Below are 113,228 nucleotides of genomic sequence, written 5' to 3'. Positions count from 1 at the left end.
ACCCTCCCTGCTCGGGAGTTCGCGGCGGGCATGGCCGAAGTGATTAAGTATGGTGTGATCAGGGATCGGGAGTTCTTTGCCTGGTTGGCTAAGCATCGGACAGAACTGCTGGAATTGCGCCCGGATGCGCTGATTTACGCGGTAAAGAGCTCTTGCCAAATTAAGGCGGATGTTGTAGAAGAGGATGAAAAAGAAAGCTCCGTAAGGGCGATTCTCAATTTCGGACACACCTTCGGCCACGCGGTCGAGACCCTTTCCGGCTATGGTGCTTACTCCCACGGTGAGGCGGTGGCCATCGGTATGGGCGTCGCCGCCGAGCTTTCCCGGCTGCTCGGTTTCGGTTCGGAAGCGGATGTCGATCAAATCCGTTCGCTCATGTCCGGCTTCGACCTGCCGCTCGATCCGCCGGCGCACTCGCTTGACGCCTATCTCGCCGCCATGGGTCGGGATAAAAAGGTTCACGACGGCAAGCTGCGCTTCGTCTTGAATCACGGCATCGGCGATTGCGGACTGCACGATATTGCCGAGCCACAACGTCTCTTTTCCCAAATCCTTTCTCAAACCAGGTGATCTGATGCCCCAGCATGCCACACCGGGTTCCCTCCTCGGAAAAATCGCCGCTTATACCGAACTGCTTGCGAAAGATCCCTATTCGACGATTTTCGTCCCCTTGAGCGAAGCTTATCGGCAGATGGATATGCTCGATGAGGCGGTCGCGGTGGCGCAGCAGGGGATTATGGACAATCCCGCCTTCGCTGCCGGTTATGTCGCCCTGGGGAGCGCTTTTGCCGCGCAAGGCCTGGAGGATCAGGCGATCGGTGAGTTTGAAAAGGCGCTGATTCTCGATAACCGTCACCTGCCGGCGCTCAAGGAACTGGCGAAAGTAAAGATGACCCGCCAGGATTCAGCCGGGGCGCGGGAGTTGCTGGAACAGGCCAAGGCGATCAAGGGGAACGATCCCGAGGTCCTCAAACTCGTCGCCGCCGTGGCCCCCTCGCAACTGGTCGCCGCCGCACCGGCAGCCTCACCATCTCCAGAGCCGCCGGTTTCGACGCCGGCCCCATCGTTCGAGATTGACGAGGTTCAGGAGACGGTTTCCGCGCCTTCCCTTGCCGGCAAAGGCGTTGAGCCGATCGCCACCGCGACCCTCGCGGAGATCTACATCCGCCAGGGGCTGCCGCAAAAGGCGCTCAAGGTCTATCGCGATCTCCTCAAGCTCGAACCCCATAACGACCAGCTGCGGCAGAAGCTTATTCTGCTCAAGCAGCAGATCGATGGGCAAGAGGTTCCGGCCTTGGGGGATGAAACGCTGTTGGCGAGCGAGTCCGTCGAAGAGACAGCGCCTGCGGAAGAGGTGCTCTCCTCCGAAGACTCTTTACCGGCCGGCGAGTTTCTCGCGGAGTCTTCGCCGGATGAAGTGTCGGCGGTTTCGCCGGCGCTGGAAGCGGAACCCGCTTTCTCCGTGCTGACGGAAGATACCGGCACGGTCGAGCCAGGATTGGCCACCATTCGGGGTGAGCGTGCCGTTCCTGAGGTTTTATCCTCTTGGCTGGATGCTATTCGCAGAAGGAGGGCTGCCCATGTTTAATTCGATTCTTCATCGGATTGTCGATGAAACTCCCGGTGGTATCGGCGCGGTGTTGATGGGTTACGACGGGATTTCCATCGAGCAATATTTTCGTCCCGACGCCGGGCTCGATCTGAATCTGGTCGCTGTCGAATATGCCAACATCCTCAAAGAAATCAAAAAGGCCGCCGAAATCCTCCACCTCGGTGGGATGGAAGAGGTCAGTATTCGTACCGAACGTTTCTATCTGCTGGTACGGATCATGACCGATGATTATTTTGTCGCCCTGACCCTGCAAGGGGATGGCAATTTCGGCAAGGGGCGCTATCTGCTGCTGCGGGAAGCAGGCAACCTCAAGGAAGCCTTGGCGTGAGGCACAAGGTGCTGGTCCTGCAAGGGCCCAACCTGAATATGCTCGGGACACGGGAACCCGGCATCTATGGTGCGCGCACTCTCGACGACATCCATGCCGAACTTTCCGGATTGGCCGAGGAGTTGGGTCTGAGCCTGGAGTTTTTTCAATCCAACCACGAAGGCGCCCTCATCGACCGTATCCACCAGGCGTGGCGGGATGGGGTCGCCGGTCTCATCCTCAATCCCGGCGGGCTGACCCACACCAGCGTTTCGTTGCGGGATGCCCTTTCCGCCGTCGCGATTCCTACCGTTGAAGTCCACCTGTCCAACATTCACGCCCGTGAAACTTTCCGTCAACATTCCTACATCGCCCCGGTCGCGCTCGGCCAAATCTGCGGTTTTGGTCCTATCGGTTACGAACTGGCCCTGCGCGCTCTTTCAGTAAAATTAAAACAATAATTATTGTACGTAAAATAGCGTTATGGTAAATACAAGGGTCATCCGTGCGGGGGAAGCGCTCATCCCACTCGAAATCGACGGGATGGTCTTCACTCATTTGCCGAACATCCGTTATCTCTGCGGTTTTACCGGCTCGGACGGGGTTCTGGTGGTGATCGGGCGGGAAGCGATCTTTCTCACCGATTCCCGTTATGTCACCCAGGCCAAGGAACAGGTCCAGGCTGATGAGATCCGGGAATATCGGAGCAAGTGGGAGGGCGTGCAGGAACTCCTCGCCGCCAAGGGCGTGGTGAGGGCCGGTTTTGAAGCGGAGCATCTGAGTTATGCCGCGGTCGAAGAGTTGCGCGGCAAGTCGGCGGAAAATCAGCAATGGGTACCCGTGACCGGGGCGATCAAAGCCCTGCGCGCGGTCAAGGATGCCGAGGAAATCGCCTGCATGGAGGCGGCAGCCGCCCTAAACGCCGAGTGTTTCGCCGAAGTTCTGCCCCTGATCCGTCCCGGGGTCGTTGAGCGTGAGATAGCCCTGGCCCTGGAGTTCGCCTTCAAGAAGCGCGGCGCCGAGGAGAAGGCTTTCGATATCATCGTCGCTTCCGGAGTGCGTGGAGCCTTGCCGCATGGCATCGCTTCGGACAAGTGTCTGGCGGAAGGGGAGTTGGTCACCATCGATTTTGGCTGCCGTTATCGCGGCTACCATTCGGATGAGACCGTTACCCTGGCCTTGGGGCAGGTGCCGGAACGCCTGCTTGAAATTCATGCCGTGGTCCTCGAAGCCCAACGTCGGGCGATGGCGGCAGTTCGACCCGGCGCGCCCTTGCGCGCCATCGACCAGGCTGCCCGCGACACCATCGTTGAACGGGGTTTCGGCGATTATTTCGGGCATGGCACCGGTCATGGCCTTGGCTTGGAAGTTCATGAATTCCCCTCGGTTTCTCCCCGCTCGGAAGAGACGGCGGAAGCCGGCATGGTGATCACTATCGAACCCGGTATCTATATCCCCGAGCTGGGTGGAGTACGCATCGAGGATACGGTACAGGTGACCGCCGAAGGCTGTCGGCGGTTGACCCGCATTCCCAAAGGCCTGTAAGTCTCTCCAAAATAACCGGAGGGATGACGGGAAAAGGGTTTTTCGTCCTGGCCCCGGGAACAAAAAAAACAAAACATCAGGAGGCAGCGTTCAATGGATATCAAAGACCTTAAAGTTCTGATCAAGATGGTGACAGAGACCGACATCACCGAATTCGAAATGGAAAACGCGGACGAGAAGATCGTCATCAAGCGCGGCAAGGAAACTGAGATCGTGCAAATGGCCGCGCCCCAGCAGTACCTGGCGCAACCGGTCATGGCCGCGCCGCCGGTCGCGGCCGCAGCTGCCCCTGCCGCCCCCGCCCCTGCGGCGGCTGACGCTGCCCCGGCCGTCAGCAAGGGAGAAACCATCACTTCGCCCATCGTCGGTACCTTCTACCGGGCGCCTTCTCCTGAATCCCCCTCTTATGTCGAAGTCGGTTCGGTCGTCGAGAAGGGGCAGATTTTCTGCATCGTCGAAGCGATGAAACTGATGAATGAAATTGAAGCCGAGTTCCGCTGCAAGGTTGTGGAAATCTGCAAGGAAAATGCGAAGCCGGTCGAATTCGGTGAGCCGCTCTTCATTGTCGAGCGTCTCTAGGCCCAGTGATTCGTGACGAGTGGCGGACCTCGTCGAGGTCCGTCGTCATCCGCAATCCTTCTCTTTCGATCACTGGAGTCCGACATGTTCCATAAAATTCTCATAGCCAACCGCGGCGAGATTGCCTTACGCATCATTCGTGCGTGCAAGGAACTCGGCATCAAGACCGTGGCGGTGCATTCCGATGCGGACAGCGAGGCGTTGCACGTCAAGTTGGCCGACGAGAGTATCTGCATCGGGCCGGCGCCAAGTGCCAAGAGTTATCTCAACATGAAGTCGATCATCAGTGCCGCTGAGGTAACCGATGCCGACGCTATACATCCCGGTTACGGCTTTCTTTCGGAAAATGCCGAATTCGCCGAGATTTGCGCTAACTGCGGACTGACCTTCATCGGTCCGACCCCGGAAAACATGCGTCTGATGGGAGACAAGATCAGTGCCCGCCAGACCGTGACCAAGGCCGGGGTGCCGATTCTCCCCGGAACCAAGGAGGGGGTTCATTCGCCGGAGGAAGCCAAGCGTGTCGCCGCCGAAATCGGCTATCCGGTCATCATCAAGGCCACCGCTGGCGGCGGTGGGCGAGGGATGAAGGTGGTCCATTCGCCCGCTTCCCTGCCCAATGCCTTCGCTGCCGCTCGGTCCGAGGCCCAGGCCGGATTTGGCAATCCCGAGGTCTACATCGAGAAATTCTGCGAACGTCCCCGCCATGTTGAAATCCAGATCATGGCCGACAAGCATGGCAACGTCATCCATCTTGGTGAGCGCGATTGTTCCATCCAGCGTCGTCATCAGAAGCTGATCGAAGAAGCGCCCTGTCCGGTCCTGGATCCGGAAACCCGCAAGAAAATGGGGGAGTGCGCGGTGGCGGCGGCGAAGGCGGTCGGTTACACCAGCGTCGGGACGATGGAGTTTCTCCTCGACCAGCAGGGAAATTTCTACTTCATGGAGATGAATACCCGGGTTCAGGTCGAGCATCCGGTGACCGAGATGATCACCGGTGTCGACATCATTAAGGAGCAAATTCGCAGCGCCGCCGGGATTCCCCTGCGCTTCAAGCAGGAAGACATCAAGATCACCGGCCACGCCATCGAGTGTCGGATCAACGCCGAACATCCTTTCAAGTTCACGCCTTCCCCGGGCAAGATCGACGGTTATCATCCCCCGGGCGGTCTGGGGGTGCGGGTTGACAGCGCGGTCTACGATCAATACACGGTGCTGCCCCATTACGATTCGATGATCGCCAAGCTCATTGTTCATGCCGATACCCGCGAAGAGGCGATCCGGCGCATGGCCCGGGCCCTGGATGAATACATCATCGAAGGGATCAAGACGACCATCGCCTTTCATCAGAAGATCATGGACAACAAGGATTTCATCGAAGGAAATGTGGATACGGGCTTCCTGGAGCGACTGGTGCTCTGAGAAGTTGATGATGATTCCATAAAAACGCGGGGCCGGGATTTTTCCCGGCCCTTGCCGTTTCATGACGACGACGGATGGAGCATGGTCGATAATCGTTGGCGCCTGGTGCGCACCGGCCCCTTGCCGGGGGGGATGAACATGGCTTTGGACGAGGTGCTGCTGCAAGAAGTCGCGGCCGGGCGCTCGCGGCCGGTGCTGCGTCTTTATCGCTGGCGACCGGAGTCCGTCAGTCTCGGCTATTTCCAGCGCAACGAGGTGGTTGACCGCGCCTTTTGCCATTCCTCCGGCATCGATATCGTCCGCCGCCTCACCGGCGGGCGGGCGGTTCTCCATGGTGAAGAGGTGACTTACGCGGTGATCGCCGGCGGCGGACAGGGTTTTCCCGTTCGGGTTGAGGAGAGTTATCGCAAAATCGCTGAGGTCTTGCGCGCAGCCCTCTGTTCCCTTGGGCTGGCGGCAGAGCTGGCTCCGGCACGGCGCGAAGGGCGTGAGCGGGCTTTGCCCGCGGCCTGTTTCGAGGCTGCCGCCGGGTACGAACTCCTTTGCCAGGGTCAGAAGATCGCCGGTAGTGCTCAGAAGCGTCGGGGGGATTTTTTTCTGCAGCAGGGTTCGATCCCCCTGGAACTCGATCCCCGTCGGCTTTTTCAAGTGCTGAATCCGCAACCCGTCGACTCGATTTCGTTTGAGGCGGGGGTAGGGCGGCTGCGGCAGCGAGTTGGCTGGCTCAATCGCTATCTGCCCTGTTCCCTTTCGATCGACGACGTGGAAGAACGCTTGCGAGAGGTTTTCGCTGATGGTCTGGGGGTCGCCATGCACGAAGAGCCCGTGTGCCCTGAGGAATGGTCCTTGGCCGAGGATCTGAGGAAAGAACGCTACGACAACCCGGACTGGACCTGGCGGGTGTCTGGGCCAGGGCGATGAGGCATCCTGTCGCTGAAGCTGTTGTGAACGGTTGTTTTTTCATTGGGTGGGGTGTAGATTAACGGTTCTTCGCATAATAACTGGGGATATGAGCATGAAACGATGGCTTTTTACCGCGTTGCTGCCGGCCATGATCTGGGCGAACGAGATTGACGCCGCTCAGCGCGTCGATCTCGTCGCGGCGCAGCGACTGGCTTTGGAGCGCAATCTCAATCTCAAGGCGACGGATTTCGATGCCCGCGCCAGTGAAGCGCTGGTGCGCAGAGGCTATGGCATCTACGACCCGCGCGCTGCGGCGAGCTTTACCGAGGCCGAGAGTCGGGATCTGAGCAGCTATCCCACCGGCGGTGGTTCCTTTGAGCTTCCCAAGACCGTCGCCGAATCCCGGGTCTTCGATCTGTCCCTGGCGCAGCTTTTGCCCAGCGGTGGTGAAGTGACCGTCGGGCTCGACAACACCCGCTCCCGCATCGCCGCCGGACCCAGTCCGGCGATCAACCCGTCTTGGCGCAGCCAGGCCTATATCGGCCTGACCCAGCCCCTGCTCAAGGGCTTCGGCCGGGCCGTCACCGAGCAGGCTATCCTCTATGCCGTGCAGGACCGTCAGGTGGCGGTGCAGGAGGTTCGTTCCCAGGCCTTCACCCTCCTTTCCCAGGTGCGGGACGGCTACTACGATGTGCTGCGTTATCGGGACAACCTCAAATACCGGGAGACCTCGGTCGCTCTGGCGGAAAAGATTCTCGCGGAAAACCGCGCCCGGGTCGAGGCCGGGGTGCTGCCCCCCATCGAAAATCTCGAAGCCGAAGTCGGACTGACTCAGCGCGAGCGCGATCTCCTCGAAGCCCAGCGTGTCTATCGGGATGCCCTCGACCAGTTGGCGGTGCTGCTCAATCTGCCGGAAGGGGTCGAGATCGCCGACGAAGAACTCGAAACGACTGAGCTTTCTGTCAATGAAGAGGTCGGCTTCCAGTCGGCTCTCTCCCGTCGGCCCGATCTGCAGCAGCGACTGCGGCGCATTGAGCGGCTGGAGATCGAGCGGAAGGTCAGCCGCAACCAGTTGTTGCCGGGTCTCGATCTCGGCGCCGGTTACGGACGCAAGGGTTTGGCCGAAGACTACCAGGATAATCTTTCCAGTATCGAACAGGATGATTTGAACAACTGGCAGATCGGCCTCACCCTCAGTTACCCCTTGGGCAATCGACAGGCTCGTAACGAGTTGGCCCGGACCGAACTGCTGATGAAGGGGGAGTATGCCCGCTGGCAGCAGCTGCGTGAGGAGGTTCGCACCGAAGTGCGCGTGGCGGCGCGGCAGATCGAGGTCAATCGGAAGAAGATTGAGGTGGCCAATCGCGGACGCGATCTGGCCGAGGAAAAGCTGCGGACGTTGATCAAGCGTAAGGATGTCGGTTTGGCAACCACTCGCGATGTGCTTGAAGGGGAGGAGGATCTGGCCCTGGCCCGCACCGATCAGATCGCCTCTTTGGCCGATTACAACCGCGCCGTCACGGAATATCTGCGGGTGACGGGCATGTTGCTGGAATCCCAGGGGATCCGCCTTGCTGGCTTGCCCGATCCCGAGCGGGAGCGGCCTTTGCTGGAGATGGAAAAGCCATGAGTCTGGTCGTCGGTCACATCAAGTACATCAACTGCGCCCCGTTTTTTCATTACCTACCCGAGTGCGGCTTTGACGGCACCATTGTCGACGGTGTTCCTTCCCATCTCAACCGGTTGCTGGCCGAAGGCGGGGTTGACCTCAGCCCCTCATCTTCCTTCGAGTACGCCCGCAACTGGCGGGAATATCTGCTTTTTCCCGAACTCTCCATCAGTGCTTGCGGGCCGGTGCGGAGCGTGCTGCTTTTTTCCGGCCGCCCCATCGAGACGTTGGACGGTGACCATATCGCCCTCACCGGCGACTCGGCGACTTCGGTCAATCTGCTCAAGATTATCCTGAAGGAATTCTATGATCTTCGGGATGTCCGCTGCGCCGTGCCCGCAGGCCCGGTCGAGGCGGTCATGGCCGAAGGAGGCAGCGCCCTGCTTATCGGTGACCGGGCATTGAAGTCGGCCCAGGAAAAGGCCGCCCCCTATATCTACGACCTGGCCGAACTCTGGTTGCAGCATACCGGCTTGCCCTTCGTTTTCGCCCTGTGGATTCTGCGGCGGCAGGCAGCGCGGGAAAAGGCCGATGCGGTGCGCACTCTGCACGGGCAGCTCAAATGCTCGCGCGAACGGGCCTTCGCCTCTTTGGAAAACCTGGCCAAGGCGACCCCGGAGCGGGAATGGATGGGGGAGGGGGGACTCGTCGATTACTGGAACTGCATGTCCTACGAGTTGGGCGAGGCGCACCTGGAGGGGTTGCGTCTCTACTTTCATCTCTGCGCCCGGCATCATCTTCTCGACGAAGAGCCGGAACTTCACTTCTGGGGCGGTTAGCCGCGCTCCGAGGTCCGCGCCATCGGTGGTTTTCCCGCGCGATAATCGTCGAGAATCCGCTGGTGGTCGAAACATAAGGGAGAGGGAAGGGCATCGAACGCAAAAAGCCTCGCCCGCGCCGCATCGTCACTCCCCTGCGGATTGCCGATCCCCTCGGCGGTAAAGACGACCGAAATGTTGTGCTGGCGCGGGTCGCGCCCGGGATCGGAATAGGCGCCGAACTGGCGCAGGTCGCGCAGAGCCAGCCCGGTTTCCTCCAACGCCTCGCGCCGGGCGGCCTCTTCCAGGCTTTCGCCGTAATCGACAAAGCCCCCTGGCAGCGCCCAGCCCTTCGGTTCGTTGCGGCGTTCGATCAGGACGATTTTGTCCCCCACACGGATGATGACATCGACCGTGGGAAAAGGATTCCGGTAAGATTTCACTTTCGCACCGCATTCGGGGCAGGCCAGATGCTCGCTCATCGTTCCTCCAGAAATGGTCAATCCGCAGGTTTAAGGCTTTTCCGTTGACACTCTCAGGTCAAATCGTCTAAAAAAGGCAACACTTACGCCCGGGTGGCGGAACTGGCAGACGCAAGGGACTTAAAATCCCTCGATCCTAGATCGTACCGGTTCGATCCCGGTCCCGGGCACCACGAAAAAGATAAAGGGTTTCAATGGATTACACCGTTGAGGCCCTTTTCCTTTTCCAGCCCCCAGGCGTGAATTTTTCACCATTTTTGCACCCTAACTGCATCCGTATTGCATCCATATTTCGTCCGCATACCGCCAGTATTTCGAGGCCCACGCCCCCGAGTGCATCCGCACTGCATCCACCACCCCCGGACAGGCAGCGGACCCCTTTTCTTTCCTATTGCCCGTCTTTTCTGGCATCCACCACCCCCGAACAGGTGGCGGGCAGGCCGCAGGCGGTCCCGCGCCGGGTTCCGCCCGCCACGGCCAGCGCGAAGCGGGCGCCGGGGCGAACAGGCGGCGGTAGATCGTCCCGGCCTAGCACCAGACCGGGAAGACCAACCCAGCCGCAACCCTCTTTTTCTTGCCGGGCTTTACCGTTTCGCCGCTTTTTGGCGAAACGCCGAAGCGGGCCAATAAGCCCGCCATGCCCGCCCGCTAAAATCGCCTTTCCGCTTTTCAGGCCTTTCCCCGTTTTTTGCTTTTCAAGGTTTTCGGGCTTTCGGCCTTTTCCGCTTTTGTCGGTTTTCCGGTTTTTTGACTTTTGCAGAATATCACGATTATCGACAACGGCACCAGACCGGGAAACCCACAATCAGCCCCAACCCCTTTTTTGTGCCGAAGATTTTCACCACCTCGAAGCATCGCATAAAGCGATGCGCAGGGGAGGTGCCGAGGCGGGCCGACAAGCCCGCCATGCCCCCCGAAAATCAGGCGGTATGGGGGGCCGAAGGCCGGGACCCATGCCGACTGATTGAAGGGAAGGAAACCATGGGGTTGAAACTGCACACCCGACTCACCTATGGTGATTGGCCCCCCAGCGTTCCCGGGTTCTCTGAAAACCGAATAGCACCAACTACCGGGGCCAGCAGTTGCCAGCAGTTGCCAGCGCAGCGACCGCCCCCCGCTGGCACCCCCCGCCAGCAAAACGCCAGCACCCCGCTAAAAACGGGGGCCAGCACTTGCCAGCAGTTGCCAGCACCCCAAAGCAGCGTTTCGCTGGCAGGTTCCACGGCTTGCAGCGTTTCGCTGGCAGGATTTCAGGGATTCGCCAGCGTTTCGCTGGCACAAAAACCGATTGCCAGCACCCAAACCGCCAGCCAAAGGCCAGCCGCCAGCAACCACGGGGGCCAGCACTTGCCAGCAGTTGCCAGCACCCCGCTTGCCAGCGTTTCGCCAGCAAGTCCCGCCCCGGTTGTCCGTGCCAGCGAATGACTGGCACCAGAGACAGCCCCCGCCAGCAAATCACTGGCACCAAAAAACGAAATGCCAGCGAATAGCTGGCACCCAGAAACCCCATTGCCAGCAAAACACTGGCACCCAAAACCGACGAGCCAGCGAATTGCTGGCACAAATCAACATCCGAGTGAGCGACGAGGACCGGGGGCCTTGGTTTCCTTTTCCGTTGCGGGCGGACATTCGCGGTCTGATTGTTCGATGAGGAGGCGGCACGTTCGCCGGCCCCGGCGGGCCGGCAATGCGAAAGCCGGGCTTTGAAGGTGTCGGTGTTGCTTTGGGTGGTGGTCCGTGGGGGACTTTCGGGCAATAGGAACGAACATTAAAATTGGAGCAAAAAAAGAAAAGTAACAAAAGAAAATATAAAGTTTTTGAACTGATACACTCGTGCTTACGCACTCAAACAGTTGAAAACCCTGAAAAAAAACTTGACATCTGTCACCACTGGTGGTTACTTTGTCACCATAGGTGGTGCACTTCCTCAAAAAAGGAGACTTGGGTGATGAAGCGGAAAGCGGCAAACGGCGGGCTGGTGAGTTCGACGGACGACGGCGAGCTTGGGAAGAAGAATCGCGGGAAAGACGTCTTTCACGAAATCAAGCAAACCACTATCGACACGGAAACCGGCAAGACGCGGACGAAAACCGTTCAGGCGCGGCTAGTGGTCAAGGAAGAGAAGCGGACCGGCGAGGCATGGGTCGTAATGTGGCAAGGAGTGAGTCCTATGAGCGTTGCACAACTGGCAATGGACGGCAATTTGAAGGGTGCGGATTACCGGGTTTTTCTCTTGCTGTTAGCCTATTTGGACCAGGAGAACAGCGTGGCGGTCAATCAGTCCGAAATCGGACGGATGTTAAAAATGCCTAGGCAGCATGTGGGCAGGTCGCTGGAAAAACTGCTCCAGTTGGAAATTCTCGCCAAGGGTCCGAGAGTGGGCGTGGTATGCACTTACCGTTTCAACCCCGCCACGGCGTGGAAAGGAACCTTGCAGCAGGGGGCGACGGAGAAGCGCCGGGAAGTGAAACGCCAAGAAGCGAAGAAAAAAGGTGTGCATCTCTCTGTTGTGAAATAACCAAAAACGAACGGAAACACCCCTGTAATCGATTTTTAGCGCAAAACCAAACCCCTGTATGGGTTTTTCTGAAAAAACGGCACAGGAGGCAAATTTGGGTTTTCGGCTAAAAGCGCGGGCTTGAGGCCCGCTCGGCACTCAGCCCAAAAAGCGGGCTGAGTGGAAAAGCTCGGCAAGGAAAAGGGGGAAAGGCAGGACCCGGGATTTGTTGGGTCTTCGCACCGCCATGCGCGGTGCTCTTCCGGGTTGGGCTGGGTTTTCTGTCTAGCGGGCTTGTTGGCCCGCTTCGGCGTTTCGCCAAAAAGCGGCGAAACGGTAAAGCCCGGCACAAAAAAGGGAGAAAGGCAGGACCCGGTATTTGTTGGGTTTTCGCACCGCCATGCGCGGTGCTCTTCCGGGTTTGTCAGGTGATTATTCATGCCCACTGGTGTAGGAAATTGACAGTATCTAAGGAAAGGGTTATAAAAACCAGGATGTAATGATTTTTTAGTAAGTTGGTTTTCGTGGAGGGGTTATGTGAGAAGATGCAGACCCATAGGCCGCCAGTTCCGGGTGTATACCGGAAGGCGGCTTTTTGCGTAATTGGAGTAGCTAGGTGGTCACATGCGCCGAGGTGGAATTCGTTCAGTATAATGACCCGCCGTTATTATGTCGCATGCAGCATAAGACCACAATTGGCGGATTATAACCGCAGAATCCAGGGGGATAAGGTTTGCTTTGCTGTATTTTTAGGCAATTTTCAATAGAAATTTATGGCGCGATAGCCGTTTTTGGAAAAAAACTGCATGTTGCATAATTAGATGCTTAGCGAGACATATCAAAACCTAAAAAGGCACACCGATGAAAAACCTAGATTCACAAAAGAGCATCATTTTAAGAACATTTATCCTGTGGTTGCTTTTATTTTCCCCCTTTTCTGCATTAGCTGAAAAATCAGAGGAAAAGGCTGCGATTGATGCCGCCAAGCATTTCCTTCAATTAATTGATTCCGGGCAATATCAAGAAAGCTGGCATCAGACAGCCCCCTTCTTCAAATCCCAGGTTTCCCAAAAGCAATGGGCCGAGCAGCTTCAAAATGTTCGGCCCCTTTTTGGTGCGGCCGAGAAAAGAGCGATCAAGTCAGCCCGGCACGCAACCTCGCTGCCTGGCGCGCCTGATGGCGAGTATTTTGTTCTTCAATTCGACACTGTTTTTGAGAAGAAAAAAGCCTCCATTGAAACGGTAACGATGAGCCAGATCGGCGGGCAGTGGCAGGTGGCGGGTTACTTTATTCGATAAAAAGGGCATTCGCTAACCCAAGGGTACAGTGGATGGAACAACCGCTGGTGGTTCGCGTGTAATTTTTACTGAGCAAATCTGCGTGTCGCCACCACTGACCCAAAGACGTTAGAAATATTGATATTAATGGAGAAAACCATGCCAAAAAAACCTTCACAGCAGGTTGCAGTAGAGCCAGTATTAGAATTAGCTGTTTCGAAAAACGATGCAGAGGAAAAAATCCAAGATAGGATCAACAAGGGAAAAGAACTTTTAACAAAAAAAATCAATAATTGGGAGAATTATGAAGCCGTAAAAAAAGAGTATTATAAATGGTCAGATTATAACGTAGAACTTTTAAAGCGATTATTTACCAATAATAGTCTGTCGGAAGAATATAGTAGTTGTCTTGGCTCTTCATATATTGGTTTTGGCGATGAACCAAGCTTGGGGGAAGAAGCAAGGGATCTTGCGACTGACATCAACGAAAAAATACACACTCTTGAATCAATTAGTGAGCGCCTTGAATTAATACCACAAGTTAAAGGCATTACATCAAACCCACCGACTGCTACCCAAAAAATTCATACAAATAAAGCATTCATTGTCCATGGGCACGACGAGGGCGCACGTGAAGCAGTGGCTCGGTTTCTGGAACAACTTGGAATTACTCCCATCATTCTACATGAACAAGCAAGTGGCGGCAGAACAGTTATCGAAAAGTTGGAAAAAAACTCACATGTTGACTTTGCAGTGGTTTTACTAACTCCAGACGATGTGGGTAGTGTTGCTACTGCAAAGGAGAATTTAAATCCTAGAGCACGACAAAATGTAATTTTAGAACTTGGTTATTTTGTTGCAAGGCTAGGTCGTAACCGAGTATGTGCCCTACATAAAGGCTCGGTTGAGTTGCCCTCCGATTTTGTTGGTGTTGTTTATGTTGGCATGGACAACGCCGGAGCTTGGCGCCTCTTATTAGCAAAAGAACTACGTGAATCAGGTTTTGCAGTTGATCTCAATAAAGCAATATGATTTCTAACCATATAATGAAGCGGATGGAATATAACGCCTTTGTTCACGAATAAGGCAGTGATACACGCAAGTTCTCGGCGCCACAGCTTATCACTACCGTTAGGCATCAAAAGGAAGAAAGATGCTCGCAAAAATTTGGAAAGATCCTGTTGCTAGTAAACTGATATCAATAGCAATCATTTCAGGCGTTGTTTACATTTACGACATGTTCTCACCCCTAGAAATTTTGCAAATTAATGTCATGTTGCCTGTTTGGGTTATATTCGTTTTTTCTACTTTGTTTTTGGTGGCACTTATTTTTGCAATATGGGGCACAGGAATAAAAAGAAAAGAAAATGATTATGATCTAGGTACTAGAAGTGGGGTCTTGAATTTTGGCGATAGCTTATGTGAATACGAATATAATATTTGGTCAAAAAATCTTTTAGATTACAAAATGAAATGTAAAAACTGCAAGCTACGCATGGAGCCAGTAAAAACCTCTGCTTATGACATCGTTCCAAGATTTAAATTTGTTTGCACCGAATGTGGAAGCGAAACAAAAGATTACGAAATGTCTCAAGGGGAATTTTTCAAAGAAATTGAGAAAAGAGCAGAAAGAACATTCGAAAATGCCTAACCATAAAATGAAGGCGGACGAAAAATAGCTGGGTGCTTCCCGAAAGGCAAAATTTCGGTTGTTCCCATACCGGCGCGACGTCGCCGCTTATCTAATACCGTTAGCGTCAAAAATAATTAAATATTAAAAGCGAGAATCAGAAAATGGAGCTTACTACTAGTCACCGAATATTTTATTCGAATGAAAATCCCATTCCGGTGACCGAGATAGCTGAGTCTTTAATGGCCCTAGAAAGGGTCATAAAAGCATCACCTGAGGTTCTCGAGAGGCTTTTCCCCGGAGTAAAAATTGACAAAGTCGATGTTTACATAAAAAAAATTGAATCCGGGAGCCTTCTGGAAGATTTCATTGTTAAGTTTTTCTTTGGTGACCAAGGTGCCTTAGATGATTTTATAAAAAAACTAAGAAAGAAAACAGGCATGGAAAAACTTCAACAAGACAACAAGACCCTCTCTGTAATTATCTTGGCATTAATTTTAATGGGTGGAGCCTATGGCCTTTCCAAGATTCCATCAGATCCTAAAAATCAAACTACAATTGAGGCAAACAACAATGTGATAATAAATCTTGGTGCTGGCATGGTTGAAATGAGTCCGGATGATTTTCGGGCCATCATTGAAACCAGTGTAAAAAGCAAAAAAGAGTTGGCCCAAGATGCAATCAAAGTGATCATGCCCGCAAAAAAGGATCAAAGGGCATCAATAACCTTTGATGGTGACCCGCAAACTGCGCTAACCGCTGAAACGATTCGAGCATTTCCAAGCTATGTGCCCCCCGATGCTACCGATGAAATTATCAGAGATTATAAAAGCACAAATGTAATTATAAGGGCGACTGATCTTGATAGCTTAAAGAAGGGTTGGGCCGCGGTTGTGCCTGAGGTTTCTGACAAACGGGTCCCACTTCAACTTGACCCAAATATTGACCCAAATTATCTAAGTGCCAATCCTTCGGTCCTTGGTGACGTTACTGTCATATTTAAAATAAATGGAGACAATATTGAAATTCCAAAGAAATACTTCTTGCGTACTATTGAAAATAATCCAATAGAAGACGCTAACCAAAGCATTAACCGGACAGGTTCAGCAGGGGCGGTTCCCGAATAAGTCGTTACTAAATTGTGACCACAGTGCACTGCCGGTTATGCAAATCCGTTAGCAGGAAAAAACAATGCAAATTTTTCTATCTATAATTTCTGCGCTTGGCGTCTTATTTTCTGTTGCCGGAGCGTTTATTGCCGGATGGTATGTAGCAACCGACAAAAATAGAAGCGAATTATTCAAACAACGACTTGCCGCCTATAGAAAACTATCCGGCCAAATATCAAAGGTTTACACACTCGGCGTTTCTCTCGATACGGTCGACGTACCAAAATCAGATCTTGTTTACCAAAAAGAGGCGGCGGCATTATTAAACTTAATCCTGGCTGAAGCATTATTGCTAGATGAACACTCAACAAAACAGGTATTCAAATTTCTACAAATGAAGCCTGAACAATATTCAAAAAACAAAAGACAAATAAATGAAATCGTCAACGCGTTCAGAGCTGATCTGACATTAAGAAAACTAGACATCATGAACCAATTATCTTCATTATCAGTCGATACCAAAAGGTTGTTACGCAAAGCACAATAAACAAAAATCCTGCTAACCATGCAATCAGCCTGACGGAAAATACGTCTGTGTAAAATTGCTTAATTCGGTGGTATGCCTGCATCAGGCCGCCGCCGGTTATCTTCACCGTTAGGCATAAAATATAAAATCATAAGATCAAGAAATACAAACAATCCATTCGTAGTTGGGTGCTTTCGCTTGGGAATCTGTGGAGGGTTTCGGTGATAATAAGCAGTCAGGGTTCCCCACGCAGCTTCCGGGCCAAGGTGGCGGGGTCGAGATGAGTGTATCTCGACAACATCGACAGCGTTTTATGGCCGGTTATCCTCGCAATTTCGAGGACATTAAATAACCCCAATTCGAACAGCCTGCTGGTCGCCTCGTGGCGAAGGTCATGAAACCGCATATCCTCTACCCCGGCTTTAACCGTAGTCACCGCCATCCATTTCGTGAGCCGGTCGGGCGTGACACCGAAAACGGCCCCTGAGCGGTTTTTATCTTCCGGGGAATAGGTAGGTAGCCCCCTGAGTACATCGAGCGCCGCAACGGACAGCGGGACCGTCCGGGCTTCTCCGTTTTTGGTCTGGGGCAGGTGCGCGGTTCCCCGCTTCATGTCGACATGCTCCCACGTCAGTCGGGCGATTTCTTCCCGCCTCATCGCCGTTTCCACAGCCCATTGCAGCACGGGGCGGAATGCATCCGAGGCAGCTTCCATCAGCCGCTCCCATTCCCCGGGTTTCAGTCGTCTATCCCGGCCCGTTCCGGCCAGAGACGGGCGGCGGACGCGACGACAGGGATTGTCTATATCCATTCCCCATTCCGTGATCGCATGCTGATAGACCGCCGACAGCGCCGCCAGATCGAGCCGGACCGTGTCGGGGCGGCATCCCGCCGCCGTCCGCTCCCGGGTGTAGTTGGATATGGCCGCAGGGCGCAGGGCGGGCAGGGGGAGTGCTCCCCATCCCGTAGCCGTCAGCAGTGCATTCAGCCGGTTTTGGTCCCGGCGGGCATGGCTCCGGCCCTCGATCCGCTCCCCAATATACCGCTCCACCGCCTCTGCTACCTTGGTCCGGCGGGCCGCTTCATCTTCGCCGGTGATCCGGCCCCGCTCTATGTCGGATTCCACCCCCCGCGCCCATTTTTCGGCGAGTGCCCGAGTGCTGAACGTGTTACTGTGCAGCCGCCCACCTCGCCGGACTTGAGCGGTCCATTTTCCGTTTGCCCGCTGATAGATCGTCGCCAATTTTGCCCCCTGTTTTGGGTTTCCTTGTCCGGCAACCAACATAACAGAAGTGCATCCATTTTGCATCCGTGAATTTTTTATGATTTATAAAATGGTAAAAAAACCTATTGAAAACAAATGCATAAATCAACGATTAAAAATTGTCGATAGAGACTTAAAATCCCTCGATCCTAGATCGTACCGGTTCGATCCCGGTCCCGGGCACCAAGAAAATATTGAAGGGTTTCAGGCCGTTGCAGAAGAGGCCTGGAACCTTTTCATTTTGTGGGGGCAGGGCCGCCCGCTCGCAATTCCTGTCATTTACCATACACTGTTGCAAAACAAAAATGAAAGGGTGAGGCTGCACACGGCGATCGAGTCTTTGCCGCCAAGGCCTGCGCCACGAGTTTTAACGCCGTACCTTTTGGGAGGATAATGATGAAACGTCTGGCCTTGCTGTTTGGCGTGTTTTTGCTGTTGGTGCTGGTCGGGTTCGGGGTCTGGGTTTTCAGTCGTCCGGATCGGGGTGTAACCGGCGAGGTCAGTACTCGTTTCCGCTGGATGGGGCCGAACGACAAGATCGTGATCGACGGGTTCGACGATCCGAAAGTCCAGGGGGTGGCCTGTCATATCAGTCGGGCCCAGACCGGCGGGGTCAAGGGGGCCATTGGGGTGGCCGAGGATGTCAGCGACGCCGCCATTGCCTGTCGCCAGGTTGGGCCGATCCGTTTTCTCGGCGAACTTAAGGATGGCGAAGAGGTTTTCGACGAGCGCCGCAGCTTGCTTTTCAAGGAGTTGCATGTTGTTCGTTTCTTCGACCGCGAACGTAATGTGCTGGTCTATGTCTCCTACAGTGACCGGGTTATCGAGGGCAGCCCAAAGAACAGCATCAGCACGGTGCCAGTCATGCCCTGGCCGGGGCAGGGGAGCGTTGGCGCGCCTTGACTTTCCCAAGGCTTTTTCTTACTCTGCGGGCGGTCCGTTCGCCTTTTTCATCCCGGCTCTGAAAGGCTCCCCCCATGCGCGTTACCGCGATCATCCCCGCCCGTTATGCCTCGACCCGTTTTCCCGGCAAACCCCTGGCTGAGATTCTCGGCAAGCCGATGATCCAGTGGGTCTATGAGCGCACCCTCCGCTCGACCCGCGTCGACCGGGTCATTGTCGCCACCGATGACGCGCGCATCTTCGAGGCGGTTTCCGCTTTTGGCGGCGAGGCCTGGATGACCCGATCCGATCATCCCACCGGCACCGATCGGTTGGCCGAGGTCGCCGAGGGGATCGAGACTGATATCGTCGTGAATGTACAGGGGGACGAACCCCTGATCGATCCGCGCATGATCGACCTGGCGGTGGCACCCCTTGTGCGGGATGCGTCCATCCCCATGGGGACGCTGATGACCTCGCTGGCCTCAGTAGCAGAGTTCCTTAACCCCAACGTGGTCAAGGTAGTGGTTGACGGCCAGGGATTTGCCCTCTATTTTTCCCGGGCGCCCATCCCCCATCCTCGCGACCATGCCGAGACCCTGGCGGAGAATTTCGCCCTGCTCGGCGGCAATAAGCACATCGGCCTCTATGTTTACCGCAAGGAATTTCTCCTCGCCTATCCTAAGTTGCCGGCGACGCCGCTGGAAAACACGGAAAAACTGGAGCAGTTGCGGGCTCTGGAGCATGGCTTCCGGATCCGGGTGGTGGCGACCGACCTGGTCTCCCAGGGGGTCGATACCCCCGAGGATCTGGAACGGGTGCGGGATCTGCTGGCACAAGGCGAAGCGGGTTAGCCTGGGGGAATTTGGGGTTTTCTTTTTGTGGGCGGCAGTGTACTATCGCCACTTTGATTTGCAGCTTGGAGCGCGCTCTTCGCCTTCAAGATCGATAAAGGAGCCAGGATGAAAACCAAGTTCGTATTCGTCACCGGAGGGGTCGTCTCCTCCCTTGGCAAAGGATTGGCCGCTGCTTCCATGGGCGCGCTTTTGGAAGCCCGGGGCTTGCGGGTGTCGATGCAGAAGCTCGACCCCTACATCAACGTCGATCCCGGCACGATGAGCCCCTTTCAGCACGGCGAAGTCTTCGTCACCGACGACGGCGCGGAAACCGACCTCGACCTGGGGCACTACGAGCGCTTCACCACCGCGACTTTGTCCCGTAAGTCGAATTTTACCACCGGTCAGGTCTACGATTCGGTCATCCGCAAGGAACGGCGCGGGGACTATCTCGGTGGCACGGTGCAGGTCATTCCGCATATCACCAACGAGATCAAGGCGAAGATCCTCGACAACGCCAAGGGGGTCGATCTGGCCATCGTCGAGGTTGGCGGCACCGTCGGCGACATCGAATCGCTTCCTTTTCTCGAGGCGATTCGCCAGTTTCGCACCGATCTGGGCCATGAGAATGTCTTGTACATCCATCTGACCCTGGTTCCCTATATCCCCACCGCCGGCGAGCTGAAGACCAAGCCGACCCAGCACAGCGTCAAAGAACTCCGGGAAATCGGCATCCAGCCCGATATTCTCCTCTGCCGTTGTGACCGGGAAATCCCCCGGGAGATGAAGGCCAAGATCGCCCTTTTTTGCAATGTCAAGGAAGAGGCGGTCATTACCGCCCGGGATGTCGGTTCGATCTACGAGGTGCCGGTGGCCTACCACGAGCAGGGCCTTGACGAACGCCTGGTCGATTACCTGAACATCTGGACCAAGACCCCGGATCTTTCTGAATGGCAGAGGATCATCAAGCGCATCAAGGAGCCGGCTTCGGAGACGACCATCGCCATCGTCGGCAAATATGTCGAGTTGACCGAGAGCTACAAGTCTTTGGCCGAAGCGCTGATTCACGGCGGCATTGCCAACGACTGCCGGGTCAATCTCAAGTATGTCGATTCGGAGGCTCTGGAGCGGCACGGCATCGACGGTGCTTTCGATGGGATCGACGGGATTCTCGTCCCCGGCGGTTTCGGCGAACGGGGGAGCGAAGGAAAGATCTCGGCCATCGAGTACGCCCGCCAGCACAAAATCCCCTTTTTCGGCATTTGTCTCGGTATGCAGATGGCGGTGGTGGAGTTCGCTCGCCACGTCTGCGCTATCGAGGATGCCTATTCCGCCGAGTTTCGCGAGGGGGCGAAGAATCCGGTCATCCACATCATGGAGGGGCAGAAGACGGTCAAGAGCAAGGGCGGTACCATGCGTCTCGGCGCCTACCCCTGTGAACTCGTCGACGGTACCCTGGCGCGACGGATTTACGGGCAGAAGAAGATTTCCGAGCGCCACCGTCACCGTTATGAATTTAATAACGCCTACCGCAAGGAATTGAAAAAATGCGGACTGATCCTTTCGGGGGTCAACCCCGAATCAGACCTGGTGGAGATCGTCGAGTTGGCCGATCATCCCTGGTTTCTCGGCTGCCAGTTTCATCCCGAATTCCGGTCTCGGCCGATGACGCCGCACCCGCTTTTCGAGTCTTTCGTTGGCGCCTGTCTCAAGCAAAGAGGAGAATCCCAAGGTGGTGCGTGAAGTCCATGTCGGTAATGTCGTTTTTGGCGGTAACCGCCCCCTGGTACTGATCGCCGGGCCCTGCGCCATTGAGAATGAAGATCTGACCCTGCGCATCGCCGCCTATCTCAAGGAATTAACGACTTCCCTGGGGATCGGCCTGGTTTTCAAGGCCTCTTATGATAAGGCTAACCGGACGTCGGTCAACGCCTTTCGCGGCCCTGGTCTGGAGGAGGGGTTGCGGATCCTGCAGCGGGTCAAGTCCGAGTTCGAGCTGCCGGTCATTTCCGATGTCCACGACCTCTCGCAGGTTGCTCCTGCCGCCGAGGTGCTTGACATCATTCAGATCCCCGCTTTTTTGAGCCGGCAGACCGACCTGCTGGTGGCGGCCGCGCAAACCGGCAAAGTCATCAATGTGAAGAAGGGGCAGTTTCTCGCCCCCTGGGACATGAAAAATGCCGTGGGCAAGCTCGAAGCCAGCGGCAATCGCAATATTCTGCTTACCGAGCGAGGGGCCTCCTTTGGCTACAACAATCTGGTGACGGACATGCGCTCGCTGGTCATCATGCGCGAAACCGGCTGTCCGGTGATTTTCGACGCCACTCATTCGGTGCAGTTGCCCGGCGGTGCCGGCACGGCTTCGGCCGGACAGCGCCAGTACGTCGGTGCCTTATCGCGGGCGGCGGTGGCGACTGGTATCGACGGACTCTTCTGGGAGGTGCACGAAAATCCCGATCAGGCCCTCTGCGATGGTCCCAATTCCCTCCCCCTTGGCGATCTGTCCGGCATGCTGCGACAGATGCTCGCCATTGACGCCATTGTAAAGGGGTATTGACCCGTGAATGAGATGATCGACACGGCCAAGCATGTGCTTAAGATCGAGGCGGAGGCAGTGTTGGCCCTGCACGACCGCATCGACGAACGTTTTGTGGTGGCGGTGGAGATGATGCTGGCTTGCAAGGGGCGGGTGGTGATCACTGGCATGGGCAAGTCGGGCCTGATCTGCCAGAAGGTCGCGGCGACCATGGCGTCGACGGGAACCCCGGCCCTCTTTCTTCATCCGGCGGAAGGGATTCACGGCGATCTCGGCATGCTCATGCGGGGGGATGTGGTGATGGCGGTCTCCAACTCGGGGGAAACCGAGGAGATTACCCGCATCCTGCCGGTGATCAAGCGCATGGGTTTGCCGCTCATCGCCATGACCGGTAAACCCAACAGTACCCTGGCGCGAGCCGGCGACGTTCTGCTCGACATTTCCGTCAAGGAAGAGGCCTGCCCTCTCGGTTTGGCCCCGACCGCCAGCACCACGGCGACGGTCGCCATGGGCGATGCCCTGGCGGTAGCCCTGCTGGTACGGCGCGGCTTCAAGGAGGAGGATTTCGCCCTCTTTCATCCCGGCGGTGCTCTTGGTAAGCGCTTGCTGCTGCGGGTCGAGGATCTCATGCATGCCGGTGAGGCGATTCCCCTGGTGCGCCCGGAGGTCCCGCTCAAGGAGGCGCTCTTCGAGATCACCAGTAAAAAGTTGGGAATCACCGGAGTGGCCGATGAGCAGGGGGAACTGGTCGGAGTCTTTACCGACGGTGATCTGCGTCGCTCCATCGAAAACGGACTGGATGCCCTGAACCGACCGATTTGCGATCTAATGGCGGTGAATCCCAAACGGATTTTGCGTTCCAATCTGGCGGCCAAGGCGATGCAGAAGATGGAACAATACTCCATTACCTCTTTATTTGTCTTCGAGTCGGACGAAAGCCGCGTGCCGGTGGGGATTCTTCATCTCCATGATCTGCTCAAGGCGGGGGTGGTCTGATGCTGAAAAATCTCGGGGATATAAGGCTGTTACTGCTCGATGTGGATGGCGTGCTGACTGACGGGCGCATTATCTATGATCATCACGGGGTGGAAACCAAGGCCTTCGACGTCAAGGATGGTCACGGCATCAAGATGCTCCAGCGGGCCGGCATCGAGGTCGGCATCATCACCGGCCGCACCTCCGCGGTGGTAGAGGTTCGGGCCCGCGAGCTGGGGATTACGATTGTGCAGCAGGGCGCTTTGGATAAACTCATTCCCTATCAACAGATTTTGGCGGAGCGGAGGTTGAGTGACGCGCAAGTGGCTTATGTCGGCGACGACGTCGTCGATTTGCCGATTTTGCGCCGGGTCGGTTTTGCGGCGACGGTGGCCGATGCCATCGATGAGGTCAAGCCCCTGGTTGATTATGTCGCCCGGCGTCGGGGCGGACGCGGGGCCGTGCGTGAAGTCTGTGATTTGCTGTTAAAGGGAACCGGCGCCTGGGAGCATATCACCGCCCGGTACTTCGTCGACGGTAAGAACTGAACTCTCTTTCAATTCTCGTGCCAATAGCCAGGATTCGTCTTTACTCTTCTCTGGTGAAATGCTATACTGCCTTTCAGTCATGAAAATCAAGATAAGCGCCCGAAATTTATTAGGTTTGTTCATCGCTGTACTGTCTTCTGTACTGCTTGTGATAGTGCTCGTGAACTACCGGGAAAGGGCGCCGGAAGAGTTGATTGAGGCTTTACCGCAGAATGTCGATATCGTAGTCAAGGGGATCGATTATACGGAAACCCGCGACGGTTTGCGCCGCTGGCACCTGTTGGCCGATTCGGCGGATTATAGTGTCAAAGATGGATTTACCCTGATTCGCGATGTCTTCATGACCTTTTTCGACGAGCAGGGCGAGCAGATCGCCACCCTTAAGTCGCAAACGGGTGAACTGCATACGGAAAGCAAGGAAGTTACCGCCCGGGGAGAGGTTGTGGTGGAGAGCGTCCGAGGTTACTTTTTTTACTCCGATTATCTCGATTTTTCCGAAGCGGCTCGATTGATCACGACCGATGCTCCCATCCGCATGCTCTCCGATGAAATGGAGTTGACCGGAACGGGACTGAAATTCGACGTGGACAAGCATGCCTACCAGGTTCTCGGCCAGGTTAAGGCGCGGATACAAAAGGTTGCCAAGCCATGAAATCATTCATTCCGACCAAAAGCCTGCTATTGGCTTTGTTTCTCCTCTGCTGTGGCGCTGTCGCTAGCGCCGAGGAAAAGTCCTCGGCGTTGGGGAACTTCGATAACTCTCAGCCGATTGAAATCACCTCTGATCGGCTGGAGGGGGATGACCCGTCGGGACGCGCCAAGTTCAGCGGCACCGTCGTCGCCAAGCAGGGAGATGCCACCATCTACGCCGACGAAGTGACGATCCATTATTCCACGGGTAAGCAAAGGGATATCGACCAAGTCGTGGCGGTTGGTAACGTGCGCATAGTCCAGGGAGAACGGACCGCTACCGGCGGCAAGGCGGTTTTTTTCAATCGCGAAAGCAAGGTTGTCCTCACCGGTTCGCCCAAGGTCCATCAGGGCAAGGATTCGGTTCAGGGGGATGAGATTACCGTCTTCCTCAACGAGGAGCGTAGTGTGGTCACTGGCAAGGAAGGCGGCCGGGTGAACGCGGTCTTCCATCCTCAAGGGGAGAAAAAGTGAAGATCCGCCGTCTGAACGCTCGGGGCTTGAATAAAGCCTATCGCGGGCGACAGGTGGTGCGCGATGTCGACTTGGAACTCCTTTCCGGGGAGGTCATCGGGCTGCTCGGGCCGAATGGTGCCGGTAAAACCACCTGCTTTTACATGATGGTGGGGTTGGTCAGGCCCGACCGCGGAGAGGTCTTTCTCGATGATCTCAACATCACCCAGTTTCCTATGTATCAGCGGGCGCGGGCCGGAATTTCCTATCTGCCCCAGGAAGCTTCGGTCTTCCGTAAGCTTACCGTGGAACAGAATCTGCTGGCGATCTTGGAAACCCTGGACCTGACGTCGGCGCAGCGGATTGAGCGTGTTGCCGAATTGCTGGAGGATTTCCGCCTCGGCCATGTCGCTAAGTCCTATGGCTATGCCCTTTCCGGGGGAGAGCGGCGGCGGCTGGAGATCGCTCGAGCGTTGGTCATCGAACCGGTTTTTATCCTGCTCGATGAACCCTTTGCCGGCATTGATCCCATCGCCGTCATGGATATCCAATCGATCATTACGGCGCTGAAGTCCCGGGGGATCGGGGTGCTCATTTCCGACCACAATGTGCGTGAGACCCTCGGCGTTTGCGACAAAGCGTATATTCTCAATGAGGGGGCTGTCCTCGAATATGGCGCCCCCGAGGAAATCGCGGCCAGTTCTGCCGCCCGCGCCATTTATCTGGGAGAATCTTTCCAACTGTGAGCCCCGCGCGACGCATCGCCCCGCGTCCGCAGCAACCCTGCAACCAAGTGAGTCGGTAGATGGCTTTAGAGATCCGTCAACAACTCAAGCTCAGCCAGCAGCTGGTGATGACCCCCCAGTTGCAGCAGGCAATCAAGCTGCTCCAGTTGTCGCGTATGGAACTGGTTGACATGGTGCAGCAGGAGTTGGAAGAAAATCCGATTCTCGAGGAAGCAGCGGAAGCTCCTGAGGAGAAAGAGTTTGAGGAAGCCGTCGTCGGTGAATCCCCGGCGAGCGAGACGTCCGTTGACGAGGTTCGGGAAGTTTCCGGCGAGAACGAAGGGGTCGCGGATATCGATTGGCAGACCTACTTGGAAGGCTACAGCCTCGGTGGGTCGACGGCGGACTTTTATGAGGAAGACGAAGATCGCCCGTCCTACGAGAATCTGCTGACCAAAAAAGGGAACCTCTCCGACCACCTGCTTTGGCAACTCAACCTTTCGCGTCTTAATGATGATGTCCGCCGTGTCGCCGCCGAGATTATCGGCAACCTCGACGATGACGGCTATCTTCAGGCCTCTCTCGAAGAAATCGCCGCGACCTCCGGCGCCCCTGTTGACAAGGTTGCTCAGGCCTTGGCCGTGGTACAGGATTTCGATCCTCCGGGGGTGGCTTCCCGTGATCTCCGGGAGTGCCTGCTGCATCAGGTCCGCCACCTGGGCATGGAAGGGAGTCTGGTCGAGGCGGTTCTGCTCAATCACATCCCTGACCTTGAAGTGCGTAAATATTCGGTGATCGCCAAGGCTCTGGGGGTGACCCTCGACGACGTTCTTGGTGCCGCCAAGATTATTTCGGGACTCGATCCCCGGCCCGGAAGCATCTTTACCCAGGAGGAGGTGCATTACATCACCCCCGATATTTTCGTCTATAAGATCAATGACGAATATGTCGTGGTCCTTAACGACGAAGGTCTGCCCAACCTACGCATCAATGCCTTTTACCGCAACGCCTTGGCGGGCGGGGAGGGGATCGACGCCCAGGCCGGCGAGTACATTCAAGATAAGATGCGCGGCGCCGTCTGGCTGATCAAGAGTATTCATCAGCGGCAGCGCACCATTTACAAGGTGACCAAGAGCATTGTCAAGTTTCAGCGGGAGTTTTTCGACAAGGGGGTCGCCTACCTCAAACCTCTGGTTTTGCGCGATGTGGCCGAGGATATTGAGATGCACGAGTCGACCATCAGCCGCGTTACTACCAATAAGTACGTACAGACCCCGCAGGGGCTTTTTGAGCTTAAATATTTTTTCAACAGCGGCATCAATACCACCGAAGGCGATTCCGTCGCCTCGGAGAGCGTTAAGAGCAAAATCAAGGAGATCATTGCCGGAGAAAATCAAAAGAAGCCCTTTTCCGATCAGAAAATCGTCGACCTGCTGCTGGAGCAGGGGATCGATATCGCCCGTCGGACCGTGACCAAGTATCGAGAGATGCTCGGCCTTGGGTCATCCACGGAACGCAAACGACATTTTTAATTCTTCACGGTGGCTAAGCTCCCAGGAATCGTTATACTGGGTAACAAGCTGGTTTCACCGGGAGAAACTTAATCATTGGGAGGTTTCAACCATGCAGATTGATGTGACATTCAGACATATGGAAGTCAGCGAGCCGGTTCGTGCCTATGTCGCGGAGAAGCTGGAGCGGGTCAAGAAATATATCGACGAGCCGATCGATGGCCAGGCTTTCCTTTCCGTCGAGAAAAAAATCCGCCACAAGGCGGTGGTGACGATCAGCGCCAAGGGAATCACCATCAAGGCCTCTGAAGAAACCAACGACATGTATGCCGCTATCGATTCCGTTATCGACAAGATCGAGCGGCAGTTGAAGCGCTACAAGGAAAAGCTGAAAAAACACAAGCCCGCCAGTGGCAAGGAACGGCAGATTCAAAAGACCGTTTTCGCCGCCGATAGTATCGATCTGGGGGCCCCTGAGCCGACCATCATCCGCAGCAACAGTTTCCCGGTCAAGCCGATGGCTGTCGAGGAAGCGGTCATGCAGATGGACCTGCTGCACAAGGATTTTATCGTCTTTACTGATTCGACGACCGATGAAATCAACGTCGTCTATCGCCGCAAGGATGGTAACTACGGCCTGATTGTTCCCCAAAGCAAGTAAGTTCCTGGCACGGCCCGACGATGAAGCGAGCGGTTTTCGTCGTCGGGCCGTTGCCCGTTTGCCAACCCGTTAAAAAGTGCAGATCATGAAGATTGCAGAACTGTTGAATCCGAACGCAATTGCTGGCGAACTGAAGGCGACCGGGAAGGAAGAGGCTTTGGGTGAGTTGACCGATGTCCTCGCCAAGGCTTTTGGTAACCTGGATCCCGAAGAGGTTCTGCGCGTTCTCCATGAACGGGAAGCTTTGGGGAGCACCGGTATCGGCGAAGGGGTCGCTATACCCCACGGTAAACTTGCCCGGCTCGACCGGCTGCTGCTGGCTTTCGGACGCAGTCGCGGGGGGGTTGACTTCGATTCGATGGATGGTCGCCAAGCCCATCTCTTTTTCCTGTTAGTGGCCCCCGAGGAGTCGGTGGGGGTGCATTTGAAAACCCTGGCCCGAATCTCCAAGCTGCTGAAGAATCCCGCGGTACGGCGCCGTCTCATCGACGCTCCGGCGGAGGATCTGTACACCATCATCGCTGAGGAAGAAGACCGGATGTAAAGGTTTTTTCCTTTCCCCGTCCATCGCGAACCCCAGGTATATGCAAAAGCATGGCTGGTCTGAGTATCCAAGAGCTGCTGGCCGAAAAAGAGGCCGGTCTCGATCTCGAATTGCTCGCTGGCGAGCGCGGTCTGGACAAGCGTATTCAGGTACCCCGTATCCAGAAGCCCGGCTTGGCTATTGCCGGTTATACCACCAATCTTCATCCCGACCGGATTCAGGTTCTCGGGTCTACCGAGTTGAGCTATCTCGAACAGCTTGATCCGCAGGTAGCCGATCGCCATCTGCGGGGACTCTGCGAACTCGACGTCTCTTGTTTCATCATCACCAAAGGCCAGATTCCTCCACGCCTGCTGATCGATTGCGCTGAGCAATATGCGATTCCATTGCTGCGTTCTCAGCATCAGAGTTCCCGGTTTATTTCCCTGATTACCCAATTCCTTGAAGAACGACTGCTACCTTCCACCACCGTTCACGGGGTGTTGGTGGATATCCTCGGTGTCGGCGTGCTGCTGCTGGGAAAGAGCGGGATCGGCAAGAGCGAATGCGCCCTTGATCTGGTTCTCAAGGGGCACAAGCTGGTGGCTGACGACGTCGTCAAGATCCGCATGAAACTGCCCGCGGTGCTCTTCGGCGAAGGGAACGATCTGCTGCACTATCATATGGAAATCCGCGGACTGGGGATCATCAATATCCGTCATCTCTTCGGGGTGGCCGCCACCCGCGAGCGCAAAAAAATCGATCTCGCCATCGAGCTGGTAGAGTGGCGGGACGAGGCCGAATTTGACCGGCTCGGCCTTGAGGAGATGCGCTATGAAATCCTCGGGCTGGCGATTCCCCTGTTGAAAATTCCGGTGCGTCCCGGGCGCAACATCACCACCATCGTTGAAGTCGCGGCCCGTAATCAGCTGCTCAAAGAGATGGGGTACCACAGCGCCCGGGAATTTCAGGATCGGCTGGAAAAACGCATGGCGGAAACGGCTTGGCTGCATGCCCATTCCATCATTGGAGATAATCTTGAGTAGTCGCAAGCGAGTCATCATCATTACCGGTCTTTCCGGCTCCGGCAAGAGTTCGGCGGCGCGCGCCCTGGAGGACGAAGGTTTCTTCGTCGTCGATAATCTGCCCCTCGCCCTGTTGCCTGAATTCCTTGGACTGGTCGAGCAGGGGGTGCGTTTTACCTCGGAGGTGGCGGTCGTTATCGATATCCGAAATCGCGGATTTTTGGCCGGGTTTGAAGCGACGTTGGAAGAGGTGCGCCAGGCCGGTTATGAGCTGGAGATTTTCTTTTTCGACGCCTCTGATGAGGCCTTGATCCGTCGCTATTCGGAAACCCGGCGTCGCCACCCTCTTGCTCTGCGGGAGGGAGTGGCCGAGGGGATTCGCCAAGAGCGTTTGCTGCTCGCCGAACTACGTGGGCAGGCGACGGCGATTATCGACTCCTCACGATTGACGCCGCATCAGTTGCGCGATGTCGTGGTGCGCCGGGTACGCGGTGCCGGGGAAGCCCTGCCCCTGGTCGTGCATCTGCAATCTTTTGGTTTTCGTTACGGTCTGCCCGCCGAGTCCGATTTGGTCATGGATGTGCGTTTCCTGCCGAATCCCCATTTCGTTCCCGAACTGCAACCGTTGACCGGACTAGATTCGCGGGTGCGCGACTATGTCTTGGCTCATCCGGAAACCCGCGAATTTCTTGAACGGTTTGAGGCGCTTTTTACCTTTTTACTGCCCCAGTATCGGCGGGAGGGGAAAAGTTATCTGACCGTTTCCATCGGCTGCACCGGTGGCCAGCATCGCAGTGTCACTATCGTCGAGACCTTGCGCGCCAGCTTTGCCGAGGCGGATGTCACGCTCGATGTGGTTCATCGCGACATCAACAAGGGGCAAAAATAAGATGATTGGACTGGTTATCGCCACCCATGCCCATTTGGGCGAGGAATTTCTCCATGCGGCGGAAATGATTATTGGACCTACCGCGCAGGCCCGGGCCGTCAGTATCGACATGGGAGACAGCGTCGACGCGATCCGCGAAGGGATCGCCGTGGCGATAAACAAAGTGGGCCAAGACGGCGAGGGCGTCATCATCCTGACCGACATGTTCGGGGGAACCCCTTCCAATATCAGCCTGGCTTTTCTCGAACAGGAGCGGGTTGAGGTGGTGACCGGCGTCAATCTGCCGATGGTTCTGAAATTTTTCAACAGCGGTGAAGGGCTTTCCCTGGAGGAACTCGCAGTACTCCTCAAGGCCTGCGGCGAGCAGGGGATTTTTCTTCCGAGCGAGTTGTTGAAAAAATAACTTCTTTTCGCGAGTACGCATGAGCATTGTTCTTGCCCGCATCGATAATCGTTTGATCCACGGTCAGGTTCTGGAATCTTGGGTGCCCTATCTGCACGCCGACTGTATTCTGGTGGCCAATGACCTCGTGGCGGGCAATCCTATGCGCAAAATTCTCATGACCGCCGCCGTCCCCAAGGGGGTGGGGGTTTTTGTCGAAAGTCTTGCTGATGCCGCCAAACTCCTTTCGGGGGGGATTCTGATCGACCGCAAGGTGCTGCTCCTGCTCGCCACTTCCGCGGATGCTTTGACCCTTTACCGGCTCGGGGTGCTTTACGGCAAGCTCAATCTCGGTAACCTGCATGGTGGCGAGAACCGGCGCCGGGTTTCCTGCACCATTGCCTTCGCCCTCGAGGATCTCGCCAACTTGAGCCAACTCGAAGCGGCCGGCGTCCGGGTCGTTGCCCAGTGTATTCCCGCCGATCGTGAACGGGATTGGAGGAAACTCTCCCCGCTGCCGGAGGGGTGAGATGGCCTGGTCGCTGGACTATCTCTACGCCGGACTGGTCGCTCTGCTGGTTGGGCTCGACCGGACCGCCATCCTGCAATTACTCATCTGTCGACCGATTGTCGCCGCACCGCTGACCGGTTGGGTTCTGGGGGATTTCCAACTTGGCCTGCAGGCCGGAACACTACTCGAACTTCTGTGGCTGGGGCGTTTGCCGGTCGGGGCGGCGATTCCTCCCGACGACACCCAGATTGCGGTGGGTGGTACGACTCTAGCTCTGATGATGGGCGCCAGCGCCGGTGTCGAGGGGCTGCCTATGCTCCTGCTCTGCCTGTTGGTCGCCCTGCCACTAGGCAAGTGCGGCCAGATCTTTGACCACTTGGCCCGGCAGGGTAACGGTCGGTTGCTGATCCTGGCTGAACAGGACCTGTCGCGGCAGCGCCCGGTGGCCGCGACCCGCTGGCATCTGCTCGGTTTGGGTTTTTTCGCTTTGGCGTCACTGGGAACCTATCTCGGGATCATCCTTCCCGGTTCATTGCTTTTGCCCTGGCTGGCCCCGTATCTGCTGGCCAAGGTCGGTGACGCCACTCCTTGGCTGGCCCTGGCTTTTCCGCTGGTGGGAACAGCGGTCTTCCTCGGGGCCTTGCGCAATCGACGCATTCTGGTTCTGTATATTCTGGCTTTTCTTCTTGTTTACTTTTTGCGGGAGGGGTTCTGATGCTGCCGCTGGGAATCCGTTTACGGATTCTGCTGCGCCTGCCCCTGCTGCAGGCGAGTTGGAATTACGAGCGCATGCAAAGCCTTGGAGTTCTCTATATTCTCTACCCGGCTCTGCGTTTTATCTATCGTGATGAGGATCTGGTCTTGGCCTGCCAGCGACATCTGGAATATTTCAACTCCCATCCCTTCATGGCCGGACCGATTCTCGGAACAACCCTGGCCCTCGAAGAAGAGCGCTCCCTTCACGCCGAGGGCTCGCTTGATGTCAGCGAATTCAAAGGCATGATCATGGCGCCCTTCGCGGCGATGGGGGATGCTTTTTTCTGGGGCGGGCTGCGTCCCCTTGCCGCCGCGTTGGCTCTGCTGCTGGCTGCGGCCGGATTCTGGTGGGCGCCGCTGGCTTTTCTACTGCTCTTCAATCTTCCTCACGGCTGGGCTTTGATCGCTGGTCTGCATGGCGGTTACCGGTACGGACCGGGGATGATCGGTCGGGTTCAGCGCTACCACCTGCCCGATCTGGCGGTGCGTTGCAAGGAAGGGACCGCCCTGCTTCTCGGTGCCCTGTCCGCCGTGCTCGTTTCCGATACCCTGCGTGGGGCAGAAGTCGCCCTGGCCTGGGGCCCTTGTGCTCTTCTGCCTGTCGTGCTACTTGGCGGGCTCGCCCGCCTGGGCGTGTCCAACCTGATCCTGATCCTGCTCATGTCGGCGGTTCTTTTGGTTTTTTTTGGCTGATCCGAGGCGTGGATTTGCCTGTCAAACTACGTTGTCTTCGGGGATGAATCGATGAAAAAACAGCGTTTTACCATTGTTAATCGGTTGGGTCTCCATGCCCGTGCCGCGGCCCAACTGGTGCAGACGGCCAATCGCTTCCAGTCGGATGTGACCGTCGAAAAAGAGGGGATGGAAGTCAACGGCAAAAGCATCATGGGGATTCTCATGCTCGCCGCCCCGAAGGGATCGCAGATCGAAATCAGCGTTTCCGGACCCGACATGGAAGAGGCCTTCTTGGCCATTGCCCAATTGGTGGAAAATGGTTTTGGTGAAGACTAACATCCCCGAGGACACCCTGTTGGTTGGGGTGGCGGCGTCGCCGGGCATCGCTCTGGGCCGCACCCATGTGATCGACCGCCAGCGTCTTTCCGCGATCGAGCGGAGGGTCGCGCCGGGGGAGGTCGCCGGTGAGGTCGCGGCTTTCATGGCGGCGGTGGACAGTTCCAAGCGGCAGCTCAACGAAGTCCGTGAGACGGTTGCCGCACGGGAGCTGGCAGAGCATCTCTACATCATCGACACCCATTTACTGATTCTTGAAGACCGTCTGCTCCTGGATGGGGTAGTCAAGCTGATTCAAGAGGATTTTCTCAATGCCGAAGGGGCGTTGAAGCGCACCCTTAAGAAGTTTCGAGAAGTCTTCGACGCGATCGAGGACGAATATCTCCGGGAGCGGCGCTCCGATATCGACTCCGTGGGAGAACGCCTGTTGCGTAACCTCAAGGGGTATACACAGCAACCGATCGCCGGGATCTCCGATCAGGTGGTGGTGATCGCCCACGATCTTTCCCCCGCCGATACCATGCAGATGGACAAGGCTCGGGTCATCGGTTTCGCTACCGATCTCGGCGGACGGACCTCTCATACCGCCATATTGGCCCGCTCTTTAGGGATTCCGGCCGTGGTTGGTCTCGAAACGTTGACCGTGCGCGTCCCCAGCGGCCTCTCCGTGATCGTCGACGGCTACCTCGGAATTCTGATCCTCAACCCCGGTGCCGCCACTATTACTGAATATCGGCGGAAACAGTTGATTCAGGCGGCGCGGGATGAAGAACTGCTTGGCTTGTGCCTGCTGCCGGGAGAAACCCTGGATGGTGTCCGGGTTCATTTGCGGGGGAATGTCGAACTGACCGAGGAACTTCCTCTGGCCCTGCGCCACGGCGCCGAAGGGGTCGGCCTGTTCCGTTCCGAATTCCTCTACCTCAACCGCTCCGCCCCGCCGGGCGAGGAGGAGCAGCTCAGCGCGTACCGAGCGGTGCTGGAGGCCATGGCGCCGCAGCCGGTGACTATTCGCTCTCTCGATCTCGGCGGCGACAAGTTGGCCCCGGAAATCAATATTTCCGACGAACTTAATCCGGCCCTGGGTCTGCGAGCGGTGCGTTTTTCCCTTAAGGAACGGCGGCTCTTTAAGACCCAGTTGCGAGCCATCTTCAGGGCTTCGGCCTTCGGCCAGGCGCGACTGATGTTGCCGATGATCTCGGGCGTCGCCGAACTCTGGGCTTGCCGGGAACTGTGTGAGGAGGTTAAGGCTGAACTGACCGCGGAAGGGGTCGCCTACGACCCCGGGCTACCCATCGGGATCATGATCGAAATCCCCTCGGCGGCGCTCATCGCCGACCTGCTGGCGCGAGAAGTCGATTTCTTCTCCGTCGGCACCAATGATCTGATTCAGTATTTTCTCGCCGTCGATCGCGGCAACGAGCATGTAGCCTATCTTTATGAGCCCTTGCACCCCGCCATCCTTCGTGCCCTGCGCTTGATCTGCCAGGCGGCGCGGGCGGCGTCGATTCCCGTCGGGATGTGCGGTGAAATGGCTTCCGATCCTCTCTATACGCTGGTGCTGCTCGGGCTCGGCTTCGACGAGCTCTCCATGAACCCGCCCAGCATCCCTCGGGTCAAAGAGGTGCTGCGTCAGGTCCGCCGCTCGGAAGGGGAAGATCTCCTGGAACAATTGTTGACTCTTCCGACCGCTTCCGAGATTAATCGCTGCCTGGAAGATGAAATGACCCGGCGTTTTCCCGTGCTCTTCCGCCCCCCGGCCCCCTGATTCCCTCTTTGTTATTGACCCCGACGCCGGCACTTGCTATAAAACGCTTTTTTCAACCGGATCAAGATATTCCGTTATTTCAAGGGAGAAGACACTCCATGGCCATGACCGATTTTCTTTTCACCTCCGAATCCGTTACCGAGGGGCATCCCGACAAGGTCGCCGATCAGGTTTCCGACAGCATCCTCGATGCCATCCTCGCCCAGGATCCCCACTCCCGTGTGGCTTGTGAAACCCTGGTCACCACCGGAATGGCGATGATCGCCGGCGAAATCACCACCAACGCCCGCATTGACTATCCGGTCATCGTCCGCGAGGCGATCAAGGAAATCGGTTACAATGACTCGGCCATGGGTTTCGACTGGGAAACCTGCGCCGTCTTGACTTCCATCGATCGCCAGTCCCCGGATATCTCCCAAGGCGTGACCGAAGGGGAGGGCCTGCACAAGGAGCAGGGGGCCGGAGATCAGGGCTTGATGTTCGGCTATGCCTGCAACGAAACCCGTGAGCTCATGCCCATGCCCATCACCTTCGCCCATAAACTGGCGAAGCGGCTCAGCGACGTGCGCAAGAGTGGGCTTCTTTCCTTCCTGCGGCCGGACGGCAAGTCCCAGGTTTCCATCCAGTACATCAACGATAAGCCGATTCGGGTCGATGCCGTTGTCGTTTCTTCTCAACACGCCCCCGATGTCAGCTACGAGACCCTCAAGGAAGCGATTATCGAAGAAGTCGTGAAAAAAGTCATTCCCGACAACCTGCTGGATGAAAAGACCAAATATTTCATCAATCCGACGGGACGTTTCGTCGTTGGCGGTCCGATGGGGGACTGCGGTCTGACCGGGCGCAAGATCATCGTCGATACCTACGGCGGCCAGGGTTCCCACGGCGGCGGCGCTTTCTCTGGCAAGGATCCCTCGAAGGTCGACCGCAGCGCTTCTTACATGGCTCGCTACGTGGCCAAGAACCTCGTTGCGGCGGGCCTCGCCGACAAGTGCGAGGTGCAGGTGGCCTACGCCATCGGCGTGGCCGAGCCGGTTTCGGTTATGATCAATACCTTCGGCACGGGCAAGCTCCCCTCCAATGAGATCGCCCGCATCGCTCGGGAGGAATTCGATATGCGCCCCCGCGCCATTATCGAAACCCTCGACCTGCTCCGTCCCATCTACCGCAAGACGGCCGCCTACGGCCATTTCGGCCGGGAACTCCCCGAGTTCACCTGGGAGCGCACCGACCGGATCGATTCCCTGCGCAGTCGCGCCGGACTCTGATCGGGGATGGTTAAGGAACCCGAAAGGCGAACCGCAAGGTTCGCCTTTTCTTTCGCTGTTTTGTGCTGACCGATGTCTAACCCGGTTGGCCTTCCGGAACTCTCTGTCATCGTCCCGACCCTCAACGAAGAGGGGACTCTGCCGGAGTTGCTGGAGAACCTCGGACAACAGCGGGGAATCGCTTTTGAGCTGATCATCGTTGACGGCGGCTCGCGGGACGACACCCGTTCCCTTGCCGCGTCGGCGGTGACCGATTTTCATCTGGTGCAGGTCGACTCCCCGGCCGGCCGGGGAACGCAGTTCAATGCCGGTGTTCGCTGGGCGAGGGGGGAATGGCTGCTCTTTCTTCATGCCGACAGCCGCTTCGCCGATCCGACCGCGCTGGCCCGTGGGGTAGGGCACTTAATCGCCGAGAGCGAACGCCTGGCCGCTCCCCTTATCGCCGGGCGTTTCGCCTTGCGTTTTGCCGACACCGGCGGGCACCATCCCGGCGTCTATGCCTTTTATGAAAGCAAGGCGCGGCAAAACCGGCCCGGCTGCATTCATGGCGACCAGGGTTTTCTGCTCCAGCGACAGCTCTTCTCCCGCCTTGGCCCCTTCGCTACCGATCTGTCTTTTCTCGAGGATGAGCGCTTCGCGGAGCGAGTCTTTCAGCAGGGGAAATGGCTCTTGTTGCCGGCGGAAATCACGACATCGGCTCGCCGTTTTGTCGCTGAAGGCCTGTTTCGTCGGCAATGGCTCAATGCCTTGATCCTCAACGCCCTGGCCGTCGGCTGGTTCGATTTTCTGCGGGCGGCGCCCGGCCTTTACCGGGTTCAGGATCAAGCCGGCCGCATCGACCTACGAGCCCCTGCTCGAGCCGTGTGGGGGTTATTGCGCGATCGGCCATGGCGGGAAAGGTGGCGTCTCTGCTATGATTCGGCAGCGTTTGCCCTGGACAATGCCTGGCAACTGTTGCTGGTCCTCGATGTTCGCCTGGGGCTGCGGCGCAATCGCGATTTTCGCGGTGAAAAGACCCCCTGTCTCGATCGTTGGGAAAAGCCCTTGCGCCGGGTATGCCGATGGCTGCCCGGGCGCTTTTTTCTGGCTGTGGGTCTTGGCACCGGGGGGTATCTGCTTCTGATTTTCGGCAGTCGATTCCCCAGGAGATAGCTTCGCCCTCTTCATCCACCGTCTTGCCATTGTCGACGCGGGGGAACCTGTTAAACTGCATTGATAGTCATGCCAACCGAGAAGGAGATTGCCATGCCCTACGTTTCGAAAATATATCCGCTACTTCTACTCTTTGTCCTGTTGCTGAGTGCTTGCTCCACCTACAAGAGCCAAGAGGTTCCCTTTAAGCCGCCTACCGCCTATTCCGGCATGCAAATGGTCGCGGGTGCCCAAGTCGCCGCCGAGGCCTATCCCGACAGCGCCTCGGCGCGGGAGAATTTCGGGTTTGATATTCGCGGTGCGGGCATTCTACCGGTGCAGGTCATCATCGACAATCTCGGGATTCATTCCCTGTTGATCGTGCCGGACCAGACCTTTCTGGTCGATGGCGAGGGGCGTTACTGGAACGTGCTCGATAACCGCACGGCCTATGAGCGTCTGGAAACCAGTTCCGAATTCGGAGAAATCGCCAAGGGCGCGGGCAAGGGATCCTTTATCGGCGCCGCTGGTGGGGCGCTCCTAGGTGCCGCCATCGGTATTGTCGCCGGAGAGAATGTCGGCACCGCCGCAGCCAAGGGGGCAGCTCTGGGTGCGGCCGGCGGAGCGGTGATCGGCGGAACCCAGTCGGGGACTTCCGGCGACGCCGGGCGACGGATCTCCCGGGATCTGGCCAACAAGCATCTGGAAAATCGGAGTATCGCCGCCGGTACCCTGGGGCGCGGGTTCCTTTTCTTCCCTGCCGAGGCGACTTCCGCGCGCGAGGTACGGGTGCAGTTCAAGGAAGTCGATACCGGTCGCCTGCACTCGCTGATATTGCCCCTCTGAGGGGGGCTCAAATAACGTTTATCACCGGAATGATTTTGATTGTTCCAACCGACCGCATACAAAGGAGTCACACCCGTAATGAGTGAAAAAAACCTGGATTTTAAAGTCAAAGATTTGCACCTGGCGACCCTGGGGCGCAAGGAAATCGAACTGGCCGAGGTCGAAATGCCAGGACTGATGGCCCTGCGCGAGGAATACCGGGGCAAGCACCCGTTGAAAGGTGCGCGGATTACCGGTTCGCTGCACATGACCATCCAGACCGCCGTCCTGATCGAAACTCTGGTGGAGTTGGGCGCTCAGGTTCGTTGGGCGTCGTGCAACATTTTTTCCACCCAGGATCAGGCTGCGGCCGCAGTGGCGGTTGGTCCCGGGGGAACGCCGGAAAAGCCGGCCGGGATTCCGGTATTCGCCTGGAAGGGGGAGACCCTGGCCGAATACTGGTGGTGCACGGAGCAGGCCTTGACCTGGCCCGACGGACAGGTGACCAACATGATCCTCGACGACGGCGGCGACGCCACCATGATGGTTCTCGAAGGAGCCAAGTGGCAGGAGTCGGGAGTGCCAGAGTTGGGCCAGGAAGATCCCGAGGACTGGGTCGAGTTGGTCAAGTGTCTGCAGGAGTCCATCGCCGCCCGGCGCAACAACTGGGTTGAAATCCGCAACTCCATCCGCGGCGTCACCGAGGAAACCACCACCGGCGTGCATCGTCTCTATCAGTTGCAGCGGGATGGTTTGCTCCCTTTCCCGGCGATGAACGTCAACGACTCGGTCACCAAAAGCAAATTCGACAACGTCTACGGCTGCCGACACAGTCTGGTCGACGGCATCATGCGCGCCACCGACGTCATGCTCTCCGGCAAGGTGGTTGTCGTCTGCGGCTACGGCGATGTCGGCAAGGGCTGCTGCCAGTCCCTGCGCGGCCAGGGGGCGCGGGTCATCGTCACTGAAATCGATCCGATCTGCGCTCTGCAGGCGCTCATGGAAGGCTACGAAGTTAACACCCTGGAGGATGTGGTGGAGACGGCCGACCTCTTCATCACCACGACCGGTAATCGTGATGTCATCCGTGTTTCCCATATGACGCGCATGAAGCATAACGCCATCGTCGGTAATATCGGCCACTTCGACAACGAAATCGAAATGACGGCCCTGGCCAAGGTACCGGGAATCAAAAAGGTGAATATCAAGAATCCCAAAGAGCACGGCAATCAGGTCGATCAGTGGTATTTCCCCGATGGCCACGCCATCATCGTCCTGGCCGAAGGGCGCTTGCTCAACCTCGGCTGTGCCACCGGGCATCCCTCTTTTGTCATGTCCAACAGCTTCACCAACCAGGTTATGGCCCAGATCGAACTCTTCAATAACGACGGGTGCTATGAAAACCGGGTCTACGTCCTGCCCAAGCAGCTCGATGAAAAAGTTGCCCGGCTTCACCTCGGCAAACTCGGCGCGCGCCTGACCATCCTGCGGAAGGAACAGGCGGAATATCTCGGCATTCCTGTGGAGGGGCCGTACAAGCCCGATCATTACCGGTACTGAGACTGATGGGATTCCCCCCAAAAAAAAGCCCACCTCATCAAGGTGGGCTTTTTGTTTGTGCGCCAGGCATGGCGCGTGGTGCGCAAGCACCAGATGATTGATCGTGGTGGTCAATCGTTGACTTGGGGGTGCAAGTCCCCTGCGGACCCTGATGACGGGAACCGCTAGCCGAACGGCAAGGGTGTCCATCGTGAGGTGGGATCTGAAGGAAGCCGCAGGCAAAATCCCGGCCCGACGAACAGGAATCGCATACGAGGCAGTCCCATCCGGGCGAGAAGGCCAATATCTTCAAAGCCCGATAGTCATCCGGGAGGGTGGGGCTGTAGATGCGGCGGGTATATGGGAGGAAGGTCACGCGCATTACCCTGGGAGGTCTGTCAATCTGCCTCGTGCTACCGACGTCGCAAGGCGTCGGGATGGATTGGCAGAAGTCAGCCGAGGTCGTACTAGCTGGAGTAACCGCCCAGTGAAGGACCGAACACGAGGCGTCGGACAGGAGCCTTGAATTTCGATGATGTATGGAGACGCAGAAGCTGGGGTTGCGATGCCCCGGGCCACGGCCGAGGGTAGCGACCGGAAGTCGCGAGAGTACGCCATGGGTGCGTCAAACGTCACGGCAACGAAAGAATCGTCCTGGACGGAAGCGCGAACGCGGTTGATGGAGGAGGTTGTCGACCGCGACAACATGATGGCGGCCTATCATCGGGTGAGGTCCAACCAGGGAGCTCCCGGCATCGATACGATGACGGTGGACGAACTGAAGGCGCACCTGATGGAATGCTGGCCGCGCATCAGAGAAGAACTGCTGGAGGGGCGTTACCTGCCCCAACCGGTGCGCAAGGTGGAAATCCCCAAGCCCGGAGGTGGGGTGCGCATGCTCGGCATCCCCACGGTCATGGACCGGCTCATCCAGCAGGCCCTGTATCAGGTGCTGATGCCGTTGTTCGATCCGGATTTCTCCGAACACTCGTACGGGTTTCGGCCCGAACGGAGTGCCCACCAAGCCATTCAGGCCGCTCGCAGGTATGTCGCCGGCGGGCGACGCTGGGTGGTGGATGTGGATCTGGAAAAGTTCTTTGACCGGGTAAACCACGACATCCTGATGTCGCGAATCGCCCGCAAGGTCAAGGATCGGCAGGTGTTGCGACTTGTTCGCCGCTACCTGCAGGCCGGGATGCTCGAAGGCGGGATTGTTTCGCAGCGAGCCGAAGGGACGCCTCAAGGCGGCCCTCTTTCCCCTTTGCTGTCGAATATCCTGCTCGACGAGTTGGATAAGGAGTTGGAAAAACGAGGTCATGCCTTCTGCCGGTTTGCCGACGATTGCAACGTCTATGTGCAAAGTCGGCGCGCCGCCGAGCGGGTGATGGCCTCAATGACCCAGTTCCTCGAAGGGCGGCTCAAGCTCAAGGTCAACGTCGCCAAAAGCGCCGTTGATCGTCCCTGGAATCGAACCTTTCTGGGCTACAGCATGACGTGGCACAAGAATCCGCGCATCAAAGTGTCGGATTCGTCGGTCGAACGTCTCAAAGCTGGATTGCGCCGGATCTTTCGGCGGGGCAGGGGAAGAAGCCTGCAACGGGTCATCGAGGAGAGCAAACCGAAGCTTCGCGGATGGATCGCCTATTTCCGCCTGGCGGAGGTCAAAGGGATCTTCGAAGATCTGGATGGATGGGTCAGGCGCAAACTGCGCTGCATTCTATGGCGCCAGTGGAAACGGCCCTACACCCGAGCCAGGAAACTGATGCAGAGGGGACTACCGGAGCCGGTGGCTTGGAAATCCGCCACAAACGGGCGAGGCCCCTGGTGGAACTCAGGAGCCTCGCACATGAACTACGCATTCCGGAAATCTTACTTCGACAAAGCGGGGTTGGTGTCGTTAAGTGACCAACTCCGACGCTTTCAGAACGCCACGTGAACCGCCGTGTACGGAACCGTACGCACGGTGGTGTGGGAGGACGGCGGGGGCAACCCCGCCTCCTACCCGATGGGAAATTCTTGAGGCTAATCCCGGGTCGAAAGGAGCAGCCAGACCGCCAGCAGGGAGAAGATCAGCAGCGCCGACCAGGCGGCGATGAAAGGAGGAATGACTGCTGAGTAGCCGAGGGTGGTGAGCAGGGTCTGGAGGATGAAAAAGACCACGCCGACGGCTACCGAAAGGGTCACGCCGACAGCTAGGCTGGCGGAGCGACCTTTACGCAGGGCAAAGGGAATTCCGAGCATGGTCATGGTCAGGCAGGTGAAAGGATAGGCCAGGCGGGCGTGCATATCGACCTGATAATTTCGGGGATTGTACCCCTCGTTTTTCATTTTTTCGACCAGGCTGCGTAACTCGAAAAAACCAAGCTGTTCTGCTTTGTAGAAGGTTTCCGTAAAGTCTTCGGGCTTTTTCGCCAACTCCAGCGACTTTTGGGGAAATCTCAACCGTTCGACAATCATGCTGGTGTCGGGGTCGTAACGATAACTGACGAGGTCTTCGAAGATCCACACTCCCTCCTCGAATCGGGCGAGGGGGGCGTCCTGGCGGCTGATCAGATGGAATTGCTCATCGAATTCGAGGATGGTCACGCCGAGTAGACGATTGTTTTCCGGTTGCGACTGGCGAACATGGTAGATGGTTCCGTCTTCGCGAAACCAGATATTATCCCGCTTGAAGAGAATTTCCTGCTTGCCGCGCAGTTCGTTTTGCAGAATGTAGTGAATTTTCTTCTGGTTGACGGGAATCAGAAACTCATTCACGAAAAAGAGCCCGGCGGAAAGGAGCAGGCCTGAGATCAGCAGCGGTAGAGTGATCTTCCAGATGCTGATGCCCCCCCCGCGCATGGCGGTCAACTCGTTGCTTTTCGACAGGCCCCCCAGGGTGCCAAAGGCGGCAAGCAGGGTCGCCAAGGGAATGACCTGAGCCACGGCGACCGGAAGCATGTTGAGCAGATAGAGAACGTAAAGGGAAATCGCCGCGCCATGTTCCAGAAAGTCGTCAACCTTTTCCAGAAAGTCGACCAGCAGAAAAATGCCGGCGAAAGCGCCCAGGGACAGAAGGAGCAGGCGGGTGAAAAAATGAAGAATGTAGCGATGGAGAATGCTCATGTCCCGCCCCCCTTGCGCCCCTTCCACAGGGAAAGGACCTGATCCCAGAGGGACAGTCGCCGTTCCTGAGCGGCGCGATGGAAGAGGATGAGTCCGCCGATGAAAAAGAGCAGGCTGGGAAACCAGAGGCTGAAAGCGGCAGGAAAGCCCGATTCGACCACCAGGGTTTCAGCTAGGGAGAGGGAGAGGTAATAGCTGAGGAAGACGAACAACGCGATGGAGAAGTTGCCGCTACGGCCGGAACGCTGGGCATGCACCCCCAAGGGTACTCCAATCAGGGCAAAGAGGAGGGGGGCCAGGGGGAATATCAGTCGACTGTGAAACTCGATGGCCAGTTTGGGGTTCTCCGGCTTGTTGCCGGAATCGGGGAACAGGGTTTTGGCGAGTTCACGGGAGCGTATCTCTGCCGGTTTCGGCGGTCGTTTTTCTGCTTGCTCCAGTTGTTGTCCCATATTCAGGTTCACGTCGTAGGTAGAAAAACGGATGATCTGATCGGCTTCCTTGCCCGGCGTGGCGCGATGAATGGCGCCATTTTCGATGCGCAGGGTGAGGGTCAGGGCTTCGGGGTCGGAAAAAATTCTGCCCTGCTGAGCGAAAATGATCGATGGACTCGACCCGGTTCTTTGGTCAGAAATCATCACCCCTTTAAAAATGTTATTTTCTTCGTCCTCATCGTCGACATACAGCACCAAATCATCGAATTCGGCGTTGAAGACATGGGGTTGAATGCCGACATTGGCTCGTTTGGCAGCGATGTTGAAAATCTGTTCACGAAAGGCCCGGTTTCCGGCCGGACCCAAGACGAGGGTGAGCAACGCGGTCAACAGGGCGGTGAGCACGGCCAGGGCCAATACTGGCTTGAACATATAATAGAGGCTGACGCCAGAGGCCTTGAGAGCGATGATTTCGCTGTCCGAAGAAAGGCGCCCGAATCCGAGCATTACCCCGAGCAGAAAAGCGAGGGGTAGAGTGATGACCAGAAAAGTAGGGATCAGATAGGAAAAAAGCTGAAGGATCTCAATGGCAGGAACCCCTTTGTTGATGACCAGTTCCATCAACTTGAGGATGCGCCCCATGAGCAGCACGAAAGTGAAGACGACCAAGGCAAGAAGGGTGGGGACTCCGATCTCCCTGGCGATATAGCGATGAATTCTCCTGATGGACATGGCTGCGGATATTAGACCAACAGGGGACGCTTGTAAACCAGATTTGAGGCGTTTTTTTGCTTGATCCAAAAGTAAAAGGCGTGCTATAGAAACCCGTTGTCCGAAAAATCACGCACGCTTCCGGACCTGCCGGACGGTGTTTCGCCAAATGGTGGCGGAAAATCCGGCGGGAAAGATGGAGGCGGAGGAACTCAACCACGGAAAAGAAGGAGTAGTCCCCATGGCTCAGATCACCATGAAACAACTGTTGGAAGCCGGTGTCCATTTCGGACATCAGACTAAACGCTGGAATCCGAAGATGAAGCCTTATATCTTCGGCGCTAGAAATGGCATCTACATTATCGACCTGCAGAAGACCGTCCGTTATTTTCGGACCGCTCAAGAGTTTATCAAGCAGACCGTCGAGAATGGCGACAAGATCCTCTTTGTCGGGACCAAGAAGCAAGCTCAGGACGCCATCATGGAAGAGACCCTGCGCGCCGGCCAATACTTTGTTAATAACCGTTGGCTCGGCGGCATGCTGACCAATTTTTCCACCATCAAGGGGAGCATTGATCGTCTCAAGAAGATCGAGGCTATGTCCCAAGACGGGACCTATGATCTGATCACCAAGAAAGAGGCGCTGCAGTTGGAGCGTGAGCGCGCCAAGCTGGAAAAAAGCCTTGGCGGGATCAAGAATATGACCAAGCTTCCCGGCGCCATTTTCGTCATCGATCCCAAGAAAGAGACGATTGCCGTCAAGGAAGCCCGTAAGTTGGGCATCCCTGTGGTGGCGGTAGTCGATACCAACTGCGATCCCGATGATATTGATTACATTATTCCTGGTAACGATGATGCCATTCGCGCCATTCGCCTCTTTGCCTCGAAGATGGCGGAGGCCTGCATTGAAGGCAGCCAGGCTCGCGAAAATACTATCCGCACCGACTCCGAAGGGGCCGATCAGGTCGAAGCGGTGGAAACTGTGGCCGAGCAGTCGGCCGAGGCCTGATTTTCTACTCGGCAAGATCAATAAAAAAGCGCCCCCAGGGGCGCTTTTTTAAAGATTGATCGATAATTTTTGTATTAACTAACCTGAATCTTATCTGCCCGGTTTGCGGGCAGGTTGCTGGAGGATTGTCCGTGGCACAGATTACAGCATCGATGGTATCGGAACTGCGCGCCAAAACTGGCGCCGGCATGATGGATTGCAAAAAAGCTCTGACCGAAACCGGCGGGGATATAGAAACGGCGATCGACTACCTGCGGAAAAAAGGCCTCTCTGCCGCGGCTAAGAAGGCGGGCCGGGTTGCTGCCGAGGGAATGGTGACCGCTGCCGGCCAGGGCCGGATTGGTGCGATTGCTGAAGTTAATGCCGAGACCGATTTCGTGGCCAAGAACACCGCTTTTCAGGCTTTTTCTGCCGGAGTGGCCGAGGCCGTTATCGACCATGCTCCGAAGGACCTCGAGTCTTTGATGGCCGTGGCGTTTCCCGGTACTGGCCGCACTGTCGCCGAGGAGCAGACTCACCAGATCGCCACCATTGGTGAGAATATCAACGTGCGGCGCTTTGCCCGTTTTGCTGTTGACGCCGGCGTGGTGACTTCCTATGTTCATGCTGGCGGCAAGATCGGCGTGCTGGTTGAGCTCGCTACCGCCAAGGAAGATGACGAGCGAGTACTGACTCTGGCGCGACAGCTGGCTATGCATGTGGCCGCTGCCAATCCTCAGTTTCTTGACCGTCAGGAAGTTCCTGCCGAGGTTGTCGACCGGGAAAAAGAGATTATGCGCGTCAAGGCCAAGGAGAGCGGCAAGCCTGATCACCTGGTCGAGAAGATTCTCGATGGCCAGATCAACAAGTTCTTCGGAGAGGTCTGCCTCCTTGAGCAGGCCTATGTCATCGATCCCGATCATAAGGTCACCAAGGTGGTCGAGGCTCTCGCTAAGGAGATCGGTGCTCCGGTTAAGCTTACCCGTTTCGCCCGTTTCCAGTTGGGTGAAGGCATCGAGAAAAAAGAAGACGATTTCGCCTCGGAAGTTGCCTCACTCGTCAAGTAATACCACACTACTCTATAAGGCCCCCTTTTTTGGGGGGGCCTGGCGGAGAAGCAATGAACGACGCAAAACCGGTATATCGAAGAATTCTACTTAAGCTTAGCGGCGAAGCCTTGGCCGGCAATCAAGGCTACGGCATTGATCCCGATGTCATCGTCGGGATTGCGGAGGAAATCCGTGAGGTCACGGCCTTGGGCACCCAGGTGGCGCTGGTGATCGGTGGCGGCAATATTTTCCGCGGCGTCGCTGCCGCTTCCAAAGGTATGGATCGCGCCAGCGCCGACTATATGGGGATGCTGGCGACGGTCATGAACAGCCTCGCCATGCAGGACGCTCTGGAAAAGGTCGGGGTGGCTACCCGCGTGCAGTCGGCGATTGACATGCAGCAGGTGGCCGAGCCTTACATTCGTCGTCGTGCCGTGCGCCACTTGGAAAAGGGTCGGGTGGTGATTTTCGGCGCGGGCACCGGCAATCCCTACTTTACCACCGATACCGCCGCCAGCCTGCGGGCCATGGAGATCGGCGCCGAGGTCATTCTCAAAGCAACCAAGGTCGACGGGGTCTATACTGCCGATCCGGCCAAGGATAAAGATGCTGTCAAGTTTTCGACCCTGACCTATCTGGATGTCCTGAAAAGGGGCTTGCAGGTCATGGATGCCACCGCCACTTCCCTGTGCATGGATAATCATCTGCCGATCGTGGTCTTCGATTTGACCTGCCGTGGCAATATCATGCGGGTCGTGCTCGGCGAACCTATAGGTACGATTGTCAAAGGAGATTAAGTCCAATGACCAAGGATATTGTCAGCAAAGCCCGTTCAGCAATGGACAAGGCTATCGAATCGTTGAAGAAAGATTTTACGAAAGTCCGCACCGGTCGTGCTTCGGTATCGCTTCTTGACGATGTGCGCGTGGACTATTACGGAACGCCGACCCCTCTTAGCCAGTTGGGTACGCTGGCGATTCCCGAACCCCGACTGATCACCATTCAGCCTTGGGAAAAGAAACTTCTGCCGGAAATCGAGAAGGCCATTTTTAAAGCCGATCTCGGGCTGACCCCGAGTTCCGACGGGCAGTTGATCCGCATGGCGATCCCGCCTCTGACCGAGGACCGGCGTAAAGAGATGGTAAAGATGCTCAAGCGCATGGTCGAAGATACGAAGGTTGCGGTGCGAAATGTTCGCCGAGACGCCAACGATGCGGTAAAAAAGCTTGCCAAGGATAAAGAAATTTCCGAAGATGACGCCAAGCGCGTCGAGAAGGAGATCCAGGATCTCACCGACAAGTTCGTGGCCAAGGCCGATGAGGTCGTGGCGGTCAAGGAGAAGGAAGTGATGGAGATCTAACCCCCAAACCACTCCATCCAAATCAACCAAGGAGGAAGTTTCATGAAAATCACTGATGAATGTATCGCCTGCGGCGCTTGCGTCGACACCTGCCCGGTCAGCGCCATTGTCGAAGCCGGCGACAAGTACAAGATCACCGATGATTGCACCGAATGCGGCGCCTGTGCCGACAGCTGTCCGGTCAGCGCGATCGTGGCTTAAGTTCACCCCAGAAAGGGCGCCGTAAGGCGCCCTTTCTATTTTCCCGCCTGGTTTCCCTTTTAAATTTCCCTTGCAATCCGCCTGCCGGCATGGTAAAAATCCAGCTGTTAATTTGTTCACTATGAAGAAAGTGGGCCCTTGCTCACTTTTTTTATTTGAGGATGGGAAAACGTGGCTCAGCAGACATTGTTGGAACAACTTACCGCCATTATCGAGCCGATTCTTGAAGGTTTTGGTCTGGAATTGGTCGAGCTTGAATATAAGCACGAGGGACGGGACTGGTTTCTTCGCCTCTTTATTGATAAGCCGGGCGGCGTGACGCTGGATGACTGCGCTGAAGTCAGTCGCGAGGTCGGTGCCGTTCTGGAAGTCGAAGATCTCATCCGCACCGCTTATCGTCTGGAGGTTTCTTCTCCCGGTCTGGACCGGCCGTTGAAGAAAATCGACGATTATCAACGATTCGCTGGTCGTCTGGTCAAGGTTAAGACCTTCGAGAGTCTGGACCCCGATCAGCGCGGTCATGCCCGCAAGACCTTTTCCGGTATTCTGGTGGGGGTCGAAGGCGATTGCGTTCGTATTGAACAACAAGACAAAAAAGGTGGCCTTGTCGAGATTCCTTTCGCTGGAATCGACAAGGGAAACCTTGAATTTGATTTTTAAACATTAATAAGGCTGGCGCTTCCGGTGGAGATTTACAGCCGCCGTGGGGGCGCCAACGCCCCAAGCGTTTTGGATACAGGGGGAAGTTGCGATGGTCACCAATCTTAACCACATCATCGACCAGGTAGTGAAGGACAAGGGGATTGACCGGGCAGTGCTGGTCGAAGCTCTGGAGTCCGCCGTGCTTTCGGCCGCCAACAAGAAATACCGCAATACCCGGGATCTTGAGGCTCATTACAACAACGAACTGGGTGAGGTCGAAGTTTTCGAATTTGTCACGGTCGTTGAAGAGGTTCAGGACTCCTACAAGGAGATTGACTTGGCCGAGGCTCAGGAGGTTGACCCTGAGGTTGAGCTCGGGGACTCCCTTGGGATGAAGCTGGATGCGAGTAATTTCAGCCGCATTGCTGCTCAAACGGCCAAGCAGGTGATTATCCAGAAGGTTCGCGAAGCTGAGCGGGAAGGTGTTTTTAACGAGTTCCAGGATCGCATCGGCGAGTTGGTCAACGGTATCGTTCGCCGCTATGAACGGGGTGATTTGATTGTCGATCTGGGCCGCGCGGAAGCTTTGCTTCCTCACCGGGAGCAAGTACCCCGGGAGAACTACCGTCAAGGGGATCGTGTGCGGGCCTATATTTCCGACGTTAAGATGTCGACTAAGGGGCCGCAGATCATCATGTCCCGGACCCATCCTGGGGTGGTTGCCGCACTCTTTGCTTTCGAGGTTCCGGAAATTGCCGAAGGAATTGTCGAAATCAAGGCGGTCTCCCGTGAGCCCGGCAGTCGTGCCAAAATCGCCGTTGTTTCCCACGATCCCGATGTTGATCCGGTGGGGGCATGTGTTGGCATGCGCGGTTCCCGGGTACAGAATGTTGTTTCCGAGCTGCGGGGAGAGAAGATTGATATCATCCCCTGGTCCCCCGATACTGCCCGTTTCGCTTGTGCGGCCCTGGCCCCTGCCGAAGTGGCACGGGTCTATGTCGACGCCGACGAGCAGGCGCTCGAAATCATTGTGCCTGATGATCAACTGTCCCTGGCTATTGGCAAGAAAGGACAGAATGTACGCCTTGCCGCTAAGCTCATTGGTTGGAAGATCGATATCAAGAGCGAGACCCGGGCTGCTGAGATTGATCAGGAGGAGTCTCTCCTGACGGCTCAGGAGGACGACATCGCCGTTGAGTCGGAGTCTGATGCGGCTGCCGGATTGGCCGCCCGCCATACTCGAGATGAGCTTTACGAGATGGCCAAGGAATTCGATGTCCCGGGACGAAGCGCCATGACCAAGGAAGAACTGGCGCGCCATCTTGCTCCTCTTGTCGCGACTGATCAAGCGGATGCGGCCGATTCCGCCGTTTCTGAAGAGAGTTGATTGCTAACGAATGGCCGAGAAACGGCATATGCCCAAGCGTACCTGTCTCGGTTGCCGACAGGTTATGGAACAGCATGACCTGGTTCGGTATGTCCTCTCCCCCGACGGTGAACTTCTGGTCGACTATCGGGGACGTCTTCCGGGGCGCGGCGCTTATACGTGTTTGAGCCGGGAGTGTTTAGCTCTGGCGGTTCAGCGACGCCAGTTTCAACGGACATTTCGGCGGGATGCTCTAGTCGTTGACCCGGTGGTTTTGAATGTAGCGCTCTTAGCCGCCATCGAGGGTAAGATTGTCAACCTCCTGGGGATGGCTAAGAAGTCGGGTGTCGTATTGTCCGGCGGTAAACTGGTCCTTGACGCAATGGCGGTTCCAGGGCAGGTCGCGGTGGTCATGCTGGCCGAGGATGTGTCTTCCGGTATCGCCGATAAGATTATCTCAAGTGCGACGTACCGGCAGATTCCTTGCTGGAGGCTGCTTGATAAAGAGCGTCTCGGAAGAATGCTAGGCAAGGAAGAGCGCAGTGTGGTCGCGCTCAAAGCGGGTGCGTTAGCCGAATCGGTTAAGACGGAAATGTTACGATACAAGCAGATGGTAGGGGAGATTTGATGGGAAAGACAAAGGTTTCCGAATTGGCTCAGAAGTTGGGCCTGGACTCGAAAGAGGTCATGGAGCGGCTGCAGAAAGCCGGGGTCGAAGTGAAGAGCGAGAGAAGCTTTCTTGAGGACGAAGATCTGCGAAAGTTTGAAGCCCAGGCCTCACCGCAGACCGAAGTCGTCGAGGAGGAGCGGATTACCTCCGGCGTTATCCGTCGCCGGCGCAAGGATGTCAAGCCCACGACCGAGGCTGTGGCTGTTGAATCTTCTTCACAAGTCGCTTCTGCCTCCGCTGAGGAAAAGCTAAGTGTTCCCGCTTCCACGGTCACGACAGAGAAACCTTCTGTGTCCGAACCTTCCACTGTCGCGCCCAAAGAAGAGGCCGAGCCCCCTTCTCCCTCTTCACACGCTCCCGTGTCCAAGGATGAGCCGAAAGAGGTTGTCGCTGAAGCGCCGATTGTGTCTCAGCCTGAGCCGCAAGTTGTGGAAAAACCCGTTGCGACGGTAACGAGTAAAGAAAAATCTATTGAATCCGAAGTGGTCGTTGCGGCCAAGTCCGCAGTCAAGACCCCAGAGGTTAAGCCTACGTCTACGGCGCGTCCGATGACGGAGACCAAGGAACGGGAACCGCAAAAAGCAACAGCTTCTCGCGCCAAAATTCTAGGTCGGGTTGAACTGCCGGCTTCGGCGATGCAGGATAATCGCGGCCGTGACGCTGGTCGCCCCGAACGTTCGGGGGGGGCGGCTCCTGGACGCCGCGCGCCGGCAACCCGAGAGGAACGACCTGGCACCGGTGCCCCCCGTCCGACTGGAGGAGCCCCACGCCCAGCTGGTGGTTCCCCACGCCCAGCTGGTGGTGCGCCACGCGGGGCCGGTGACGCCGGTTCCGGTCGGTCGTTCGGTGGTCCCGCCGGCGGTGCCCCACGGGGTGCTCGAGGCCCTTCGATCCCGGCGCCTTCTACGGAAGTTTTTCCCGCCAAGGAAGCCCGTGGCGGCAAAAAGAATAAAAAAGGCAAGGGGGCGGACTACAGCGACGGTAGTGTTGGGAGCGACGGTGCGAAGCGTCGGCAGAAACGAGAAGTCTTCGAACCGGAACGGGGTGATAGGCTCCGTCGCGGTCGCAAGGGGGCTAAGGCCGTCAAGAAGACCGAAGTTACCGTTTCCAAGGCGATCAAGCGTATCATTCGTATCAGCGACGTGATTACCGTGGGCGAACTTGCCAAACGCATGGGGGTAAAGGCCAACGATCTGATCAAGGAACTTATGCGTCAGGGGACCATGGTGACCATCAACCACCCCCTTGATTTTGAAACCGCCGCGCTACTCGCCAATGAATTTAACTACGAGGTGGAGAACGTCGCCTTTGACGAGGAGACCGTTCTTGAGCACGCCAGCAGCCGTGCCGGAGAAGCGGAATCTCTCGAGAATCTGCTGCCGCGGCCGCCGGTCGTGACCATCATGGGTCACGTTGACCATGGCAAGACCAGCCTGCTCGATGCCATCCGTGCCACGAACGTCACCGAAGGGGAGGCCGGCGGGATCACCCAGCATATCGGGGCTTACGATGTCGAGTTGGGCGGCAAGAAGGTTGCTTTCCTCGACACCCCCGGTCATGAGGCTTTCACCGCCATGCGTGCTCGGGGAGCCAAGTCCACCGATATCGTTGTTCTTGTCGTCGCCGCTGACGATGGCGTCATGCCTCAGACCAAAGAGGCGATCAATCATGCCAAGGCCGCTGAGGTTCCGATTCTGGTGGCGATCAACAAGATCGACAAGCCCGACGCCAACCCCGACAAGGTCAAGCAGGAGTTGACCGAATTTGGCATGCTCCCCGAAGAATGGGGGGGAGAGACGATTTATGTCGAAGTTTCCGCCAAGCAGCGAATCAACATCGACCAGTTGCTGGAGATGATTCTGCTGCAAGCGGAGGTGATGGATCTCAAGGCCAATCCCAACAAGCGCGCCAAGGGTGTTATTGTCGAGGCCCGTCTCGATCGAGGGCGCGGTCCGGTGGCCACGGTTCTGGTTCAGGAAGGAACTCTGCGGATCGGCGATCCGATCGTAACCGGGGTCCATTATGGCCGGGTGCGGACTATGGTCGATGACCGGGGTGGGCGCGTCGAGGCGGCCGGCCCCTCCTGTCCTGTGGAGGTGACTGGTCTTTCCGGGGTGCCTGAGGCTGGTGATAGCTTCCACTCCGTCGAGGACGAGAAGACCGCCAAGGAAGTCGCTCAGCACCGTGCCCAGAAGGTCCGGGAAGCCGAGTTGGCCAAGTCCAGCAAGATATCCCTGGAGCAACTTTACGCCCGCATCAAAGAAGGGGATGTCAAAGAGCTCAAAATTATCATCAAGGGGGATGTTCAGGGATCCGTGGAGGCGGTCAAGGATTCGCTGCTCAAACTCTCCACCGATGCCTGTCGCCTGATCGTTATTCACACGGGTGTTGGCGGCATCATTGAGAGCGACATCACCCTGGCTTCGGCCTCCGATGCGATCGTTCTCGGCTTCAATGTTCGTCCTGAACCGAAGGCCGCGTCGATGGCCGAGTCCGAAGGGGTTGACATTCGCCTCTATAACATCATCTACGACGCTGTGGCCGACATCCGCGACGCCATGGAAGGTTTGCTCGCCCCGACCCTGCGTGAAAAATACCTGGGACGCGCGGAAGTACGCGACACCTTCGTGGTTTCCAAGGTCGGTACGATCGCCGGTAGCTATGTGGTTGACGGCAAGATCGTGCGCGGTGCCAGCGTTCGCTTGGTGCGGGACAATGTCGTGATCTGGGAAGGCCGCATGAGTTCACTCAAACGTTTTAAGGACGATGTCCGCGAGGTCGCGAACAACTATGAGTGCGGTATTGGCCTGGAAAACTACAACGACGTCAAAATCGGTGACGTGATTGAAGCCTTTGAGATAGAGTCGATCAAGACTTCGCTCTAGGAGGAGCCTGGCATGATCGTTGGGGTTTTGCGACTGGAAATCCTTCTTCATGCCCCGCATTCGCTCAAGGAAAAGCGCGGACTGGTAAAAAAACTCCTGGCGCGTTGCCGTAACGATTTCCCCCTTTCCTGCGCCGAGGTCGATGCCCAGGATCTTTGGCAACGCACCTCCCTGGGTTTCGCCATGGTACACCACGACGAGGGGGCGATTCATCGGGTCTATGAACGCCTAGCCGAGTCCATTGAAGAGACCGGTTTCGCCGAAATTGTCGATCGTTTTATCGAGTTTCTTCATTATTGACAGGAAAAAAGCTTGGAATTTCAACGTTCACATCGCGTCGCTGAGCAGATCCACAAGGAGGTCTCAGCCCTGCTCATTAAGGGGCTTAAGGATCCGCGTGTCGGCTTCGTCACCATCACCGCGGTGGAAGTTACCTCCGATATGGGTCTGGCCCGGATATTCTTTTCCGCCATCGGTTCGGATGCCGAGGTGAAAAATACGGAAAAAGGCCTGAAGAGTTCCGTCCCTTTTCTTCGGCGGGAACTGGCTAAGCGGTTGCGTCTGCGTTTTGTTCCCGAACTGCTCTTTCAGTTCGACCATTCCCTGGCTTACGGCAACCACATCGATGCCCTGCTACGTCAGGTCAATACTGAGCACACGGATGATCAGGACGATTCTGGAGAAAATTGAAGCAGGCCGGAGTTTTTTGGTCGCCTCCCACGAAAGCCCCGACGGCGACGCCATGGCTTCGACCTTGGCTCTGACCAATTTCCTGCGGGAGTGCGGCAAAGACGTCCTTGCCTACAATCGGGACGGGGTTCCTCAGGATTACGCTTTTTTGCCCGGGGCCGAGAACCTGGTTTCCGAGATTCCGCCCGGTGAGACCTTCGATGTCGGTTTTGTCCTCGATGCGGGGGAATTACGGCGCGCCGGTGCCCATCTCAAGGAGGTCTGTCGCTCCCTGGTCAATATCGATCATCATCCTTTTTCCGAAGATTTCGGCGATGTCTACTACGTCGATGAGGAGGCCAGCGCCACCGGTGCCATGATCTATCGCCTGGTCAAAGCCTCGGGCCGACCCCTGTCCCAGGAAGTGGCCCTCTGTGTCTATACCGCCATTCTCGCCGATACCGGCTCCTTCCGTTATTCCAATGCCAATCCCGAGGCTTTCACCACTGCTGCGGAAATGGTCGCCCGAGGGGTTAACCCCTGGGATGTCGCCTCCTCTCTCTATGAGAGTCAGGATGAAAAGCGTCTGCGTCTTCTCGCCCAGGCCCTGGCGACCTTGACCGTTTCTTCTTGCGGGCGCTACGCCTCAGTGGCCGTGACCCAGGCGATGTATGACCAGGCCCGGGCCGGTGCCGAACATACTGACGGCTTTGTCAACTATCCCCGCTCGGTGCGTGGCGTTGAAGTAGCCATCTTTTTCCGCCAGGTCTCTGCAACTTCTTTCAAGCTCGGGTTCCGTTCCAAAGGACGCATTGATGTTGGTGCCCTGAGCCGGGAGTTCGGCGGGGGTGGTCACCACAATGCCGCCGGCGCGGTCGTCGACGGAACCTTGGATGAAGTTCGCGCCACGGTCTTCTCCCGCCTCGATAGTCTGCTCGCCGGCTAGATGAACGGAATTCTCGTCGTCGATAAGCCGCAAGGTGTCACCTCCCATGATGTCGTGCGTCAGGTCCGCCGTCTCTGCCGCCAACGCCAGGTCGGGCATGCCGGAACCCTCGACCCCATGGCTACCGGCCTGTTGCTCGTCGGGATTGGTCAAGGGACGCGGATCATCCAGTTTCTCATGGATGGACGCAAAACCTATCGCGCCACCCTCAAACTCGGGGAAAGTACCGATACCCAGGACGCCGAGGGGACTCTCCTTGAAAGAAGGCCTTGGCTCGGGGTTACGGTTGATGCCCTGCACCGGGCCTGTGCGGATCTGACCGGAACGATCCGCCAGGTGCCGCCGATGTATTCGGCTCTGAAAAAGGACGGTGTGCCTCTCTACAAACTGGCCCGTCAGGGGATCGAAGTCGAGCGGGAAGCCCGTGAAATCACCATCCACCGGATCGACATCGAAGCCGTCGAACTGCCGTTGGTGACCTTGCTGGTGGAGTGTTCCAAGGGCACCTATATCCGCACCCTGGCTCATGATCTGGGTGAGGCCCTCGGCTGTGGCGCCCACTTGACGGCTTTGCGTCGTACCCGTAGCGGTTGTTTTGACGAGGCCGATGCGGTCTCTCTGGAGGATTATCGGGAAGATCCCGAATCCTTGCCGTTGCGCTCGTTGTTGGAAAGTCTGACCGAATTTACCGCCCTGAATCTTGACGAGGCGGCGACGGCGCGACTGCGCAACGGGATTCCGCCCTCTATTTCCGAAATCAGCGACGGAGCCCTTCCCGGGGAAGGGGACCGAGTCCTACTTCTCGATCACGGTAACTTGCGGGCGGTGGCCCGCTTCGATCCTCGGCGCTTACGGGAGACGCGGGGAGATTTCGAGTTGCTGCGGGTTTTCCCTGCTGCGTGTTCGTCACGATAGAGTCTTTACAATCCAACGTGTTTGTGATAATAATCCGCTACTTTAACCTCTAAGGCCAGGAACCCTCTTGGCATATTTGATTGAAAGGAGATGGCACAGTGCTGGCCACGGAAAACAAACAGGAACTTATCGACAAATTCAAGACTCACGAGGGGGATACTGGTTCTCCCGAGGTGCAGGTTGCGCTTCTTTCCGCGCGGATTACCTATCTCACCGAGCATTTCCGCACCCATAAGAAAGACCACCATTCCCGGCGCGGTCTACTCAAAATCGTCGGTCAGCGGCGGCGTCTGCTCGATTACCTGAAAAATAAAAGTGTCGAGCGCTACCGCAACCTGATCAAGGAACTGGGTATCCGCAGATAGTATCGGGCAGCACGCTTTTCGTTGCGACGGAAAGCGGCTGCCTTCTTTTTTTGGTCGATGGCTCTGGAGGTTGTCCGGAGAGAGGGTCCGACATTCCGAGGGGATGGCGGAGACTGTCTCAGGCCTGCCTCCTGTGCCATTTTTTGTTCACACATCAGTAAGGCACAAATGACGTCGCTGCAAGGCGCTCTGGCGTTAACGGCGGCGAAGGAGAAAACATGGCTTTTCAAAAAGTAGAAGTACAGTTTAACGGACAACCCCTGACCATCGAAACCGGCAAGATGGCCCGCCAGGCCGACGGCGCTGTGGTCATTACCTACGGCGATACCAAGGTTCTTTGTACCGTGGTCTCGGCCCGGAAGATGCGCGAGGGCCAGGATTTCTTTCCCCTGACCGTCAATTATCAGGAAAAATTCTATGCCGGCGGCAAAATTCCCGGTTCCTTCTTTCGTCGTGAGCGCGGCACCACCGAGCGTGAGACGCTGATTTGTCGATTGATCGACCGTCCCATGCGGCCGCTTTTTCCCAAGGGCTACATGTTTGAAACCCAGATTATGCCGACGGTGATTTCCGCCGACATGATCAACGACCCGGACACCCTTTCGATGGTGGCCGCTTCGGCCGCGGTAGCCGTTTCCGATATCCCTTTTGAGGGGCCGATCGCTGCAGTACGTGTTGGCCGTGTTGAAGGTAAATTGGTTGCCAATCCGACCAACGAGCAGCGCACCCAGAGCGATCTCGAAATCGTCGTCTCCGGTTCGAAGGATGCGGTGATGATGGTCGAAGGGGAAGCGGAATTCCTTTCTGAATCTGAGATGCTCGACGCTATTTTCTTTGGTCATGAGGCGCTGCAACCGCTGATCGCGGCCCAGTCCGAGTTGGCCAAACTGGTCGGGATTGCCAAGCGTGAGTTCGTTGTGGCCGAGACCGATGCCGAACTCAAGGGCAAGGTGACCGAACTGGCCGAAAGCCGGATCGTCGACGCGGTGAAAATCCGCACCAAGCAGGAGCGTTATGCCGCTTTGGCTGATAACCGCACCGCTGTTCAGGCGCAGTTGGCCGAAGCGTATCCCGACCGCGCAGGAGAAATTGGCGCGATTCTCGGATCCCTGGAAAAGCGGGTGGTGCGGCAGATGGTGACCAAGGACCGCATCCGCATCGATGGCCGCGATATGACCACCATTCGTCCCATCAGCTGTGAAATCGGTGTGCTCCCCCGCGCCCACGGCAGTGCGCTCTTCACCCGCGGTGAAACCCAGGCCCTGGTGGCGACGACGCTCGGCACTTCGTCCGATGAGCAGCGCATGGACAACGTGCAGGGGATGGAATTCAAGAAGTTCATGCTGCACTACAACTTTCCTCCCTTCTGTGTCGGTGAGACGAGCATGCGTCTTTTCCCCGGCCGTCGCGAAATCGGTCATGGCATGCTGGCCGAGCGCAGCGCCGCGAAAATTCTGCCGAAACATGAAGACTTTCCTTATACGATCCGCATCGTCTCCGATGTTCTCGAGTCGAACGGCTCTTCGTCCATGGCTTCGGTTTGCGGGGCTTCGCTGTCGTTGATGGATGCGGGCGTCCCGGTCAAGGAACCGATCGCCGGTATCGCCATGGGACTGATCAAGGAAGGTGACGACGTCGCCATCCTTTCCGATATCCTCGGCGACGAAGACCACCTTGGCGATATGGACTTCAAAGTGACCGGTTCCGCCAATGGCGTGACGGCCCTGCAGATGGACATTAAAATCTCTGGGGTCACCAAAGATATCATGCGTCAGGCTCTCGACCAGGCTCGTGCCGGCCGAGTTCATATCCTCGGCGAAATGGCCAAGGCGATCGACAAACCGCGGGCTGATCTTTCCCAGTATGCGCCGCGTATTACCAGCATCAAGGTCAAGTCCGATCAGGTGCGCACTGTTATCGGCTCGGGCGGCAAGAACGTTCGTGGCATCATCGAGGCGACCGGTTGTGCCATCGATATCCAGGATGACGGGACCATCCATATCGCTTCCGCTGATGGCGAGGCGGCCAAGCGGGCCATCAAGATGATCCGCGACCTGACCCAGGAAGCCGAAGTGGGTAAGCTTTACATGGGAACCGTGCGCAAGATCATGGAATTCGGCGCTTTTGTCGAAATCTATCCCGGCACCGACGGTCTGGTGCATGTTTCTGAGCTGGCCAAAGAGCGCGTCAAGGCCGTGACTGACGTCATCAACGAAGGGGATCAGGTCCTGGTCAAGTGCATCGGTATCGACAAACAGGGCAAGATCAAACTCTCCCGCAAGGAAGCCCTCGGCGAGAATCTGCCGACCGAAGGCTGAGTTTTATTCCCACATACCCCTGTTTTGTCATAGGGTGAACCGGATACAGGCCGGGGGCGCATTTCGTGGCCCCCGGCCTTCCGGTTGCCAGGTGGCGAGTCGTTCAATCTGGGAGGATGTCATGGATAAGATTCCGGTGGAAATATGCCGTGTACGCGCGCAGGCGCGATTGCCCCGCTACATGACCGAGGACGCAGCGGGAATGGATGTCCACGCCTGTCTCGATGCCCCCTTGACCCTTTTGCCGGGGGCGCGGGCCCTGATCCCCACCGGCCTGGCCCTGGCCATCCCGCCTGGCTTTGAGGGTCAGGTGCGCCCTCGCTCCGGACTGGCACTCAAGCAGGGTCTGACTCTGGTCAACAGCCCGGGGACCATCGATGCCGATTATCGCGGGGAATTTGGCGTGATTCTTATCAATCACGGTCAGGAAGCGGTACGTATCGCCGATGGCGATCGAATCGCGCAGCTTCTGATCGCACCGGTGTGCCGAGCGGTGCTGCGCGAAGTTTCGGAACTGTCCGCGACCGCGCGCGATTCCGGCGGGTTCGGCCATACGGGGGTCGCTGATGACAACCCCTAGCGCCGTCGAGATCCAATTTCCTTGTGATCATATGTTCAAGGCCTTCGGTCCCAACGACGGTGAATTCGTCGCGGCGGTACGCCTGGCGGTTGCCTCGGTCACTCCCGTGAGCAGCGATGCCATGAAGGTTCGGTCCAGCAGCGGCGGCCGCCACCAATCTGTTTCCGTTCTGGTGCGACTGCACAATCTCCAGCAGTTGCATGGAATCTATGCCGCTCTCAAAGACGTTCCGCGGCTAAGTTATCTACTCTGATCACCGCTCAAGGCTCTTGCTCGGCGCCGTTGGTTGGCCATCTTAGCTCTTTTTCCCGTGCCGGGCTTGTGCTATGATCCTGGCCCGGTAAAAGACCATTCAGATTGTCCGTCGCGAGGAGCTTCCTGTGATTCTGGCCATCAATCCCGAAAACCCGCAGAAACGTCTCATTACTCGGGTTGTCGAATGTCTCCGTGAGGGGGGGGTGATCGTCTACCCCACCGACACCACCTACGGTATTGGCTGCGATATCTTCAATAAAAAAGGGGTCAAGCAGATCTATCAGATCAAACAGCGTGACCCGCGCAAGCCCTTTTCCTTCATCTGCGCCGACCTCTCCGATGTTGCCAACTACGCCCAAGTCAGCAATTTCGCCTTTCGCACCTTAAAGCGCAATCTTCCCGGTCCCTACACGTTCGTTCTGGATGCGACCCGCATCGTTCCCGATACCCTGACCACCAAGCAGAAGACCGTCGGCATCCGTATTCCTGACGATAATATCGCCTTGGCTATCGTCCGGGAACTCGGTCATCCGTTGGTGACGACCAGTGCCAATATCTCCGGGGAAGAACCGCTCGGAGACCCGTCTTTGATTCACGATTCCCTGGGACGGCAGCTAGACCTGGTGGTCGATGGCGGCATCCGCATGGGGAATCCGTCGACGGTCATCAGCCTGATCGGCGATCAAGTAGAAGTCCTGCGCGAGGGGAGCGGCGATCTCTCCTGGATACATCAATTGTAACGGCTGGCTTTTCGCCCCCTGAACCGGGAGGATTGAATGGATAACAAAGAGCTCACCGTCGTTTTCTATGGGCGCTACAATCCGCGCGAGGACTGGAACTTTCAGGTCGACGAGGGCGCCATCGCCGATTTTCTCGCCGGCGCGCAAGAGGAACTGGCCCGTTGCGGCGTGACCTTGCGCCATCACGAAGAGCCGGAAATGGTCATCGTCATCAACGGTTATGGCGACATCCTGAATTCGATCCGGCTTCGTTCCCCCCGCGACGGCTTCGTCAATCTCTGCCTGGGGCACATCATCGGCACCAGTCCCAATCGTGATCTCATCGAGGATCTCAAGCGCGGGATTAATCGGGTCGCCTTCGCCCCGGAAACGATCGAGCCCGAGGATCACAATAAAAAGGTTTGCCACAATTGTGGTTGCGGCTGCTGATCGGGCTTCTTTAGCGACAGAAATGAAAAACGGGGATCCGGGACCTAAAAGCCCGGGTCCCCGTTTTTTTGTTCGCGGTAAACGTCTGGTTTAGAAATAAATGAAATAGATGGCGGAGCCGACCAGGACTACGCTTTGCAACAGGAAGTAGGTTTTGTTCACCAGTTTCCGGGTCTTGCTGGCGCAGACCACGAGCAGGGCGCAGGGGAGGCCGACCAAGAGCAGGATCTCGACGAAGGACGTGCGGCCTACCGACCGGGTCAAGGGGGCGGCGAGGCCAATGCCGTAGAGGAGCAGGGCGGTGCCGTTGACCAGGGTGTTGGCGACGAGGCGAAAGAGGGGATTCCCTTCGTGGGTCGATGTCGGGGTTGGGGCGGTGGTTTTACGAAAGGGGTGGGCGAGGATGGCGGCCAGCAGCCACCAGAGGGCGCCCCAGAGAACGAGGACGACAAACCAGCCGTAAAAAGAGGGCGCGGCCCAGCCATTGTTCAGCGGGCCGGCGAAGACCGGCAGCTTGATCCAGGCGAGGACCTGCAGGGGCCAGTAGACGGAGCCGGCGACTATGCGGGATAGTCGTTCCAGCTCCAGCAAAGGCAAGAGGGTATGGCAAGCGACGAAGAGAGCGAAGAGAAACACGCGCAATTTCATAAAAAACCTGTCCGAGGGGGAAAAGTTGGGGAATTATACCCGGATATCCCTCTTCGGTCCAATACTTACTGATCGTTCGCCATTTTCGGCAGGTTGCCGCGATGGGCCAGGGGATAAAAAAGGGCTTGGGCGAGATCGCCGGCGGCACGCATTTCATGGACCCCGGTGAGGGCCGCACCGAGGGAGCGGCCGATGCCGTAGCGGCTGTAGAGCAGGGCGCCACTACGCCGGTCGATGATTTCGGCAGTGGCGTGAATTTCCAGTTCCTCCCCGGCACCGCTCAGACTTCCGGGGCCGCCCCCGCCATGCAGGGCGCCATCGAGGAAATGTTCGACCCGGATCAGCAGCACGGCCTCGGCTTCTTCCGGGGCGAGGTCAAGGAAATAGCCGGGGCTGGCCAGTTCGGGACGGAAAGGGGCGAGCCAGCCGCCGCCGCTCGGGTCGGCCACGGTCACCACCCGATAGCCCCGGAGTTCCAGCAGGCGTTTGCTCTGCCAGAGGATTTCCTGGCCGGCACGATGCTCCATGTAGCGGTCCTTGGCGCGGCCGGCGAAGAAGACCGGCAGCAGGGCGATCCGTTCGATCATGGGGGGAAAGGTGATGAGGGATGCCGGACGCGGAGTGCAGGCACCGGAAAGGCTCAGGGTCAGGAGCAGCGCGAAGCCGGTGAAGAGACGAAGAAACATGGGATTCTCCTGGATTTAAGGCGAAAAAGGGGGTTCCCGCGCGGGCGGATCGGTTTGCGTCGGGACATAATAGGCGGGGATTTTTTGTTTCCGTCGGTCGCCGCCGATGGTATCCTGCCGACCGGTTTGCTCTCAGGAATATATCCATCCCCTCGACGGAGGTCGTTCTCATGCCTGACAGCCTGATCTCGCGCACCGATTCGGCTTACTCCTATCAACTGCTCATCAAACAACTGCTGTACGCCCCCCTGGCGAATAATCCCGAGCAGGAGATCGTCTATCGCGATCAGTGGCGCGGCAATTACCTTACACTGCGCGAACGCATCTGTCGACTGGCCAACGCCCTCACCCGTCTCGGGGTCAAGGCCGGAGATACGGTGGCAGTGATGGATTACGACAGCCATCGCTATCTCGAGTGTTTCTTCGCCGTCCCCATGCTTGGCGCCGTGCTGCACACCATCAACGTCCGACTCTCCCCCGAGCAGATTCTCTATACCATCGATCATGCCGAGGATGACATCCTGCTGATCAACAGCGATTTCCTGCCGATTCTCGATCAGATCAAAGGGCGGATCGATACCCTGAAAGGCTATGTCCTGCTCAACGACGAAGCCCAGTCGCCGCACTCTTCCATCCCCATCGCCGGGGAATACGAAGAGCTGCTCGCCGAGTCGGATACCCATTTTGAATTCCCCGATTTCGACGAGAACACCCGCGCCACTACCTTCTACACCACCGGGACCACCGGCCTGCCCAAGGGGGTCTATTTCAGCCACCGGCAACTGGTGCTGCACACCCTCGGCGTGGTGACGGCCCTGGCCACCCCCCTTTCCCAGGGGCGGTTGCATCGCCAGGATGTCTACATGCCGATCACCCCGATGTTTCATGTTCACGCCTGGGGCCTGCCCTATGCCGCGACCCTGATGGGGCTCAAACAGGTCTATCCCGGGCGCTACGTTCCCGATCATCTGCTCGAACTCATCGACCGGGAGCAGGTCACCTTTTCCCACTGCGTGCCGACCATCCTGCACATGCTGCTCAAGTCCCCCCTTGCGGAGAAGATCGACCTTTCCCGCTGGAAGGTCATCATCGGCGGCGCCGGCCTCTCCAAAGCTTTGTGTCTCGAGGCGATGCGCAAAGGCATCGATATCTTTACCGGTTACGGCATGTCGGAAACCTGTCCCATCCTCACCCTGGCCCATTTGACGCCGGAGATGTTCGATCTTTCCGTCGAAGAACAGGCCGTAATTCGCTGCAAAACCGGGGTGCCGCTGCCGCTGGTGCAACTGCGGGTAGTCAACGAACAGGGCGGGGATGTTCCCCACGACGGCCGTTCCTCGGGGGAGATCGTGGTGCGGACGCCCTGGCTGACCCAGGGCTATCTCAAGGATCATCGAGCCTCGGAGAAGCTCTGGGATGGGGGTTGGCTGCACACCAGCGACGTCGCCAATGTCGACGGCCGGGGCTATGTGAAAATCACCGACCGCACCAAGGATGTCATCAAAATCGGTGGCGAGTGGATTTCCACCCTGGAGCTGGAGGATATCATCGCCCACTGTCCGGCGGTGGCCGAAGTGGCGGTGATCGGCCAGCCCGACGACCGCTGGGGGGAACGCCCCCTGGCTCTGGTCGTGCGCCGGGAAGAGGGGGAGGAGAAAGCGGCGGAAAAGGGGATATTGAACTTCGTCAGGGAATATACCGAAAAGGGGATGATCTCCAAGCAGGTGGTGCTGCTTAAGGTGCGTTTTGTCGAGGCGATCGACAAGACCAGCGTCGGCAAGGTCAACAAGGTGGCTTTGCGGGAAAAATATCTGTAAGAGGAGGGCCTTCGGGATGGTCAAGAGCTTTCGACCACGCAAGCCGGTGACAGTCAAAACGCAAGAAGAGGCCGATGCGCTGGTGCGCAAGATGAAGGGCGAGATGGAGGCCGGCAGCAGCTACCGGGAAAAATCCCTCAAACTCCATGGCTGGATTTGCGCCAAGTGCGGCCGGGAGTTCGAAGCTGATAATCTCCATCTGTTGACTGTCCATCACAAGGACGGCAACCATCACAACAATCCCGCTGACGGCAGCAACTGGGAAAATCTCTGCGTTTACTGCCACGACGACGAGCACAGCCGCAGTCTGTTGGGGGATTATCTGAAGGGCGGGAAAAAGTAGTCCGATGGAACTTGTGCGTGATGAAATCCGCCGCCGTTTGCCCGCCGCCGGCGCGGCTCGCCGTATCTTTCACGGACGCGGCCGCACTTTTCCTGGGTTTGAAGATCTGACCATCGACAGCTACGGGCCTCTGGTCCTGGTCATTCTCCATCAACCGCGCCCGGCGCAGTGGCTGGCGGGCCTTGCCGCTCTGCTGCTGCACGAGGTGCCGGGAACGACGGCGGTGCTGCTGCAGGAACGGTTTTTACCGAACGTCCCCAGTCGGGTGTTGGTCGGCGAGCTTCCCGCCGAGGTTGATGCCGTCGAGGACGGTTTGCGCTATCGCCTGCGCCTGGGGCAGGGGCAGAACGTCGGCTTTTTCCCCGATATGGCCGGCGGCCGCCGCCTGGTGCGGCACATCGCGGCGGGGCGCGAGGTGCTCAATCTCTTCGCCTACACCTGCGGCTTTTCCGTGGCGGCCGTGGCCGGCGATGCGCGCCGGGTGGTCAACCTCGATATGAACCGGGGCGCCCTGGAACTCGGTCGCCTCAATCACCGGCTCAACGGTCTCGATCCCCGCCGGGTCGGTTATCTGCCCCACGAACTCTTCAAGAGTTTCGGCAAACTGACGCGGTTGGGGCCCTTCGATCTGGTCATCTGCGACCCGCCGGCGACCCAGGGGGAGAGTTTCACCGCCGAGCGTCACTGGCCGAAACTGCTGCGCCGTCTGCCCGACCTTTTGGCACCGGGCGGGGAATTTCTCGCCTGCCGCAACGGCCCCGGGCTGCCGCCGGGTCTGATCGAAGGACTGGTCCTCTCACTGCTGCCGACGGCGGAACTGCTCGCCGAGCGGAGGCCGGGGGAGGATTTTCCCGAGATTGATCCTGATCAGGGAACCTGTCTCTTTCATTATCGCTTGCCCTAAACTCAGCCAGGGGGAACGCATGGAGAGCAACGAAATCCGCATTTCCAGTTGGAACGAGTTGCAGGAAGAACTTTTCAGCGACTCCTGGAGCCCCCATCTCGGGCGTTTCCGTTCCCGCAACGCCTTTCGCGGTCTTTCCGACGCTCATTACCCACTGCTCACCGGCCTGATTCGTCTCGGCGGCAACTTTGTCGATATCGAACGGCACATCCTGCGCAATTTCAAAAAATACGCCCACCGTTCCGTAGCCGGCGGCGACTCGGTCTGGCACTGGCTCTCCATGGCCCAGCATTTCGGTCTGCCGACCCGCCTCCTCGACTGGACCTATTCCCCTTTCGTCGCCATGCATTTCGCCACCGCCAATATCGAGAAGTTCGATGTCGACGGCGTCATCTGGGCGGTCAATTACGTGCAGGCCCACCAGATGCTTCCGGCCAGCCTGCGCGGCGCTTTAGAGCGGGAAGGGGCCAACGTCTTCACCGTCGAGATGCTGGCCGAATCGATCTGGTCCCTGGGGGATCTCGGCAACCTGGCGATGGAAGATTTCGTCATGTTCTTCGAGCCACCCTCCATGGAGGACCGCATCGTCAACCAGTTCGCCTTCTTCTCCATCATGTCTGATCCTCACAAGCCGGTCGACCAATGGCTCGAGGATCATCCCGCCATCTGGCGCAAGATCATCATCCCCGCCGAACTCAAGTGGGAAATCCGCGACAAACTCGATCAGGGCAACATCACCGAACGCGTTCTATTCCCCGGCCTCGACGGCCTCAGCCGCTGGCTCAAACGCCATTACAGCCCGAAGGGGTAGGGTGGTCAAAGATACGACCGCGCGCCCATGTAGCGTTTCTGGTAATAGCGGCTGCTCAGGCTGGTGATGCTGACATCCTTGCCGCGACGAGGGGCGTGAATGAACTTTCCGGCGCCGATATAAAGGCCGACGTGGGAGATGGTTTTGCCGCCGTTGGTGGCGAAAAAAACCAGATCCCCCTGGCGCAGCTCATTTTTTTCCACCGGTTTCCCGGCGCAGAACTGCTCGCGGGAGGTGCGGGGGAGCTTGAGGCCGTTGAGGCGATAGGTGACCATGACCAGGCCGCTGCAGTCGAACCCATCCTGGGCGTCGGTCCCTCCCCAGAGATAGGGGATGCCGAGAAAACGCCGGGCGGTATCGACCAACTCCGCGCGTAGATCCCCTTTGCCGCTGCGCCGGATCCGTTCCACCGTGCTGTCTTCGGGGCGAACGACGAAGAACTCATCGATCATCTTCTGCTGTTGCAAGCTTTCCGCTTCGCCGCGGGCGGCGGCGTAAGTGTCGTGATCGCCGAAGCGAACCTTGTACAACCCTGATTCGTGCAGGAAGGAATAGGCGTCGATCCCCCGGCTTTCGAGCAGGGCGGCGAAGCGGACGGCGTTGTCGGGGTTGGAAAAGGCGCCGACCTGAATGGAGTAGCCGAGGATTTTCAACGGCGCTGGGGGCGTGGCGCAGACCAGATCCGGCTGGGAGGTCTTTTCGTCTTGTTTCTCGGTCGTCGGCTTGGGCGCGGGGGGGGGTGGCACCGGTTTCTCTTGGGGCGTGGATTTTTTGGCGATGGGCGCACTTTTCGCCGGTTCCGCCCCCGGAGGGAAGACCGCCGTCGAGAGCGGGCGTCGGGGTTCGGTCGCCAGGCAGCTGACGAGCAAAGTTACAAACAATAGGGAAACGAGTCGACAAAAGATGCGATAAGTCATGGAATCTCATGGATTAAATGTGGATGAATGGCGGGAAGATTAACACAGGGGGCGGGGATTAACAAGATGGACAGGGAGGATTGTCAGTGAAGGATATGGAGCGGGTCTATCGGGCGGCCTTGGAAAAATGGGGGGTCGAAGCCCAGTACGATCAGACAATTGAAGAGTGTGCCGAACTGATCGCGGCGCTCAAACATTTGAAACGGGACAAGGTCGATGAGGAGCAGATCGTCTCGGAACTCGCCGATGTCACCCTGATGATCGGCCAGCTGACCTGGATGTTTGGCGAAGAACGGGTCAAGGCGGCGGTGGCCCGCAAGCTGGAGAAGTTGGCGGGCTTGCTCGATGCCCCTTGAGAAGGAAAGGGGAGGGGCATGATTGACGAGCGAAGCGCTCTGGTGCACCTGCTGAAGGATGGCCGCAGGCTCGCCTATGCCGAATACGGCGCGGTGGAGGGCCGGCCGGTCTTCTATTTTCATGGCTTTCCCGGCTCCCGGCTGGAGGCGGTCCTGGCCGCCGCTGCCGCTGCTCGCCTGGGGATTCGCCTGATTGCCGTGGATCGGCCGGGTTACGGGCGCTCCGACGATCTCCCCGGTCGTCGTCTGAGCGATTGGCCGGCGGATGTGGCGGCCCTGGCCGACGCGTTGGGACTGAAAGACTTCGGGATTCTCGGCGTTTCCGGCGGCGCCCCCTTTGCTCTGGCCTGTGCCTACGCACTTAACGAACGGGTGGAGTTGTTGAGCCTGGTCTGCCCCTTGGGGCCTCTGGGCGACCCCGCCTTGTCTTTCAAGCTGCCTCGGCCGCTACGCGGTGCTCTGGCGGGGTCGCAACGTTTTCCCGGTTTTTCCCGGTGGTTGGGAGATAAGCTTCTGCGCCTGACCTGCCGCTATCCGGAAGGGATTTTGCGCGCCTTGCTTCTTGTTGCTCCGCCCGAGGATCGCGCGCTCTTTCGGGATGCCGGCATTTTTTCGACGATGGCCCAGTCTCTGCGTGAAGCCCTGTCACAAAAAGGACGCGGCGTCATTGCCGACATGGCCATCTATCGCGCGGCCTGGGATTTCCCCTTGTCGGAGTTGAATCTTCCCGTGCGACTCTGGCACGGCACGGCGGATCGCACCGTCCCCCGCGTGCTGGTCGACCATCTGGTGGCGAGTCTGCCCCATTGCCGGTCGCGCCTGATTCCCGACGAGGGACATTTTTCTCTGCCGCTCCGGCACATGGACGAGATTCTGGTGGAACACCGAGGCTAGGGCGGCGGCACTGACTTTTTCAGAAGAGGAATTCGAGGCCGAAGGAGATCCGGTGGCGATCCCCTTCGACCTCATCCGGAGTGGTGGCTTCCAGAAGGGAACTGTCGGCGGCGGGCGTGTAGCGGTAATCGAGACCGAGGCGGGTCGCTTTCCCCAGGTCGACGCCGATCCCCGCACCGAGTTGATAGCGTACCCCCTCATCGCGGCGGGCGAAGGTTTCGAAGACTGATTCCTGGTCGCCGTCGATTTTGTTTAAACCGGCGCCGACATAGGGGGAAACGGGACTCTCGGTGCTCAGACGCAGGGCGGCGATGCTGCCGACCTTATCGAGGGAGAGGGGCCTTTCCAGTGGTGCCGGAGAACTGAGGCTGGGGGCCAAAGCCGTCAACTCGGGGGGGAGCAGGCTGTAGTTCGAAAGATCGCGCACCGACTCGCGAAAGGCTCCGAGCCCCAGGGTCTCCGTCGGCAAGACGATTTCCACCCCGCCGACGAGGGTCGGAAGAAGCAGTGACAGGACCAAGCCGAGGAGTGGGTGTCCTCCGTATTTGAAGCGACTCGCGATCATGGTATTAATCTATCACTAATGGCGTCGTCCAACAATCGCGAGGACTGCGGCTAGATGCAGACCATGAATTTTTTCAGTTGTTTGTCAGCTTTTGGGGGATGGAGATAACCGGAGGTTTCGTGTAGGATGGTTCATGTCGCCGACGGACGGCGGTGGACGACGACATCTCAGCGGACGGGAGGCGAGGCATGGGTTCGGAAATGGTACAGCGTAAAAGCCAAAGAAAACAGACGGTTTTTTATCTGGAAGTGGTGGATGTGGAAATCGATCAACCGACCGGTCGGCTGGTTGACCTTACCGCTGAAGGCTTGATGCTGATCCATGAACAGCCCCTGGCGATCAACCGGCTTTACCAGTTACGGATCCTGCTCCCCAAAAAGCTGGGGGGAGCTTCCCAGGTGGAATGCACGGCCGAATGCCGCTGGTGCCGCCCTTCGGTCAATACCGATTTTTTCGACGCCGGCTTGCGCATCGTCGACCTCTCCGAAGAGGACGCGGCGCGCATCGATATGATCATGAAGTACTATTCCTTTGGCGGCGCGGTCTGAGTTTTCTCTATCACCAACGCAAAAAGGCGAAACCGGTCGGTTTCGCCTTTTTGCGTTGGTGGAACGGCTCGTTAAGCTGAGGTTTCGCCTTCGTGGAAGACCTGGGCGCTGAAGATGTAGATTTCGCAGTCTTCGGCTTTCCAGGCGTCGGCGGCCAGTCCCGCCTTGAGGCAGGTCTGTTTGAGGAAGGTAGAGCGGTCCCAATGACGCTCGGTCGCCACCTGGGGCAGGAGGACTCCCCGGTAATAGCCTTTTTCCAGATAGATGCCGTGTTGGCCGATGACGATCTGTTCGATTTCATCAATTTTTTTCAAGGGGGAGAGGACCGAGATTTCGATGGTGAAATCGTCCAGGTCCTTTTCTTTCATAGGATAAAAGCGGGGATCGCGGATGGCCGAGGCACAGGCCATGGCCGCTACTTCCTTGAAAAGGGGGAGCTCCGACTGGAAGTTGCCGATGCATCCGCGCAACTGGCCCTGTTGCTTGATGGTCACGAAGCAGCCTCGGCGGACGTTGAGGGCCTCCTCTTCGCGGGGCTCGACATAGTCGCTGTCGCCGTGTACGCAGGCGACTACCGCCTGGCGGGCGATGGCGAGGAGAATCGCTTGTTCCTTGGGGGTCAGGTTCTGTTCCACGGTTCCTCCTGGGCAGGGAGCGCCGTCTTCGGCGTTCGACCGGGTCAATATAGAGACAATTTCCGGGATTTTCAAGTTCTTGCGGCCGGGAATCGTCGGTAACGAAAAAGCCCCGCCGGGGTGGCGGGGCTTACTGACGTTATTTCCGGGTCTTTTCCTGTCGCTTGCGGTCGTTGGCGTCGAGAAAACGCTTGCGCAGGCGAATCGATTTGGGCGTCACTTCCACCAGTTCATCCTCGTCGATATATTCGAGGGCCTGTTCCAAGGTGAGGACGTTGGGCGGAGTCAGGCGTATGGCGTCATCCGAACCGGAGGCGCGGACGTTGGTCAGCTTTTTGCCCCGGCAGGCGTTGACTACCAGATCGTTTTCTTTGGCATGCTGGCCGACGATCATTCCTTCGTAGACGTCCGTCCCGGGGGCGACGAAGAGGATCCCCCGATCCTGCAGGTTGAAAAGGGAGTAGGCGACGGTTTCGCCATTCTCCATGGAAATCAGCACCCCGTTCTTGCGCCCGACGATGGGCCCTTTGTAGGGGGCGTATTCGTGGAAGGTGTGATTCATCACCCCGGTGCCACGGGTATCGGTGAGAAACTCGGTGCGAAAGCCGATCAGCCCCCGCGCGGGAATGACGAATTCGAGGCGGTTGGTGCCGTCCATCGGCTGCATGGAAACCATTTCCGCCCTGCGGGTCCCGAGTTTTTCGATAACCGTCCCCTGAAACTCCTCGGGCACGTCGATCACCAGGTATTCCATCGGCTCGCAGCGGACGCCGTCGATTTCGCGGAAGATGACCTCGGGCTTGGAGACGGAGAGTTCAAAGCCTTCGCGGCGCATGTTTTCGATGAGAATCGACAGATGCAATTCCCCCCGGCCGCTGACCTTGAAGGTGTCCGTGTTGTCCGTATCCTCGACGCGCAGCGAGACGTTGGTGCGTAATTCCTTCATCAGCCGGTCGCGGATGTTGCGGCTGGTGACGTATTTGCCTTCGCGGCCGGCGAAGGGTGAGTCGCTGACCATGAAGTTCATGGAGAGGGTCGGCTCGTCGATGGCGACGTAGGGCAGGGGCTGGGGATCGGCGGCGCTGGCCAGCGTTTCGCCGATGCCGACCTCCTCGAAGCCGGCAATGGTGACGATGTCGCCGGCACTGGCTTCGGCCATCTCCATCTGCTTGAGGCCTTCGTAGCCAAGCAGTTTGCTGATGCGGCCGCGGGTCTGCTTGCCCTGGCGGTCGATGGCGACGATCGTTTCGCCGGCTTTGACTCGGCCGTTGAAAATCTTGCCGGTGGCGATTCGGCCGATGTATTCGTTATAGTCGATGCTGGTAACCAGCATCTGGAAGGGGGCGTCGGGATTGACGACGGGGGGCGCGACCCGCTTCTGGATCATTTCGAAAAGGGGTTCGAGATTGCTCGATTCGTCGCTCAGTTCGCGTTTGGCGAAACCGAGCTTGGCACTCGAATAGACGATGGGGAAATCGAGCTGTTCCTCGTTGGCGTTGAGTTCGCAGAAGAGGTCGAAAACCAGGTTGACGACTTCATCGGGGCGGGCGCCGGGGCGGTCGATCTTATTGATGACGACGATCGGCTTGATCCCCAGGTCGAGGGATTTTTTCAGCACGAAACGGGTCTGGGGCATGGGGCCATCGAAGGCGTCGACCAGCAGCAGCACCGAGTCGACCATTTTCAGAACGCGCTCGACCTCGCCGCCGAAGTCGGCATGGCCGGGGGTGTCGACAATGTTGATCTTGTAACCGTTATGGTGAACCGAAAGGTTTTTGGCGAGGATGGTGATGCCCCGTTCCTTTTCGATGTCGTTGCTGTCCATGACCCGCTCGGTGATAACCTGATTTTCGCGGAAAATCCCGGACTGCTTGAGCATGGCGTCAACCAGGGTGGTCTTGCCGTGGTCGACGTGGGCGATAATGGCGATGTTCCGAATCATTTCTGGCATGTGTAGCGATGGCTCCTGAGGTTGGTTTTTTCGCGGATTTCGATCCCATAGCGACGGCGGAAGGCTTCCGGGAACGCCAGTGGGGAAATAGGGATAGCGGGATAAGGCGGCGCGGGTTGTCTCGGCACAACCGCATATATATATACTGCTTTCCACAACCGGCGCCAGAAAAAAACGTCCTGACGACGACTTCGGGGATTTTTTGTTGATCTGCAGCTGCTCTTTGCCCTTTATCCCCCCGGCGTTTTCCTTTATCCTGACCCCTTCCAACGAAGGAGGTCGATTGTGACGCGAAGCATTCTTTTGTCGGGGGCCCTGGTTTTAATGCTGCTCTTGGCCGCTTGCGGTGGGCCGCGGATGGCCCCCCGCAGCCAAGTTGTGCTCCCCGGGAAGGCGGCGGACGTAGTTTCCGCCGATGAGCGCGCCAACCGGACCGGCGAGCGGCTCTTCCCGGCGACCTGTCAGCTCCTCGGCGGCCTCTATCCCGACAATCCCCTGCAGGCCTATCTTCAGAAGGTTGGCAAACACCTTCTCGCGCCCGGTGAAGCGGGCCGCTTTGTCGTAGTGAACGAGTCTCGCCCCGATGCCTTGGCCCTGCCCGGCGGTTTTATCCTGGTCACCCGCGGCCTCCTGGCCGAATTTGAAAGGGAAGGGCCGTTGGCGGCTCTGCTTGCCCATCAGCTGGAGCATGTCCGACAGGGTCATGCGGCGCATCTGGCGGGGGCTTCCCAAGGGGAACTGCCGCCTCCCGTCTCCGGGCCTTCCTACGCTCCCGAGGCCCGTTTGGCGCCGGAACGGGCCAGTCTGCTGCTGAAAAGCCGATTCACGGCCCGGCAGGAAGCGGAAGCCCTGCGCGGGAGTCTGTCCCGGCTGGCGAAGGCAGGCTATGACCCCCGCGAAGGGCTGCGGCTGCAAGAGTTTTTCCTGGCCCAGGGAGAGGCCGGATGGCGCGAGGGGATGCTGAAGCGCCACCCCCTGTCCGGCAAGGATCTAAAGGCACTCGACCGCGAGTCCGGGGCTTTGGTCGGGGCGGTAACGCGCACCGGGAATGGGGAATTCAATCAGGCGCTCAAGCGCCTGCGCGCGAATCTTCCGGGTTATGTTCTTTACGATGAGGCGCGCGCGCTGGAGCGGGGAGGGCAGTTGCGCGAGGCGGTGGCGACCTATCTCCGGGCGGCCACGGCGGCTCCCGAGGAATCGATCATTCTTGCCGCCCTCGGTACCGCCTACCTGCAGGCCGGAGATCTCGGCTCCGCCCGTCTTCATCTGGCCAAGGCCGTGGCACTCGATCAGCGTTACTACTATTCGCGGATGGGTCTCGGTTACGCCCATCTGCAACAGGCGGGGACGGCCGCGGCCATCGCCGAGTTGGAAGCGTCCCTGCGCCTGCTCCCCTCCCAACGGGCCGCCTTTCTCCTCGCCGAGGCTTATGAAAAAGAGGGGAAGAGTCCCGCCGCCCGGGAGTTCTATCGGGCGGTGGCCGAGGCCGATTCCCGCAGCAAACTGGGTAAATTCGCCGCTGAACGACTGCGGTTTTTGGAGGAATGACCATGAACTGGAACGACGATTTCGCCGAAGGGGAAACCCTGACCTGGGAAGGGCGCCCGGCACCCCGCGCCTTTACCTTCCGCAACGGGCTCCATTCCCTCTTCGGTGTCCTGTTGTTGGTGGGGGCTATTTTCTGGCAGGTAAGCGCCTGTGAACTGGCCAAGGCTCACCCCTGGCCCTGGCCGGCCTTGATTCCGGTTCCCTTCTGGCTTGCCGGTCTCTACCTGACGTTCGGCCATCTGCTGCTGGCACGGCTGGAATGGAGCCGGGTTGGCTACGCCCTGAGCAACCGGCGCCTGCTGGCCCGCCGCGGCCTCTTTCGTCCGCGCCTCGAAAGTATGGAACTTGCCGGCCTTTGCAGTTTTCGCGTCAATCCTCTGGGGCCGGAACTGGCCCATATCCGTGCCGTATCTTCGGAAGGGGGCGCCGTTTTGAGCCTCCTCGCCGTGGAACATCCCGCCGCGCTTCTTGCCCTGCTGGAAGAGGCTCTGGTGCGCAACGGTCACAAACTGAACCGCTCGCCGTTGTGATTCAGGGAAAACCCTGATTCTGTTTGACGGGACCGGCGCAAACCGCTTATCATTTCCCGATAAAAATCATCAAGGAAGCTTTCGGCTCTTTATGCAAAAACATTTTTTTCTGGAAACCTTCGGCTGTCAGATGAATGTCGTCGATTCGGAGCAGATCGTCGACCTTCTCCGGGCCATCGATTATCTTCCCGTCGACCGGCCGGAAGCGGCCGATCTCATTCTGCTCAATACCTGCGCCATCCGCGACAAGGCCGAGCGCAAGGTCTACGGTCATCTCGGCCGCTACAAACCCCTGAAGGCCGCCAAACCCGGCCTGATTCTCGGGGTCGGCGGCTGCGTTGCCCAGCAGCAGGGGGAGAAACTGCTCAAGGATCTGCCCTATCTCGATCTGGTCTTCGGTACCCATAACGTCCATCGCCTGCCCGAACTGGTTCAGGCGGCCGAATCCCGCCGCAAACGCGGCCACGCCGTGGAATTTCTCGATCGGGAAACGCGCTTGCGCCTCTTTCCCCGCCGGAGCGGCGGCGAGGCCGTGACCCGCTTCGTGACGGTCATGCAGGGCTGCGACAATTTCTGTTCCTATTGCGTGGTGCCCCTGGTGCGTGGTCGCGAAATCAGTCGCCCGAGCGGCGATATTCTCGACGAAATCCGCGAACTGGCCGCAGCCGGCGTGCGTGAGGTGACGCTTATCGGTCAGAACGTCAACAGCTATGGCGTGGGCCTTCCCGGCGAACTCTCCTTTGCCCGGCTGCTGACCGAGGTGGAAGGGATCGACGGCATCGCCCGCATCCGTTTCACCACCTCCCATCCCAAGGATCTTTCCGACGAGCTGATCGACTGCTTCGGTTCGCTGAAAAAGCTCTGCAATCACATCCATCTGCCGGTGCAGAGCGGGTCGGACCGGATTCTGCGCCTGATGAACCGGGGTTACTCCCGTGCTCAGTATCTGGACAGGGCGCGGCGTTTGCGCCAGGCGCGGCCGGATATCCGTCTGACTTCCGACATCATCGTTGGCTTTCCGGGAGAGACGGAGGAGGATTTCGCCGATACCCTGCACCTGGTGGAAGAGGTGCGCTACGCCGATATCTTCTCTTTCATTTATTCCCCTCGCAGCGGCACTGCCGCGGCCACACTCGAAGATCCTTCAACTGCCGGCGAACGCCAGGCCCGTTTCGACCGGCTGCTTAAGGTGCAGGAGGAGATCTCCCGGGATTGGCGGGAGCGGGATGCGGGCGCGACGCTGGAGGTCTTGGTCGAGGGGGAGAGCCGCCAGGGGCAGGGGCAACTCTTCGGGCGCACCACCTGGAATCGTATCGTCAACTTCGCCGGCTCCCGGGAACTGATCGGGCAAATCGTTCCGGTGCGGGTCGGCCGGGTTTACCGTAATTCTCATCTCGGGCGGCTGATCGCGGATTGAGCCCTTTCGGAAAGGCGACAGGCAAAAAAGAATCATGGCCAAGGGACGGATTCTCGCCATCGATAACGACGGGGCCTCGCGGGCGCTCTATCAGGAGTTGCTCGGTAACGACGGCTATTACGTGCGCACCGCCGCCGGCCTTCGTGACGTCATGGAGGCGCTGCGTCGCGAGGAATTCGACCTGATTGTTACCGAGCTGCACGCCGGCGTGGGCAGCGACGACATCACGGAAAGCATCCGCCGGCACAGCCCGGGGCAGGAAATCGTCGTCGTCACCGACAAAAACGATGCCGCCGCCGCTGTCGAGGCCATGAAACGCGGGGTCTCCGACTATCTGCTCAAGCCGATCAATCCCGACGAGTTTCTGCTGCTGGTTGGAAAAATCCTCTTTCGCCAGGCTCTGCGGGTCGAGCACAAGAAGCTGCTCGAAGAGAATATCGAGTTCCATCAGACCCTCGGCTACTACCAGAAATGTCTGGTGTTTCTCAATATTCACGATCTCGACCGGCTCGGGGATCAGATCATCGATACCCTGATGGAGCTGTTGCAGGCCGAAGGCGGTCTGCTCTGGCTCCCCGGCTACGGCGGTCGGCAGTATCACCTGCGCTGTCGGCGCGGTCTGGTGAAAGTGGCTTCCGGCGAGGAGTCGCTCTCCCCCGACGAAAGATTGCGCGCCATTCTCTTTGCCGGTGAAGCGACCGCGACCGGGCAGGGCGCGGCCCTCTGGCTGCCGATTCCGGTCGGACCCGAGGGGATGGCCCTGCTCCGCATCGAGGCGCCGGTGGGGCGCGAGGCCTTCACTCGCCGGGATCTCAAGGTCGCGGCCCTGGTCGGCGAATTCGCCGCCGGTGCCCTGCGCAATGTTCTGCTGCTGCGCGAACTGGAGCAGAACACCCTGCGGGTGCCCCTGGGGCAGGCCTACAACATGGCTTTCTTTCAGGACCATGTCGACAAGGAGCTGCACAAGTCCCGTCGTTACGGGCGCAGCCTGTCGCTGATCCGTCTGACCATCGACAATCATGCTCGCCTGGCCGCCGGCTTTCGCGGGCGGGAGCTGGATGAGGCGATGGAGCGGATCATCGAGGCGATCAATTCGGTTCTGCGCGACGCCGACATCCTGGCCACGGCCGGACCCGACGAATACTACATGCTCTTGCCGGAAACCGATTACTGGGGTTCGCTGGTGGCGCAGAAGCGCATCCGCAAGGCGCTCAAGGGGATGTTGAGCGTCTGTGATCTGAAAAAGAGTCTTCCGATCGAGCTCTTTTTACGCTCGGCGGCTTATCCAACGGACGGCGCGACGTTCGAAGAACTGCGGCGGGTCGCTGGTGGTCGTCTGGAACGGCTGAAAAAGAGCCTCTATCATCGCAGCGGCATCGCGGAAAGCCCCTTCTGGCCCCTGGTCGAGCGGCTGCTCGGATCCCCCGGCGATTACCGGGTCGACCCGAAAAAAGGCGGGATTTCCGGCCCTCTTTCCGCTCAGGGGGATGACCCCCGCTACCGCTACTTCCGCATGCCCGCCGCACGTCTCGACGAGATCATGCGCGCTTTTTGTCGCGAGGTGGTGGAGTCGAGCCGGGTGCGGGGGATTATCTATCGCGGCTGCGACGATTTCGAAAAGGTCCGGCAATCCCTGCGCCATGTCGAAGCGCTGGAAAAGTCCGCGACTTCGCTCTTTTTGCTCGGCGGCCGCGACCGTACCCACTGGGATTACCAGCGCATCGTGCCACTCTATATCGAGGGAGATTCTTTTGAAAAAATCCCCTTCATCCTCTATCTCAACGAGGATTGCGCCTATGCCCTTTTCGCCCGCCGTCAGGGGGAAGAGCTGTTCGGTTTCCATACTTCCGACTTCTATTTTGTCGAAAACATCATTGTCAAACTTCAGGAACAATATCAGCTTCAGGCGTTGATCTAGCCGTTTTTGCGTAATTTTCAGGAGCTATCCGTGCCCAGGTTGTGTAATAAAATCGTGCTTGCCGGTGACCAGCCGGATCTGATCGGCATGATCGATCTGTTACGGCAGAACGGTTTGCAGGTCCAGCATTCCCCCGACGGGGCGCGAGCTCTGGAGCTCTGCCTGTCCCTGGCGCCGGAACTCATGGTTCTCGACACCGAAGTGTCCCTCCTGCCGGCGACGCGACTGGTCCAGATTCTTCTTTCCAACCCCCGCACCGAGCGCATGGCCTTTTTCTATGTCGGACGGGAAGGGGAGGAGGTAGACGGTTTTCGTCGCCACAAGGATGGTTTTCTCCCCCGGCCCTTCAATCCCGAGCAACTCTTGTCGGCGATTCTTGGACATTTCAACCGACTGGAGAAGACCGCGCAGGTTGGACGCCAGGAAAAAGACATCCGCGGCCATCTCGACCAGATCGCCGTGACCGACCTGGTGCAGGTTCTCGGGGTCAACCGCAAGGATGGGGTTCTCTCCCTGCACGGTGCCGGCGGCCGAGGAACGATCTTTCTCCGCGAGGGCTTTGTCGTTAACGCTCGCCTCGGCCGGGTCGATGGCGATAAGGCCTTCTTTCGCCTGCTCGCCTGGACGGATGGGGAGTTCTGGTTTTCACCGGGGGGGATCGATGTCGAGGCGCGCATCACCGTGCCCATCGATCATCTGATCATCGAGGGACTGCGGCAGATGGACGAAATGGCCGCTCAGTCCGCGAGCCTCCCTGATCTGGATGCCTGCCTGGAACTGAAGATTCCCCGCGAGCGGCTCCCCCGGGGATTGCGCCCGACCACGCAGGAAATTCTCGTTCTCACCGAGTATTATTCCCAGGTTCGGGAGATTCTTGACCACTGCCCCCGTCCCGATTTCGAGGTGTTGCAGATCCTCAAGATGCTTCTCGACAAGGGCGTCCTCGGGGTACGCCGCGATAGTGACCAGGCGGAGTCCGGCCGTCTGCCCCTGCTCACTTCCGAGGAGGTCATCCTGATCAAGGATCATCTCGGCGAGCGCGACGTGCTCCTTGCCGAGGCGTCGGCCAAGCTGGTGCTGCTCGCCGACGAGGTGGAGGATGTGCGCCGCTTCGTGCGGAGCCTGCAGGGGATCGGCGAATTCGATCCGGCTCATGATTTTCTCCTGGGAGAGGAGGGCCTGGGCTTGGGGGATATCGGCCGGCTGCTGATCAACGAGACCTTCGCCCTGCGCCTCTTTGTGCTGCCGGCGACCCGCGAGTCCGCCCCTCTATGGACCCCTTTCCTGCGGCGGCTGTTCGGCGTTCTCTGCCTTTCCGATGGTGCGGGAATGGCGCCGGCCCGGGAGTTCTTTCAGGACCGCGCCCAGGCACCAGTGGTGACGGCCGCCTTCGATGAACCGAAGAAAGGGGCGTTTTTCCTGAAAAAAGGGGATCGTAAAAGCTTTCGTGAACTGCTGGCTTTTTTCGCATCCCAATTTCGCCGGCCACTGCCGGCACGCGAGGACCTATGATCGATCTGCATACCCATACCGTTTTCAGCGATGGTGAACTCATCCCCTTCGAACTGGCCCGCCGGGCGGCGGTGGCCGGCTATCGTGCCCTGGCCATCACCGATCACGGGGATTTCTCCAACATGGATCTGATTATCCCCCGCCTGTCGCGGATCGCCCATGATCTCGGCAAGTCGCTGGGCCTGGCAGTGATTCCCGGCATCGAACTGACCCACATCCCCCCGGCGATGATCGCCGAGGCGGCGGCTGAGGCCCGCTCCCTTGGTGCAAAGCTCGTCGTTCTGCACGGCGAAACGATCGTCGAACCGGTCGCCCCCGGCACCAATCGAGCGGCCATCGAGGCCGGGGTCGATATCCTCTCCCATCCCGGCCTGCTCACCGCCGAGGAAGCGGCGCTCGCCGCCCAGGGCGGAGTCTGCCTGGAAATCACCACGCGCAAGGGGCACTCCCTGACCAACGGCCATGTGGCGAAACTGGCCCTTGCGGCCGGGGCCAAACTGGTCATCAACAACGACGCCCACGCCCCCGGCGATCTCCTTTCCCTGGAAATGGCTCGCAAAATCGCCCTGGGCGCCGGACTTTCCGAGGACCAGTTCGAGCAGTGCCGGAGAAATTCGGCGGAACTGGTTTTCAAGGCGGTGGGGATCAAGTTGTAAGGCTGAAGGCTGAAGGAAAAAGGAAAAAGGAAAAAGGAAAACAAGGCGGCGGAGGTTTATTCTTGCTTCGGCTGCTCATTCGTTCTCTCGTTAGGGCAGGACTCCGCGCTTGCCCTCACTTATCACTGTTTTACGAAGGATTTTGTGACCATGGAACAGATGGATTTTGATTTTTTGCAGGAATTGGTGGAAACGCCCAGCCCCTCGGGCTTTGAGCAGCCGGCGCAGCGGGTTATCCGGCGGGTGCTGGAGCCGGTGGCCGATGAGTTGCACACCGACGTCATGGGTAACGTCATTGCCCGCATCGGCGGTACCGGGGAGCATTGCCCCCGGGTGATGCTGGCCGGCCACTGCGACGAAATCGGCTTCATGATCAAGCATATCGACGATAACGGCTTCCTCTTCTTCGCCGCCATCGGCGGAGTCGACGCTCATTTGGTGCCGGGACAGCGCGTTTATGTCCATACCGCCTCCGGTCCGATTCTCGGAGTCGTCGGCAAGAAGCCGATTCACATGATGGAGACCAAGGACCGGGAGACGGTGGTCAAGCTCAAGAGCCAGTTCATCGACATCGGCTGCGTCGATAAGGCCGAGGCCGAGAAGCTGGTGGCCATCGGCGATCCCGCGACCTTCGCCGTGGGGCTGGAGCGCTTGCAGGGGGACCGGGTCATCTCCCGCGCGTTCGACGACAAGATGGGCGCTTTCGTTGTCGCCCGGGTTTTGCAGGAAGTGCGGCGGCGCGGTCCGGCGCCGGTCGATCTCCATGTCGTCTCCACCGTGCAGGAAGAAGTCGGGTTGCGCGGCGGCACCACCAGCGCCTACGGGGTCAATCCCGATATCGGCATCGCCGTCGACGTCGGTTTCGCCACCGACTATCCGGAGATGGACAAAAAGGAGATCGGTGAGTTCAAGATCGGCAAGGGGCCGATCATCGCTCGCGGCCCCAACGTCAATCCGGTTCTCTTTGACCTGCTCGTCGCCACGGCGCGCGCCGAGAACATCCCCTATCAGGTCATGGGCGCACCGCGCGGCACCGGCACCGACGCCAATGTTATCCAACTCTCTCGGGGTGGGACGGCGGCGGCGCTGGTCAGCGTTCCCTTGCGTTACATGCATACGCCGGTGGAACTTCTCTCCCTCGACGATCTGGAGTCGACGATCAACCTCCTGACCGCCCTCATGTATCGCATCGAAAGCGTCGGTCAGTTCATCCCCAATTAGTCCGTTTTTGCTCCGTCCCGGCCGCGTCCCTTCCCCCTGCGGAGAGGGTCGCGGCCGCGCCTGTTTGAGAATTTTTAACAGATTTTGCCTTGACTCAACCGGACCGGCTTGGATAGTATCGCCGATTAATATTTTTCACTTCACTTGCCAAGGATGTCCCCCCTCTCAATAAAAGGAGCTGGCGATGCTGGATCCCAAGATCCGTGAAGGACTCACTTTCGACGACGTGCTTCTCGTCCCCGCCCATTCCACCGTACTGCCCAAGGAAGTCGATCTCACCACCCAACTGACTCCCAGGGTCAGGCTCAACATCCCCCTGCTTTCCGCCGCCATGGATACCGTCACCGAGAACCGGACCGCCATCTGCATGGCCCGGGAGGGCGGTCTCGGCATTCTGCATAAAAATATGACGCCGGCCATGCAGGCCCTCGAAGTCGATCAGGTGAAAAAGTCGGAAAGCGGCATGATCGTCGATCCAATCACCATGCGTCCCGAACAGAAAATCTACGAAGCCCTCGAACTGATGGAGAAGTACCGCATCTCCGGGGTACCGATCACCACAAACGGCAAGCTGGTCGGGATTCTCACCAACCGCGATCTGCGTTTCGAGACGAAACTCGATCAGCCGATTTCCAATGTCATGACCAAGGATAAGCTGGTCACCGTTCCCCCCGGGACGACGCTGGAGGAAGCCAAGTTTCACCTGCATCAGCACCGCATCGAAAAGCTGTTGGTGGTGGACGACAATTACGCCCTCAAGGGGTTGATTACCATCAAGGACATTGAAAAGGTCCGCAAGTATCCCAACGCCTGCAAGGACGACTTCGGTCGGCTGCGGGTCGGGGCGGCGGTCGGGGTCGCGGGGGATCGCGAAGAGCGTCTCGAAGCCCTGGTGCGGGCCGGAGTCGACGTGGTCGTCATCGATACCGCCCACGGACATTCCCAGGGGGTTCTCGACTCGGTTCGCGACACCAAACGGGCCTATCCCGATCTGCAACTGATCGCCGGCAACATCGCCACGGCCGAAGCGGCCGCAGCCCTGATCAAGGCCGGCGTCGACGCCGTCAAGGTCGGCATCGGTCCGGGCTCGATCTGCACCACCCGGGTCGTCGCCGGGGTCGGGGTGCCGCAGATCACCGCCATCGCCGATGTGGCCACCGTCACCCGCAAGGCGGGGATTCCGCTGATCGCCGACGGCGGTATCAAATATTCCGGGGAGTTGCCCAAAGCCATCGCCGCCGGCGCCGACATCATCATGATCGGCTCCCTCTTCGCCGGCACCGACGAATCCCCCGGCGAGACCATCCTCTACCAGGGGCGGACCTACAAAACCTATCGCGGCATGGGCAGCCTCGGCGCCATGAAGCAGGGGAGCAAGGACCGCTATTTCCAGGGGGATGTGGACAGCGACGTGAAACTGGTTCCCGAGGGGATTGAAGGGCGGGTGCCTTTCCGCGGCAGCCTTTCCAACAACATCCATCAACTGATGGGCGGTCTGCGTGCTGGCATGGGCTATACCGGTTGCCGCACCATCGCCGAGCTGCAGCAAAATGCCCGCTTCATGCGCATCACCAACGCCGGCCTGCGCGAATCCCACGTCCACGACGTCACCATCACCCACGAAGCCCCGAATTATCGGGTCGAACGACAGGGATAGCGCAAGGTTAAAGGAACGAGGCAAAAGGATAAAGGAAAGTCCTGGGGCATGAATTTTGAGGATCTTGAAGTCTGGAAGCGGGCTGCTCGCCTCAGTTCCAATCTCTATAAAAATCTTAAGGACTTGCGGGATTTTGGTTTTCGGGATCAGATTACTCGGTCTGGTCTTTCCATCCCGAGCAATATTGCGGAAGGGTTCGAACGTGAATCCAATCGCGAATGCGTACGGTTCCTTCTTTACGCCAAGGGTTCATGCGGTGAATTGCGCACCCAGATTTATATTGGGATCGATATCGGATACATCCCGAAAGAGGCCGGACTCTTATGGATCAAGGAGACAAAGGAAGTTTCGGCTATGCTGGGCGGCCTTATAAAAACACGCAAAACCTTTACGGCTGACGCAAGCGTCAACCCGACTTGACGCTTTTCCCAGCCTTTATCCTTTAACCTTTCTCCTTTCTCCTGGTATCCCCATGTCCGACATTCACAGCGAAAAAATCCTGATACTCGACTTCGGTTCCCAGTACACCCAGCTCATCGCCCGCCGGGTGCGCGAGGCCCATGTCTATTGCGAGCTTCATCCTTTTGACCTGGGGATCGACGCGATTCGTGCCTTTGCCCCCAAGGGGATTATTCTCTCCGGCGGTCCCAAGTCGGTTTATGAAGAAGGCGCGCCGGTCATCGCCGAGGAGCTTTTCGAGCTCGGCGTGCCGGTCCTCGGCATCTGCTACGGCATGCAGCTGATGAGCCGACACTTCGGCGGCGCCGTGGTTCCGGCCGGCAAGCGCGAGTTCGGCCATGCCGAGCTGCTTGCCCAGGGGCAACCGGGACCGCTCTTCGACGGTTTTTTCATGGAAGGCAAAAGCCCGGTCTGGATGAGTCACGGCGACCATGTGGAAGCGGTCCCGGCAGGCTTCGAGGTCGTCGCCCGCACCGGCAACGCCCCGGTCTGCGCCATTCAGAATGTGGCACTGCGCCTCTACGGCGTGCAGTTTCATCCCGAGGTCAACCATACCCCCCACGGCCAGCAGTTGCTCGACACCTTTGTCCGCGACATCTGCGGCTGCAGCGGGCAGTGGACCCCGGGGCATATTATCGATGATGCCATCGCTCGCATCCGCCGTCAGGTCGGCAGCGACCGGGTTATCCTCGGCCTCTCCGGCGGGGTCGATTCCTCGGTGGCGGCGGCCCTTATTCACCGCGCCATCGGCGAGCAGCTCACCTGCGTCTTCGTCGATAACGGTCTGCTGCGTCTGAACGAAGGGGATCAGGTGATGGCCACCTTCGCCCGCAATATGGGGGTGAAGGTCATCCGTGTCGATGCCGAAGAGCGCTTTCTTTCGGCCCTGGCCGGCGTCGCCGACCCCGAGCGCAAACGCAAGATCATCGGCGGTCTCTTCGTCGATATCTTCGAGGAAGAGTCGAACAAGCTCACCGACGCCAAGTGGCTGGCGCAGGGGACGATCTACCCCGATGTCATCGAGTCCGCTGGGGCTAAGACCGGCAAGGCGCACAACATCAAGAGCCATCACAACGTCGGCGGGTTGCCCGACACTATGAAACTGCAACTGCTCGAACCGCTGCGGGAACTCTTCAAGGACGAGGTCCGCGCCATCGGCGAGGAACTGGGCCTGCCCCATGCCATGGTCTGGCGCCATCCTTTCCCCGGTCCCGGCCTCGGGGTGCGCATCCTTGGCGAGGTGAAAAAGGAATACGCCGACGTGCTGCGTCTGGCCGACGCCATCTACATCGAGGAACTCTACCGCACTGGTCATTATGACAAGATCAGCCAGGCCTTCGCCGTCTTTTTGCCGGTAAAGAGCGTCGGCGTCATGGGTGACGGTCGCACCTACGAATATGTGGTGGCGCTGCGCGCCGTGGAGACCAAGGATTTCATGACCGCCGGCTGGTATCCGCTCCCTTACGCCGACATGGCCCACATCAGCAACCGCATCATCAATGAGGTCAAGGGGATCAACCGGGTGGTGTACGATATTTCCAGTAAACCGCCGGCGACGATTGAGTGGGAGTAGGGCAGTGCTGAGTGACTGGTGACTGCATTCACGTGATAAAGAGCCGTTCGGGTATACCGGGCGGCTTTTTTGCCCTATAGTGGCGGGGGTGAGCGCGGGTTGTCGAAACTGGAGGATCAAAGTGGTTATGAGTCAATTGATTAAGATACGGATATTCCTTCTCTTTCTCTTGTTTTTGACCCTGCCGGTTCAGGCCCTTTCGGCCGTGGAAAGCGGAAAGGTCCGGGAGCGGATGGTGCGGGAGCCGGTCTTTGGCGGACAGGTCTTGATCCAGGAGGCCGGGCGCAAAGGGAATCCGCCGCTGGTGCTGATCCACGGGCTGGGCGATCTGGCTTCGGGCACCTGGCAGGGCCTCCTGCCGAAACTGGCCCGGGACTACCATGTCGTGACCTTCGATCTGCCCGGTTTCGGACGATCGCAGAAACAGAATTCCCTTTATTCACCTGGTAATTACGCCACATTTGTTAAGTGGGTGGTTGATTCTTTCGTTGGCGCCCCGCCGATCATCGTCGGCCATTCCCTGGGGGGCGCCATCGCCCTGAGATATGCGGGGACTTATCCCGAGTCCCTGACCCGGCTGGTCTTGGTCGATGCGGCCGGGGTGCTCGACCGGCGGGTCTACACCAAGGAGATGCTCGGGGTCCTGGCGGAAAATTTTTCGGTGCCGATCAGCGTCGACAGCTTTCTCGGCAATATGGTCGGCGGGCTGCCCAATCCCCTTTTCGATCTTGACCTGATGCTCGACAACGCCACCCTGCGCCAGCAGTTACTCGGTGGCGATCCGGAAAAAATCGCCGCCATCGCTCTGATCCAGGAGGACTTAAGCCCCTATCTTTTTCGCATCAAGGTGCCGACCGCCATCATTTGGGGGGAACACGACCGGGTCACGCCGGTGCGCACCGGCATCCTGCTTGAAGCCAATCTGCCCGAGGCCACTCTGCGCATCATCCCCGGCGCCGGGCACATGCCGATGGATGAACAACCGCGCCTCTTCGCGGCCGCTTTTTCCGCAGCACTGAAGGGTGAGTACCGAGCCGCGACGCGACCCGTTCAGGGGGTTCAGAAAACAGGGCGTTGCGAGGGGACGAGCGGCATGGTTTTCGAGGGGGATTATGAGAGCCTGGAAATTGTCGATTGCCAGGATGTCCACCTGCGCGATATTCGCGCCCGCTCCGTAATCCTGCGCCGTTCCACGGCGGTCTTCGATCGTGGAGAAATCAGCGGCGGCGATATCGGGCTGCGCGCGGAAGCCTCGACCCTGATCGCCAACGGCTTGAAAATTTCCGCGCCGGTGGCGGTATCGGCTTCCGGCAGTCGCCTTGACCTGGCCGGTGTGCACCTCACCGGCGAGCAGGCGGCGGTGCTCAGCGGCGGCCGGTTGCAACTCTTCTTCTCCGTTAGCCGCATCGACAGCCCCCACGGCAGCGGTACCATTCACGGCCTGCGCGAGATGACGGCGGGGGAGGAACTGTAAGTAGAGGAGCTATGCGCAAAGAACCGAACAGACCAGGTAAACCCGCGAAAAAATACAGTCAGGCGGCGCGGCTGCATGATGTCATCCGCATCCTGCGGGCCCGTTTCGGGGCTACCGTCGACGAGCTGGCCGAGGAGTGCGAGGTTAACCGGCGAACCGTCTACCGCGATCTCAAAGCCCTGGAAGAGGTCGGTTATCCGCTGATTCGCGAAAATCAGCCGGACGGCACTGTGCTGCACAGCTTCATGGCCGAGTTCGAGGAATACCTGCCGGTCACCTTTACCCTCTATGAATTGATGACCTTTTACCTCTGTCGGGGGCAACTCGCTTTTTTGCAGGGCACCCCCTTTCAGGAGGATCTCGATGCGGTTTTCGCCCGCATCCGCTCCAATCTGCCCCCGCGCAATCTGGCCCATCTTGAACGCCTGGCGCAGGCGGCGACCCCACATTTTCAGGGGTTGCGCGATTATGCCCCGCAGCGGGATATTCTCGAAGCCCTGCGCGAGGCGCTTTTGCGTCAGTATACCTGCCGCATTTCTTACGCCCCTCCGCGCCGTCCGGCCGAGGATTACCTGATCGACCCCTATACCCTGGTTTTCTATAAGGATTCCCTCTATCTCGCGGCTTATGCCCACAACCGTAAGGGCTTGCGGCGCTTTCTCGTCGACCGCATCCGGGCGCTGGAGCGACTGGACGAGCGCTTCGAGGTTCCCGGGGACTTTTCCGTCGACGATCTGCTCGGCAACGCCTTCGGTCTCATCGACGAGGCGCCGCTGGCGATCCGGGTCCGGTTTTCCTCCGAAATCGCCCACCTGATTCGCGAACGCACCTGGCATCCCTCCCAGGAAATCGCCGAAGAACCGGACGGCTCGTTGATCCTTTCCTTCAATGCCGGTGGCGAGAAGGAAATCCTTTCCTGGCTCTACTCCTATCTTCCTCATGTCCGGGTGCTCGAACCCGAATCCCTGCGGACTTCCTTCGTCGAGGGTCTGCGCCAAGGCTTGGATCTCGATACGCTGTGACTTATTCTGTCGCAGGGCTCCGCTAAGGTCATCCCATCGGCAATCAACTCTTTGGGAGGTGACCTATGGTCTGGCTGAATGTGTCGGATAACAACGGCAATGCGCTTTATTTTGTAACGGATCGCATCGAGCGACTTTCCGGAATGCGGACAGAGGGCTTCACCGTCTCCGGTATCCTCGGTGACGGGGGCTATGAAGGGGAGGTGATCGTGGAAGTCGGCGAGAATCCGCAGGTGACTTTTGTCGATGCCTGGCTGGCGCGGGGCGATTTCAGCCGGTTTGTGGCGAGCATCGACCGGGAGCGGGTGAGCGCCGCCCTGACCGAGGTGGCCGCGGGCTTGACCGGAGAATTGAGCAGCCAGGGGATCACCACGCCCCGCAGTGGCCGGGGGGAGCGCTCCGCGCGGATCGCCGAGGAGCGCACGCCTTGGCGGGCGGTGGCCTGAAGTCCGGCAGAGGCCCCTTCCGGGGGTTTTAATCCGCCACGTCTTGCATTTGGCCGAACCCTGGGTTAAAAGGGAAAAAAATTTACTCAGGGGGTTTTTGCATGCGTACTCTCGTTCTCGCTTCGACCAGTCCGTACCGGCTGCAACTGCTGCGACAACTCGGCTTGCCCTTTCAGGTCGCCGCGCCTCTTTTCGAGGAGCGTATCGACCAGGAAATTGCCCCGGATCTGCTGGTTCGGCATCTTTCCCTGCACAAGGCGAAGAGTCTCGGCGAGCGCTTCCCCGATGCCCTGATCATCGGCGCCGATCAGGTTTTTACCGACCCGCGCGGCAAGGTGCTGGGCAAGCCCGGGTCCGCCGAGGCGGCGGTGGAGCAACTGCGGGAGATGGCGGGGCGCAGTCACACCTTCTATACCGGCGTTACGGTCTACGACAGCCTTTCCCGCGAGGTTTCGACGGATGTCGTGACTTTCACCGTGACGTTGCGGCGGCTGAATCGGGAACAGCTGGTGCGCTATGTGAAGCGGGAAAATCCTGTCGACTGCGCCGGTTCCTTCAAGATCGAAGGCCTCGGCATCGCCCTGATGGAGCGCATCGAGGGTTCTGACTACACCGCGCTCATCGGCCTGCCGCTGATCCGCCTGACCGCCATGCTCGAACAGTTCGGCGTCGAGGTTCTCTGACGCGGTTTTCTCGTGCGCAAAAGGGCACTCATCCCATATCTTGTTTTTATCTTCCAATCCTTTATCGCAAACTATTTTCTGTTACGCTTTAACAACTTGATGAATGGTTCAGCCGGAACTGTCGCCAGAGGAACTTGCTGCCCATGACGCGATCGGTCGGTTTTCTCCGAATAATTGTTGTCTGCATCACGCTTCTGCTCCTTCTTCAGACCGGAACCGCCTTGGCCGAGGAAGAGACCGGGGTGGATGCGCTGCATCGCCAGGCTTCCCTCGGCCTGCTCGCCTCGGCGCACTGGCTTGACAACTTCTTTGCCGATCCCCGTTTTGAGAGCGAGCAGAGTAAGACCCGCCTCAAGGTCCGTTTCTCTCTCTTTGCCGAGGATGAGTCGGATGTCGAATACGATGTGCGCGCCGCTCTGCGCCTTGACCTGCCGATTCTGGAGGACCGTCTGCATCTGTTGATCGCCGGGGATCCGGATGAGGAGGACGGCTATCGCGCTATCTCCGGGGCGGAGGGGACATCGCCGACCGTGGTCGACAACGAAGAGGATTTCTCCCTTTCGCTGCGGTACTTTATCAAGCGCAAAACACTACGTCACCTGAGCTTGCGCAGCGGTTTGCGCTGGCGCGACGGCATGCCCGCCGTCTTCCTCGAACCGCGCTATCGGCGCACCATCCCCCTCGATGATTGGACCTTTCGTTTCACCCAGCGGCTGACGACTATCACCGATGGGACGATCCGCGCCCGGACCCTCTTCGATTTCGATCGGCAGGTGCGAGATAAACTTTTTTTCCGCACCACCGCCGAAGGGGTTTGGGACAAGGACGATCACGGCTACGCTTACGGCCTGGGTTTTTCTCTTTATCAGCCCTTCAGCCGCCGGCGGACCCTGGTCTATGGCTGGTCCAACGGTTTCGTCACCCATCCCCATCACCGTCTGGAAAATGTCACCCTCAGCCTTCGCTACCGGCAGCGCATCTGGCGCGACTGGCTCTTCTACGAGGTGGTGCCCCAGGTCAGTTTCCCCCGGGAAGAGGATTACGAAGTGACGCCCGGCATCCTCTTGAGGCTGGAACTGGTCTTCGGCTACTACCCCAAGATCCCCCAGGAAGAGACGCATTAATCCGTAGCCGCCCGGCGGCACTGAACCGAGTTGACCATTTAATCCTCCCGGTGGTAGTATCCAACCTCCCTTTTCCGCGGACGCCCGGAGCGTCACGGGAAGCTCGCCATTCACGCTTATCCTCTCATCACGGCTTTTTCCGGAATTCATCGAAGGCTGGATCGTTTCATGGAACATACCAATTTCGTTCATCTACACCTGCATAGCCAATACAGCCTGCTCGATGGGGCGATCAAGATTCCCGACCTGATCGAGCGGGTCAAGGAATACAGGATGCCGGCGGTGGCCGTGACCGACCACGGCAACATGTTCGGCGCCATCGAGTTCTACACCAAGGCGGTTGCCGCCGGGATCAAGCCGATCATCGGCTGCGAGGTCTATATCGCCCCCGGCAGCCGGTTCGAGAAGACCAACGCCCGGGGCTCGTCCGAGGCCTCGTATCACTACGTTCTGCTCTGTAAAAACCTCGCCGGCTACCGCAATCTCTGTCGGCTGGTTTCCGCCGGTTACCGCGAAGGTTTTTACTATCGCCCCCGCATCGACTGGGAGCTGCTGCGCGAGAACAATGAAGGGCTGATCGCCATGACCGCCTGCCTGGGCGGGGAGATTCCCGTGCTGCTCGGCGCCGGACGCATGGACGAGGCCCTGGCGCGCACCCGGCAGATGTCTGAGATCTTCGACAACAACCGGCTTTATCTCGAACTCCAGGAAAACTTCATTCCCGAACAGACCCCGGTCAATCGGGGCTTGATCGAAATCGCCAAGGAACTGTCGTTGCCGCTGGTGGCGACCAACGACTGTCACTATCTGACCCGCGAGTCGGCTCACGCCCATGAGGTGCTGCTCTGTATTCAGACCGGCAAGACCATGGACGACGACAAGCGCATGCGCTTTTCCAACGACGAGTTCTACGTCAAGACCCCGGGCGAGATGGCGGCGCTTTTCAAGGAGTATCCGCAGGCTCTGGCCAATACGGTGGAGATCGCCCAGCGCTGCAATCTGGAACTCGACTTCAAGACCTACCACTTCCCCCAGTACGAAAAGCCCGCCGAGCAGACCCTTGACGAGGTTCTGGCCGAGATGTCCCGTAAGGGCCTGGATGAGCGTCTGGCCGACATCCGCAAGCTGCGCGAACTGACCGCCGAGGATGAGACCCGTTACCGCGAGCGACTGGAGACGGAACTCGACTGTATCAAGCAGATGGGCTTTCCCGGCTATTTCCTCATCGTCGCCGACTTTATCAACTGGGGCAAGGATCACGACATCCCGGTCGGTCCCGGGCGCGGCAGCGCCGCCGGCAGCCTGGTGGCCTTCGCCATCCGCATCACCGACATCGATCCGATGCCCTACAACCTGCTCTTCGAGCGCTTCCTCAATCCCGAGCGCGTGTCGATGCCCGATATCGACGTCGACTTCTGCATCTATGGCCGGGAGCGGGTCATCGACTATGTGCGTCAGCGCTACGGCGAAGCGAATGTCGCTCAGATCATCACCTTCGGCACCATGCAGGCCAAGGGGGTCATCCGCGACGTCGGCCGGGCGCTGAACATGTCCTTCGCCGAGACCGACAAGATCGCCAAGCTGATCCCCGGCATCCTCAACATCACCCTCAAGGACTCCCTCGCCCAGGAGCCCAAGCTGAAGGAGTTGATCGACAAGGATGCCAAGATCAAGGAGCTTTTCAACGTCGCCCTGGCCCTGGAGGGGCTGACCCGCCACGCCTCCACCCACGCCGCTGGGGTGGTGGTGACGCCCAAGGCGCTGACCGAATATCTGCCCCTCTACACCGACCCCAAGTCGGGAGGCCAGGTCACCCAGTTCGCCATGAGTTACGTGGAGAAGATCGGGCTGGTCAAGTTCGACTTTCTCGGTCTGAAAACCCTGACCGTTATCGACAACGCGGTGCGCCTGGTGCGCTCGGGCAAAGCCCCCGACTTCGATTTGCGTCTGATCCGCGATGACGACCAGAAATCTTACGAGCTGCTCTCCAAGGGGGAGACGACGGGCGTCTTCCAGCTCGAATCCTCGGGGATGAAAGAATATCTGATCAAGCTCAAACCCTCCTGCTTCGAAGACCTGATCGCCATGGTCGCCCTTTACCGCCCTGGCCCCCTCGGCTCGGGGATGGTCGACTCCTTCATCAAGCGTAAGCACGGCCAGGAGAGCTTCGATTACCCCTTCCCGCAACTGGAACCGATCCTCAAGGACACCTACGGGGTTATCGTCTACCAGGAGCAGGTCATGCTCATCGCCCAGGTGCTGGGCAACTACAGCCTCGGCGGCGCCGACTTGCTGCGTCGCGCCATGGGCAAGAAGAAACCCGAGGAGATGGCCAAGGAGCGGGAAAAGTTCATGGCCGGGGCGAAGGCGAACAAGCTCGATATCAAGAAGGCGGAAGCCGTCTTCGACCTGATGGAGAAGTTCGCCGCCTACGGCTTCAACAAATCTCACTCGGCCGCCTACGCCCTGGTTGCCTACCACACCGCCTACCTCAAGGCCCACTATCCGGTGGAATTCATGGCCGCGCTTCTGACCGAGGACATGGAGAACACCGACAAGGTCATCAAGAACATCGCCGAGGTACGTGCCATGGGGGTCGAGGTGCTTCCCCCGGACATCAACGCCTCGGACCGCACCTTCACCGTGCACGGCAACTCCATCCGCTTCGGACTCGGCGCGGTCAAGGGGGTCGGCTCGGCGGCCCTCGAATCGATCATCGAGGAGCGATCCAAGGGGGAATACACCTCTTTGCAGGATTTCTGTGAAAAGGTCGATCTGCGTAAGGTCAACAAGAAGGTGGTCGAGGCCCTGATCCGCTGCGGGGCCTTCGATTCCCTGAAAGCCCGGCGCTCCCAGCTCATGGTGGTGCTTGAAGAGTCCATGGAGATCGGCCAGAAGGTGCAGCGGGAAAAGGAGCAGGGGCAGGAGTCTCTCTTCGGCACGGCGGAGATCGTCAACCACAAAGGGAACGGCTACGGCAAGCTTCCCGATATCGATGAGTGGCCGGAGAACGTCCTGCTCGGCTTCGAGAAGGAAGCCCTCGGCTTCTACATCACCGGCCATCCCCTGGCCCGGCACAGCGCCGCGATCAAGCGTTTCGCCACCTGCGACACCGCCGGACTGCACGAGCGCCCGGACAAGTCGGAGGTCAAGGTCTGCGGCATCGTCGCCGGCCTCAAGGAGCTGACCACCAAAAAAGGGGACCGCATGGCCTTCGTCACCCTGGAGGATCTTTCCGGTTTCGTCGAAATGGTGGTCTTTCCCGAGACCTATCAGGCCGCCATGGAACTGCTCAAGGGGGAGGAGCCGCTGTTGGTGAGCGGCACTCTGGATGTGGGGGAAGAATCCTGCAAGCTGCTGGCGACGGAGGTGCTCCCCCTGCGCGAGGTCAAGGAGCGGCTGACGAAGAAGGTCCATTTCCGGTTGACCACGCCGGGTCTCACCGAAGGGCAACTGACGGCGCTCAAGGATATCATCGATCGCCATCGGGGGAGTTGCGACGTGCTGCTGCATCTGGTCATTCCCAACCGCAGCGAAACCGTCATCGGTCTGCCCGAATCCCAGAAAGTCTCGGCCTCTGATGAAATAATGGATGCCGCCGAGAAGTTGTTTGGCTATAATGTCGTCACTTTCGAGTGATCGGGCGTTTCATTGCCTTGATCCATCCTCTTGGATATACTAAGGTTTTCTATTGAAAACCGTATTTTGGCAGGAGCTACAGCGATGCAGTTTTATCTCGATTTCGAAAAGCCCCTGGTCGAGCTGGAGCAGAAAATCCGCGACTTGCGGGAATTTTCCACGGAAAAGGTCGACTTCGCCGGCGACATCCTCAAGCTGGAAAAGAAGGCCGCCAAGCTGCGCGAGGAAATTTTCTCCAAGTTGACCCGCTGGCAGCGCACCCAGCTCGCCCGGCACATGAACCGGCCCTTTACCCTCGATTACGTCGAGTACATCTTCACCGACTGGTTCGAGGTGCACGGCGACCGCAACTTTCGTGACGACCCGGCCCTGGTCTGCGGCTTCGCCCGCCTCGACGGCGAACCCTGCGCGGTGATCGGCCATCAGAAGGGGCGGGACACCAAGGAGAAGGTCTACCGCAACTTCGGCATGCCCAACCCCGAAGGCTACCGCAAGGCGCTGCGGGTCATGCAGATGGCCGAGCAGTTCAATCTGCCGATCTTCACCTTTGTCGACACCCCCGGCGCCTTTCCCGGCATCGGCGCCGAGGAGCGCGGCCAGGCCGAGGCCATTGCCCGCAACCTGCGGGAGATGGCGGCGCTGACCGTGCCGGTGATCGTCACCGTCACCGGCGAGGGCGGTTCGGGCGGCGCTCTCGCCATCGCCGTTGGCAACCGGGTGATGATGATGGAATACTCGGTCTACGCCGTTATTTCCCCGGAAGGTTGCGCGGCCATTCTCTGGAGCGACGGCGCCATGGGGCCGCAGGCCGCCGAGGCGCTCAAACTCACCGCCACCGACATCGCCGAGCTCGGCTGCGTCATTGACGACGTCATCCCCGAACCTCTCGGCGGGGCGCACAACAACCCGCGTGAGGCCGCCGCCAACATCAAACGGTACCTCAAGAAGCATCTCAATGAACTCAAGAGTCTGACCGCCGAGGAACTGGTCGAGCAGCGCTATCAGAAGTTCCGCGCCATGTCCCGGGTGAAGGAATAGGGACCGAGCCATGGTGGCCGGGGAGGGGCCGGGGAAATTGGCCGTGGTCGGTCTCGATCTGCTTGAATGAGTCACCCATTGTTCCACTGTCGATGAAAAATGCGAAGTCGAAGAGCTGACATTCCAGGGCGGCGGGCCGGTGGCCACCGCCCTGGTTTCCTTGGCACGTTGGGATTTTCCTGTTTTTTTGAGTGGAAGTTCGGCAATAGGGGGAGGATGAGATGATCCGTCTGGTAATGCTGCTCTTGACGCTGACGCTCTTTTCCGGTTGCATGGCGGTCCCTTATACCTATACGCAAGAGGTGGAAGGGGGAGACGTTCTCGCCTTGCGCACTGGTGAGGAACAGGTCCATCGCGGCCGCCCCAACGCCTTCGTCGACGGCCTCGGTCATTACCTTTTCAGTCTGCCGTCCAAACTCATTCTCTGGAACTGGCGCATCGAAAATCACGATATTTCCCCGGAAACCGAAGGGCATTTGCGGGACTACCTGGTCGCTAACGATCTCGCCAACGTCAAGGTGCGCATCAACGAATACGCTCCTGGCGGCGAATGGTCGCGCCTCGTGCGCAATCGTGAGGTCGGGGGCTTCTGGCGTTACACCCTGGGAGTGCTGACGACCGTTTCCTATACCATCTTCCCGGGACGGGTCTTTGGCGGGGATCACTACAATCCCTTCACCAACACCATCAACCTCTATTCGGATCACGCCTCCATCGCCCTGCACGAGGGAGCGCATGCCAAGGACTTCGCCCAGCGGGAATACAAGGGCTGGTATGCCTTTCTGCGCATGTTGCCGCTGGTGCCGCTGCATCAGGAGGGGCTCGCTACCGGTGACACCCTCGGCTTCCATTACGACCGGGATGAGCGCGAGGAACGGAAGGACGACTACCGGGTGCTCTATCCCGCCTACGGTACCTACATTGCCGGCGAGGGGCTGAGTGCCGCCTCTTGGTTCGGCCCGGTCGCCTATCCCGTGCAGTTGGGAGTCATGGCGGCCGTCGCCATTCCCGGGCATATCGTCGGACGGATCAAGGCGGCCGGGGTCGATGACGAATCGCCGCCGGAAGAGTCCGGGGCCGCTCATCCGGGGATCGAACCCTGACCCCAATCAGGTAAAGACAAATGATAAAATGGACTATTTTTTGCCTGCTGTCGGGCGGAGTTTTTATGGCGCTGGCCGCCTGCGGCGGACCGCGCTATGACGTGCGGGTGCTCCATGACGAGCCGGTGACGGTCGCGCCCGGCGCCACGCCTCAGAGTCCGGCGCGCACCGTTTCAGCGCGGGAACTCAAGCCCTATCAACGCCCCTACACAGTCAATGGGGTGCGTTACGACCCGCTGCTGGATCATCGCGGCTATGTGGAGGAGGGTATCGCCAGCTGGTACGGCGCCGATTTTCACGGGCTCAAGACGAGCAACGGCGAGATCTACGACATGCACGCCATGACCGCCGCCCATAAAACCCTGCCCCTGGGGGTTTTTGTCAAGGTGCGTAATCTCAGCAACAACCGCGAGGCGGTGGTAAGGGTCAACGACCGGGGGCCCTTCGTCAAGGGGCGGCTGATCGATCTGTCTTACGCTGCCGCCCACGCCCTCGGCGTCGCCGGCCCCGGCACCGCGCCGGTGCGGGTCGAGGCCCTCGGCACCCAGGTGCGTGATGCCCAAGGAGAGCTGCGCTATCAACCCCTGCCGAGCTACGATATCGGCAGTTACGCGGTACAACTCGCCGCCTTTACCCTGCCGGAAAACGCTCAGCGCCTCGCCGGTGAGATGAAAAGCAAGGTCGGCGCGGCGGATGTGCGCGAAGAGCTCATCGACGGCATGCGTTTTTACCGGGTGCGCGCCGGTCGTTACCGCTCCATCGAGGAAGCGGAAGCGGCCCGTATCCATTTTGAACAGATGAATTATCCCGGCGCCTTCATCGTGGCTTTCGAATAGCCTGGCGCCATTTTCAGGAAAGTTTTCCCCTCCATGTTCCAGTTCACCCTGCTCAACACCGATTCCGAAAGCGCGGCCCGGCGCGGCCGTCTGCAAACCCCCCACGGCGTCATCGAGACGCCGATTTTCATGCCCGTCGGCACCCACGCGGCGATGAAGGCGATGACCCCGGCCCAGGTCGAGGAGACCGGTGCCCAGATCATCCTCTCCAACACCTACCACCTACATCTGCGCCCCGGCGAAGGGCTGGTGGAAAAGGCCGGTGGACTGCACGCCTTCATGAACTGGAAGAAGCCGATTCTCACCGACAGCGGCGGCTTTCAGGTCTTTTCCCTGCCGAAAAAGAAGATCACCGAAGAGGGAGTCTTTTTCAAGCACGAGGTCAACGGCAACGAGATCTTTCTCGGTCCGGCCGAGGCCATGGCCATCCAGAACGCCCTCGGTGCTGACATCATCATGGCTTTCGATGAGTGTATTCCCTATCCGGCGACCCACGACTACGCCGCCAAGTCGATCGGCAAGACCCTGCGCTGGGCGGAAAATTGCCTGAAGGCGCACAAGCGCAAGGATCAGGCCCTGTTCGGCATCGTTCAGGGGAGCGTCTACGATGATCTCCGCCGGGACTGCGCCAAGGCCCTGACCGCCATGGATTTCCCCGGCTACGCCATCGGCGGGGTCAGCGTCGGCGAGGGGCTGGAACTGCTCAAAAAGGTCGTCGATTACACCGCCCCCTTCCTGCCGGAAAACAAACCCCGCTATCTCATGGGGGTCGGGCTGCCCGAGGACATCCTCGAAAGCGTCGAGCGGGGGATGGACATGTTCGACTGCGTGATTCCCACCCGCTACGCCCGCAGCGCCACGCTCTTCACCAGCCGCGGCAAGCTGCGCCTGACCCATCGCCGCTACCGGCGCGACTTCTATCCGGTGGATGCCTCCTGCTCCTGCTATTGCTGCCGGAACTTCACCCGCGCCTATCTCCATCATCTCTTCAACGCCAACGAGATCCTCTCGGCGATTCTCTCGGCGATCCACAATGTCCATTTCTATCTGGACATGATGGCGCAGACCCGGGCCGCCATTGAACGCAACGAATTCAAGGCCTTCAAGGCTCAGTTCCTCGGTCGCTACGGGTTTTCCGGCGCTGGCGACGAGTAAGCAGGGGAGGGCATGAGCCATGGCCGAGCGGAGGGGGGAGCAGACCTTCAGCGTCGATCTGGCCCGACGTCTGCATCGGGCGCTGACCGCCGACGGGACGGAGCTCTTTTCACTGCTGCAAGACCCCTCGGGTGAGGTGTTGCAAACCTTGCTGAAAAATCCCCGCCTCGGCGAGGAACACCTGTCGGCGCTGCTCAAACGCCGGGATCTTTCCGAGGATCTGCTCAAGGAGATTTCCCGCCTCGCCGTCGTCGCGTCGAGCCACCGGCTCAAGGTTGCCTTGAGCCGCAATCCCGGCACCTCGGGCGTGGTGCTGCAAGGATTGCTCGGCCAGCTCTATCTTTTCGAACTGCTGGAAATCTGCTACCTCCCCGGGGTGACCCCCGATCAGAAGGTTGCCGCCGAGCGGATCATCCTGCAGCGGCTACCGACCGTTCCTCTCGGCAACAAATTGACCCTGGCCCGACGGGGGACGGCGACCCTGGTCGATGCCCTGCTCAAGGAAGGGGATATCCGCCTGATGGATGCCTGCCTCCAGAACCATCGCCTGCGCGAGGTCTCCATCCTCCAGTTTTTCAACGGCCCCGCCGCCGCTCCCGAAACGATCTCCTGCATCGCTCGCCATCCCCGCTGGCAACAACGCCCCAATGTGCGCCTGGCCCTGCTGAAAAATCCCCGCACCCCGGCGGTCTGGTTCACCGTCCATCTGCCGCGACTCACCAGCGCCGACCTGCGCGGGCTGCTTGCTTCAAAGCGCCTGGCTCCCGGTCAAAAGCGTCTGGTGGAAGAGGAATTTTCTAAACGCAGTCAGGGGCGGCGGTCATGAGCGCTCCTTTTCCCATCCCCCAGGGAGAGCGCATCGAATTCGTTCGCGCCTTTTTAGTGCTCGAATTTCGCGAGGACTTCACCTTTAGCGAGGCGATGTTGCCGGGTCTGCGCGGCGAACTGCGGCGGGCGGCGCGGCGTGCCGGTCTGGCGCCGGAGGCCTTCGTAGCTCTCTTCGATCCCCCCGTTTCTTCCGATCCTTACGCACAGCGCCGCTATCAGCGTCCCGGCCCCGCCTTCGTTCTGCAACCGCCCGCCAAGCTGCCGCGCGTGCTGGCCGCCGGTGAATCCCTCGAATTGCCGCTGCTCCTCCTTGGGCGTGGGGTGCGGCAACTCGCCTCTTTCTGTCGCGTGTGGCTGGCCCTCGGCGAACTGGGGATTGATCAGGGGCAGGGGCGTTTCACCCTGAATGCAGTGTTGGCCGAGGATCTTTCCGGCAACCGCTCCCCGATCTGGTCTCTGGCTTCCGCCGCCCCACTGCCGCTGGTGCTGACCCGCGCCGACTGGTGGCTCGACGGCCTGCCGGTGCCGGAGAGGGTACGTCTGACCCTGCATACCCCAGCACGGCTGCTCGCCAACGGCCGCCCCCTCTTTCGTCCCGGTTGGGAAAATCTCTTCCCCTTTATTTTGCGGCGCGTCGGTTCCATGGTGCATGCCCACTGCGAGGTGGAGCTTTTTGATGATCCCGCTCCCTTGCTTGACGCCGCACGCCGGGTCGAGGTGTTGGGCGGACGCCTGCGCTGGCGGGACTGGCGGGTGCTGGAGGATGAGGAAGGGGGAGAGTCCCGGGAACTCGGCGGGGTGGTGGGGAAACTAGATCTCGGCGGGGAGGGGCTGGCGGAGGTGCTCTGGCTGCTGCGCCTCGCCGCTTTGCTCAATCTGGGGAAGGGGGCGACCTACGGCGCCGGCTATCTATATATTAAAGAGATTCCCTGAATCTTGCTCTTGTTGGCCCGCAGTTGCCTGGTATGATTAATAAAAACCGGCTACCTGTGGAGGCGATCATGACCGATCTCTGGGACGAGCGCAAGAAGGCCCTCGAAAATCAGTACTTCTACAAGGAAGAACAAGAGAAGATCGAGAAGCTCAGGCAGGAAACCCGTGAGCAGCTCATCCGTTCCCACTGCCGCAATCGCTGCCCCAAGTGCGGTGACGAAATCCAGCCCATGACCTTCCGCGACGTCCCCCTCGACAAATGCCCCGGCTGCGGCGGCATCTGGCTCGGCCCCAAGGACCTGAAAACCCTCGCGGAAAAGGATCACCGCACTTGGTTCGACAAGTGGTTCGGCGAGGAGAAGGAATGAGAGGGGGGAATAAAATTCTTGAGGATTCACGCGGGGCGCTTCAGGCGCCCTGTTCTTTTTGGCAAGCGGCGCGGCCGGGGCAGTCGGGGCGTTGGCAGGGTTCGATGTGGATGGTGACGTCGGCGCCGAGGATCTCGGCTTCGATGCGCTTTTCCAGACGGTCGGCGATCTCGTGGGCTGCTTCCACGGTCAGGTGTTTGCAGATATTGAGGTGAAAATCCATGATCTTCTGGGAACCGGCCCGGCGGGTGCGTAGATTGTGGAAGTCGATCTTTTCACCGGGATAGTTCTCGATGATCTCGGTGATTTTCTGCCGGATCTCCTCGGGCAGTTTTTCGTCGAGGACATCGCGCAGCCCGTGGCGTAGGAGCTTGACCGCCTCGCTGATAATATAGAGACCGACGAGCAGGGAGAGGACCGGGTCGAGCCAGGGAATGTCGACGAACTGGATGATGACGAGGCCCGCGAGCAGGGCCAGGTTGGTGTAGACATCCATGGCGAAGTGCAGGGAATCGGCCTGCAGCGCCGAGGAGTCGGTTTGTCGGGCGATTCGCCGCAGATAGCGGGTGATGACGAGGGATGCCGCCGTGCTCACTAGCAGCACGGCGATACCGCCGCCCAGGGCGGTGAGTTCGGGGCCGGCGAGAAGGCGGCGCACCGACTCGAAGAGGATCCAGGCGCCGGAAAGGGTGATGACCAGCGACTGGATGATGGTGGCGAGGGTTTCGTATTTGCCGTGGCCGAAGGGGTGGGTCTGATCCGCCGGTTGGTCGGCCTGGCGGATGGCCAGGTAGTTGACCCCCGACATGAGGATGTCGAGGAGGCTGTCGACGGCCGAGGCGAGCACGGCCATGGAGCCGGTGAAAATGCCGGTGACAAGCTTGAGCAGCGCCAGGCCGGCGGCCGTGGCGATGGAGACGCGGGCGGCGCGCAGCTTGAGGCGGGCGTGATCCATGGCCGGGTTCAGTCTTTCAGAGGGCAGACGGCTTGCCAGGCGTCGTAGCCCTCTTTTTCAATGGCCCAGAAGCTGTCGATCCGGTCACGATAAAAGTCGAGTTCGGCGCAGGCCCCCTCGATGGTGGCGACCTGCTCGGCGCTCATCAGATCACGCTCGCGGCAGAAGGCGGCAAAGGCGAGAATCCCTTCGAGAATGCTGGTCAACTCGGCCAGGTTCGGTTCCATGTTGCGGATGATGTACCAGTGACCGGCGAAGCGACGGACCTGGACGGCGGTGAGGTCGAAGGGGCTGATCCGGAATTCGGGGATGAGGTATTCGCAGAGAAAATAGCTGACCCCGTAGCAGAGGCGGCTGGTCTCTTCGGCGGGCAGTTCGTGGGCCTCGACGAGATACAGGTAGCAACGGCGCAGCAACTCGTGACAGAGCTGGTCGGCACGAATTTCGTCGTCAAGGGTGGCGATGAGGTAGCTCTCCCGGTCGAGGCAGGGATCGGTCGACTTTGTTGCGCTGGACATGAAAACTCCTATTGAGGTTGGCGTTTCCTATTAGCATCCCGGTCGGCACCTGTCAAGGTTTTTGCGGGATGCGAGACGGTTGCGAGCACCCCGGAAAGAGTTTACACCGTCCATGGCCTCTGCTAACATGCCCAAGATTAATATTAGCCGGCAAAGTCGGGGAGACGTCTCGGCTTTGTTGGCGCTTCAAGCAAGGCGAGGTTGATAGCGGTATGTCCGGCAGCACCCCCATGATGCGGCAGTACCTGGAAATCAAAGAGCAATATCCTGACGCCATCCTCTTTTTTCGCCTCGGCGATTTCTACGAAATGTTCCTCGACGACGCCGTTACCGCCTCCCGCGTCCTCGACATCACCCTGACCTCCCGCAACAAGGGGGCGGCCGAGGAAGTCCCCCTCTGCGGCATTCCCTATCACAGCTGTCAGCCCTATATCGCCCGCCTGGTGGAACAGGGCTACAAGGTTGCCATCTGTGAGCAGGTGGAAGATCCCAAGGCGGCCAAGGGGATCGTCCGCCGCGAGGTAGTGCGCGTCGTCTCCCCCGGCTTGGTGGTCGACACCGACACCCTCGAACCCAAGGAAAACAACTATCTGCTCGCCGTCGCCGCGGGCCGCCCGGGTCGTTTCGGCCTGGCTGTGGTCGATATCACCACCGGTGAGTTCAGCTTGACGGAAGTCTCCGAGCCGGAAGGCCTGCGCGGCGAACTGCTTCGCTTCAATCCCCGGGAGGTGCTGCTGGCGACGGGGGAAGAAGGGGAGGCGCTGCGCAAGGAGTTGGCCGGGATTCTCGACGGCCGCCGCGTCGAATGGCTTCCCGACTGGGTGCTGGCTCCCGACCGGGCGGAGGGAGCCCTGCGCGCCGCCTTCGATGACGCCCCCCTGGAAGCCTTCGGCTGTGCCGGATTGACCGGGGCGATCCGCGCCGCCGGCGCCGTTCTCTACTATCTGGAAGAAACGCAAAAAGGGCTTCTGCCCCATCTGCGTCCGCCGACCACGAGCCAGGGCGGCGATTTCATGGTGATCGACGAGGCGACCCGCCGCAACCTGGAGTTGACCGCCACTCTCCACGACGGGCGGCGCAAGGGTTCGCTCCTCGGTGTGCTCGACCGCACCGTCACCGCCATGGGCGGGCGTCTGCTCAAGCACTGGATCAACCAGCCGCTGCTGCGTATCGAGCCGATTCAGGCGCGGCATGAAGCTGTGGCGGAACTGGTCGAGAGAAGCCTGCTCCGTGACGAGTTGCGCACGGCGCTGGACGGGGTTTACGATCTGGAGCGGCTCAACGGCAAGATTTCCATGGCTCACGCCAACGCCAAAGATCTGACGGCGCTGCGCGCTTCCCTCGAGCGGCTGCCCGGGCTTGTCGAGCTGCTCGCCGAGTGCGAAAGCCCGCGTCTGATCGAACTGCGACGGAATATCGATCCCCTGGAAGAACTCTGTGCCCTCATCGCCGCCGGCATTGTCGACGATCCGCCTTTTGTTCTGCGCGACGGGGGGATCATCCGCGATGGTTTCAATGCCGAACTGGACGAACTGCGCGCCGTCAGCCGGGAAGGGAAGGGCTGGATCGCCCGCCTGGAGAGCCAAGAGAAGGAGCGTACCGGCATTTCTTCGCTGAAGGTGCGCTTCAACAAGGTCTTCGGTTATTACATCGAAATCACCCGCAGCCATCTTGCCCGGGTGCCGGAGGACTACCAGCGGCGTCAGACCCTGGCCAACGCCGAGCGTTACATCACCCCCGCTCTGAAAGAGTACGAGGAGAAGGTGCTGGGGGCCGAGGAGCGTCTGACCCAGCTCGAATTTGATCTCTTCCAGGGACTTCGCCGGCAGGTGGCGGCTGAAGGGGCGCGCATCCAGGCGACCGCCGCCGCCCTTGCCGAGCTCGATGTTTTTACGGCGCTGGCCGAGCTGGCTCATGAGCGCGATTACGTTCGGCCGGAGATGGATGAAAGCGGCGATCTGGAGATCCGCGAGGGGCGGCATCCGGTGATCGAGGCGATGAGCCTTTCCGAACGATTTGTTGCCAACGACCTGCTCATGGACACCCGCGAAAACCAGATTCTGATCATCACCGGCCCGAACATGGCGGGCAAGTCGACCTTCATGCGCCAGGTGGCGCTGATCGTGTTGATGGCGCAGATGGGCAGCCTGGTGCCGGCTGGGTCCGCCCGCATCGGCGTGGTCGACCGCATCTTCACCCGGGTCGGGGCGAGCGACAACCTGGCCCGTGGCCAGTCGACTTTTATGGTGGAAATGACCGAGGCGGCCAATATCCTCCGTCATGCTACCCCCCGCAGCCTCATTGTCCTCGACGAGATCGGTCGCGGCACCTCGACCTTCGACGGTCTCAGCATCGCCTGGGCGGTGGCCGAATACCTTCACGACGTTCCCGAGGTGGCGGCCAAGACCCTCTTCGCCACCCATTATCACGAACTGATCGATCTCGCCCTGACCCGGGAGCGGGTGCGGAACTACAACATCGCCGTCAAGGAATGGAACGAGCAGATCATCTTTCTGCGCAAGATCGTCAAGGGCGGTGCCAGCCATTCCTACGGTATCCAGGTCGCCCGCCTCGCCGGACTCCCCCGGGAAGTCATCGACCGCGCCCGCGAGGTGTTGAAAAATCTCGAATCGGGGGAATTTGAAGGGGAAGGGGAACCGCGTCTGGCCCGGGGCAAGGGTCGGAAAAAGGCCGCCGCCTCCCCCCAGCTTTCCCTTTTCGAGAGTGCCGCCGACCCCCTGCGGCAACGGCTGGCGGAACTCGACGTCCAGTGTCTGACTCCCTTACAGGCTTTGAATCTTCTCGATGAACTTAAAGCCCTGGTGTAAATCATGAGATCTGTCTTTTTCGCTTTTTTGCTTTGTTTTTTCCTGCTTCCCGCGCCGGTCTTCGGCGATGCCTCCGAGGCGGCCTACGGCAAGGCCAAGGACGGCTATACCCGGCTCGTCAATTCCCCTCAGAAAAAGCTTCATCGCGACCAATGGGAGCCGGTGATCAAAGCCTTCGCGGCGGTGGCGGAAAATCATCCGCAAGGCACCCGCAGCGCCGACGGGCTCTTCATGGCGGCGCGGGCTACCCGTGAGCTCTACGATGTCTCCCGCAATCCCGGGGATGCTGGCGCCGCCGTGCGCCTCTTTGAGCGGGTGGCGGAAAACCATCCGGCATCGTCGCTGGCCGACGACGCCCTTTTCGCCGCCGGTGTCATTTACGAAACCCTGCTTGAACAGAAGGATTTGGCCTACCTCCGCTATCAGGCGGTGGTCGAGCGCTATCCCGAAGGCGATATGCTTTCCCAGGCACGCAGCCGGGCGGTGGCGCTGATCGCCTTCGCGCCGCCGCCATCGGCGACGCCCCCCCCCGCACCGGCCCCCCCCGCACCGGCCCCGCCGGCACCGGCCCCGCCGGCACCGGCCCCGCCGGCACCGGCCCCGCCGGCACCGGCCCCGCCCGTGGCGGTCGCCACGGAGATGTTGGCGGAACCTCCCGCGCCCGATTCCGCCGGGAGCGTTGCCGCCACCCCGTCCGCCGTGCTACCGGCCGCCGGGGAGGCTTTGTTGACCGGGGTGCGCTACTGGTCCAAGCCCGGCTATACCCGCATCGTCGTCGATCTGGAGGGAACTCCGGAATTTACCGCCAACGTGCTGCCCGCCGATACCACGTCCGGTATGCCGCCGCGCATCTATCTCGATATCAAAAAGGTCCGGCCGGCGGCAAACCTGACGGAGAACATGCAGGTCGACGATGGCCTGCTGCGTCAGGTGCGCGCCGCCCGTTTCGATCCGACAACCATGCGCGTTGTCCTCGATCTGGTCGCCTACCACAGCTACAAGACCTTCACCCTGCCCGATCCCTATCGTATTGTGGTCGATGTCTACGGTGACGAAAAAGCGGTGCTGAGCGCCGCTCCGGAAGCGGAACTGCGCGCCGCTCCGCCGGCGGAAAAGAAACCGATTCCCCCGCCGGCGAAGATTCCGGCGGCGGTCGCGAAGAAGCCGGTGGAGGTTCCGCGCAAGGCGTCCATCTCCGGTCCGGCGGCGGGGCTGCGGCGTATCGTCGTCGATGCCGGTCACGGCGGCAAGGATCCCGGCGCCATCGGCCCTTCGGGGCTCCAGGAAAAAAACATCACCCTGGCCATGGCCAAGCTGCTCAAGACCGAATTGGAGCGGGAATTGGGTTGCCAAGTCATTCTGACCCGCGACCGCGACGTCTTTATCCCCCTGGAGGAGCGCACCGCCATCGCCAACAAGGTCGGCGCCGATCTCTTCATCTCCGTCCATGCCAACGCCAGCCACAACAAGAGCGCCTACGGGGTGGAGACCTATTATCTGAACTTTTCCAAGAACGACAAGGCCGCCGCCGTCGCCGCCCGGGAAAATGGTATCTCCCTCAAACAGGTCGGCGATCTCGAACTGATCCTCTTCGATCTCATGGCCAATGCCAAGATCAACGAATCGAGCCGCCTGGCGGCGGAAATCCAGAATTCCCTGGTTCGTGACCTGAAGCGGGAATATCCCGATGTTCGTGATCTGGGGGTGAAGCAGGGCCCCTTCTACGTCCTGGTCGGCGCCACCATGCCCTCGGTGCTGGTGGAAGCGGCCTTTATCAGCCACAAGCGGGAAGAAACCCGTCTGGCCAGCCGTGAGTTTCAACTGCAGACCAGCGCCGCGATCGTCAAGGGGGTGCTTAACTACGCCTCGGCTCTCAAACAGGTGGCCGGAAAATGACTCTTGATCCCACTGAGCGCACGGAACCCTTCTTTTCCCGGGAATTGCTGACCGACCCGGCCATCCCTTACGAGGAGCGCCGCCAGTTGCTCCTTGCCGCCGGGCGCGCCTATCTCGATCATCATTGTCCGCGCATCCGCGCGAAACATGAGGGGGGCGCCTCGGGGCGGCAGGTCGTCGGCAGCCTTACGTCGATGACCGATACCCTGTTGCGCAACCTCTATCGCAGCATTCTCGCCGACGTGCCGTCGGCCCAAGTCGGTGCCTGCGCGCTGATTGCCATCGGCGGCTACGGCCGGGGTGAACTCAACCCCCATTCGGACATCGACCTGATGTTCTATTACAGCGGCAAGGATCGGTCTTTCGCCGAACTCCTCTCCGAACGCTTCCTCTACCTGCTCTGGGATCTCGGTCTGCCCCCTGGCCACAGTGTCCGCACCGAGCAGGACTGCCTCGACATGGCGGCCCAGGATGTCACGGCACGGACGGCCCTGCTCGATTCCCGCTTCCTCGTCGGCGACGAGGAACTCTATGGCGAATACGAGCGCAAGGTCTATCAGAAGGTGCTCAGTCAGAACAGCCGCGCCTTTATCGAAGAGAAACTTCAGGAAAACGAACGGCGTCTGCGCAAGTACGGTTCCTCCGTCTACCTGCTCGAACCCAACATCAAAGAGGGGGAGGGGGGACTGCGCGATCTACAGACCGTCCTCTGGGTGGCGCGGGTCAAGTTCAAGGCCCGATCCCTGCGCGATCTGATTATCAAAGGGGTGATCAGTGAGCAGGAGGGGGAGGCCTACGAGGCGGCCCTCGATTATCTCTGGCGGGTGCGCAACGAACTCCATTACCTGTCGCCGCGCAAGAACGAGCAGCTGCATTTCGACAAGCAGGAAAAGCTCGCCCGCTTTTTCGGCTTCAAGGATGGCCGCAAGGGGCTGGCGGTGGAGCAGTTCATGCAGGATTTCTACGCTCACGCCACCGAGACGGAGCACATCGCCTCCAGCCTGCTCGGCAAGGCGGTGCGCGGCAGCGAACCGAAAACCGGGATCTTCGGCTACTTCACCCGGCGCGCCGTCGAACCCGGTTTTTTCATCCTGCACGGCGAACTGCAGGTGAGTCAGGGGGATATCTTCGCAAAGGAGCCGGCGCGAATGATGCGCGCCTTTCTCCTTTCCCAGCGCCACGGGGTCAAGCTCAGTGTCACCGTCAAGGCGCTGATCCGTGAAAACCTCGAGCATATCAATGACCGGGTGCGACGGAGCCGGGCGATCAACGAGGATTTTCTCGAAATCCTGCGCCATCCCCAGGGTTTGGTGGCGACCCTCAAGGACATGCACCACCTGCAGTTCCTCAACCGCTTTATCCCCGAATTTGGGCGGATCTTCTGCAAGGTGCAGTACGACGCCTATCACATCTACACGGTCGATGTGCACAGCCTCTTCGCCGTGGAAGAGATCGCCAAGCTCTGGCTCGGCGAATACCGGGAGACGGCGCCCCTGCTGACCAAGGTAGCCGGCGATATCGAAAAACGCGGGCTGTTGCTCTTGGCGGTGCTGCTGCACGACATCGGCAAGGGGGAAGGGCGGGATCACTGCAACAAGGGGGCCGACATGATTCCGACCCTCGCCCGGCGCATGGGCCTGAACAAGGAGGACAGCGCCCGCCTTGAATTTCTCGTGCGTCGTCATCTCGACATGTCCCATATCGCCCAGCGCCGCGACCTGCACGACGACAAGCTGATCATGCAGTTCGCCCAGACCATGGGGATGAGCGAAAACCTCAATATGCTCTACCTGCTGACCTTCGCCGACCTGCGGGCGGTCGGCCCCGACGTTTGGTCCGACTGGAAGGGCTTTCTGCTCAAGGAGCTCTACGAGAAGACCTATCAGGTGCTGGAGCGGGGCAACTTCCAGCTCGAACAGCGCTCGGAAAAGGTCCGCAACCGTAAGCGCAAGGTGGTGGGCCTTCTGGAGGATGAATTCGGCAAGCGCGTTGTGCAGGATGCCTTGAAGGAAATGTCGACCCGCTACGTTCTTTCCAACCGTTCGGCGGTCATCGCCGAGCATCTGCGCCTCGCCTTCAGCCGAAAGAACCGCACCCTGGCGCTGAAGGTGGAGCAGGAGCCCGAGGGCAGCTATACCCAGCTCTCCATTTCGACCCTCGATATCCCCGGGCTTTTCTCCAAAATCGCCGGGGTTCTGGCCGCCAACGGCATCAACATCCTCGGTGCCCAGATCAACACCTTTAACAACGGTATCGCCATCGACGTCTTGCAGGTCAGCGGTGCCGCCGGTGATCTGGTGGAAAATGACGACAAATGGCGCAAGGTCGAGGAGGAGCTGGAGACGGTCATCCAAGGACGGATACGGGTCGACGAACTGGTGCGCAAGCGCCACCGCTCGAACCTGCCTCCCTCCCGTCCCCGGCCCAAGTTCAACAACCGGGTGGAGATCGACAATGACGTTTCCGACGAGTACACCGTTATCGACATCTACGCCCAGGACCGGGTCGGGGTGCTCTATCAGATCACCAAGGCCCTCAAGGAACTGGGGCTTTACATCGGCGTCTCGAAGATCTCCACCAAGGTCGATCAGGTTTCCGACACCTTCTATGTGCAGGATATCTTCGGTCACAAGGTGACCACCCCGGAGAAACTGGAGGAAATTCGCGCACGGCTGCTGGAAGGGCTGGAGGAGTTGGCTGCGGAAGAAAAAGCGTCCGCCTAGGCCATGGACGCCCGTCTCGATCAATTTCTCAACCTGCTGCTGGTGGAAAAGGGGCTTTCCGCCCACACTCTCGACGCCTACGGCCGGGATCTCGCCCGCTACCTGGAGTTTCTCGCCGGCTCCGGCATCCACACCCCCGAGGCGGTGACACCGACGGCGATCCTCGGCTATCTCGGGCATTTGCGGGAAAGCGGGCTGGCGCCGCGCAGTCGGGCGCGCAAGCTCACCGCCGTGCGTATGTTCCACAAGTTTCTCTTCGCCGAGGGGGTGACGGCGACCAATCCCGCCGCGCTCATCGCATCCCCGAAAGCCCCACGCCTCCTCCCCCATGCCCTCTCGCCCGCCGAGGTCGAGCGCCTGCTCGCCGCGCCGACGGGGATCGCGCCCCGCGATCGGCGTGACCGGGCGATGCTGGAAGTGCTCTATGCCACCGGCCTGCGGGTCTCCGAGTTGGTCGGTCTGCGCCTTTCCGATCTGCAACTCGATGTAGGTTATGTGCGGGTCTTCGGCAAGGGGAGCAAGCAGCGCATCGTTCCCCTCGGCGAGATGGCGAGTGACGAGCTGCGCCTCTATCTGGCCGACGCCCGCCCACTGTTGGCGGGGAAGGGGAGTGACCCCCGGATTTTTCTCAACCGTGCCGGCAAAGGGTTGACACGGCAGGGCTTCTGGAAGATTATTAAGCGCCGCGCCGCCGAGGCCGGGATTATCAAGGATATTTCCCCCCATACCCTGCGCCATTCCTTCGCCACCCATCTGCTGGAAAACGGAGCGGATCTGCGCTCGGTGCAGACCCTGCTCGGTCATGTGGACATTTCCACTACCCAGATCTACACCCAGGTGACCCGGGAACGCTTGCGCCGGATTCACGAGCGACATCATCCCCGGGGCTGATCCATGGCCAGGCCGGAAAACCATCTCATCACGAGGAGATCATGAAATATATCGTTTTATTAGGGGACGGCATGGCCGATGAACCCCTGGAGGAGCTCTCCGGACGGACCCCCTTGGAACATGCCAACACCCCGAACATGGACGCTTTGGCCCAAAAGGGAGAGATCGGTCTGATGGAAACCGTTCCCCAGGGCTTTCATCCCGGCAGTGACGTTGCCAACCTCTCTGTCTTCGGCTACGATCCCGCGACCTGCTACAGCGGCCGTTCGCCCCTCGAAGCGGCAAGCATGGGAGTGGAGCTGGGCCCTGAAGACGTCGCCTTTCGTCTCAATCTGGTGACGCTGCTCCCCCATTACGGCAAGCTTTACATGGAGGACTTCTCCGCCGGGCATATCACCACCGCCGAGGCGCGGGAACTGATCGCCTCCCTGCAGGAAGAGCTGGGCGGCGACGAGTTTCACTTTTATCCTGGGGTTTCCTACCGGCATCTGATGGTCTGGAAGGGGGGCAAGGACAAACTGACCTTCACTCCACCCCACGATCTCACCCACCAGAGTATCGAGGACCACCTGCCCAGGGGAGAAGGGGCTGAGATCCTCATCAATCTGATGACTTCGTCGCAGATGCTCTTCAAGGGGCACCCGGTCAACGACCGGCGGATGGACGCCGATCTCGCCCCGGCCAACTCCATCTGGCTCTGGGGACACGGGCGCGCCCCGCGTATGGAGACGATGAAGGAGAAATTCGGGGTCAACGGCGCGGTCATCTCCGCCGTCGACCTGATCAAAGGCATCGGCGTCTGCGCCGGGCTTGATATCATCGATGTTCCCGGCGCCACCGGCTATCTCGACACCAATTATCGGGGCAAGGCCGAGGCCGCCCTGGAAGCGCTTAAAACCCGGGATTTTGTCTACCTGCATGTGGAGGCGCCGGACGAAGCCGCCCATTCCGGAAATCTGCAAGACAAGATCGCCGCTATCGAGGCCTTCGACGAGCTGGTGGTCGGCACGGTGTTGGCCGGGCTGCCGGCTCTGGGCGACCACCGGGTGCTGGTGCTCCCCGATCATCCCACCCCGGTGCGCAAAATGACCCACACCCTCGATCCCGTCCCCTATATCCTCTTCGGCTCGGCCGGAGAGTTTCCGCCGGTGGGGAAAGTCGCGGGTTATAGTGAAAAGGCCGCCCACTCCACCGGCCTGCACTTGCGCGAAGGGCACGCCATGATGCGCCGTCTGCTCGGCTGACTTGAATTTACTGCAAGGTTGCGCCAGGGGCGGTCCACACGGTCGGATCGCCCCTTTGTTTCATCCGGCCATAGGTTGCCAGGGAGTTTTTCATTGACGCCCGAGGGGGTGTTTGTTAATTTCAAAAACTTGATTGAAACGCCAAGATTTGTCGTTATCTAAAGTGGTTTGCGTTCGAAAAGGATAGCCATCGTGCCAAAAGTTGTAATCGATGAACTGCGCTGCAAGGGTTGCGGACTCTGCACCACCGCCTGCCCCTACGGCCTGATCCACATGAGTGACAAGCTCAACCGCCAGGGCTTCCTGCCGGCGGTCATCAGCGACGAGGATCAGGAAAAATGCGTCTCTTGCGCCATGTGCGCCCGGATCTGTCCGGATGTGGCCATTACCATCTTCAAGAAAGTCAACATCGCCTGATATTCTCAGCGCGCTCCGCACCTCGCCAAATAGACGCGGGAGGCCGGAACGTTTGGAGGTCGTTTTGCAGAAACGTCTGTTGGTCAAAGGCAACGAAGCCGTCGCCATGGGGGCCATCGAAGCGGGCTGCCGTTTTTATTTCGGCTATCCCATCACCCCCCAGAGCGACATTCCCGAATACATCTCCCGCGAGTTTCCCAAGGTCGGTGGCACCTTCATCCAGGCCGAGAGTGAAATCGCCTCGATCAACATGCTGCTCGGCGCCAGCGCTTGCGGGCAGCGGGCGATGACCTCCTCTTCCAGCCCCGGCATCTCCCTCAAACAGGAGGGAATTTCCTACATGGCGGGGAGCGAGTTGCCCGGGTTGATCGTCAACATCGCCCGCAGCGGTCCCGGCCTTGGCGGCATCGACGCCTCCCAGTCCGACTACTTTCAGGCGGTGAAGGGTGGCGGTCACGGCGGTTATCACACCATCGTCCTCGCGCCGAATTCGGTGCAGGAGATGTACGATCTGACCATGCTCGCCTTCGATCTGTCCGATCGCTACCGGGTCCCGGCCATGCTGCTGGGCGATTCGGTGCTCGGGCAGATGAAAGAGGCGCTGATTCCCCATCCTTACGTTGCTCCCGCCGATCTCCCGGCCAAGGACTGGGCCGTTTCCGGCAAGGACGGCCGCGCCCAGCGGGTGGTTAAATCCCTCTACCTTGGCGACGGTGAGCTCGAAGCCCACAACTGGAAGCTGCACCGCAAGTATCAGGAGCTGCGCGAGCGGGAAGTGCGCTGCGAAACCGCCGGCCTCGATGATGCCAAGCTGCTGGTGACCGCCTTCGGCGTGACCGCACGCATTGCCAAAACCGCCATTCGCATGGCCCGCGAAGAGGGGCTCAAGGTCGGTCTGCTGCGCCCCATCACCCTCTTCCCCTTCCCGGATCGGGCCTTCGCCGACGCCACCGCGCGCGCTAAGCGGGTGCTCTGTTTCGAGCTCAACACCGGACAGATGGTGGAGGATGTGCGCCTTTCCGTAGCCCGCGATGCCGATGTCTTTTTCTACGGCCGCCCGCCGGGAGCCGGCTCCCTGCCGACCCCGGAAGAGCTTCTCGCCCAGATTCGAAAGCACTACAAGGATTGATCATGTCGAGCGCCCTGCAACAGGTATTCGCCCATCCCGTATCCCTCAAGGATGTTCAGACCCATTTCTGCCCCGGCTGCCAGCACGGCACCATCCACCGGCTGGTCGCCGAGGCGATGGACCACTTCGGCGTGCAGGAGAAGACCATCGGCGTCGCTTCCGTGGGCTGCAGCGTCTTTCTCTACGGCTACTTCGACATCGACGTGGTCGAAGCACCCCACGGTCGCGCGCCGGCGGTGGCGACCGGCGTCAAGCGCGCCTGCCCGGACAAGGTTGTCTTCACCTATCAGGGGGACGGCGATCTGGCGGCCATCGGCACCAGCGAAATCATTCACGCCGCCAACCGGGGGGAGGGGATGACGGTCATTTTCGTCAACAATACCACCTACGGCATGACCGGCGGGCAGATGGCGCCGACCACCTTACCGAGCCAGAAAACCTCCACTTCCCCTTATGGTCGTAACGTCGCCAACGACGGCTATCCGATCCGCATGGCCGAACTGCTCGCCCAACTCGAAGGGGTGGCTTACAGTGCCCGGGTGGCGGTCAATACGCCGAAAAACGTGGTGCAGGCCGGACGGGTCATCAAACAGGCCTTTGAGACCCAGATCCAGGGGCGGGGCTTTTCCTTCGTCGAAGTGCTCTCGGCCTGCCCGACCAACTGGGGGATGGATCCCCTCAAAGCCAATGCCCGCATTGGTGAGGAGATGATCCCCTATTTCCCCCTGGCGATCTTCAAGGATACAAGCGCCGCCTGAATCGGGCGCGCTGATGGAGAAGACAATGAATCATGAGGTTTTCATGGCCGGTTTCGGCGGCCAGGGCATTCTGCTGATCGGCAACCTGCTGGCCTACGCAGCCATCCGCGAGGGGCGCAACACCTCTTATTTCCCCGCCTACGGTGTCGAGAAGCGGGGCGGAGCGGCGACCTGCACGGTGGTGGTCGCCGACGGTGAAGTCGGTTCGCCGGTCATCGGCAATCCCGGCGCCGCCATTCTGCTCAATCCACTCTCCATGGAGAAATACTTCGGCCGGGTGCGGGCCGGTGGGTTGTGCATCGTCAACAGCTCCCTGATCGAAGAGAGTGGGGATGGCCGTTCCGACCTGCGGGTGCTGCGTCTGCCCCTCAACGAACTGGCCCTCGAAATCGGCGATGCCCGGCTGCTCAACATGATCGCCATCGGCGCGTACGCCGAACTGACCGGCGCCGTCTCCCTCGATGCCCTCAAGGCGGCGCTGACCGACGCCTTGCCGGAGCGCAACCATCGCTTCATCCCCCTCAATGTTCAAGCCATCGATCTCGGTGCCGCCCGTGCTCGCGCGGCGGTCGGCGCGACCGTCTGAGTCTTTGCTTCCGTCTTTTCGCTTAAGCCCGTAAAGGTCGGCGTCATGCCCAAGGTTGAATTTGTCAAGCTGAAGAAGCCCGAAAAAGCCCTGCATCTGTGTGAGTTGGCCGAGGAGTTCTTCACTTCCGGGGAGCGGGTGCTGATTATGGTGCAGGACGACAACCAGGCGGTGACCCTCGACCGTTTCATGTGGACCTGGAAAAAGGGTTCTTTTCTTCCCCACGCCTTCGACAACGGCGCCGTCGACTGCCTCGACGAGCCGGTGGTGATCACCGTCGAGGAGCACAATCCCAACGGCGCGCGGGTGCTGATCATGGGCAATCCCGCTTCCTTTCAATTCGTCCGGCAGTTCGAGCGGATCATCGATTTCGCCGAAGTTCACGACGATGATCTGGCGGAGGCGGCCCGCCGTCGATTCGCCCGTTTCCGGGAGGCCGGCTTTGCCCCGTCCATGCGTTAACCGGGGCGGGTTAGAGAGTCTGTTACGGGTGGCCGTCAGGGTGGCGGCGGAGCGGGAAATCCCTCTTACCGAAGGTCTGACGACGGCGCTGGACTGTTGGCGGGCGCGGCCCGGCGAGATCTTCACCCTGGTCGATGGGGCAGGCGATTTCCATCGCGCCCGATTGCACGACGATGAGGGCCGACGCGTCCTCATTCCTTTCCAGAAGTTTTCCGTCCCCCCTGAAAGTCCTGTGGAAATCGTCGTTTATCAGGCCCTGCCGGAAAAGGAGCGCTTCGAGCTGGTGCTGCAGAAACTCACTGAAATTGGCGTCCGCCGCATCGTCCCCTATGTCTCGCGGCGTTCCGCGACCCTTGACGAGCGCGATGCCGCGCAGAAAAAGTCCCATCGCTGGCCCGAGGTGCTGCGCCGCGCCGCCTATCAGTGCCGCCGGGGAATGCTCCCGGAACTGGCGCCGGTTCTTGACTGGTCCGAAGTACTGGCCGAATGCGCCGAGAGCGAGCTGCGGCTGATGTTTTACGAAGGGGCGGCGGGTTGGACCCTCAAGGAAGCGCTGCGCGGTCAACGGCCGGAACGTATTGCACTGCTGGTCGGTCCTGAGGGGGGCTTCACTCCCGAAGAGGCCGCCCAGGCGCAAGGGGCGGGGATTTTGCCGGTGAGTCTCGGCGGGCGGATCCTACGCACGGAGACGGCGGCCATCGTCGGCGCGGCCCTCGTCCAATACGCCCTGGGAGATTTGGGATGAAGGATGCCGCCATGAACCTCAGCCGGGTCGCCGTGGTGCTGGTCGAACCCCAGGGCGCGCTGAATATCGGTTCGGTCTGCCGGGCGATGATGAATTTCGGTTTTGCCGATCTCCGCTTGGTCAATCCCAGCGCCGATCACTTCTCCGACGAAGCCCGGCGCATGGCGGTCAAGGCCGGCGGTCTCCTGGAGTCGGCGCGAATTTTCGGCG

General features: G+C 59.0%; 115 protein-coding genes and 1 tRNA gene (2 of these 116 only partly in view). 103 read left to right on the top strand and 13 right to left on the bottom strand.

The window, feature by feature from the left end; genetic code table 11:
- The 10 genes from aroB to BQ4888_RS02705 all read left to right on the top strand — a co-directional run.
- Positions 1-570, top strand: partial view of a 3-dehydroquinate synthase gene (gene aroB, locus BQ4888_RS02750; RefSeq protein ID WP_092053351.1) — the 3' portion only. The gene continues 516 nt to the left of window position 1, outside the view; 570 of the gene's 1,086 nt are visible here — the last part of the coding sequence; its start codon lies off the left edge, out of view; the stop codon is at positions 568-570.
- 4 nt (positions 571-574) lie between these two features.
- On the top strand, positions 575-1,588 hold the full coding sequence (locus tag BQ4888_RS02745) for a tetratricopeptide repeat protein (RefSeq protein WP_092053348.1): 1,014 nt from the start codon (positions 575-577) through the stop codon (positions 1,586-1,588).
- A complete protein-coding gene (locus BQ4888_RS02740; RefSeq protein WP_092053345.1) occupies positions 1,581-1,940 on the top strand; it encodes a roadblock/LC7 domain-containing protein in 360 nt (119 codons plus the stop codon). The genes BQ4888_RS02745 and BQ4888_RS02740 overlap by 8 nt, the downstream gene beginning before the upstream one ends.
- On the top strand, positions 1,937-2,380 hold the full coding sequence (gene aroQ / locus BQ4888_RS02735; RefSeq protein WP_276609537.1) for a type II 3-dehydroquinate dehydratase: 444 nt from the start codon (positions 1,937-1,939) through the stop codon (positions 2,378-2,380). Before BQ4888_RS02740 ends, aroQ begins: the two co-directional genes overlap by 4 nt.
- 22 nt (positions 2,381-2,402) lie before the next feature.
- Positions 2,403-3,464, top strand: a complete 1,062-nt coding sequence (locus tag BQ4888_RS02730; protein WP_092053342.1) for a M24 family metallopeptidase — start codon at positions 2,403-2,405, stop codon at positions 3,462-3,464.
- A gap of 93 nt (positions 3,465-3,557) precedes the next feature.
- Complete coding sequence (accB, locus tag BQ4888_RS02725; RefSeq protein WP_092053339.1) at positions 3,558-4,043, top strand: acetyl-CoA carboxylase biotin carboxyl carrier protein; 486 nt, start codon at positions 3,558-3,560, stop codon at positions 4,041-4,043.
- 84 nt (positions 4,044-4,127) lie between these two features.
- Positions 4,128-5,465, top strand: coding sequence for an acetyl-CoA carboxylase biotin carboxylase subunit (gene accC / locus BQ4888_RS02720; protein WP_092053336.1), 1,338 nt, complete (start codon positions 4,128-4,130; stop codon positions 5,463-5,465).
- 81 nt (positions 5,466-5,546) lie between these two features.
- Positions 5,547-6,386, top strand: a complete 840-nt coding sequence (locus tag BQ4888_RS02715) for a lipoate--protein ligase family protein (RefSeq protein ID WP_092053333.1) — start codon at positions 5,547-5,549, stop codon at positions 6,384-6,386.
- A 94-nt stretch (positions 6,387-6,480) separates the two neighbouring features.
- The gene (locus tag BQ4888_RS02710; protein WP_170232772.1) at positions 6,481-7,998 is read left to right on the top strand and encodes a TolC family protein; all 1,518 of its coding nucleotides are present in this window, start codon (positions 6,481-6,483) and stop codon (positions 7,996-7,998) included.
- Complete coding sequence (locus BQ4888_RS02705; RefSeq protein ID WP_092053327.1) at positions 7,995-8,816, top strand: menaquinone biosynthetic enzyme MqnA/MqnD family protein; 822 nt, start codon at positions 7,995-7,997, stop codon at positions 8,814-8,816. Before BQ4888_RS02710 ends, BQ4888_RS02705 begins: the two co-directional genes overlap by 4 nt.
- Here BQ4888_RS02705 and BQ4888_RS02700 read toward each other — a convergent pair.
- Positions 8,813-9,277, bottom strand: coding sequence for an NUDIX domain-containing protein (locus BQ4888_RS02700; RefSeq protein ID WP_092053324.1), 465 nt, complete (start codon positions 9,275-9,277; stop codon positions 8,813-8,815). The genes BQ4888_RS02705 and BQ4888_RS02700 overlap by 4 nt on opposite strands.
- An 87-nt stretch (positions 9,278-9,364) precedes the next feature.
- Between BQ4888_RS02700 and BQ4888_RS02695 the strand changes: the two genes are divergently transcribed.
- Positions 9,365-9,450: transfer RNA gene (locus BQ4888_RS02695), tRNA-Leu, on the top strand.
- Positions 9,451-9,665: 215 nt separating this feature from the next.
- Here BQ4888_RS02695 and BQ4888_RS02690 read toward each other — a convergent pair.
- Positions 9,666-10,082, bottom strand: coding sequence for a hypothetical protein (locus BQ4888_RS02690; RefSeq protein ID WP_092053321.1), 417 nt, complete (start codon positions 10,080-10,082; stop codon positions 9,666-9,668).
- Between the two features lie 1,143 nt (positions 10,083-11,225).
- Here BQ4888_RS02690 and BQ4888_RS02685 point away from each other — a divergent pair.
- From BQ4888_RS02685 to BQ4888_RS02660, 6 genes are all read left to right on the top strand, one after another.
- The gene (locus BQ4888_RS02685) at positions 11,226-11,795 is read left to right on the top strand and encodes a hypothetical protein (protein ID WP_092053318.1); all 570 of its coding nucleotides are present in this window, start codon (positions 11,226-11,228) and stop codon (positions 11,793-11,795) included.
- Between the two features lie 840 nt (positions 11,796-12,635).
- Positions 12,636-13,073, top strand: a complete 438-nt coding sequence (locus BQ4888_RS02680; protein WP_092053315.1) for a DUF4019 domain-containing protein — start codon at positions 12,636-12,638, stop codon at positions 13,071-13,073.
- A gap of 138 nt (positions 13,074-13,211) precedes the next feature.
- Positions 13,212-14,084 (top strand): TIR domain-containing protein, encoded by an 873-nt coding sequence (locus BQ4888_RS02675; protein ID WP_240746295.1) that lies wholly within the window; start codon positions 13,212-13,214, stop codon positions 14,082-14,084.
- 121 nt (positions 14,085-14,205) lie between these two features.
- Positions 14,206-14,703 carry a hypothetical protein gene (locus tag BQ4888_RS02670; RefSeq protein WP_092053309.1) on the top strand — a complete coding sequence of 166 codons (498 nt, stop codon included), beginning with the start codon at positions 14,206-14,208 and terminating at the stop codon, positions 14,701-14,703.
- 143 nt (positions 14,704-14,846) lie between these two features.
- On the top strand, positions 14,847-15,809 hold the full coding sequence (locus BQ4888_RS02665; protein ID WP_092053306.1) for a hypothetical protein: 963 nt from the start codon (positions 14,847-14,849) through the stop codon (positions 15,807-15,809).
- 64 nt (positions 15,810-15,873) lie between these two features.
- Positions 15,874-16,338, top strand: coding sequence for a hypothetical protein (locus BQ4888_RS02660; RefSeq protein WP_092053303.1), 465 nt, complete (start codon positions 15,874-15,876; stop codon positions 16,336-16,338).
- Between the two features lie 214 nt (positions 16,339-16,552).
- Here BQ4888_RS02660 and BQ4888_RS02655 read toward each other — a convergent pair whose 3' ends face one another.
- Positions 16,553-17,560 carry a site-specific integrase gene (locus tag BQ4888_RS02655; protein ID WP_170232771.1) on the bottom strand — a complete coding sequence of 336 codons (1,008 nt, stop codon included), beginning with the start codon at positions 17,558-17,560 and terminating at the stop codon, positions 16,553-16,555.
- 414 nt (positions 17,561-17,974) lie between these two features.
- Here BQ4888_RS02655 and BQ4888_RS02650 point away from each other — a divergent pair, with 414 nt between their 5' ends.
- The 25 genes from BQ4888_RS02650 (at position 17,975) to ltrA (ending at position 40,959) form a co-directional block, all read left to right on the top strand.
- On the top strand, positions 17,975-18,484 hold the full coding sequence (locus tag BQ4888_RS02650; RefSeq protein WP_092053297.1) for a CreA family protein: 510 nt from the start codon (positions 17,975-17,977) through the stop codon (positions 18,482-18,484).
- A 74-nt stretch (positions 18,485-18,558) separates the two neighbouring features.
- Complete coding sequence (gene kdsB, locus BQ4888_RS02645; protein WP_092053294.1) at positions 18,559-19,317, top strand: 3-deoxy-manno-octulosonate cytidylyltransferase; 759 nt, start codon at positions 18,559-18,561, stop codon at positions 19,315-19,317.
- A gap of 108 nt (positions 19,318-19,425) precedes the next feature.
- Complete coding sequence (pyrG, locus tag BQ4888_RS02640; RefSeq protein ID WP_092053291.1) at positions 19,426-21,042, top strand: CTP synthase; 1,617 nt, start codon at positions 19,426-19,428, stop codon at positions 21,040-21,042.
- The gene (gene kdsA / locus BQ4888_RS02635) at positions 21,032-21,856 is read left to right on the top strand and encodes a 3-deoxy-8-phosphooctulonate synthase (RefSeq protein WP_092053288.1); all 825 of its coding nucleotides are present in this window, start codon (positions 21,032-21,034) and stop codon (positions 21,854-21,856) included. Before pyrG ends, kdsA begins: the two co-directional genes overlap by 11 nt.
- Before the next feature lie 12 nt (positions 21,857-21,868).
- Complete coding sequence (locus tag BQ4888_RS02630) at positions 21,869-22,831, top strand: KpsF/GutQ family sugar-phosphate isomerase (protein WP_092053460.1); 963 nt, start codon at positions 21,869-21,871, stop codon at positions 22,829-22,831.
- A complete protein-coding gene (locus BQ4888_RS02625) occupies positions 22,831-23,358 on the top strand; it encodes a KdsC family phosphatase (protein WP_092053285.1) in 528 nt (175 codons plus the stop codon). Before BQ4888_RS02630 ends, BQ4888_RS02625 begins: the two co-directional genes overlap by 1 nt.
- A 58-nt stretch (positions 23,359-23,416) precedes the next feature.
- On the top strand, positions 23,417-24,010 hold the full coding sequence (gene lptC / locus BQ4888_RS02620) for an LPS export ABC transporter periplasmic protein LptC (RefSeq protein ID WP_092053282.1): 594 nt from the start codon (positions 23,417-23,419) through the stop codon (positions 24,008-24,010).
- Positions 24,007-24,522, top strand: a complete 516-nt coding sequence (gene lptA / locus BQ4888_RS02615) for a lipopolysaccharide transport periplasmic protein LptA (protein ID WP_092053279.1) — start codon at positions 24,007-24,009, stop codon at positions 24,520-24,522. Before lptC ends, lptA begins: the two co-directional genes overlap by 4 nt.
- A 2-nt stretch (positions 24,523-24,524) precedes the next feature.
- Positions 24,525-25,247, top strand: a complete 723-nt coding sequence (gene lptB, locus BQ4888_RS02610; protein ID WP_092053457.1) for an LPS export ABC transporter ATP-binding protein — start codon at positions 24,525-24,527, stop codon at positions 25,245-25,247.
- A 59-nt stretch (positions 25,248-25,306) separates the two neighbouring features.
- Positions 25,307-26,758, top strand: a complete 1,452-nt coding sequence (gene rpoN / locus BQ4888_RS02605; RefSeq protein ID WP_092053276.1) for an RNA polymerase factor sigma-54 — start codon at positions 25,307-25,309, stop codon at positions 26,756-26,758.
- Between the two features lie 91 nt (positions 26,759-26,849).
- Positions 26,850-27,398 carry a ribosome hibernation-promoting factor, HPF/YfiA family gene (hpf, locus tag BQ4888_RS02600; protein ID WP_092053273.1) on the top strand — a complete coding sequence of 183 codons (549 nt, stop codon included), beginning with the start codon at positions 26,850-26,852 and terminating at the stop codon, positions 27,396-27,398.
- Between the two features lie 85 nt (positions 27,399-27,483).
- The gene (locus tag BQ4888_RS02595; protein WP_092053270.1) at positions 27,484-27,942 is read left to right on the top strand and encodes a PTS sugar transporter subunit IIA; all 459 of its coding nucleotides are present in this window, start codon (positions 27,484-27,486) and stop codon (positions 27,940-27,942) included.
- 50 nt (positions 27,943-27,992) lie between these two features.
- The gene (gene hprK / locus BQ4888_RS02590; RefSeq protein ID WP_092053267.1) at positions 27,993-28,967 is read left to right on the top strand and encodes an HPr(Ser) kinase/phosphatase; all 975 of its coding nucleotides are present in this window, start codon (positions 27,993-27,995) and stop codon (positions 28,965-28,967) included.
- Positions 28,960-29,835 carry an RNase adapter RapZ gene (gene rapZ / locus BQ4888_RS02585; protein WP_240746293.1) on the top strand — a complete coding sequence of 292 codons (876 nt, stop codon included), beginning with the start codon at positions 28,960-28,962 and terminating at the stop codon, positions 29,833-29,835. Before hprK ends, rapZ begins: the two co-directional genes overlap by 8 nt.
- Position 29,836: 1 nt before the next feature.
- Positions 29,837-30,238 carry a PTS sugar transporter subunit IIA gene (locus BQ4888_RS02580; RefSeq protein WP_092053262.1) on the top strand — a complete coding sequence of 134 codons (402 nt, stop codon included), beginning with the start codon at positions 29,837-29,839 and terminating at the stop codon, positions 30,236-30,238.
- Positions 30,239-30,257: 19 nt separating this feature from the next.
- Positions 30,258-30,746, top strand: coding sequence for a PTS sugar transporter subunit IIB (locus BQ4888_RS02575; protein ID WP_092053261.1), 489 nt, complete (start codon positions 30,258-30,260; stop codon positions 30,744-30,746).
- A gap of 1 nt (position 30,747) precedes the next feature.
- Entirely contained in the window at positions 30,748-31,443 is a 696-nt protein-coding gene (locus tag BQ4888_RS02570; protein ID WP_092053259.1) for a PTS sugar transporter subunit IIC, read from the top strand.
- Positions 31,443-32,177 carry a PTS system mannose/fructose/sorbose family transporter subunit IID gene (locus BQ4888_RS02565; RefSeq protein ID WP_092053257.1) on the top strand — a complete coding sequence of 245 codons (735 nt, stop codon included), beginning with the start codon at positions 31,443-31,445 and terminating at the stop codon, positions 32,175-32,177. Before BQ4888_RS02570 ends, BQ4888_RS02565 begins: the two co-directional genes overlap by 1 nt.
- 51 nt (positions 32,178-32,228) lie before the next feature.
- Positions 32,229-32,495 carry an HPr family phosphocarrier protein gene (locus BQ4888_RS02560; protein ID WP_092053254.1) on the top strand — a complete coding sequence of 89 codons (267 nt, stop codon included), beginning with the start codon at positions 32,229-32,231 and terminating at the stop codon, positions 32,493-32,495.
- Complete coding sequence (gene ptsP / locus BQ4888_RS02555) at positions 32,476-34,260, top strand: phosphoenolpyruvate--protein phosphotransferase (protein ID WP_092053252.1); 1,785 nt, start codon at positions 32,476-32,478, stop codon at positions 34,258-34,260. The genes BQ4888_RS02560 and ptsP overlap by 20 nt, the downstream gene beginning before the upstream one ends.
- 98 nt (positions 34,261-34,358) lie before the next feature.
- Positions 34,359-35,528, top strand: coding sequence for a methionine adenosyltransferase (gene metK / locus BQ4888_RS02550; RefSeq protein WP_092053249.1), 1,170 nt, complete (start codon positions 34,359-34,361; stop codon positions 35,526-35,528).
- 72 nt (positions 35,529-35,600) lie between these two features.
- On the top strand, positions 35,601-36,680 hold the full coding sequence (locus BQ4888_RS02545) for a TIGR04283 family arsenosugar biosynthesis glycosyltransferase (RefSeq protein ID WP_092053247.1): 1,080 nt from the start codon (positions 35,601-35,603) through the stop codon (positions 36,678-36,680).
- A 93-nt stretch (positions 36,681-36,773) separates the two neighbouring features.
- On the top strand, positions 36,774-37,505 hold the full coding sequence (locus BQ4888_RS02540; RefSeq protein ID WP_092053244.1) for a hypothetical protein: 732 nt from the start codon (positions 36,774-36,776) through the stop codon (positions 37,503-37,505).
- Between the two features lie 78 nt (positions 37,506-37,583).
- Positions 37,584-39,044, top strand: coding sequence for an adenosylhomocysteinase (gene ahcY / locus BQ4888_RS02535; protein ID WP_092053241.1), 1,461 nt, complete (start codon positions 37,584-37,586; stop codon positions 39,042-39,044).
- Between the two features lie 511 nt (positions 39,045-39,555).
- Entirely contained in the window at positions 39,556-40,959 is a 1,404-nt protein-coding gene (gene ltrA / locus BQ4888_RS02525) for a group II intron reverse transcriptase/maturase (RefSeq protein ID WP_092053237.1), read from the top strand.
- A gap of 86 nt (positions 40,960-41,045) precedes the next feature.
- Here ltrA and lptG read toward each other — a convergent pair whose 3' ends face one another.
- Positions 41,046-42,128 (bottom strand): LPS export ABC transporter permease LptG, encoded by a 1,083-nt coding sequence (gene lptG / locus BQ4888_RS02520; protein WP_092053234.1) that lies wholly within the window; start codon positions 42,126-42,128, stop codon positions 41,046-41,048.
- A complete protein-coding gene (gene lptF / locus BQ4888_RS02515) occupies positions 42,125-43,294 on the bottom strand; it encodes an LPS export ABC transporter permease LptF (protein ID WP_092053231.1) in 1,170 nt (389 codons plus the stop codon). The genes lptG and lptF overlap by 4 nt, the downstream gene beginning before the upstream one ends.
- Before the next feature lie 220 nt (positions 43,295-43,514).
- Here lptF and rpsB point away from each other — a divergent pair, with 220 nt between their 5' ends.
- From rpsB to BQ4888_RS02420, 19 genes are all read left to right on the top strand, one after another.
- Entirely contained in the window at positions 43,515-44,282 is a 768-nt protein-coding gene (gene rpsB, locus BQ4888_RS02510) for a 30S ribosomal protein S2 (RefSeq protein ID WP_092053454.1), read from the top strand.
- A 131-nt stretch (positions 44,283-44,413) separates the two neighbouring features.
- Positions 44,414-45,328 carry a translation elongation factor Ts gene (gene tsf / locus BQ4888_RS02505; RefSeq protein ID WP_092053229.1) on the top strand — a complete coding sequence of 305 codons (915 nt, stop codon included), beginning with the start codon at positions 44,414-44,416 and terminating at the stop codon, positions 45,326-45,328.
- 53 nt (positions 45,329-45,381) lie between these two features.
- The gene (gene pyrH, locus BQ4888_RS02500; RefSeq protein WP_092053226.1) at positions 45,382-46,107 is read left to right on the top strand and encodes a UMP kinase; all 726 of its coding nucleotides are present in this window, start codon (positions 45,382-45,384) and stop codon (positions 46,105-46,107) included.
- Positions 46,108-46,112: 5 nt separating this feature from the next.
- Positions 46,113-46,670: a ribosome recycling factor gene (gene frr / locus BQ4888_RS02495; RefSeq protein ID WP_092053223.1), complete on the top strand. Its 558-nt coding sequence runs from the start codon at positions 46,113-46,115 to the stop codon at positions 46,668-46,670.
- Positions 46,671-46,712: 42 nt separating this feature from the next.
- The gene (gene fdxA, locus BQ4888_RS02490; RefSeq protein ID WP_092053220.1) at positions 46,713-46,871 is read left to right on the top strand and encodes a 4Fe-4S ferredoxin; all 159 of its coding nucleotides are present in this window, start codon (positions 46,713-46,715) and stop codon (positions 46,869-46,871) included.
- Between the two features lie 171 nt (positions 46,872-47,042).
- The gene (gene rimP, locus BQ4888_RS02485) at positions 47,043-47,531 is read left to right on the top strand and encodes a ribosome maturation factor RimP (RefSeq protein WP_092053217.1); all 489 of its coding nucleotides are present in this window, start codon (positions 47,043-47,045) and stop codon (positions 47,529-47,531) included.
- Between the two features lie 91 nt (positions 47,532-47,622).
- Positions 47,623-48,900, top strand: a complete 1,278-nt coding sequence (gene nusA / locus BQ4888_RS02480) for a transcription termination factor NusA (protein ID WP_092053214.1) — start codon at positions 47,623-47,625, stop codon at positions 48,898-48,900.
- Between the two features lie 10 nt (positions 48,901-48,910).
- Entirely contained in the window at positions 48,911-49,507 is a 597-nt protein-coding gene (locus BQ4888_RS02475; RefSeq protein ID WP_092053211.1) for a DUF448 domain-containing protein, read from the top strand.
- A complete protein-coding gene (gene infB, locus BQ4888_RS02470; protein WP_092053208.1) occupies positions 49,507-52,434 on the top strand; it encodes a translation initiation factor IF-2 in 2,928 nt (975 codons plus the stop codon). Before BQ4888_RS02475 ends, infB begins: the two co-directional genes overlap by 1 nt.
- 12 nt (positions 52,435-52,446) lie before the next feature.
- The gene (locus BQ4888_RS02465) at positions 52,447-52,734 is read left to right on the top strand and encodes a DUF503 domain-containing protein (RefSeq protein ID WP_092053205.1); all 288 of its coding nucleotides are present in this window, start codon (positions 52,447-52,449) and stop codon (positions 52,732-52,734) included.
- A gap of 12 nt (positions 52,735-52,746) precedes the next feature.
- Entirely contained in the window at positions 52,747-53,124 is a 378-nt protein-coding gene (locus BQ4888_RS02460) for a ribosome-binding factor A (protein ID WP_092053202.1), read from the top strand.
- Positions 53,096-54,049, top strand: coding sequence for a DHH family phosphoesterase (locus BQ4888_RS02455; protein ID WP_092053199.1), 954 nt, complete (start codon positions 53,096-53,098; stop codon positions 54,047-54,049). Before BQ4888_RS02460 ends, BQ4888_RS02455 begins: the two co-directional genes overlap by 29 nt.
- Complete coding sequence (gene truB / locus BQ4888_RS02450) at positions 54,050-54,964, top strand: tRNA pseudouridine(55) synthase TruB (RefSeq protein ID WP_092053196.1); 915 nt, start codon at positions 54,050-54,052, stop codon at positions 54,962-54,964.
- Between the two features lie 98 nt (positions 54,965-55,062).
- The gene (gene rpsO / locus BQ4888_RS02445) at positions 55,063-55,329 is read left to right on the top strand and encodes a 30S ribosomal protein S15 (RefSeq protein WP_092053194.1); all 267 of its coding nucleotides are present in this window, start codon (positions 55,063-55,065) and stop codon (positions 55,327-55,329) included.
- A gap of 218 nt (positions 55,330-55,547) precedes the next feature.
- A complete protein-coding gene (gene pnp / locus BQ4888_RS02440; RefSeq protein ID WP_092053192.1) occupies positions 55,548-57,647 on the top strand; it encodes a polyribonucleotide nucleotidyltransferase in 2,100 nt (699 codons plus the stop codon).
- A 121-nt stretch (positions 57,648-57,768) separates the two neighbouring features.
- Complete coding sequence (gene dut / locus BQ4888_RS02435; protein WP_092053189.1) at positions 57,769-58,227, top strand: dUTP diphosphatase; 459 nt, start codon at positions 57,769-57,771, stop codon at positions 58,225-58,227.
- Positions 58,214-58,480, top strand: a complete 267-nt coding sequence (locus BQ4888_RS02430) for a YbeD family protein (RefSeq protein WP_092053186.1) — start codon at positions 58,214-58,216, stop codon at positions 58,478-58,480. Before dut ends, BQ4888_RS02430 begins: the two co-directional genes overlap by 14 nt.
- 127 nt (positions 58,481-58,607) lie before the next feature.
- Entirely contained in the window at positions 58,608-59,222 is a 615-nt protein-coding gene (locus BQ4888_RS02425; RefSeq protein WP_092053183.1) for an L-threonylcarbamoyladenylate synthase, read from the top strand.
- A 36-nt stretch (positions 59,223-59,258) separates the two neighbouring features.
- Entirely contained in the window at positions 59,259-59,651 is a 393-nt protein-coding gene (locus BQ4888_RS02420; RefSeq protein ID WP_092053180.1) for a hypothetical protein, read from the top strand.
- 90 nt (positions 59,652-59,741) lie between these two features.
- On the opposite strand, the gene BQ4888_RS02415 is transcribed toward BQ4888_RS02420, so the two are convergent.
- Positions 59,742-60,299 carry a hypothetical protein gene (locus tag BQ4888_RS02415; RefSeq protein WP_092053178.1) on the bottom strand — a complete coding sequence of 186 codons (558 nt, stop codon included), beginning with the start codon at positions 60,297-60,299 and terminating at the stop codon, positions 59,742-59,744.
- Between the two features lie 65 nt (positions 60,300-60,364).
- Positions 60,365-60,985, bottom strand: a complete 621-nt coding sequence (locus BQ4888_RS02410; RefSeq protein ID WP_092053175.1) for a hypothetical protein — start codon at positions 60,983-60,985, stop codon at positions 60,365-60,367.
- A 170-nt stretch (positions 60,986-61,155) separates the two neighbouring features.
- On the opposite strand from BQ4888_RS02410, the gene BQ4888_RS02405 reads away from it, so the two are divergent.
- Genes BQ4888_RS02405 through BQ4888_RS02390 form a run of 4 tightly spaced genes read left to right on the top strand, consistent with a single transcriptional unit; the run spans position 61,156 to position 64,860 of the window.
- Complete coding sequence (locus BQ4888_RS02405; RefSeq protein ID WP_092053172.1) at positions 61,156-62,802, top strand: fatty acid--CoA ligase; 1,647 nt, start codon at positions 61,156-61,158, stop codon at positions 62,800-62,802.
- A 16-nt stretch (positions 62,803-62,818) separates the two neighbouring features.
- Positions 62,819-63,145 (top strand): YajD family HNH nuclease, encoded by a 327-nt coding sequence (locus BQ4888_RS02400; protein ID WP_092053170.1) that lies wholly within the window; start codon positions 62,819-62,821, stop codon positions 63,143-63,145.
- 4 nt (positions 63,146-63,149) lie between these two features.
- Positions 63,150-64,049, top strand: a complete 900-nt coding sequence (locus tag BQ4888_RS02395) for a class I SAM-dependent methyltransferase (protein WP_092053167.1) — start codon at positions 63,150-63,152, stop codon at positions 64,047-64,049.
- A gap of 19 nt (positions 64,050-64,068) precedes the next feature.
- Entirely contained in the window at positions 64,069-64,860 is a 792-nt protein-coding gene (locus BQ4888_RS02390; protein WP_092053164.1) for an FRG domain-containing protein, read from the top strand.
- 5 nt (positions 64,861-64,865) lie between these two features.
- Here the strand turns inward: BQ4888_RS02390 and BQ4888_RS02385 are convergent, their stop codons facing one another.
- Entirely contained in the window at positions 64,866-65,777 is a 912-nt protein-coding gene (locus BQ4888_RS02385; protein WP_092053162.1) for a C40 family peptidase, read from the bottom strand.
- 95 nt (positions 65,778-65,872) lie between these two features.
- On the opposite strand from BQ4888_RS02385, the gene BQ4888_RS02380 reads away from it, so the two are divergent.
- The gene (locus BQ4888_RS02380) at positions 65,873-66,133 is read left to right on the top strand and encodes a nucleoside triphosphate pyrophosphohydrolase family protein (protein ID WP_092053451.1); all 261 of its coding nucleotides are present in this window, start codon (positions 65,873-65,875) and stop codon (positions 66,131-66,133) included.
- A gap of 18 nt (positions 66,134-66,151) precedes the next feature.
- On the top strand, positions 66,152-67,027 hold the full coding sequence (locus BQ4888_RS02375) for an alpha/beta fold hydrolase (RefSeq protein ID WP_092053159.1): 876 nt from the start codon (positions 66,152-66,154) through the stop codon (positions 67,025-67,027).
- Positions 67,028-67,046: 19 nt separating this feature from the next.
- Here the strand turns inward: BQ4888_RS02375 and BQ4888_RS02370 are convergent, their stop codons facing one another.
- On the bottom strand, positions 67,047-67,547 hold the full coding sequence (locus BQ4888_RS02370) for an outer membrane protein (RefSeq protein ID WP_176374238.1): 501 nt from the start codon (positions 67,545-67,547) through the stop codon (positions 67,047-67,049).
- A gap of 233 nt (positions 67,548-67,780) precedes the next feature.
- Between BQ4888_RS02370 and BQ4888_RS02365 the strand changes: the two genes are divergently transcribed.
- On the top strand, positions 67,781-68,140 hold the full coding sequence (locus BQ4888_RS02365; protein ID WP_092053154.1) for a PilZ domain-containing protein: 360 nt from the start codon (positions 67,781-67,783) through the stop codon (positions 68,138-68,140).
- Between the two features lie 71 nt (positions 68,141-68,211).
- Here the strand turns inward: BQ4888_RS02365 and amrA are convergent, their stop codons facing one another.
- Complete coding sequence (gene amrA / locus BQ4888_RS02360) at positions 68,212-68,775, bottom strand: AmmeMemoRadiSam system protein A (protein WP_092053151.1); 564 nt, start codon at positions 68,773-68,775, stop codon at positions 68,212-68,214.
- Between the two features lie 139 nt (positions 68,776-68,914).
- Positions 68,915-70,726 carry a translational GTPase TypA gene (typA, locus tag BQ4888_RS02355; protein ID WP_092053148.1) on the bottom strand — a complete coding sequence of 604 codons (1,812 nt, stop codon included), beginning with the start codon at positions 70,724-70,726 and terminating at the stop codon, positions 68,915-68,917.
- A gap of 285 nt (positions 70,727-71,011) precedes the next feature.
- Between typA and BQ4888_RS02350 the strand changes: the two genes are divergently transcribed.
- From BQ4888_RS02350 to BQ4888_RS02240, 23 genes are all read left to right on the top strand, one after another.
- Positions 71,012-72,274: a M48 family metalloprotease gene (locus BQ4888_RS02350; RefSeq protein WP_092053145.1), complete on the top strand. Its 1,263-nt coding sequence runs from the start codon at positions 71,012-71,014 to the stop codon at positions 72,272-72,274.
- A 2-nt stretch (positions 72,275-72,276) separates the two neighbouring features.
- Complete coding sequence (locus tag BQ4888_RS02345; RefSeq protein WP_092053142.1) at positions 72,277-72,804, top strand: PH domain-containing protein; 528 nt, start codon at positions 72,277-72,279, stop codon at positions 72,802-72,804.
- A 91-nt stretch (positions 72,805-72,895) separates the two neighbouring features.
- On the top strand, positions 72,896-74,221 hold the full coding sequence (gene miaB, locus BQ4888_RS02340) for a tRNA (N6-isopentenyl adenosine(37)-C2)-methylthiotransferase MiaB (protein ID WP_092053140.1): 1,326 nt from the start codon (positions 72,896-72,898) through the stop codon (positions 74,219-74,221).
- Positions 74,222-74,255: 34 nt separating this feature from the next.
- Positions 74,256-76,139, top strand: coding sequence for a response regulator (locus BQ4888_RS02335; RefSeq protein ID WP_092053137.1), 1,884 nt, complete (start codon positions 74,256-74,258; stop codon positions 76,137-76,139).
- Positions 76,140-76,169: 30 nt separating this feature from the next.
- Complete coding sequence (locus tag BQ4888_RS02330) at positions 76,170-77,651, top strand: DUF4388 domain-containing protein (protein ID WP_140396580.1); 1,482 nt, start codon at positions 76,170-76,172, stop codon at positions 77,649-77,651.
- Positions 77,648-78,307 (top strand): histidinol phosphate phosphatase domain-containing protein, encoded by a 660-nt coding sequence (locus tag BQ4888_RS02325; protein WP_092053132.1) that lies wholly within the window; start codon positions 77,648-77,650, stop codon positions 78,305-78,307. The genes BQ4888_RS02330 and BQ4888_RS02325 overlap by 4 nt, the downstream gene beginning before the upstream one ends.
- Before the next feature lie 150 nt (positions 78,308-78,457).
- Complete coding sequence (locus tag BQ4888_RS02320) at positions 78,458-79,528, top strand: M42 family metallopeptidase (protein ID WP_092053130.1); 1,071 nt, start codon at positions 78,458-78,460, stop codon at positions 79,526-79,528.
- Positions 79,529-79,712: 184 nt separating this feature from the next.
- Positions 79,713-81,185, top strand: coding sequence for an IMP dehydrogenase (guaB, locus tag BQ4888_RS02315; RefSeq protein WP_092053127.1), 1,473 nt, complete (start codon positions 79,713-79,715; stop codon positions 81,183-81,185).
- A 48-nt stretch (positions 81,186-81,233) separates the two neighbouring features.
- Positions 81,234-81,605 (top strand): four helix bundle protein, encoded by a 372-nt coding sequence (locus BQ4888_RS02310; protein WP_092053125.1) that lies wholly within the window; start codon positions 81,234-81,236, stop codon positions 81,603-81,605.
- 52 nt (positions 81,606-81,657) lie between these two features.
- Positions 81,658-83,217 carry a glutamine-hydrolyzing GMP synthase gene (guaA, locus tag BQ4888_RS02305; protein WP_092053122.1) on the top strand — a complete coding sequence of 520 codons (1,560 nt, stop codon included), beginning with the start codon at positions 81,658-81,660 and terminating at the stop codon, positions 83,215-83,217.
- A gap of 127 nt (positions 83,218-83,344) precedes the next feature.
- Positions 83,345-84,691 (top strand): alpha/beta fold hydrolase, encoded by a 1,347-nt coding sequence (locus BQ4888_RS02300; protein ID WP_092053119.1) that lies wholly within the window; start codon positions 83,345-83,347, stop codon positions 84,689-84,691.
- An 11-nt stretch (positions 84,692-84,702) separates the two neighbouring features.
- Entirely contained in the window at positions 84,703-85,713 is a 1,011-nt protein-coding gene (locus BQ4888_RS02295) for a helix-turn-helix transcriptional regulator (RefSeq protein ID WP_092053117.1), read from the top strand.
- Between the two features lie 65 nt (positions 85,714-85,778).
- Complete coding sequence (locus BQ4888_RS02290) at positions 85,779-86,159, top strand: hypothetical protein (protein WP_092053114.1); 381 nt, start codon at positions 85,779-85,781, stop codon at positions 86,157-86,159.
- A gap of 101 nt (positions 86,160-86,260) precedes the next feature.
- Complete coding sequence (locus tag BQ4888_RS02285) at positions 86,261-86,842, top strand: Maf family protein (protein WP_092053112.1); 582 nt, start codon at positions 86,261-86,263, stop codon at positions 86,840-86,842.
- 143 nt (positions 86,843-86,985) lie between these two features.
- On the top strand, positions 86,986-87,966 hold the full coding sequence (locus BQ4888_RS02280; RefSeq protein WP_092053109.1) for a hypothetical protein: 981 nt from the start codon (positions 86,986-86,988) through the stop codon (positions 87,964-87,966).
- A 168-nt stretch (positions 87,967-88,134) separates the two neighbouring features.
- The gene (gene dnaE / locus BQ4888_RS02275) at positions 88,135-91,605 is read left to right on the top strand and encodes a DNA polymerase III subunit alpha (RefSeq protein WP_092053106.1); all 3,471 of its coding nucleotides are present in this window, start codon (positions 88,135-88,137) and stop codon (positions 91,603-91,605) included.
- A gap of 84 nt (positions 91,606-91,689) precedes the next feature.
- The gene (locus tag BQ4888_RS02270) at positions 91,690-92,643 is read left to right on the top strand and encodes an acetyl-CoA carboxylase carboxyltransferase subunit alpha (RefSeq protein ID WP_092053104.1); all 954 of its coding nucleotides are present in this window, start codon (positions 91,690-91,692) and stop codon (positions 92,641-92,643) included.
- A gap of 221 nt (positions 92,644-92,864) precedes the next feature.
- Complete coding sequence (locus BQ4888_RS02265) at positions 92,865-93,746, top strand: hypothetical protein (RefSeq protein ID WP_092053101.1); 882 nt, start codon at positions 92,865-92,867, stop codon at positions 93,744-93,746.
- Positions 93,747-93,811: 65 nt separating this feature from the next.
- Positions 93,812-94,582, top strand: coding sequence for a septal ring lytic transglycosylase RlpA family protein (locus BQ4888_RS02260; protein WP_092053100.1), 771 nt, complete (start codon positions 93,812-93,814; stop codon positions 94,580-94,582).
- 33 nt (positions 94,583-94,615) lie between these two features.
- Positions 94,616-95,737, top strand: coding sequence for a tRNA guanosine(34) transglycosylase Tgt (tgt, locus tag BQ4888_RS02255; protein WP_092053097.1), 1,122 nt, complete (start codon positions 94,616-94,618; stop codon positions 95,735-95,737).
- A gap of 19 nt (positions 95,738-95,756) precedes the next feature.
- The gene (locus BQ4888_RS02250; protein ID WP_092053095.1) at positions 95,757-96,563 is read left to right on the top strand and encodes a hypothetical protein; all 807 of its coding nucleotides are present in this window, start codon (positions 95,757-95,759) and stop codon (positions 96,561-96,563) included.
- Positions 96,560-97,498, top strand: a complete 939-nt coding sequence (cas6, locus tag BQ4888_RS02245) for a CRISPR system precrRNA processing endoribonuclease RAMP protein Cas6 (RefSeq protein WP_092053092.1) — start codon at positions 96,560-96,562, stop codon at positions 97,496-97,498. Before BQ4888_RS02250 ends, cas6 begins: the two co-directional genes overlap by 4 nt.
- A gap of 68 nt (positions 97,499-97,566) precedes the next feature.
- The gene (locus BQ4888_RS02240) at positions 97,567-97,866 is read left to right on the top strand and encodes a zf-TFIIB domain-containing protein (protein WP_092053089.1); all 300 of its coding nucleotides are present in this window, start codon (positions 97,567-97,569) and stop codon (positions 97,864-97,866) included.
- Positions 97,867-97,906: 40 nt separating this feature from the next.
- Here BQ4888_RS02240 and BQ4888_RS02235 read toward each other — a convergent pair whose 3' ends face one another.
- Positions 97,907-98,821: a cation diffusion facilitator family transporter gene (locus BQ4888_RS02235; RefSeq protein WP_092053087.1), complete on the bottom strand. Its 915-nt coding sequence runs from the start codon at positions 98,819-98,821 to the stop codon at positions 97,907-97,909.
- An 8-nt stretch (positions 98,822-98,829) separates the two neighbouring features.
- Positions 98,830-99,339 carry a hypothetical protein gene (locus BQ4888_RS02230; RefSeq protein WP_092053068.1) on the bottom strand — a complete coding sequence of 170 codons (510 nt, stop codon included), beginning with the start codon at positions 99,337-99,339 and terminating at the stop codon, positions 98,830-98,832.
- A gap of 212 nt (positions 99,340-99,551) precedes the next feature.
- Between BQ4888_RS02230 and mutS the strand changes: the two genes are divergently transcribed.
- From mutS to BQ4888_RS02160, 12 genes are all read left to right on the top strand, one after another.
- Positions 99,552-102,167: a DNA mismatch repair protein MutS gene (gene mutS, locus BQ4888_RS02225; RefSeq protein ID WP_092053065.1), complete on the top strand. Its 2,616-nt coding sequence runs from the start codon at positions 99,552-99,554 to the stop codon at positions 102,165-102,167.
- Positions 102,168-102,170: 3 nt separating this feature from the next.
- The gene (locus tag BQ4888_RS02210; protein ID WP_170232768.1) at positions 102,171-104,063 is read left to right on the top strand and encodes an N-acetylmuramoyl-L-alanine amidase; all 1,893 of its coding nucleotides are present in this window, start codon (positions 102,171-102,173) and stop codon (positions 104,061-104,063) included.
- Entirely contained in the window at positions 104,060-106,786 is a 2,727-nt protein-coding gene (gene glnD, locus BQ4888_RS02205; RefSeq protein WP_092053057.1) for a [protein-PII] uridylyltransferase, read from the top strand. The genes BQ4888_RS02210 and glnD overlap by 4 nt, the downstream gene beginning before the upstream one ends.
- A gap of 3 nt (positions 106,787-106,789) precedes the next feature.
- The gene (gene xerD / locus BQ4888_RS02200) at positions 106,790-107,677 is read left to right on the top strand and encodes a site-specific tyrosine recombinase XerD (RefSeq protein ID WP_092053055.1); all 888 of its coding nucleotides are present in this window, start codon (positions 106,790-106,792) and stop codon (positions 107,675-107,677) included.
- Between the two features lie 41 nt (positions 107,678-107,718).
- Positions 107,719-108,921 carry a cofactor-independent phosphoglycerate mutase gene (locus tag BQ4888_RS02195; RefSeq protein WP_092053052.1) on the top strand — a complete coding sequence of 401 codons (1,203 nt, stop codon included), beginning with the start codon at positions 107,719-107,721 and terminating at the stop codon, positions 108,919-108,921.
- Between the two features lie 192 nt (positions 108,922-109,113).
- Entirely contained in the window at positions 109,114-109,338 is a 225-nt protein-coding gene (locus BQ4888_RS02190; protein ID WP_092053049.1) for a 4Fe-4S dicluster domain-containing protein, read from the top strand.
- Positions 109,339-109,402: 64 nt separating this feature from the next.
- On the top strand, positions 109,403-110,467 hold the full coding sequence (locus BQ4888_RS02185) for a 3-methyl-2-oxobutanoate dehydrogenase subunit VorB (RefSeq protein ID WP_092053446.1): 1,065 nt from the start codon (positions 109,403-109,405) through the stop codon (positions 110,465-110,467).
- Positions 110,468-110,481: 14 nt separating this feature from the next.
- The gene (locus BQ4888_RS02180; protein ID WP_092053449.1) at positions 110,482-111,225 is read left to right on the top strand and encodes a thiamine pyrophosphate-dependent enzyme; all 744 of its coding nucleotides are present in this window, start codon (positions 110,482-110,484) and stop codon (positions 111,223-111,225) included.
- A 25-nt stretch (positions 111,226-111,250) separates the two neighbouring features.
- Positions 111,251-111,811: a 2-oxoacid:ferredoxin oxidoreductase subunit gamma family protein gene (locus BQ4888_RS02175; protein ID WP_092053047.1), complete on the top strand. Its 561-nt coding sequence runs from the start codon at positions 111,251-111,253 to the stop codon at positions 111,809-111,811.
- A gap of 45 nt (positions 111,812-111,856) precedes the next feature.
- Entirely contained in the window at positions 111,857-112,273 is a 417-nt protein-coding gene (locus tag BQ4888_RS02170) for a DNA polymerase III subunit chi (RefSeq protein WP_092053044.1), read from the top strand.
- Complete coding sequence (locus tag BQ4888_RS02165) at positions 112,254-113,018, top strand: RsmE family RNA methyltransferase (RefSeq protein WP_170232767.1); 765 nt, start codon at positions 112,254-112,256, stop codon at positions 113,016-113,018. The genes BQ4888_RS02170 and BQ4888_RS02165 overlap by 20 nt, the downstream gene beginning before the upstream one ends.
- Positions 113,015-113,228: the beginning of an RNA methyltransferase gene (locus BQ4888_RS02160; RefSeq protein ID WP_240746291.1), read on the top strand. The gene runs 536 nt beyond the window's last position; only the first 214 of its 750 coding nucleotides appear in the window; it begins with the start codon at positions 113,015-113,017; the stop codon falls past the right edge of the window. The genes BQ4888_RS02165 and BQ4888_RS02160 overlap by 4 nt, the downstream gene beginning before the upstream one ends.

Origin of the sequence: Desulfuromonas acetexigens, assembly GCF_900111775.1 — a bacterium.
GTDB lineage: Bacteria > Desulfobacterota > Desulfuromonadia > Desulfuromonadales > Trichloromonadaceae > Trichloromonas > Trichloromonas acetexigens.
This window is presented reverse-complemented; position numbering and strand designations above follow the sequence as displayed.

What these genes read in the sequence shown, in the direction of transcription:
- BQ4888_RS02745 (WP_092053348.1), top strand. Translation starts at nt 575, where the DNA reads ATGCCCCAGCATGCCACACCGGGTTCCCTCCTCGGAAAAATCGCCGCT.
- BQ4888_RS02740 (WP_092053345.1), top strand. Translation starts at nt 1,581, where the DNA reads ATGTTTAATTCGATTCTTCATCGGATTGTCGATGAAACTCCCGGTGGT.
- BQ4888_RS02730 (WP_092053342.1), top strand. Translation starts at nt 2,403, where the DNA reads ATGGTAAATACAAGGGTCATCCGTGCGGGGGAAGCGCTCATCCCACTC.
- accB (WP_092053339.1), top strand. Translation starts at nt 3,558, where the DNA reads ATGGATATCAAAGACCTTAAAGTTCTGATCAAGATGGTGACAGAGACC.
- accC (WP_092053336.1), top strand. Translation starts at nt 4,128, where the DNA reads ATGTTCCATAAAATTCTCATAGCCAACCGCGGCGAGATTGCCTTACGC.
- BQ4888_RS02715 (WP_092053333.1), top strand. Translation starts at nt 5,547, where the DNA reads ATGGTCGATAATCGTTGGCGCCTGGTGCGCACCGGCCCCTTGCCGGGG.
- BQ4888_RS02710 (WP_170232772.1), top strand. Translation starts at nt 6,481, where the DNA reads ATGAAACGATGGCTTTTTACCGCGTTGCTGCCGGCCATGATCTGGGCG.
- BQ4888_RS02705 (WP_092053327.1), top strand. Translation starts at nt 7,995, where the DNA reads ATGAGTCTGGTCGTCGGTCACATCAAGTACATCAACTGCGCCCCGTTT.
- BQ4888_RS02700 (WP_092053324.1), bottom strand. Translation starts at nt 9,277, where the DNA reads ATGAGCGAGCATCTGGCCTGCCCCGAATGCGGTGCGAAAGTGAAATCT.
- BQ4888_RS02685 (WP_092053318.1), top strand. Translation starts at nt 11,226, where the DNA reads ATGAAGCGGAAAGCGGCAAACGGCGGGCTGGTGAGTTCGACGGACGAC.
- BQ4888_RS02680 (WP_092053315.1), top strand. Translation starts at nt 12,636, where the DNA reads ATGAAAAACCTAGATTCACAAAAGAGCATCATTTTAAGAACATTTATC.
- BQ4888_RS02675 (WP_240746295.1), top strand. Translation starts at nt 13,212, where the DNA reads ATGCCAAAAAAACCTTCACAGCAGGTTGCAGTAGAGCCAGTATTAGAA.
- BQ4888_RS02670 (WP_092053309.1), top strand. Translation starts at nt 14,206, where the DNA reads ATGCTCGCAAAAATTTGGAAAGATCCTGTTGCTAGTAAACTGATATCA.
- BQ4888_RS02665 (WP_092053306.1), top strand. Translation starts at nt 14,847, where the DNA reads ATGGAGCTTACTACTAGTCACCGAATATTTTATTCGAATGAAAATCCC.
- BQ4888_RS02660 (WP_092053303.1), top strand. Translation starts at nt 15,874, where the DNA reads ATGCAAATTTTTCTATCTATAATTTCTGCGCTTGGCGTCTTATTTTCT.
- BQ4888_RS02650 (WP_092053297.1), top strand. Translation starts at nt 17,975, where the DNA reads ATGATGAAACGTCTGGCCTTGCTGTTTGGCGTGTTTTTGCTGTTGGTG.
- kdsB (WP_092053294.1), top strand. Translation starts at nt 18,559, where the DNA reads ATGCGCGTTACCGCGATCATCCCCGCCCGTTATGCCTCGACCCGTTTT.
- pyrG (WP_092053291.1), top strand. Translation starts at nt 19,426, where the DNA reads ATGAAAACCAAGTTCGTATTCGTCACCGGAGGGGTCGTCTCCTCCCTT.
- BQ4888_RS02630 (WP_092053460.1), top strand. Translation starts at nt 21,869, where the DNA reads ATGATCGACACGGCCAAGCATGTGCTTAAGATCGAGGCGGAGGCAGTG.
- BQ4888_RS02625 (WP_092053285.1), top strand. Translation starts at nt 22,831, where the DNA reads ATGCTGAAAAATCTCGGGGATATAAGGCTGTTACTGCTCGATGTGGAT.
- lptC (WP_092053282.1), top strand. Translation starts at nt 23,417, where the DNA reads ATGCTATACTGCCTTTCAGTCATGAAAATCAAGATAAGCGCCCGAAAT.
- lptA (WP_092053279.1), top strand. Translation starts at nt 24,007, where the DNA reads ATGAAATCATTCATTCCGACCAAAAGCCTGCTATTGGCTTTGTTTCTC.
- rpoN (WP_092053276.1), top strand. Translation starts at nt 25,307, where the DNA reads ATGGCTTTAGAGATCCGTCAACAACTCAAGCTCAGCCAGCAGCTGGTG.
- hpf (WP_092053273.1), top strand. Translation starts at nt 26,850, where the DNA reads ATGCAGATTGATGTGACATTCAGACATATGGAAGTCAGCGAGCCGGTT.
- BQ4888_RS02595 (WP_092053270.1), top strand. Translation starts at nt 27,484, where the DNA reads ATGAAGATTGCAGAACTGTTGAATCCGAACGCAATTGCTGGCGAACTG.
- hprK (WP_092053267.1), top strand. Translation starts at nt 27,993, where the DNA reads ATGGCTGGTCTGAGTATCCAAGAGCTGCTGGCCGAAAAAGAGGCCGGT.
- BQ4888_RS02580 (WP_092053262.1), top strand. Translation starts at nt 29,837, where the DNA reads ATGATTGGACTGGTTATCGCCACCCATGCCCATTTGGGCGAGGAATTT.
- BQ4888_RS02575 (WP_092053261.1), top strand. Translation starts at nt 30,258, where the DNA reads ATGAGCATTGTTCTTGCCCGCATCGATAATCGTTTGATCCACGGTCAG.
- BQ4888_RS02570 (WP_092053259.1), top strand. Translation starts at nt 30,748, where the DNA reads ATGGCCTGGTCGCTGGACTATCTCTACGCCGGACTGGTCGCTCTGCTG.
- BQ4888_RS02565 (WP_092053257.1), top strand. Translation starts at nt 31,443, where the DNA reads ATGCTGCCGCTGGGAATCCGTTTACGGATTCTGCTGCGCCTGCCCCTG.
- BQ4888_RS02560 (WP_092053254.1), top strand. Translation starts at nt 32,229, where the DNA reads ATGAAAAAACAGCGTTTTACCATTGTTAATCGGTTGGGTCTCCATGCC.
- ptsP (WP_092053252.1), top strand. Translation starts at nt 32,476, where the DNA reads ATGGTTTTGGTGAAGACTAACATCCCCGAGGACACCCTGTTGGTTGGG.
- metK (WP_092053249.1), top strand. Translation starts at nt 34,359, where the DNA reads ATGGCCATGACCGATTTTCTTTTCACCTCCGAATCCGTTACCGAGGGG.
- BQ4888_RS02545 (WP_092053247.1), top strand. Translation starts at nt 35,601, where the DNA reads ATGTCTAACCCGGTTGGCCTTCCGGAACTCTCTGTCATCGTCCCGACC.
- BQ4888_RS02540 (WP_092053244.1), top strand. Translation starts at nt 36,774, where the DNA reads ATGCCCTACGTTTCGAAAATATATCCGCTACTTCTACTCTTTGTCCTG.
- ahcY (WP_092053241.1), top strand. Translation starts at nt 37,584, where the DNA reads ATGAGTGAAAAAAACCTGGATTTTAAAGTCAAAGATTTGCACCTGGCG.
- ltrA (WP_092053237.1), top strand. Translation starts at nt 39,556, where the DNA reads ATGATGTATGGAGACGCAGAAGCTGGGGTTGCGATGCCCCGGGCCACG.
- lptG (WP_092053234.1), bottom strand. Translation starts at nt 42,128, where the DNA reads ATGAGCATTCTCCATCGCTACATTCTTCATTTTTTCACCCGCCTGCTC.
- lptF (WP_092053231.1), bottom strand. Translation starts at nt 43,294, where the DNA reads ATGTCCATCAGGAGAATTCATCGCTATATCGCCAGGGAGATCGGAGTC.
- rpsB (WP_092053454.1), top strand. Translation starts at nt 43,515, where the DNA reads ATGGCTCAGATCACCATGAAACAACTGTTGGAAGCCGGTGTCCATTTC.
- pyrH (WP_092053226.1), top strand. Translation starts at nt 45,382, where the DNA reads ATGAACGACGCAAAACCGGTATATCGAAGAATTCTACTTAAGCTTAGC.
- frr (WP_092053223.1), top strand. Translation starts at nt 46,113, where the DNA reads ATGACCAAGGATATTGTCAGCAAAGCCCGTTCAGCAATGGACAAGGCT.
- fdxA (WP_092053220.1), top strand. Translation starts at nt 46,713, where the DNA reads ATGAAAATCACTGATGAATGTATCGCCTGCGGCGCTTGCGTCGACACC.
- nusA (WP_092053214.1), top strand. Translation starts at nt 47,623, where the DNA reads ATGGTCACCAATCTTAACCACATCATCGACCAGGTAGTGAAGGACAAG.
- BQ4888_RS02475 (WP_092053211.1), top strand. Translation starts at nt 48,911, where the DNA reads ATGGCCGAGAAACGGCATATGCCCAAGCGTACCTGTCTCGGTTGCCGA.
- infB (WP_092053208.1), top strand. Translation starts at nt 49,507, where the DNA reads ATGGGAAAGACAAAGGTTTCCGAATTGGCTCAGAAGTTGGGCCTGGAC.
- BQ4888_RS02465 (WP_092053205.1), top strand. Translation starts at nt 52,447, where the DNA reads ATGATCGTTGGGGTTTTGCGACTGGAAATCCTTCTTCATGCCCCGCAT.
- BQ4888_RS02455 (WP_092053199.1), top strand. Translation starts at nt 53,096, where the DNA reads ATGATCAGGACGATTCTGGAGAAAATTGAAGCAGGCCGGAGTTTTTTG.
- truB (WP_092053196.1), top strand. Translation starts at nt 54,050, where the DNA reads ATGAACGGAATTCTCGTCGTCGATAAGCCGCAAGGTGTCACCTCCCAT.
- pnp (WP_092053192.1), top strand. Translation starts at nt 55,548, where the DNA reads ATGGCTTTTCAAAAAGTAGAAGTACAGTTTAACGGACAACCCCTGACC.
- dut (WP_092053189.1), top strand. Translation starts at nt 57,769, where the DNA reads ATGGATAAGATTCCGGTGGAAATATGCCGTGTACGCGCGCAGGCGCGA.
- BQ4888_RS02430 (WP_092053186.1), top strand. Translation starts at nt 58,214, where the DNA reads ATGACAACCCCTAGCGCCGTCGAGATCCAATTTCCTTGTGATCATATG.
- BQ4888_RS02420 (WP_092053180.1), top strand. Translation starts at nt 59,259, where the DNA reads ATGGATAACAAAGAGCTCACCGTCGTTTTCTATGGGCGCTACAATCCG.
- BQ4888_RS02415 (WP_092053178.1), bottom strand. Translation starts at nt 60,299, where the DNA reads ATGAAATTGCGCGTGTTTCTCTTCGCTCTCTTCGTCGCTTGCCATACC.
- BQ4888_RS02410 (WP_092053175.1), bottom strand. Translation starts at nt 60,985, where the DNA reads ATGTTTCTTCGTCTCTTCACCGGCTTCGCGCTGCTCCTGACCCTGAGC.
- BQ4888_RS02405 (WP_092053172.1), top strand. Translation starts at nt 61,156, where the DNA reads ATGCCTGACAGCCTGATCTCGCGCACCGATTCGGCTTACTCCTATCAA.
- BQ4888_RS02400 (WP_092053170.1), top strand. Translation starts at nt 62,819, where the DNA reads ATGGTCAAGAGCTTTCGACCACGCAAGCCGGTGACAGTCAAAACGCAA.
- BQ4888_RS02395 (WP_092053167.1), top strand. Translation starts at nt 63,150, where the DNA reads ATGGAACTTGTGCGTGATGAAATCCGCCGCCGTTTGCCCGCCGCCGGC.
- BQ4888_RS02390 (WP_092053164.1), top strand. Translation starts at nt 64,069, where the DNA reads ATGGAGAGCAACGAAATCCGCATTTCCAGTTGGAACGAGTTGCAGGAA.
- BQ4888_RS02385 (WP_092053162.1), bottom strand. Translation starts at nt 65,777, where the DNA reads ATGACTTATCGCATCTTTTGTCGACTCGTTTCCCTATTGTTTGTAACT.
- BQ4888_RS02380 (WP_092053451.1), top strand. Translation starts at nt 65,873, where the DNA reads ATGGAGCGGGTCTATCGGGCGGCCTTGGAAAAATGGGGGGTCGAAGCC.
- BQ4888_RS02375 (WP_092053159.1), top strand. Translation starts at nt 66,152, where the DNA reads ATGATTGACGAGCGAAGCGCTCTGGTGCACCTGCTGAAGGATGGCCGC.
- BQ4888_RS02365 (WP_092053154.1), top strand. Translation starts at nt 67,781, where the DNA reads ATGGGTTCGGAAATGGTACAGCGTAAAAGCCAAAGAAAACAGACGGTT.
- typA (WP_092053148.1), bottom strand. Translation starts at nt 70,726, where the DNA reads ATGCCAGAAATGATTCGGAACATCGCCATTATCGCCCACGTCGACCAC.
- BQ4888_RS02345 (WP_092053142.1), top strand. Translation starts at nt 72,277, where the DNA reads ATGAACTGGAACGACGATTTCGCCGAAGGGGAAACCCTGACCTGGGAA.
- miaB (WP_092053140.1), top strand. Translation starts at nt 72,896, where the DNA reads ATGCAAAAACATTTTTTTCTGGAAACCTTCGGCTGTCAGATGAATGTC.
- BQ4888_RS02335 (WP_092053137.1), top strand. Translation starts at nt 74,256, where the DNA reads ATGGCCAAGGGACGGATTCTCGCCATCGATAACGACGGGGCCTCGCGG.
- BQ4888_RS02325 (WP_092053132.1), top strand. Translation starts at nt 77,648, where the DNA reads ATGATCGATCTGCATACCCATACCGTTTTCAGCGATGGTGAACTCATC.
- BQ4888_RS02320 (WP_092053130.1), top strand. Translation starts at nt 78,458, where the DNA reads ATGGAACAGATGGATTTTGATTTTTTGCAGGAATTGGTGGAAACGCCC.
- guaB (WP_092053127.1), top strand. Translation starts at nt 79,713, where the DNA reads ATGCTGGATCCCAAGATCCGTGAAGGACTCACTTTCGACGACGTGCTT.
- BQ4888_RS02310 (WP_092053125.1), top strand. Translation starts at nt 81,234, where the DNA reads ATGAATTTTGAGGATCTTGAAGTCTGGAAGCGGGCTGCTCGCCTCAGT.
- guaA (WP_092053122.1), top strand. Translation starts at nt 81,658, where the DNA reads ATGTCCGACATTCACAGCGAAAAAATCCTGATACTCGACTTCGGTTCC.
- BQ4888_RS02300 (WP_092053119.1), top strand. Translation starts at nt 83,345, where the DNA reads ATGAGTCAATTGATTAAGATACGGATATTCCTTCTCTTTCTCTTGTTT.
- BQ4888_RS02295 (WP_092053117.1), top strand. Translation starts at nt 84,703, where the DNA reads ATGCGCAAAGAACCGAACAGACCAGGTAAACCCGCGAAAAAATACAGT.
- BQ4888_RS02290 (WP_092053114.1), top strand. Translation starts at nt 85,779, where the DNA reads ATGGTCTGGCTGAATGTGTCGGATAACAACGGCAATGCGCTTTATTTT.
- BQ4888_RS02285 (WP_092053112.1), top strand. Translation starts at nt 86,261, where the DNA reads ATGCGTACTCTCGTTCTCGCTTCGACCAGTCCGTACCGGCTGCAACTG.
- BQ4888_RS02280 (WP_092053109.1), top strand. Translation starts at nt 86,986, where the DNA reads ATGACGCGATCGGTCGGTTTTCTCCGAATAATTGTTGTCTGCATCACG.
- dnaE (WP_092053106.1), top strand. Translation starts at nt 88,135, where the DNA reads ATGGAACATACCAATTTCGTTCATCTACACCTGCATAGCCAATACAGC.
- BQ4888_RS02270 (WP_092053104.1), top strand. Translation starts at nt 91,690, where the DNA reads ATGCAGTTTTATCTCGATTTCGAAAAGCCCCTGGTCGAGCTGGAGCAG.
- BQ4888_RS02265 (WP_092053101.1), top strand. Translation starts at nt 92,865, where the DNA reads ATGATCCGTCTGGTAATGCTGCTCTTGACGCTGACGCTCTTTTCCGGT.
- BQ4888_RS02260 (WP_092053100.1), top strand. Translation starts at nt 93,812, where the DNA reads ATGGCGCTGGCCGCCTGCGGCGGACCGCGCTATGACGTGCGGGTGCTC.
- tgt (WP_092053097.1), top strand. Translation starts at nt 94,616, where the DNA reads ATGTTCCAGTTCACCCTGCTCAACACCGATTCCGAAAGCGCGGCCCGG.
- BQ4888_RS02250 (WP_092053095.1), top strand. Translation starts at nt 95,757, where the DNA reads ATGGCCGAGCGGAGGGGGGAGCAGACCTTCAGCGTCGATCTGGCCCGA.
- cas6 (WP_092053092.1), top strand. Translation starts at nt 96,560, where the DNA reads ATGAGCGCTCCTTTTCCCATCCCCCAGGGAGAGCGCATCGAATTCGTT.
- BQ4888_RS02240 (WP_092053089.1), top strand. Translation starts at nt 97,567, where the DNA reads ATGACCGATCTCTGGGACGAGCGCAAGAAGGCCCTCGAAAATCAGTAC.
- BQ4888_RS02235 (WP_092053087.1), bottom strand. Translation starts at nt 98,821, where the DNA reads ATGGATCACGCCCGCCTCAAGCTGCGCGCCGCCCGCGTCTCCATCGCC.
- BQ4888_RS02230 (WP_092053068.1), bottom strand. Translation starts at nt 99,339, where the DNA reads ATGTCCAGCGCAACAAAGTCGACCGATCCCTGCCTCGACCGGGAGAGC.
- mutS (WP_092053065.1), top strand. Translation starts at nt 99,552, where the DNA reads ATGTCCGGCAGCACCCCCATGATGCGGCAGTACCTGGAAATCAAAGAG.
- BQ4888_RS02210 (WP_170232768.1), top strand. Translation starts at nt 102,171, where the DNA reads ATGAGATCTGTCTTTTTCGCTTTTTTGCTTTGTTTTTTCCTGCTTCCC.
- glnD (WP_092053057.1), top strand. Translation starts at nt 104,060, where the DNA reads ATGACTCTTGATCCCACTGAGCGCACGGAACCCTTCTTTTCCCGGGAA.
- xerD (WP_092053055.1), top strand. Translation starts at nt 106,790, where the DNA reads ATGGACGCCCGTCTCGATCAATTTCTCAACCTGCTGCTGGTGGAAAAG.
- BQ4888_RS02195 (WP_092053052.1), top strand. Translation starts at nt 107,719, where the DNA reads ATGAAATATATCGTTTTATTAGGGGACGGCATGGCCGATGAACCCCTG.
- BQ4888_RS02175 (WP_092053047.1), top strand. Translation starts at nt 111,251, where the DNA reads ATGAATCATGAGGTTTTCATGGCCGGTTTCGGCGGCCAGGGCATTCTG.
- BQ4888_RS02170 (WP_092053044.1), top strand. Translation starts at nt 111,857, where the DNA reads ATGCCCAAGGTTGAATTTGTCAAGCTGAAGAAGCCCGAAAAAGCCCTG.